This window comes from Streptomyces spororaveus, assembly GCF_016755875.1.
In the GTDB taxonomy this organism is placed as follows: domain Bacteria; phylum Actinomycetota; class Actinomycetes; order Streptomycetales; family Streptomycetaceae; genus Streptomyces; species Streptomyces spororaveus.
In genome coordinates this window covers 114096-227895 of sequence record NZ_BNED01000003.1, presented here as the reverse complement: position 1 = coordinate 227895, position 113800 = coordinate 114096, and the positions used below count along the sequence as shown (strand labels likewise).

At 72.8% G+C, this 113800-nt stretch carries 100 protein-coding genes, 1 tRNA gene and 2 pseudogenes (2 of these 103 only partly in view); 54 read left to right on the top strand and 49 right to left on the bottom strand.

The genetic code is table 11. The features are described 5' to 3' along the window. On the top strand, positions 1 to 90 hold the final stretch of the coding sequence (locus Sspor_RS02160) for a hypothetical protein (RefSeq protein ID WP_202197458.1). Its footprint begins 615 nt before the window's first position; the window shows 90 of its 705 coding nt (coding positions 616-705); its start codon lies off the left edge, out of view; its stop codon occupies positions 88 to 90. Positions 91 to 188: 98 nt separating this feature from the next. Here the strand turns inward: Sspor_RS02160 and fxsT are convergent, their stop codons facing one another. The 3 genes from fxsT to Sspor_RS02145 all read right to left on the bottom strand — a co-directional run bounded on the left by fxsT (position 189) and on the right by Sspor_RS02145 (position 7192). Beyond that, positions 189 to 2600 (bottom strand): FxSxx-COOH system tetratricopeptide repeat protein, encoded by a 2412-nt coding sequence (gene fxsT, locus Sspor_RS02155; RefSeq protein ID WP_202197457.1) that lies wholly within the window; start codon positions 2598 to 2600, stop codon positions 189 to 191. Between the two features lie 354 nt (positions 2601 to 2954). Then, the gene (locus tag Sspor_RS02150; protein WP_202197456.1) at positions 2955 to 4121 is read right to left on the bottom strand and encodes an FAD-dependent monooxygenase; all 1167 of its coding nucleotides are present in this window, start codon (positions 4119 to 4121) and stop codon (positions 2955 to 2957) included. Further along, positions 4118 to 7192 carry a LodA/GoxA family CTQ-dependent oxidase gene (locus Sspor_RS02145; protein WP_237403604.1) on the bottom strand — a complete coding sequence of 1025 codons (3075 nt, stop codon included), beginning with the start codon at positions 7190 to 7192 and terminating at the stop codon, positions 4118 to 4120. Before Sspor_RS02145 ends, Sspor_RS02150 begins: the two co-directional genes overlap by 4 nt. Before the next feature lie 204 nt (positions 7193 to 7396). On the opposite strand from Sspor_RS02145, the gene Sspor_RS02140 reads away from it, so the two are divergent. Beyond that, entirely contained in the window at positions 7397 to 7912 is a 516-nt protein-coding gene (locus Sspor_RS02140; RefSeq protein ID WP_202197455.1) for a flavodoxin family protein, read from the top strand. A 250-nt stretch (positions 7913 to 8162) separates the two neighbouring features. Further along, the gene (gene gdhA / locus Sspor_RS02135) at positions 8163 to 9518 is read left to right on the top strand and encodes an NADP-specific glutamate dehydrogenase (RefSeq protein WP_202197454.1); all 1356 of its coding nucleotides are present in this window, start codon (positions 8163 to 8165) and stop codon (positions 9516 to 9518) included. Positions 9519 to 9736: 218 nt separating this feature from the next. Here gdhA and Sspor_RS02130 read toward each other — a convergent pair whose 3' ends face one another. Both Sspor_RS02130 and Sspor_RS02125 read right to left on the bottom strand, forming a co-directional pair. Further along, positions 9737 to 9931 (bottom strand): hypothetical protein, encoded by a 195-nt coding sequence (locus Sspor_RS02130; protein WP_202197453.1) that lies wholly within the window; start codon positions 9929 to 9931, stop codon positions 9737 to 9739. An 89-nt stretch (positions 9932 to 10020) separates the two neighbouring features. After that, on the bottom strand, positions 10021 to 11658 hold the full coding sequence (locus Sspor_RS02125; protein WP_202197452.1) for a sigma-70 family RNA polymerase sigma factor: 1638 nt from the start codon (positions 11656 to 11658) through the stop codon (positions 10021 to 10023). Positions 11659 to 12038: 380 nt separating this feature from the next. Here Sspor_RS02125 and Sspor_RS02120 point away from each other — a divergent pair, with 380 nt between their 5' ends. Further along, positions 12039 to 12686: a GNAT family N-acetyltransferase gene (locus tag Sspor_RS02120; protein ID WP_202197451.1), complete on the top strand. Its 648-nt coding sequence runs from the start codon at positions 12039 to 12041 to the stop codon at positions 12684 to 12686. Between the two features lie 718 nt (positions 12687 to 13404). Next, a complete protein-coding gene (locus Sspor_RS02115) occupies positions 13405 to 13836 on the top strand; it encodes an SMI1/KNR4 family protein (RefSeq protein WP_202197450.1) in 432 nt (143 codons plus the stop codon). A gap of 88 nt (positions 13837 to 13924) precedes the next feature. Here the strand turns inward: Sspor_RS02115 and Sspor_RS02110 are convergent, their stop codons facing one another. From Sspor_RS02110 to Sspor_RS02100, 3 genes are all read right to left on the bottom strand, one after another. Beyond that, positions 13925 to 14926, bottom strand: a complete 1002-nt coding sequence (locus Sspor_RS02110) for a GNAT family N-acetyltransferase (RefSeq protein WP_237403622.1) — start codon at positions 14924 to 14926, stop codon at positions 13925 to 13927. 231 nt (positions 14927 to 15157) lie between these two features. Beyond that, positions 15158 to 15712 (bottom strand): hypothetical protein, encoded by a 555-nt coding sequence (locus Sspor_RS02105; protein ID WP_308445512.1) that lies wholly within the window; start codon positions 15710 to 15712, stop codon positions 15158 to 15160. 861 nt (positions 15713 to 16573) lie between these two features. Further along, a complete protein-coding gene (locus Sspor_RS02100; protein WP_202197449.1) occupies positions 16574 to 16906 on the bottom strand; it encodes a hypothetical protein in 333 nt (110 codons plus the stop codon). A 457-nt stretch (positions 16907 to 17363) separates the two neighbouring features. Between Sspor_RS02100 and Sspor_RS02095 the strand changes: the two genes are divergently transcribed. Then, positions 17364 to 17819, top strand: coding sequence for a glutaredoxin domain-containing protein (locus Sspor_RS02095; RefSeq protein ID WP_202197448.1), 456 nt, complete (start codon positions 17364 to 17366; stop codon positions 17817 to 17819). A 47-nt stretch (positions 17820 to 17866) separates the two neighbouring features. On the opposite strand, the gene Sspor_RS02090 is transcribed toward Sspor_RS02095, so the two are convergent. The 3 genes from Sspor_RS02090 to Sspor_RS02080 all read right to left on the bottom strand — a co-directional run bounded on the left by Sspor_RS02090 (position 17867) and on the right by Sspor_RS02080 (position 20251). Beyond that, positions 17867 to 18472, bottom strand: a complete 606-nt coding sequence (locus Sspor_RS02090) for a cadmium resistance transporter (RefSeq protein ID WP_202197447.1) — start codon at positions 18470 to 18472, stop codon at positions 17867 to 17869. Between the two features lie 91 nt (positions 18473 to 18563). Beyond that, positions 18564 to 19393, bottom strand: a protein-coding gene (locus Sspor_RS02085; protein WP_372499549.1) for an IS5 family transposase whose coding sequence is annotated in 2 segments (ribosomal slippage) — positions 18564 to 19052 and positions 19055 to 19393 — 828 coding nt in all. Because the reading frame shifts where the segments join, the coding sequence is not laid out codon by codon here. Between the two features lie 315 nt (positions 19394 to 19708). After that, the gene (locus Sspor_RS02080) at positions 19709 to 20251 is read right to left on the bottom strand and encodes a hypothetical protein (RefSeq protein ID WP_202197446.1); all 543 of its coding nucleotides are present in this window, start codon (positions 20249 to 20251) and stop codon (positions 19709 to 19711) included. Positions 20252 to 20304: 53 nt separating this feature from the next. Between Sspor_RS02080 and Sspor_RS41460 the strand changes: the two are divergent. The 3 genes and pseudogenes from Sspor_RS41460 to Sspor_RS41455 all read left to right on the top strand — a co-directional run. Next, a pseudogene (locus tag Sspor_RS41460) lies at positions 20305 to 20634 on the top strand (Mu transposase domain-containing protein); the annotation flags it as partial. A gap of 260 nt (positions 20635 to 20894) precedes the next feature. Further along, positions 20895 to 21638 carry a GNAT family N-acetyltransferase gene (locus Sspor_RS02075; RefSeq protein WP_202197445.1) on the top strand — a complete coding sequence of 248 codons (744 nt, stop codon included), beginning with the start codon at positions 20895 to 20897 and terminating at the stop codon, positions 21636 to 21638. Next, a complete protein-coding gene (locus Sspor_RS41455) occupies positions 21524 to 22402 on the top strand; it encodes a lytic polysaccharide monooxygenase (protein WP_202197444.1) in 879 nt (292 codons plus the stop codon). The genes Sspor_RS02075 and Sspor_RS41455 overlap by 115 nt, the downstream gene beginning before the upstream one ends. A gap of 633 nt (positions 22403 to 23035) precedes the next feature. On the opposite strand, the gene Sspor_RS02065 is transcribed toward Sspor_RS41455, so the two are convergent. After that, the gene (locus tag Sspor_RS02065) at positions 23036 to 24532 is read right to left on the bottom strand and encodes an MFS transporter (RefSeq protein ID WP_202197443.1); all 1497 of its coding nucleotides are present in this window, start codon (positions 24530 to 24532) and stop codon (positions 23036 to 23038) included. 400 nt (positions 24533 to 24932) lie between these two features. Between Sspor_RS02065 and Sspor_RS02060 the strand changes: the two genes are divergently transcribed. Continuing rightward, positions 24933 to 26156 (top strand): phospholipase D-like domain-containing protein, encoded by a 1224-nt coding sequence (locus Sspor_RS02060; protein WP_202197442.1) that lies wholly within the window; start codon positions 24933 to 24935, stop codon positions 26154 to 26156. A 39-nt stretch (positions 26157 to 26195) separates the two neighbouring features. Here Sspor_RS02060 and Sspor_RS02055 read toward each other — a convergent pair whose 3' ends face one another. Together Sspor_RS02055 and Sspor_RS02050 are read right to left on the bottom strand one after the other, a co-directional pair. Further along, complete coding sequence (locus Sspor_RS02055) at positions 26196 to 26735, bottom strand: DoxX family protein (RefSeq protein WP_202197441.1); 540 nt, start codon at positions 26733 to 26735, stop codon at positions 26196 to 26198. Positions 26736 to 26793: 58 nt separating this feature from the next. After that, positions 26794 to 27102, bottom strand: coding sequence for a hypothetical protein (locus Sspor_RS02050; RefSeq protein ID WP_202197440.1), 309 nt, complete (start codon positions 27100 to 27102; stop codon positions 26794 to 26796). Positions 27103 to 27386: 284 nt separating this feature from the next. Between Sspor_RS02050 and Sspor_RS02045 the strand changes: the two genes are divergently transcribed. After that, positions 27387 to 27641, top strand: a complete 255-nt coding sequence (locus tag Sspor_RS02045; RefSeq protein ID WP_202197439.1) for a WhiB family transcriptional regulator — start codon at positions 27387 to 27389, stop codon at positions 27639 to 27641. A gap of 43 nt (positions 27642 to 27684) precedes the next feature. Here the strand turns inward: Sspor_RS02045 and Sspor_RS02040 are convergent, their stop codons facing one another. Next, a complete protein-coding gene (locus Sspor_RS02040) occupies positions 27685 to 27867 on the bottom strand; it encodes a hypothetical protein (protein ID WP_202197438.1) in 183 nt (60 codons plus the stop codon). 206 nt (positions 27868 to 28073) lie between these two features. Between Sspor_RS02040 and Sspor_RS02035 the strand changes: the two genes are divergently transcribed. From Sspor_RS02035 to Sspor_RS02025, 3 genes are all read left to right on the top strand, one after another. Continuing rightward, the gene (locus Sspor_RS02035) at positions 28074 to 28649 is read left to right on the top strand and encodes a Dps family protein (RefSeq protein ID WP_202197437.1); all 576 of its coding nucleotides are present in this window, start codon (positions 28074 to 28076) and stop codon (positions 28647 to 28649) included. A gap of 339 nt (positions 28650 to 28988) precedes the next feature. After that, positions 28989 to 29846, top strand: coding sequence for a C40 family peptidase (locus Sspor_RS02030; RefSeq protein WP_202197436.1), 858 nt, complete (start codon positions 28989 to 28991; stop codon positions 29844 to 29846). Positions 29847 to 29925: 79 nt separating this feature from the next. After that, positions 29926 to 30309, top strand: a complete 384-nt coding sequence (locus tag Sspor_RS02025; RefSeq protein ID WP_202197435.1) for a hypothetical protein — start codon at positions 29926 to 29928, stop codon at positions 30307 to 30309. Positions 30310 to 30428: 119 nt separating this feature from the next. Here the strand turns inward: Sspor_RS02025 and Sspor_RS02020 are convergent, their stop codons facing one another. After that, complete coding sequence (locus tag Sspor_RS02020) at positions 30429 to 33170, bottom strand: M4 family metallopeptidase (protein WP_202197434.1); 2742 nt, start codon at positions 33168 to 33170, stop codon at positions 30429 to 30431. Between the two features lie 257 nt (positions 33171 to 33427). Here Sspor_RS02020 and Sspor_RS02015 point away from each other — a divergent pair, with 257 nt between their 5' ends. After that, on the top strand, positions 33428 to 34339 hold the full coding sequence (locus tag Sspor_RS02015) for a helix-turn-helix domain-containing protein (protein ID WP_202197433.1): 912 nt from the start codon (positions 33428 to 33430) through the stop codon (positions 34337 to 34339). A gap of 283 nt (positions 34340 to 34622) precedes the next feature. On the opposite strand, the gene Sspor_RS02010 is transcribed toward Sspor_RS02015, so the two are convergent. After that, positions 34623 to 35279: a hypothetical protein gene (locus tag Sspor_RS02010; protein ID WP_202197432.1), complete on the bottom strand. Its 657-nt coding sequence runs from the start codon at positions 35277 to 35279 to the stop codon at positions 34623 to 34625. Positions 35280 to 35497: 218 nt separating this feature from the next. Then, positions 35498 to 36628, bottom strand: coding sequence for an NADH:flavin oxidoreductase (locus tag Sspor_RS02005; protein WP_202197431.1), 1131 nt, complete (start codon positions 36626 to 36628; stop codon positions 35498 to 35500). Positions 36629 to 36855: 227 nt separating this feature from the next. Between Sspor_RS02005 and Sspor_RS02000 the strand changes: the two genes are divergently transcribed. Then, complete coding sequence (locus tag Sspor_RS02000; RefSeq protein ID WP_237403621.1) at positions 36856 to 37374, top strand: MarR family winged helix-turn-helix transcriptional regulator; 519 nt, start codon at positions 36856 to 36858, stop codon at positions 37372 to 37374. Between the two features lie 147 nt (positions 37375 to 37521). On the opposite strand, the gene Sspor_RS01995 is transcribed toward Sspor_RS02000, so the two are convergent. Further along, on the bottom strand, positions 37522 to 38382 hold the full coding sequence (locus Sspor_RS01995; protein ID WP_202197430.1) for an NmrA family NAD(P)-binding protein: 861 nt from the start codon (positions 38380 to 38382) through the stop codon (positions 37522 to 37524). A gap of 195 nt (positions 38383 to 38577) precedes the next feature. On the opposite strand from Sspor_RS01995, the gene Sspor_RS01990 reads away from it, so the two are divergent. The 4 genes from Sspor_RS01990 (at position 38578) to Sspor_RS01975 (ending at position 43461) form a co-directional block, all read left to right on the top strand. Beyond that, positions 38578 to 39510 (top strand): LysR family transcriptional regulator, encoded by a 933-nt coding sequence (locus Sspor_RS01990; protein WP_202197429.1) that lies wholly within the window; start codon positions 38578 to 38580, stop codon positions 39508 to 39510. Between the two features lie 111 nt (positions 39511 to 39621). Beyond that, on the top strand, positions 39622 to 40284 hold the full coding sequence (locus Sspor_RS01985) for a 2Fe-2S iron-sulfur cluster-binding protein (RefSeq protein WP_202197428.1): 663 nt from the start codon (positions 39622 to 39624) through the stop codon (positions 40282 to 40284). Positions 40285 to 40288: 4 nt separating this feature from the next. Beyond that, the gene (locus tag Sspor_RS01980; RefSeq protein WP_202197427.1) at positions 40289 to 41314 is read left to right on the top strand and encodes an FAD binding domain-containing protein; all 1026 of its coding nucleotides are present in this window, start codon (positions 40289 to 40291) and stop codon (positions 41312 to 41314) included. Positions 41315 to 41349: 35 nt separating this feature from the next. Beyond that, positions 41350 to 43461, top strand: a complete 2112-nt coding sequence (locus Sspor_RS01975; RefSeq protein ID WP_202197426.1) for a xanthine dehydrogenase family protein molybdopterin-binding subunit — start codon at positions 41350 to 41352, stop codon at positions 43459 to 43461. A gap of 911 nt (positions 43462 to 44372) precedes the next feature. On the opposite strand, the gene Sspor_RS01970 is transcribed toward Sspor_RS01975, so the two are convergent. Next, positions 44373 to 44972: a transposase family protein gene (locus tag Sspor_RS01970; RefSeq protein ID WP_202197425.1), complete on the bottom strand. Its 600-nt coding sequence runs from the start codon at positions 44970 to 44972 to the stop codon at positions 44373 to 44375. 188 nt (positions 44973 to 45160) lie between these two features. Between Sspor_RS01970 and Sspor_RS01965 the strand changes: the two genes are divergently transcribed. Beyond that, positions 45161 to 45679, top strand: a complete 519-nt coding sequence (locus Sspor_RS01965) for a pyridoxamine 5'-phosphate oxidase family protein (RefSeq protein WP_202197525.1) — start codon at positions 45161 to 45163, stop codon at positions 45677 to 45679. Between the two features lie 42 nt (positions 45680 to 45721). Here Sspor_RS01965 and Sspor_RS01960 read toward each other — a convergent pair. Further along, a pseudogene (locus Sspor_RS01960) lies at positions 45722 to 46037 on the bottom strand (ATP-binding protein); the annotation flags it as partial. 1401 nt (positions 46038 to 47438) lie between these two features. Between Sspor_RS01960 and Sspor_RS01955 the strand changes: the two are divergent. Both Sspor_RS01955 and Sspor_RS41450 read left to right on the top strand, forming a co-directional pair. After that, entirely contained in the window at positions 47439 to 47843 is a 405-nt protein-coding gene (locus Sspor_RS01955; RefSeq protein WP_202197424.1) for an aggregation-promoting factor C-terminal-like domain-containing protein, read from the top strand. A 903-nt stretch (positions 47844 to 48746) separates the two neighbouring features. Next, positions 48747 to 51575 (top strand): DUF6777 domain-containing protein, encoded by a 2829-nt coding sequence (locus Sspor_RS41450; protein WP_373318728.1) that lies wholly within the window; start codon positions 48747 to 48749, stop codon positions 51573 to 51575. Between the two features lie 796 nt (positions 51576 to 52371). Here Sspor_RS41450 and Sspor_RS01950 read toward each other — a convergent pair. Then, a complete protein-coding gene (locus tag Sspor_RS01950) occupies positions 52372 to 53118 on the bottom strand; it encodes a class I SAM-dependent methyltransferase (RefSeq protein ID WP_202197423.1) in 747 nt (248 codons plus the stop codon). A 1145-nt stretch (positions 53119 to 54263) separates the two neighbouring features. Here Sspor_RS01950 and Sspor_RS01945 point away from each other — a divergent pair. After that, positions 54264 to 54800 (top strand): nuclear transport factor 2 family protein, encoded by a 537-nt coding sequence (locus Sspor_RS01945; RefSeq protein WP_202197422.1) that lies wholly within the window; start codon positions 54264 to 54266, stop codon positions 54798 to 54800. Here Sspor_RS01945 and Sspor_RS01940 read toward each other — a convergent pair. From Sspor_RS01940 to Sspor_RS01930, 3 genes are all read right to left on the bottom strand, one after another. Then, entirely contained in the window at positions 54739 to 55476 is a 738-nt protein-coding gene (locus tag Sspor_RS01940; protein ID WP_202197421.1) for an HAD family hydrolase, read from the bottom strand. The two genes, Sspor_RS01945 and Sspor_RS01940, sit on opposite strands and share 62 nt — an antisense overlap. A 220-nt stretch (positions 55477 to 55696) precedes the next feature. Next, positions 55697 to 56101, bottom strand: coding sequence for a hypothetical protein (locus Sspor_RS01935; protein ID WP_237403603.1), 405 nt, complete (start codon positions 56099 to 56101; stop codon positions 55697 to 55699). 137 nt (positions 56102 to 56238) lie between these two features. After that, positions 56239 to 56313, bottom strand: a tRNA-Trp gene (locus tag Sspor_RS01930). A gap of 330 nt (positions 56314 to 56643) precedes the next feature. Here Sspor_RS01930 and Sspor_RS01925 point away from each other — a divergent pair. Beyond that, positions 56644 to 57765, top strand: coding sequence for a nucleotide disphospho-sugar-binding domain-containing protein (locus tag Sspor_RS01925; protein ID WP_202197420.1), 1122 nt, complete (start codon positions 56644 to 56646; stop codon positions 57763 to 57765). Between the two features lie 64 nt (positions 57766 to 57829). Here Sspor_RS01925 and Sspor_RS01920 read toward each other — a convergent pair whose 3' ends face one another. Then, on the bottom strand, positions 57830 to 58582 hold the full coding sequence (locus Sspor_RS01920; RefSeq protein WP_202197419.1) for a dienelactone hydrolase family protein: 753 nt from the start codon (positions 58580 to 58582) through the stop codon (positions 57830 to 57832). 854 nt (positions 58583 to 59436) lie between these two features. Here Sspor_RS01920 and Sspor_RS01915 point away from each other — a divergent pair. Both Sspor_RS01915 and Sspor_RS01910 read left to right on the top strand, forming a co-directional pair. After that, the gene (locus tag Sspor_RS01915) at positions 59437 to 61053 is read left to right on the top strand and encodes a phospholipase D-like domain-containing protein (protein WP_202197418.1); all 1617 of its coding nucleotides are present in this window, start codon (positions 59437 to 59439) and stop codon (positions 61051 to 61053) included. A 231-nt stretch (positions 61054 to 61284) separates the two neighbouring features. After that, the gene (locus Sspor_RS01910; protein WP_202197417.1) at positions 61285 to 62385 is read left to right on the top strand and encodes an LLM class flavin-dependent oxidoreductase; all 1101 of its coding nucleotides are present in this window, start codon (positions 61285 to 61287) and stop codon (positions 62383 to 62385) included. A gap of 137 nt (positions 62386 to 62522) precedes the next feature. On the opposite strand, the gene Sspor_RS01905 is transcribed toward Sspor_RS01910, so the two are convergent. Further along, positions 62523 to 65306: an AAA family ATPase gene (locus tag Sspor_RS01905; RefSeq protein WP_202197416.1), complete on the bottom strand. Its 2784-nt coding sequence runs from the start codon at positions 65304 to 65306 to the stop codon at positions 62523 to 62525. Positions 65307 to 65434: 128 nt separating this feature from the next. On the opposite strand from Sspor_RS01905, the gene Sspor_RS01900 reads away from it, so the two are divergent. The 6 genes from Sspor_RS01900 to Sspor_RS01875 all read left to right on the top strand — a co-directional run bounded on the left by Sspor_RS01900 (position 65435) and on the right by Sspor_RS01875 (position 70285). Next, positions 65435 to 66436, top strand: coding sequence for a GNAT family N-acetyltransferase (locus Sspor_RS01900; RefSeq protein WP_237403602.1), 1002 nt, complete (start codon positions 65435 to 65437; stop codon positions 66434 to 66436). 86 nt (positions 66437 to 66522) lie between these two features. Continuing rightward, positions 66523 to 66732, top strand: coding sequence for a hypothetical protein (locus tag Sspor_RS01895; protein ID WP_202197415.1), 210 nt, complete (start codon positions 66523 to 66525; stop codon positions 66730 to 66732). Between the two features lie 62 nt (positions 66733 to 66794). After that, positions 66795 to 68018 carry a glycosyltransferase gene (locus Sspor_RS01890; RefSeq protein ID WP_202197523.1) on the top strand — a complete coding sequence of 408 codons (1224 nt, stop codon included), beginning with the start codon at positions 66795 to 66797 and terminating at the stop codon, positions 68016 to 68018. Positions 68019 to 68474: 456 nt separating this feature from the next. Beyond that, positions 68475 to 68615 (top strand): hypothetical protein, encoded by a 141-nt coding sequence (locus Sspor_RS01885; RefSeq protein WP_202197414.1) that lies wholly within the window; start codon positions 68475 to 68477, stop codon positions 68613 to 68615. 370 nt (positions 68616 to 68985) lie between these two features. Beyond that, the gene (locus tag Sspor_RS01880) at positions 68986 to 69414 is read left to right on the top strand and encodes a hypothetical protein (protein WP_202197413.1); all 429 of its coding nucleotides are present in this window, start codon (positions 68986 to 68988) and stop codon (positions 69412 to 69414) included. A gap of 154 nt (positions 69415 to 69568) precedes the next feature. Continuing rightward, the gene (locus Sspor_RS01875; protein WP_202197412.1) at positions 69569 to 70285 is read left to right on the top strand and encodes a rhomboid-like protein; all 717 of its coding nucleotides are present in this window, start codon (positions 69569 to 69571) and stop codon (positions 70283 to 70285) included. Positions 70286 to 70327: 42 nt separating this feature from the next. Here the strand turns inward: Sspor_RS01875 and Sspor_RS01870 are convergent, their stop codons facing one another. The 5 genes from Sspor_RS01870 to Sspor_RS01850 form a co-directional block, all read right to left on the bottom strand. Continuing rightward, the gene (locus Sspor_RS01870) at positions 70328 to 70543 is read right to left on the bottom strand and encodes a hypothetical protein (RefSeq protein ID WP_202197411.1); all 216 of its coding nucleotides are present in this window, start codon (positions 70541 to 70543) and stop codon (positions 70328 to 70330) included. A gap of 118 nt (positions 70544 to 70661) precedes the next feature. Then, positions 70662 to 70868 (bottom strand): cold-shock protein, encoded by a 207-nt coding sequence (locus tag Sspor_RS01865; protein ID WP_081524690.1) that lies wholly within the window; start codon positions 70866 to 70868, stop codon positions 70662 to 70664. 202 nt (positions 70869 to 71070) lie between these two features. After that, the gene (locus Sspor_RS01860) at positions 71071 to 72711 is read right to left on the bottom strand and encodes an AMP-binding protein (RefSeq protein ID WP_202197410.1); all 1641 of its coding nucleotides are present in this window, start codon (positions 72709 to 72711) and stop codon (positions 71071 to 71073) included. Positions 72712 to 72833: 122 nt separating this feature from the next. Further along, the gene (locus Sspor_RS01855) at positions 72834 to 73826 is read right to left on the bottom strand and encodes a DUF4344 domain-containing metallopeptidase (protein ID WP_202197409.1); all 993 of its coding nucleotides are present in this window, start codon (positions 73824 to 73826) and stop codon (positions 72834 to 72836) included. Positions 73827 to 73975: 149 nt separating this feature from the next. Further along, on the bottom strand, positions 73976 to 74623 hold the full coding sequence (locus Sspor_RS01850) for an HIT family protein (protein ID WP_237403601.1): 648 nt from the start codon (positions 74621 to 74623) through the stop codon (positions 73976 to 73978). Between the two features lie 135 nt (positions 74624 to 74758). On the opposite strand from Sspor_RS01850, the gene Sspor_RS01845 reads away from it, so the two are divergent. After that, on the top strand, positions 74759 to 76186 hold the full coding sequence (locus Sspor_RS01845; protein WP_202197408.1) for a mycothione reductase: 1428 nt from the start codon (positions 74759 to 74761) through the stop codon (positions 76184 to 76186). Between the two features lie 39 nt (positions 76187 to 76225). Then, entirely contained in the window at positions 76226 to 78424 is a 2199-nt protein-coding gene (locus Sspor_RS01835) for a thiamine pyrophosphate-dependent enzyme (RefSeq protein WP_237403619.1), read from the top strand. A 35-nt stretch (positions 78425 to 78459) separates the two neighbouring features. Here Sspor_RS01835 and Sspor_RS01830 read toward each other — a convergent pair whose 3' ends face one another. Both Sspor_RS01830 and Sspor_RS01825 read right to left on the bottom strand, forming a co-directional pair. Then, positions 78460 to 78696, bottom strand: coding sequence for a hypothetical protein (locus Sspor_RS01830; RefSeq protein WP_202197406.1), 237 nt, complete (start codon positions 78694 to 78696; stop codon positions 78460 to 78462). Positions 78697 to 78843: 147 nt separating this feature from the next. Continuing rightward, positions 78844 to 79170, bottom strand: a complete 327-nt coding sequence (locus Sspor_RS01825; RefSeq protein WP_202197405.1) for a GYD domain-containing protein — start codon at positions 79168 to 79170, stop codon at positions 78844 to 78846. Positions 79171 to 79436: 266 nt separating this feature from the next. Here Sspor_RS01825 and Sspor_RS01820 point away from each other — a divergent pair, with 266 nt between their 5' ends. Then, a complete protein-coding gene (locus Sspor_RS01820) occupies positions 79437 to 79898 on the top strand; it encodes a hypothetical protein (protein ID WP_202197404.1) in 462 nt (153 codons plus the stop codon). 380 nt (positions 79899 to 80278) lie between these two features. Here the strand turns inward: Sspor_RS01820 and Sspor_RS01815 are convergent, their stop codons facing one another. Beyond that, a complete protein-coding gene (locus Sspor_RS01815; RefSeq protein ID WP_202197521.1) occupies positions 80279 to 81322 on the bottom strand; it encodes an aldo/keto reductase in 1044 nt (347 codons plus the stop codon). Between the two features lie 198 nt (positions 81323 to 81520). Between Sspor_RS01815 and Sspor_RS01810 the strand changes: the two genes are divergently transcribed. Continuing rightward, a protein-coding gene (locus Sspor_RS01810) for an IS5 family transposase (protein ID WP_373318732.1) occupies positions 81521 to 82350 on the top strand; the annotation gives its coding sequence in 2 pieces (ribosomal slippage) (positions 81521 to 81859 and positions 81862 to 82350; 828 coding nt in all). A 66-nt stretch (positions 82351 to 82416) separates the two neighbouring features. Here Sspor_RS01810 and Sspor_RS01805 read toward each other — a convergent pair. Next, a complete protein-coding gene (locus Sspor_RS01805) occupies positions 82417 to 83478 on the bottom strand; it encodes an outer membrane protein assembly factor BamB family protein (protein WP_202197403.1) in 1062 nt (353 codons plus the stop codon). Between the two features lie 202 nt (positions 83479 to 83680). Between Sspor_RS01805 and Sspor_RS01800 the strand changes: the two genes are divergently transcribed. After that, a complete protein-coding gene (locus tag Sspor_RS01800) occupies positions 83681 to 84070 on the top strand; it encodes a hypothetical protein (protein WP_202197402.1) in 390 nt (129 codons plus the stop codon). Between the two features lie 4 nt (positions 84071 to 84074). Here Sspor_RS01800 and Sspor_RS01795 read toward each other — a convergent pair whose 3' ends face one another. The 3 genes from Sspor_RS01795 to Sspor_RS01785 all read right to left on the bottom strand — a co-directional run bounded on the left by Sspor_RS01795 (position 84075) and on the right by Sspor_RS01785 (position 86270). Further along, complete coding sequence (locus Sspor_RS01795; protein ID WP_202197401.1) at positions 84075 to 85049, bottom strand: helix-turn-helix transcriptional regulator; 975 nt, start codon at positions 85047 to 85049, stop codon at positions 84075 to 84077. 171 nt (positions 85050 to 85220) lie between these two features. Beyond that, complete coding sequence (locus Sspor_RS01790) at positions 85221 to 85691, bottom strand: hypothetical protein (protein ID WP_202197400.1); 471 nt, start codon at positions 85689 to 85691, stop codon at positions 85221 to 85223. Positions 85692 to 85856: 165 nt separating this feature from the next. Further along, on the bottom strand, positions 85857 to 86270 hold the full coding sequence (locus Sspor_RS01785; protein ID WP_202197399.1) for a hypothetical protein: 414 nt from the start codon (positions 86268 to 86270) through the stop codon (positions 85857 to 85859). Between the two features lie 606 nt (positions 86271 to 86876). Between Sspor_RS01785 and Sspor_RS01780 the strand changes: the two genes are divergently transcribed. Together Sspor_RS01780 and Sspor_RS01775 are read left to right on the top strand one after the other, a co-directional pair. Further along, positions 86877 to 87497: an RICIN domain-containing protein gene (locus Sspor_RS01780; RefSeq protein WP_202197398.1), complete on the top strand. Its 621-nt coding sequence runs from the start codon at positions 86877 to 86879 to the stop codon at positions 87495 to 87497. Between the two features lie 77 nt (positions 87498 to 87574). Further along, positions 87575 to 88984: an MFS transporter gene (locus Sspor_RS01775; protein WP_202197397.1), complete on the top strand. Its 1410-nt coding sequence runs from the start codon at positions 87575 to 87577 to the stop codon at positions 88982 to 88984. 137 nt (positions 88985 to 89121) lie between these two features. Here Sspor_RS01775 and Sspor_RS01770 read toward each other — a convergent pair whose 3' ends face one another. Continuing rightward, a complete protein-coding gene (locus Sspor_RS01770) occupies positions 89122 to 89589 on the bottom strand; it encodes an RICIN domain-containing protein (RefSeq protein WP_202197396.1) in 468 nt (155 codons plus the stop codon). 149 nt (positions 89590 to 89738) lie between these two features. Between Sspor_RS01770 and Sspor_RS01765 the strand changes: the two genes are divergently transcribed. From Sspor_RS01765 to Sspor_RS01750, 4 genes are all read left to right on the top strand, one after another. Beyond that, positions 89739 to 93551 carry an nSTAND1 domain-containing NTPase gene (locus Sspor_RS01765; protein WP_202197395.1) on the top strand — a complete coding sequence of 1271 codons (3813 nt, stop codon included), beginning with the start codon at positions 89739 to 89741 and terminating at the stop codon, positions 93549 to 93551. A gap of 122 nt (positions 93552 to 93673) precedes the next feature. Continuing rightward, positions 93674 to 94639, top strand: coding sequence for a hypothetical protein (locus Sspor_RS01760; RefSeq protein ID WP_202197394.1), 966 nt, complete (start codon positions 93674 to 93676; stop codon positions 94637 to 94639). 243 nt (positions 94640 to 94882) lie between these two features. After that, the gene (locus Sspor_RS01755; protein WP_202197393.1) at positions 94883 to 96280 is read left to right on the top strand and encodes a tyrosinase family protein; all 1398 of its coding nucleotides are present in this window, start codon (positions 94883 to 94885) and stop codon (positions 96278 to 96280) included. Then, complete coding sequence (locus Sspor_RS01750) at positions 96280 to 97062, top strand: copper chaperone (protein ID WP_202197392.1); 783 nt, start codon at positions 96280 to 96282, stop codon at positions 97060 to 97062. The genes Sspor_RS01755 and Sspor_RS01750 overlap by 1 nt, the downstream gene beginning before the upstream one ends. Before the next feature lie 126 nt (positions 97063 to 97188). Here Sspor_RS01750 and Sspor_RS01745 read toward each other — a convergent pair whose 3' ends face one another. Further along, on the bottom strand, positions 97189 to 97428 hold the full coding sequence (locus tag Sspor_RS01745) for a chaplin (RefSeq protein WP_202197391.1): 240 nt from the start codon (positions 97426 to 97428) through the stop codon (positions 97189 to 97191). A gap of 386 nt (positions 97429 to 97814) precedes the next feature. Here Sspor_RS01745 and Sspor_RS01740 point away from each other — a divergent pair, with 386 nt between their 5' ends. After that, positions 97815 to 98366: a YceI family protein gene (locus tag Sspor_RS01740; RefSeq protein WP_202197390.1), complete on the top strand. Its 552-nt coding sequence runs from the start codon at positions 97815 to 97817 to the stop codon at positions 98364 to 98366. A 244-nt stretch (positions 98367 to 98610) separates the two neighbouring features. Next, a complete protein-coding gene (locus Sspor_RS01735) occupies positions 98611 to 99222 on the top strand; it encodes a CAP domain-containing protein (protein ID WP_202197389.1) in 612 nt (203 codons plus the stop codon). Positions 99223 to 99319: 97 nt separating this feature from the next. Here Sspor_RS01735 and Sspor_RS01730 read toward each other — a convergent pair whose 3' ends face one another. Further along, on the bottom strand, positions 99320 to 100402 hold the full coding sequence (locus Sspor_RS01730) for a serine hydrolase domain-containing protein (protein WP_202197388.1): 1083 nt from the start codon (positions 100400 to 100402) through the stop codon (positions 99320 to 99322). A 431-nt stretch (positions 100403 to 100833) separates the two neighbouring features. Further along, the gene (locus tag Sspor_RS01725) at positions 100834 to 101445 is read right to left on the bottom strand and encodes a hypothetical protein (protein ID WP_237403600.1); all 612 of its coding nucleotides are present in this window, start codon (positions 101443 to 101445) and stop codon (positions 100834 to 100836) included. Positions 101446 to 101883: 438 nt separating this feature from the next. Between Sspor_RS01725 and Sspor_RS01720 the strand changes: the two genes are divergently transcribed. From Sspor_RS01720 to Sspor_RS01710, 3 genes are all read left to right on the top strand, one after another. After that, positions 101884 to 102357, top strand: a complete 474-nt coding sequence (locus tag Sspor_RS01720; RefSeq protein WP_202197387.1) for a lamin tail domain-containing protein — start codon at positions 101884 to 101886, stop codon at positions 102355 to 102357. Positions 102358 to 102494: 137 nt separating this feature from the next. Then, positions 102495 to 102878, top strand: coding sequence for a hypothetical protein (locus Sspor_RS01715; RefSeq protein ID WP_202197386.1), 384 nt, complete (start codon positions 102495 to 102497; stop codon positions 102876 to 102878). Positions 102879 to 103145: 267 nt separating this feature from the next. Further along, a complete protein-coding gene (locus Sspor_RS01710; protein WP_202197385.1) occupies positions 103146 to 103877 on the top strand; it encodes a hypothetical protein in 732 nt (243 codons plus the stop codon). A 106-nt stretch (positions 103878 to 103983) separates the two neighbouring features. On the opposite strand, the gene Sspor_RS01705 is transcribed toward Sspor_RS01710, so the two are convergent. Both Sspor_RS01705 and Sspor_RS01700 read right to left on the bottom strand, forming a co-directional pair. Beyond that, the gene (locus tag Sspor_RS01705) at positions 103984 to 104883 is read right to left on the bottom strand and encodes a hypothetical protein (protein ID WP_202197384.1); all 900 of its coding nucleotides are present in this window, start codon (positions 104881 to 104883) and stop codon (positions 103984 to 103986) included. Next, positions 104880 to 105893, bottom strand: a complete 1014-nt coding sequence (locus tag Sspor_RS01700) for an SPFH domain-containing protein (protein ID WP_202197383.1) — start codon at positions 105891 to 105893, stop codon at positions 104880 to 104882. Before Sspor_RS01700 ends, Sspor_RS01705 begins: the two co-directional genes overlap by 4 nt. Positions 105894 to 106509: 616 nt before the next feature. Between Sspor_RS01700 and Sspor_RS01695 the strand changes: the two genes are divergently transcribed. The 3 genes from Sspor_RS01695 (at position 106510) to Sspor_RS01685 (ending at position 109706) form a co-directional block, all read left to right on the top strand. Further along, positions 106510 to 106785: a hypothetical protein gene (locus Sspor_RS01695; protein WP_202197382.1), complete on the top strand. Its 276-nt coding sequence runs from the start codon at positions 106510 to 106512 to the stop codon at positions 106783 to 106785. A gap of 2 nt (positions 106786 to 106787) precedes the next feature. Next, complete coding sequence (locus Sspor_RS01690) at positions 106788 to 108257, top strand: helix-turn-helix domain-containing protein (RefSeq protein WP_202197381.1); 1470 nt, start codon at positions 106788 to 106790, stop codon at positions 108255 to 108257. 1041 nt (positions 108258 to 109298) lie between these two features. Continuing rightward, the gene (locus Sspor_RS01685) at positions 109299 to 109706 is read left to right on the top strand and encodes a hypothetical protein (RefSeq protein ID WP_202197380.1); all 408 of its coding nucleotides are present in this window, start codon (positions 109299 to 109301) and stop codon (positions 109704 to 109706) included. Positions 109707 to 110222: 516 nt separating this feature from the next. Here the strand turns inward: Sspor_RS01685 and Sspor_RS01680 are convergent. Together Sspor_RS01680 and Sspor_RS01675 are read right to left on the bottom strand one after the other, a co-directional pair. Next, positions 110223 to 110663 (bottom strand): VOC family protein, encoded by a 441-nt coding sequence (locus Sspor_RS01680; protein ID WP_202197379.1) that lies wholly within the window; start codon positions 110661 to 110663, stop codon positions 110223 to 110225. Between the two features lie 302 nt (positions 110664 to 110965). After that, the gene (locus Sspor_RS01675; protein WP_237403599.1) at positions 110966 to 111745 is read right to left on the bottom strand and encodes a restriction endonuclease; all 780 of its coding nucleotides are present in this window, start codon (positions 111743 to 111745) and stop codon (positions 110966 to 110968) included. A gap of 643 nt (positions 111746 to 112388) precedes the next feature. Between Sspor_RS01675 and Sspor_RS01670 the strand changes: the two genes are divergently transcribed. Next, positions 112389 to 112622 carry a hypothetical protein gene (locus Sspor_RS01670; RefSeq protein WP_202197377.1) on the top strand — a complete coding sequence of 78 codons (234 nt, stop codon included), beginning with the start codon at positions 112389 to 112391 and terminating at the stop codon, positions 112620 to 112622. Positions 112623 to 112659: 37 nt separating this feature from the next. Here the strand turns inward: Sspor_RS01670 and Sspor_RS01665 are convergent, their stop codons facing one another. After that, positions 112660 to 113190 (bottom strand): 2'-5' RNA ligase family protein, encoded by a 531-nt coding sequence (locus Sspor_RS01665; protein ID WP_237403598.1) that lies wholly within the window; start codon positions 113188 to 113190, stop codon positions 112660 to 112662. A gap of 49 nt (positions 113191 to 113239) precedes the next feature. Next, the gene (locus Sspor_RS40175; protein WP_237403597.1) at positions 113240 to 113578 is read right to left on the bottom strand and encodes a hypothetical protein; all 339 of its coding nucleotides are present in this window, start codon (positions 113576 to 113578) and stop codon (positions 113240 to 113242) included. A gap of 15 nt (positions 113579 to 113593) precedes the next feature. On the opposite strand from Sspor_RS40175, the gene Sspor_RS01655 reads away from it, so the two are divergent. Beyond that, positions 113594 to 113800: the 5' end (the start) of a hypothetical protein gene (locus tag Sspor_RS01655; RefSeq protein WP_202197376.1), read on the top strand. It continues 687 nt past the right edge of the window; 207 of the gene's 894 nt are visible here — the first part of the coding sequence; it begins with the start codon at positions 113594 to 113596; its stop codon lies beyond the right edge, outside the window.

The window sequence follows — 113800 nt, the reverse complement described above, 5'->3', positions numbered from 1 at the left end:
TGGATGCAGGCGAATTCCGCAGGCGCCGAGAGCCGGCTCGCGCCCCGCCTCCAGGCGTACGCCGACCACTACGCGTCCGCCGCACCCTGAGCCGGTCGCGGCGGGCCTTCTGGCTGACCTTCTGGCCGCCCTTCCTGAAACTCACTTCCAAAGCCAGGCGTACTGCGGCCGTCTCCGGCTTGGGCTCGTCATCCGCGCCTACGACGCCGGAGACCACTCCAACGCCACCGGCCGGCAAGCCTGGATGGCGCCCGTGTTCCGAGCTGCGCGAGGTTGTTGCGGCTGACGAGGGTGTCGGGGTGGTCGGGGCCGAGGACGCGTTCGCGATCGGCGAGGGTCTGCCGGTGAAGCTCGGCAGCCTCCCGGCGACGGCCGAGGTCCAGCAGGGCGACGGCGAGGTTGTTGCGGCTTTCGAGAGTGTGGGGGTGGTCGGTGCCGAGAGCGCGTTCGCGGTGGGCGAGGTTGTGCCGGTGGAGGTCGGCGGCCTCCTGGTGCCGGTCGAGATCCTGCAGCGCGACGGCGAGGTTGTTGCGGCTTCCGAGGGTGTTGGGGTGGTCGTTGCCGAGGGTGCGCACGCGGTCGGTCAGGGTGTGCCGGTGGAGGTCGGCGGCCTCCTGGTGTCGGCCGAGACCCTGCAGGGTGTTGGCGAGGTTGTAGCGGCTTCCGAGTGTGAGGGGGTGGTCGGTGCCGAGCGCGCGTTCGAGGCGGGCGAGGTTGTGCTCGTGGAGGTCGGCCGCTTCCTGAGGCCGGCCGAGACCCCGCAGCGCGAGGGCGAGGTTGTTGCGGCTGGAGAAGGTGTCCGGGTGGTCGGTGCCGAGGGCGCGTTCTCGGTCGGTGAGGGTCTGCTGGTGGAGGTCGGCGGCTTCCTGGTGGCGGCCGAGGCCCTGCAGCGTGAGGGCGAGGTTGTTGCGGCAGGTGAGCGTGTGGGGGTGGCCGTTGCCGAGGCTGCGTTCGAGGTGGGCGAGGTTGTGCTGGTGGAGGTCGGCGGCCTCCTGGTGGCGGCCGAGACCCTCCAACGCGAGGGCGAGGTTGTTGCGGCTGCTCAGGACGGTGGTGTGATCGTTCCCCAGCCCCGGCTGGAGGCGGTTGAGGGCTTGTTCCGCAAGGACAGCTGCCTGTTCGGGATGCCCGGCTCGGCGAGTACTGTCCGAGAGCCTGCCGAGGGTGCGGCCGGCAGCCAGGGCGTCAGGGGTGAGCTCCGCGATGGTCAGCGCGTGGGGGGCGAGAAGTCTGCTGATGGTCCAGCCGGACAGGCTGGCGTCTGCGGCTTCGTCCACGACGGCTGCCATGCGTTCGGTCAGGGCCCGGTGCCAGCTGTCCAGGCCGGGGGTTTCGGCGCGGAGGGTGAGGGCGGTGATGTCGCGGACGAGCGGGTGGAGGATGACCTGTCCGATGGCCGGCGTGCCGTCAGGAAAGGTGAGGGTGTCCAGGAGACCGTAGGTGTGGAGTCCGTTCACCGCGGTCTCGATCGCTACCGCGGTAGCCGGTGTCCCGCAGGCGGCGGTGACCAGCTCCGGGCACAGGAAGGAGACTGGTACGGGCGCGGGCGCCAGCAGCGACAGGAGGCGCAGTACCGGCCGGGCGAGCGCGTTGCCGTTGGCGGCGAGTTGGTCGAGGGAGAGCTCCCAGGTGTAGCGGACCAGGCGGCGCGCGGCCTCGGGATCGGCCCCGCCCGGGATCTCTGCCCCGAGCAGGGTGGCCAGGTGGGTGCCGAGGGCGTCTTCGTAGGCGGTGAAGGTGCGGTAGCGGCTGCCCGGCGCGGCGAGGTACCGGCCGGCGGCGTGCAGGGCGAGGGGGAGCCCGCCGAGCCGGACGGAGAGGAGTTCGGCCTCCTGCGCGGTTCCGGCCGCAGGCGCGGCGTCGACGAGCACCTGCCCAGCCGCCGACGGGGTCAGCGGCGCGACGCGCAACAGCTCGGCCCGGCCTCCCCACACGGAAGCGTCACCGTCCCGACTGGTCACGACCAGCAGACCGCGGCTGCCGGGCCGCACCCATCCCCGGTAGCCCGCCACCGGCTCACCCTCGGGTCCCACCTCACCCGGTTCGTCGACGTTGTCCAGCACCACCAGCCACCTGCCCACCCGGTTCAGCTGCTCCCACACCACATCGGGCAGGGCCGCGCGCCCGGCCCGGGCTTCCTCCAACCGCTCCTCGGGAAGTCCGCACTCCAGGGCGATGCGGGTCATCTGCTCGGCCAGTTCGGCCTGACCACGCCAGCGCACCCAGAACACCCGTACGTTTTCGGCGCGGGCGATGTCGGCCAGGGCGGAGGCGATCGTCGTCTTGCCCACCCCGCCGACACCGCACAGCACCGCCAACCGCTCCTCGGGCCGCTTCAGCATCCTTCGCAGCGCGGCGAGCTCGTCCGTGCGCCCGCGGACCGGTCCCGCCCCGTGGGGGGCCGACAGGGATTCCATTCCGCCGGCCAGGACCCGCTCCAGCGGGACCAGCCGGACCGGCCCCGCCCCGCCCCCGCCGTCCAGGCGGCGGCCCAGCACGGCCAGCGTGGCCGCGACGATCACGGACACGATGAAGACCGGCCACACCACCCACGGGTCCTCGGCCCATCCCGGCAGCACATCCGTCACGTAGTTCGTCACCACGGCAGACGCCGCGGCGGCCACCGCCGCAGAGGCCGCAACCACCGAACCCGCCCACGCACCCCTTGCCCGCACACTGCCCCCAGCCTCGCCCCACCCGCCGGAGGACGAGCGTAGAAGAGGGGCTGTGGCCGCATCGGCCGAATCAGCGGACTACCGAGGAGTACCGGGCGGGTTTCGGACCGGATCGGCGGGCACGCGGGGGCTGTCGGTGTGTGGCGTGACGATGGGTGTCGTGGTTTGGCAGGAGACAGCGTGAAGGCCCCGAGGCTGCCTCGGGGCCTTCACACACTTCGCTGACCGCAGGACTCAACGAACGAGACGGGCGAGAGTCACGCCCCGCCCGTCACCGGTTCACCCCGCGCCGCCCTCCGGGTCGGTACGGCCCCCATTGCGGCGGCGCCAGAACGGGTGCTCAGGCCACCGCCGCTCCTGCGCGTAGGACCGGGCGTGATGGTGGTGGTACGCGTCGGCCACGCCGTCCAGGAACGAGGCATAGGACGCGAGCGCCTCCTTCTCGCCGGCCAGGCACCGGGCGACGGCCGCTCCGGCGCGGGCCCCGGTGTGCAGGGCCGTGAGGATGCCCTGGGAGGACAGGGGGTCGAAGGCGATCGCGGCGTCCCCGGCGGCGACCCAGCCCGGGCCGCCCGGCGGCGACAGCCGCAGTCCGTGGGCGGCCGTCCAGTACGGGACGGGGGAGCAGGCCGGGTCGTAGCCGCGCAGGCGGTCCCGTACGTGCCGGGTGCGCGCCACCGCGTACCGGAACCCTTCGGCGGTGCGCAGCCGGGCACCGGCGAGGTCGGCGTCGGTGAGATGGGCGACCACCCGCCCGGCCGGGACCCTGGCGGTGTACCACCAGCCCTCGGGCACGGCCTCGACGAGGGTACGCAGCTCCGGGTCCCCGGCGTGGCCGCCGCTCACCCGGCCGCCGAGCAGCGTGAACGCGGCCACGAGCCGGTCCTGTCGGCGCCGCAGGGCCAGACGGCGGCCGATGAGGGCGCGGCGGCCCGTCGCGTCCACGACCCAGCGGGAGCACAACTCCCGTACGGCGCCGCCCCGCTCCCGTACCAGCAGGCGCTGCTCGCCGCCCGCGCTGCGGTGGCCGATCACGACCGCCCGCCGGATCAGCGCGCCCGCGGCCACCGCGGCCTCGCGCAGGAAGGCGTCGAACCGGTCCCGGTCGAGGTGCCAGCCCTGCCCGTGCGGGTCGAACAGGTGGCTGTGGCCGAGCAGCCGGGCGGATCCCCAGGACGCGTCGGTGCCCGGGCAGCTCAGGTGTGCGTCGGCGGCGAAGGCGGTCCAGAGCCCCAGGTCGTGCAGCAGCGGCCGGGCCGCGGGCGGCAGGGTCTCCCCGATGGTGAAGGCACCGGAGCGAGCGCCCGGCGGGCCCCCGTCCACCAGCAGCACATGTCGGCCGGCGCGGGCCAGGACCAGAGCGGCGACGGCCCCGGCGGGGCCGCCCCCGGCCACGACGGCCTCGAGGCGCCCGGTGCGGGGACCGGCGCCGGTCCGGGCGGTCACGGTGTCTCCGGGAAGCGGGCGACCTTCTCGAAGTACCCCGCCAGCACCTCCTCGTCGGGCCGGTCGGCCGCGGCGATGGCGGCGGCCACCGCCTCCTCCCGCACGTCGGGATCGGCGGCCTCGGGCACGTGCAGGCACACGAGGTTCCGCAGCGGGGGCGGAGCCTCTTCGGGATGGAACCCCACCTCGGACTCCACCAGCATGCTCGCGGGGAGACTCACCACGTCACCGGAGCCGGTATCCGTGTCCCTATCGGTGTCCCTATCCGTATCCGTATCCGCGGTGGGGACTTCACGCCGTGCGATGATGCCGAGCTTGCCGAAGTCCTTGACCATGGCGTTCATCTGGGCGATGCGGTCGGAGGGCAGCCATCTGTCCCACACCGCCCTGTCCTCGAAGGCGGTGCGACGCTCCTCGGGGTCGGCGGCGGGATCGACGGCGGTCCGGTAGTTCTCCTCCGTCAGCACGTGGTTGGGCACCCGCGCAGGCCAGAAGGTGGGCAGGTACGGGTCGTACCGCGGCCCGAAGCCCAGGTAGTACCCGGAGCGGCAGCGGGCGGTGTCGGTCTGCCAGGGGACGGCCATCCAGCGGGTCAGACCGCCCGGCTCCTGGGCGTACAGCGGACCGTCGATCGCGAGCACCGCCTGCGGGGTGAGCGTGGAGCCGTAACCGGGTTCGGGCCGGGCGGGGTCGCGGTGGCGCACCCGGAAGGGCGCGGAGTACAAGGTGGCGTGACGCATCGGCCAGGAGAGCTCACAGCCGGGGTGGAAGGCGTCGGCCAGACAGTACGACAGGGCGGCCCGGTCCAGGGCCGCCGGGCGCTGAGCGAGCGGCAGGCCGTCCAGCGCGGTGGAACCCGGGGCCGCCGTGGGCGGCGTGGCCGCGGGATCATGGTCGGCGTCGAAGTCCCCGGCGGCCCAGCGCGCCAGCATGCCGTACTGCAACGGGGAGAGCGCCAGGTGCTGGCGCTCGGAGACCGGCCGCACGCTCATCGAGTCGCCGTAGATCGGCGGCCAGGGCACGGGGGAGAGCCCGTCGCGCTCGGGATCCCGCAGCATCGCCCAGATCTGCTGCCGCAGTTCGTCGCGCCGCGTACCGTGACCGGCCAGCTCCGCCAGTCGCCCGGGTGCCAGGAAGTGCTCGCGCCCACCGTGACCGAACAGGGCCGCGAAGCCGCGGTTGACCCACTGCAGATCGCACAGGCGGCGCAGCACCGGCAGCACGTCGTGGGTGAACGAGACCCGCTCCGGCGGCGCCAGCATGCCCGCGGCCACGAAGGTGTCGCACATCAGGTCGTACATCGTGCGCACCGACGTGAGCTCCGGTGCGAAATTCGGGGGAGCGACCACCACCCAGGCCGGATCGACCGGGACGCTCCTGCCGTCGATGCGGACCTGCGCGGTGACCGGCCCGTCGCAGGTGTCGTCGTGCCAGCCGTCGTTGTTGGCGAAGTGCGTCGCCTGGACCGGGGGGTACGAGGCGGACACCCCGCGCCCGCCGAGGAACAGCAGGCGGCCGGCTTCGTCGGTGCGCAGTTCGCCCAGGTAGACGGGATGCCCGAGGAACGTCCCCGTGTCGAACGCGTACTCGGGCTTCCCCGCGCGCTCGCGGCCCCGGATCGAGCGGGGCCCGGGCCGGATCGCCAGCCGGTCGCGCTCCCCGGCGGGCACCGTCGTGAGGTTGCGCAGCGTGGTGGCGGGCGCCTGCGCCGCCTCGGGGATGTCCAGGGCCAGCTGGAACTGGTACCAGGCCGCCTTCTTGTTGGCCACCTCCACGGTCCAGCGCAGGTCGGCGTTGTCCGCCGTCAGCTCGGCCACCGCCTCACCGGCGGCGTTGTAGCCGTACACCCGGAACCGGACCGCCTGTCGCTTCAGCGCGCCGCTCGCGTCCTTGTACGTACCGGTGGCCGGTGGGGGAGCCCCGTCGACCTCCGGGGCGAGGAAGAACTCCTCCGCGCTGTCGCCGACCCGCGCCACCCCGATCGCCGGGTGCACCGCGGCCCGTACGATCCGGGTGTCGCGTCCGTGCGGTTCGGCGGCCGACGGCCGCGCGGGACCGGGCTCCGCCGCCGGAATGCCGTTGGCGTCGCGCCGCCGGGCCGCCGACGCGCGGTAGACGACCTTGCGGGCCTCGGCCATGCTGCCGACGGGCTCGTGCTCGGACAGGCTGTGCCAGGGGTTGAAGGCGAGGTTGTCCCCGTACTCCTCCTGCCCCCGTGCCGCCGTGTCCTGCTGATGCAGAGTCAGCCGCGCCACTCTCACGGGCGCGCTCTCGCTCTCCTCCCAGCGCACGGTGGCCCGGTCCAGCGGCATACGGTCCGGATCCGTCCGGAACTGGAGCAGCAGGTCGAAGGCGGCCGGGCCGGCGGCCAGCCGGTGGCGCAGGTCCCCGCGCAGGAAGGAGGGGTCCTCGTCCGGCGGCACCGCCCGGGGGTCGCCGTCCGCGCAGCCGGCCGGGACGAGCTTGTACTTCACGTGCCGGTCCGGCCCGAAGGCGTACGGCAGCACGCCCCAGTACGTCGACGTGAGCGTGCTCTCGACGGGCTTGCGCATGTCCGCGAGGATCTGCCGGGTGAGGGGGTGCTGCTGCTGGTACGCCGCCTGGTCCAGCTGGAACTCGCACATGTCCCGGGCCGTGTCGACGAAGAAGACGTCGTGGTTCTGCAGGACGAGGTCCTGTGTGTCGGCCCGGGTGTCGTCCTGGAGCAGTTTCGGCCCCGGCACGCCGAACAGCTTGATGCCCCATCCGACGGTTCTGCGCAGGTCGGGCCGCTCGGGCTGGGTATCGCTGGAGACGCGCACCCAGGCGGTCAGGCCGCCTTGTTCGGCCGCGGCCCTGAGGAAACCGACGCAGAGCTCCGGGGGCAGGTCGGGGGCGACCGTCAGTACACCGCGGGCCGCGCCGTGGAACTTGACGAAGACCGGGCGCAGGAGGGGGTCCTGCCCCCGTGCGACGCGGTCCCCCATCCGCTCGCCCACGAACTCGGCCGTGATCCCGGCGATCGGCTCGTCGGCGCAGTCGCGCGGGGGCGGCTGCGCGGGGCTGTCGGACACCTCGGGGCTCTCCGCCATGGCTCTGCTCCTGCCTGTCGAGGACCGGCCGGGGCCGACCGTGTGCTGACGCTCCTGGCGGGAACCAGCCTGCCCCACAAAACACTCGATAAAGGGGCAACCCGCGCAGACGTCGGCCGCTACCCGGCCGCCACGCGGCGGCGTTGTCACATTCGGAGCGTCCCTCCGGTCTCCCGTGCGAAGCGACTGACGAAGGGAACGCCCATGAAGACCCTGCTCGTGTGCACGTCGGTATCCCACGGCAACACCCGTCGTGTGGCGCAGGCGATGGCCGAGGTGCTCGATGCCCGGGTGGTCGCACCGGACGAAGTGGAGGCGTCGGATCTGGCGGGCTACGACCTCGTGGGATTCGGCTCCGGCGTCTTCGCGCAGCGGATGCACCGCGACCTGCTCGGGTTCGTCCGGACCGTGCCGCGGTCGGGGCCGTCCCCGGCGTCGACCGCGGTCCGCGCTTTCGTGTTCGCCACGAGCGGCCTGCCGGAGCCGGCGTTCGCACCGTTCACCCGTCCGCTGGTACGCCTGCTCGAAGGAAGGGGCTTCGAGGTGGCGGGCACCTTCACCTGCCGCGCGCTCGACACGTGGCTGCCGTTCCGGCTGATCGGCGGCATCAACAGGCGGCGTCCCGACGCGGACGACTTGGGCGCCGCCCGGGCCTTCGCCCGACGGCTCACGAACGACCCCGCGGCCGCAGGGGACCGGTCCAGGGGAACGGATCGGTGATCGCATTGTCAAGGCCGACCGGGGAAGGAGCGGCGAGACCCGGCGTTTTTGTCCGAGGGGCAGAAGCCTTCCCCAGAGCAGTGCCGTGCGCGGTAGCCTCCGCAAGAGGGGTGCGCTTCGGAAAAACTTTTCCGAAAGTGAGTGTCCGGAGCGCGCCGCACCCGAAATCAACCGGTATTCGCGGACTCGCGGACACCATGGACCTGCCGTCGTCCGCGCACCGCACCGCGCACTCCCTGGAGGGACACACGTGAAGGACTCGAAGGACAGGCTGGAAGCACTGCGGGCCGAGATCGAGCGCCGCAATCCCGCACAGCCCGAGTTCCACCAGGCGGTACGGGAGGTCCTTGAGACCCTGGCTCCCGTCTTCACCGCCCGGCCCGAGTACGCCGACCCGGCCGTCGCCCTGGTGGAGCGCCTCACCGAGCCCGAACGGCAGATCACCTTCCGCGTCCCGTGGCAGGACGACCGGGGCCGTGTCCAGGTCAACCGCGGCTACCGCGTCGAGTTCAACAGCGCCCTCGGCCCGTACAAGGGCGGTCTGCGCTTCCACCCGTCGGTGGACATCGGCGTGGTGAAGTTCCTCGGCTTCGAGCAGATCTTCAAGAACGCCCTGACCGGCCTCGGGATCGGCGGCGGCAAGGGCGGCAGCGACTTCGACCCGCACGGCAGGTCGGACGCCGAGGTCATGCGCTTCTGCCAGTCCTTCATGACCGAGCTGCACCGCCACATCGGCGAGCACACCGACGTGCCCGCCGGCGACATCGGCGTCGGCGGCCGCGAGATCGGCTACCTCTTCGGCCAGTACCGGCGCATCACCAACCGCTGGGAGGCCGGCGTCCTGACCGGCAAGGGACAGGGCTGGGGCGGTTCCGCGATCCGGCCGCAGGCCACCGGCTACGGCAGCGTGCTCTTCGCCGCCGAGATGCTGCACGTCCGCGGCGAATCCCTCGACGGCCTGACCGCGGTCGTCTCCGGCTCCGGAAACGTCGCCCTCTACACCGTCGAGAAGCTTCAGCAGCTCGGCGCGAACCCGCTGACCTGCTCGGACTCCCACGGCTACGTCGTCGACGACAAGGGCATCGACCTCGCACTGCTCAAGCAGATCAAGGAGGTCGAGCGCGGGCGCGTCAGCGAGTACGCGGCGCGCCGCGGATCCTCGGCGCGGTTCGTCCCGGGTGGGCGGGTCTGGGAGGTCCCCGCGGACGTGGCCTTCCCCTCCGCGACGCAGAACGAACTCGACGCGCAGGACGCCCGCACGCTCATCGGAAACGGCGTCAAGGCGGTCTCCGAAGGCGCCAACATGCCGACCACTCCGGAGGCCGTACGGATCCTGCAGGAGGCCGGGGTCGCGTTCGGGCCCGGCAAGGCCGCCAACGCGGGCGGGGTGGCGGTCAGCGCCCTGGAGATGAGCCAGAACGCCGGCCGGGTGGCCTGGAGCGCGCAGCGGGTGGAGGACGAGCTCGCCGCCATCATGCGCTCGATCCACGCGGTCGCGCACGAGACCGCGGAACGGTACGGCGCCCCGGGCGACTACGTCACCGGCGCGAACATCGCCGGCTTCGAACGGGTCGCGGACGCGATGCTGGCGCAGGGCGTCATCTGATCCCACGGTCACACCACGCTCGGCCGAGCCGGGCGGTCCCCGCTGCGCTCGTGGAAGGCGCCCCGCCGGAACCGGCGGGGCACCCGCGGGCGGCGGGTGAGGCCGATGGGCAGCCGGCACCGCGGACAGGGCGCCGTCCGGCGTGCCGGCGCCCCTGCCGCGCCGGCACGCCGGTGCAGTGCCTCGGCGTGGGGTTCGCGCGGTGTGGCGTTCGCGCTTCACGGGAGCAGGGGGCGTCCCTCCTGCGCAGCCTTGATGTGCTCGGGCCGGAGCGCCCCTTCCCCGTGCTCGGCGACGAACGCGCGCACGCGCCCGAGGGGTGAGTCGTGCGGGGGTGCCTCCTCGCTCACCGTACCGCCGAGGATCACCGCTCCGAAGGCCGCGCCTACGTCCTGCCGATCGTTCAGGTTCATGTACGGACGGTACGTCAAGGGTCTGACAGTGGACGGACCGGAGTCAGCCCACTGCGACGACCGTCACACGGCACCGCCCGCGCGGGCGGTCACCTCAGGGCGAAGAGCATGTTGGCCGAGTTGTAGTAATTGGGCAGGTGGACCAGGTCCGATCCCGGACGCGGCGGGTCGGCCTTCGGCCAGTTCCGCGGGCCCAGCAGATGGTTGGCGTAGTCGCTGTGCCAGACCTTCGGCACGAACCAGACGCGGTACCCGCCCGTTCGTGCCTCCGGCTCGAACCGCCAGAGTTGCGTCATGCGGTCCGCGCCGGTCCGGCAGGCGCGCAGGGTCACCTGTACGACATTCCCGCCGCCGGTGGTTCCGTCCAGGCAGGTGCCGGTGTCCGCGTTGCGGAGTTGGTAGGTGTTCTGAAGGGCAGGGATCCGCTGCCATCCCTGTCGGGACTTTCCGGTGCACTTCTCCAGCTGCAACGGGCCGTCGGAACCGGCGCCGCCGAGACCCACGCACAGTCCCGAGGCCAGGTTGACCAGGGCGGAGCCGGTGCCTTCCGTCGAGGGCGACACGGAGGGCGACACGGAGGGCGGCACGGCGGAGGCCGAGACGGACGTGGAGGCGGAAGGCAGTGATGTGGCCGGGGCCGTGGCGAAGGCCGCCGGGCCGATGGCGACGATCGGTGCGGTCTCCGGAAGTGGGCCCTCCGGGGCCGCGGAGGTACTGGCGGGAGCCGCCACCTGGCCGGACCTGCTGCTCTCGGAGTCGGCCGGCAGCAGGACGACCACGGTGGCCGCCGTTCCGACCACGGCTGCCGTAGCGGCCCATTTCACGGCGCCGACCTTCGATCCGACGAGCTGCGTCCCGTTCAGCGTGCCGGCGGCGAGCTGGATGCCGCCCCCGCCCAGGGCCTCCAGGAAGGAGGCAGGGTTCCACAGCAGGATGCCACCCAGCAGCAGCACGCCCAGACGGCCGTTGACATCGCGCAGGTCGCGCTCGGCCCGCGCACAGTCGTCGCACCCCTGGAGGTGGCGGTTCAGGTCCCGGGTGAGGCGCGTGCGCGGTCGGCGCAGCCGTGCGGCGATCTGCCCTCCGTAGTACTTGCACTCGTCGCTCGCGGTCTGGTCCAGGTGCGCGCGCAGGTACGCCTCCCGCAAGCCTTCCCGCGCACGCGAGACCAGTGATCCGACGCCACCCGCCGATATCCCCAGGCGTGCCGCCGTCTCGGCCGCCGGTTCGTGTTCGACGACGGAGTGCCACAGCACGGCCTGCCAGCGTTCCGGCAGGGACCGGTAGGCGCGCAGGACCAGCGACCCCTCCTCCGCGGAGAAGACGGCGTCCTCGGTGTCCTGGCCGTCCGAGAGTTGGGCGGCCCATTCCTCGAAGTCGTCGGACAGCCGTGTACGGGAGGCTTCCCGCGCCCATGTGGCCGCCAGGCGGCGCACGCAGGTCAGCAGGTACGGCCGCCAGGCGTACTCGGGCCCGGCCCCCCAGGCAATGGCACGGTAGGTACGGGCGAAGGCCTCGGCGGCGAGATCCTGGGCGGTGGACAGGTCCCGGCAGCAGGTGCGCGCGTAGGCGAGCACCGAGGGATGGTGACGGGCGAACACCTCGTCCATCACGACGCTGGCCGCCGCGTCGGACTCCGAGGTGTGCCCGCGCAGCAGGGCACACAGTTCCCCGTCGCTGAGGTCTCGGAGATGCTGCTGACGGGCACTACCCGGTGTACTCAACACGTGCTCCAGTGTGGCTTGCTGATGACCCGGGTGTTGGTTCCGGGTACATCCGTCATGAGGGTGCGACGCTGCGCCCGGCCGGAATTCGCGCAAGTGTGCACGCTTGCGGGGCCGCAAGCAAACCCGGCACCCCCGCCCAGCTGCGACTCACCGCCGGACTCTGCCCGGCCGGCACCGACGGCAGTGGCCGAATAGCATCCCGGGGACGGAAGTGCCGGCACAGTCCGCCGGGCCGAGGCCGCGACATCCGCCAAGGTCGTGCCCGCCGGCGCCCCGTGCCCGCACAGGTCCACCGGGTCGGGGTGCAGGGATCCGGATCCGCCACGCGCCCTCGGAAATCCAGTGGTCGCGATGGCTTGAGGTGAGAAGAATCCCTGGTCATGACCCTGCTGACCCACTGGCCGCTTGCGGGCCTGCGATTGACCACGCCGCGTCTGGAGCTGCGGTTGCCGAACCTGGACGATCTCGCCGCGCTGGCTTCGCTGGCCGCCGAGGGTGTACACGACCCCGCGGTGCAGCCCTTCACCGCGGCATGGACCGACGTCGAGCCCGAACAGCGTGCTCGGAGTGTCCTGCAGTACCACTGGAGCCGCTGGGGCGAGTGGCGGCCGGAGAAGTGGGAGCTGAACCTGGTGGCCGTACGCGACGGGACCGTCGTGGGTACCCAGGGCATCGGTGCCAGGGACTTCTCGGTCCGCCGTGAAGTCGGCACGGGCTCCTGGCTGGGCAGGGCCTACCAACGGCAGCGCCTGGGGACCGAGATGCGCGCGGCTGTCCTCCACCTGGCCTTCGCCGGACTCGGCGCACAGCATGCTGTCTCTGGTGCGTATGCGGACAATGCTGCCTCGCTGGCGGTTTCGCGCAAGCTCGGCTATCGCGAGGACGGCATCGAGCGTCATGTCGTACGCTCCGAGCCCGCCGTCCTGCACAGGCTCCGCCTCACGGCTGAACGGTGGCAACGACACCAACTGGTGCCCGTGAAAGTGGAAGGGCTGACGCAGTGCCTGCCATGCTTCGGCCTGGCGTGAGCGAGCAGCAGCATGGAGTCGTGAGCCAGATGGCGGGGGTTGGCGTTGTGCCGGCGCAGGCAGGCGTGCAAGGCCCGCGTCCGGCGGTGCGGTTGCGGTGGTCGGAGTGGGCGACGGCGAACAGTCCGCGCACGCGAACAGGCTCAGCCGCCACCCCCCCCAGCGGCCGCAACGTCGTGTGCGGACATCCGCCCCACGGAACGTGGTCGCCCAACGCCACGATGCCTGCGACGGGCCTGGCGCGGGGCGAGTGGGTGAGGGCGGTGTCAGGCGCCCACAGACTGCGCCGGGCTCGTGCATCGTGCACGCCGAACTCGCCTGAACGGGCGGGCCGCCACCCTTGCCCGCCGACGAGGCGGCCGGAACATGCGGCTCCGTCCTGGGCACTGTCCCGCTCGGCCGGATCCCCGCCGCCGCGGCTGGCTTTGCACGACGGATCGGGTTCCGGCACAACTCCTGTGGGCCGGCACGTGGATGGTGCGGCTCCAGGGAGCCCGGCCCCCGGAACCGGGCCGCAGCGCGGTCGGGTCTTCCTCCTCCCTGCGTGACCTGATATGAGTTGATCATGAATGCGGAAGCTCTTGACCCGATGGAACGCCGACGACCGCGGCCGGCCGTGATCCTCGGATGATCAGCCCGAGCACCCGGCGTGTGGCGCCGGTGTCGGGGTGATCGGGGCCGAGAACCCTGGTGTGAACGATGCATCCGTGGAGGACACATGTGGCGTGAAATCGTGGAGCAGTACGACGGCGTAGATGGAGCGGACCCTGCGTCCGAGCAGGACTTGCTCGACGCAGAACGCTTGCTGGGAGCAGCGTTGCCAGCCGACCTGCGAACACTGCTTCGTGAATCCAACGGTGTGATGGACGCAGACGGCACGGATATCGTCTGGAGCGCAGAGCAAATCGCCCGGACCAACCAGGAGTTCCGAACGAGGGAGGACGTGAAGCACCTGTACATGCCGTTCGATGCTCTCCTCTTCGTCGGGGACAACGGCGGTGGAGACCAATTCGCCCTTCCGATTCTGCCGGTGCGCCCCGATGTCTTCGTCTGGGACCACGAGAACGACAGCCGGACCTGGGTGGCGTCGAGTCTGGCGGAGTACCTTCGAAAGGCGCTGGCGCAACCGGGTGAGGACTGGTACCGCTGACCGACCGGTCCTCGATCCAGCAATGACAGCCAGCCTCGATGTCCGGGAAGCCGCACCGCCAAGGCGCTACGCATGCGCCTCTGTCGGATCAGGCGGCGATTGGTTTGCGGTAGCGGACGTACTCGTTCTGGCGCCGGAACCCTACGCTCTCGTAGAGGTCGTAGGACCGGTGCGGATTCGCGGTCCCGGTGTACAAACGAGCGGTCTCTGCTCCGTGTTCGCGAAGACATCGCAACCCGTCCAGCAGCAGGGCCCGCCCAAGACCCAGACGCCTCGACTCTGCCCGGACGCTCAATTCTTCTACTTCGCCCACAGTGGGGTCCTGCCGACGGATGGAGCACAGGGCGACCCCGGCCATGTCTTCCCCGTCCCAACCAGCCCGCCAGCAGGTCGGGTCGGCAGTGGCGAGGAAGCTCTCGAACGTCCACCTCTCGGTGAAGGCGGCATGCGCATACGAATCGACGACCGTCTTCCAGGCCGCGCGGTAGCTGCTCGGACCGACCGCACCGACTCGGATGCCGGCCGGCAACGCCTCTCCGTCGGGGTCGGGGAGTCGTCGGAGAGCGGCCAACTCCAGCTCTATCAGGCTGAAGACACGCCGGTATCCCGATTCGAGCAGCAGCGCCGTTGCGTCCTGTTCAGAGGCCATGGCGTTCGCGCCGAACACAGCCGTCCGTGTGGTTCCATGCTGCTGCACGAGCCGGCGGATACGGCTTTCCGCCCAGTTGAGCATGGCTGAGCCGATGCCCTGGCCGCGGTACTCGGGCAGCAGGTAGCCGCGGTGCAGGTACAACCACGTTCCGTCTCGCTCCTGCCACCACCTGATCGTCGAGTAGCCGACGACGCCACCGTCGTGCTCCACCAAGACCTGGTTCCGGGATGGGGCATCGAGGTTGGCGGAGGCTTCGGCGATCTCGGCTGCCGTCGGGATTCCTTCCACAACCGAGCGGGCGTCGATCCGGTCCCGCTGCGCGCAGCCGAGCCGCACAGCGGCCATCGCGTCATGGTCGTCGTGGCCGCGGTACGGCCGGAAGACGTAGCCAGGCAACCGTTCCCACGATGCGAGGCCGCTGCCGCTGTTCACCTCCACATCAAGACCCCCGTTACGTTGGATCACGGAAGCGTAGGCGGTGCCGATCACACGGCAGTACCCGTTTTTCGCAGCATGTCCGCCGTCCGTACGTGTCATGTCCCAGCTGGACATCGCGCGCGGGGTGGGACGCCCTGGCCGGGGCGGTGATCAGCCCGGCTGTTCGACCCGGCTCCGGCGCTGGCGGCGCTGCTGGGGCTCGGGTGGTGGGGTTGGACCGGGAAGGCTGAGTCAGGCGTAGCGGTGGCGCGGTGCGTGCGGGTCGTCCCAGCGGTCGGCGTGGGCGAGACCGAGCAGGCGTACGGCGTGCCGGAGTTCGGCGGGTGCGCCGGTGGCGCGGAGACGGGCGGGGGCCTCGCACACGAGCCAGGCGGTCAGTTGAGTCCGGACGTCTTCCACTTCCTCTTGCGACCAGACGAACCACGACCGCCACGGGAGTGCGTCCTCCAGGAGGTCCCACTCCCACCGGTCGACCGTGTCGGTGAGGTGCCGGTCGGCGACCGGGTGGCGCAGGTTCCCCCAGACCGCCAGCCAGGGGCCGATGTCGGCGGAGGCCTCGGCGCACAGCGGGAGGAGTTCGTGCACGGGGACGGCGGGGTCCGGGGAGAGGAGGGCGTGGGCCCATGAGGCGTGCAGGAACTCGCGTACGGCCGCGCTCTGCGGCGCTGGCCACTGCTGCCATGCCGCGCGGTGGAACGAGATGCCGACGTTGTCGATGTCGTACGCGTGGGCGCCGAGGCCCCCGGTCAGTTCGCGGGCGAACTGCGGCAGGACGCGGCGCAGCACGGCGCCGTGGTCGGCCCAGTCGGGTGCGCTCCAGGTGCGGTGCAGGGGAGCTTCAGCAGAGCAAGCTCCTCCGGGCTGCCCCAGTGGCACTCGCACTGGACCTCGTCGGCCCGCGCGGTCATCCCGCGGAAGGTAACGGCCAGCCGTTCCACTGCCCGGTCGAGCCGTACGCGGTCGGCCGGGGCGGGTCCATGGCCGGGGTCGGGTGTGGGTTCGCGTTCAGTCATGGTCGCTGGTGCCTCACGGGGACTCCGGGCGGCCGCTCGCGCTCGAAGAGCGCGACTCTACCCGTACGCGGATCAGGCCGTGACGCGGGGGACCGTACGTCCGTCGCTGCTCCGCGTGCGATCCATGACCAGGACCCGGCGGCATGGATGCCGGCTCCGGCGGTGCACTGCCGGTACGTCGGTGGGAGGAGGGCGACCAAGCACCGGTGGGGTGGGGTCTGGCGGTGGACCAATCCGAACAGCCGCAGTCGGTCCGGCCCCCAGGCCTTCTACCGGCGGCTCGGAGAGGAGACCAACGGCACCTTCCGGGCCCGCCTGGAGAGGGTTCTGGTCGACCGCCGGGGCCACGCGATGGCTTTCCACGCCGCCCAGGCGACTGCGGCATCGAGATCCACGAGAGCCTCTTCTCCACCATCGTCGGCGGCAAGATCACAGACATCGACCAGTGCACCCAGGACATCGACGAGAGCGACGTCTTCTGGAGCTGAGCACCGGACGCGCGGGGCCCGGGGCGGCACGTCGCCCCGGGCCCCACGCACGTATCATCGGCCCCTCCATCCGCGCCTGGAAGTTCTCCTCCAAACGCCACCGCGTGTACACGAGGTACTGCGAGAAGCCTCCTGCATCCGTCGGTTCAGCCGGTGATCCGGACCGACTGAGGGCCGCCGATATGGGCCCGTCCCTCGCCGGGGCCGATCGTGGTGACGCGGGTCGCGCAGGCCGTGCCGAGGTAGATGGTCATCCGCCTGTCCGTCTCGTTGACGATCAGATCTGCCCGGACCTGGAGGGCGAGACAGACGTTGTCCGGTGGGTTGACGATCCGGAACTCGGCTTGGTTGACGTCGAAGTACCGGATCGATCCTGTGGCGGCCTGCGCGTTCGTGGCCACACCTGTGGCGAGCACGGCCGCTGCGCCGACGGTGAGGCCGATCCTGACGAAGCGTGAGAGCGCGTGGCGGATATGCATAGAGGCATCCGTTCCTCATGGGTGATGTTCGGGCGATTCCACGTTCACACGTCAGTTCTCATCTCGACACCCCATTCACTCGGACGCGGCAAGGGAAAACGTTCAGGCATTCGCCCATTGGGGCGGGGAGTATCAATCCCGGTCCGAGAGATGCCCTTCATTCCTCGAAATCCCTGCCGTTCTTCGTCACGCAGAGAGAAACGCCTACGGGCATGCGGACCCGGCGGGCAGGTAGCCATGGCCGCGGCGGCCGGTGACTCCCCGAACTCCTCGATATCGATCATGAGGCGGGCTGCTGCCGTCGGGTTCCGTTCCCCGGCGGCGGCGGTCTCAGCGCCGGCGCCGGGGGTTTTGCCGGACAGCCCGGGGTATCCGGCTGGGGAGGGGCCGGGGCGACGGGTGTCCGGGTGAGCGGCTCGGATCGAGGAGAATTTCGACGCATCGATAGCCTGCATCCATGATGCGCGCTTGGATCCTGCCGATGCTGCTTGTGCTCAGCGGCTCAGCCGTCGCGACTGGGCAGATCTTCAAGGGGAGCCCCGGCACGGCAGCGGCACTCCTGCCGGCGTTCCTGGCGCTCGCCGCTGTGAACTCACCCCTGATCTTCCCGAGGTCGGTTGGTGCGCAGGAGGCACAACGCCGCAGCACGGTCGACGGCCGACCGGTCGTCTTCTGGCGGCCGGGCTGCAAGTACTGCATACGACTGCGCATCCGGCTGGGTCGCAGCGCCAGCCAATTGCATTGGGTCGACATCTGGCGCGACCCGGCAGGAGCCGCAGCGGTGAGAGCGGCCAACGACGGCAACGAGACCGTGCCGACCGTCGTCGTGGCGGGCCGGCCACACATCAACCCCGATCCCGCATGGGTGCGCGAACAGCTCTCCCCCTCCACGCGGTCAGGAACCGCGCCTTGAGGAGAGGCACCCGCAGCAATACGTACTGAGTCGATTGCCGCCCGATGTCACAGGCCGAAGGCGCCGCCCTCGATGAGGATGAGCAGGCCGATGGCGATCAGGACCACCGGGAGCAGGATGTGGCCCCAGCGGGCGAGGGCCTTGGCGATGACGGGTCGGGTGGCGAAGAACTTGCCCGCGAAGCACCACACGGCCACCAGCACGAGGAACACCGCGGCGTACACGCTCATCCCGCCGGCTCCGGCGGTGGCGAAGACGGGCACGTAGACGCCGATGTTGTCGCCGCCGTTGGCGAAGGTGACCGCGGCGACCTCCAGCGGGCTCGGCCCGCCCTCCTTCGCCTGTTCCTCCGCCTCGCCCCCGGCCCCGTCGCGGCGGTCCTTCCACGCCTGCCAGGCCGCCTTGAGGCCTAGGGCGAGCGGCAGCAGACCGAGATAGGGGATGCCGGACTCGGGCAGGAAGGTGGCGCCGAACGCCGCGGCCACCGCCACGGCGAGGATCGCGGCGAAGCCCAGGTACTGGCCCAGCACGATCCGGCGGGTGGACCCGGGGTGGCCGGCGCCCTGGGCGAAGAACAGCGCCAGGATCAGGATGTCGTCGATGTTCGTGACGGCGAACAGCCCAGCTGCCTGCCCGATGATGCCCAGATCCACGAGTAGCTGCTCTCCTACGAAGCGAGTATCCCGGTGACGCTACCGGGAGCCCGTACCGGTGGGATCGCGGGCCTAGGTTCTGTCTCTTTGGTCAGCGTCGGGTCCAGATGAGGATGCCGGCGAGGTGGAGTGCGGCCTGGTAGGCGATGGCGAGCTTGTCGGTTCGTGTGGCCAGGCCGCGCCACTGCTTGAGCCGGTTGATGCAGCGTTCGACCGTGTTCCGCTGCTTGTAGACCTCTCGGTCAAAGCCAGGCGGGCGGCCGCCTCGGTGGCCTCGCCGCAGGCGGTGGCCGATCTGGTCGGACGGCTGCGGGATGACCGCGCGGATGCCCCGGCGTCGCAGGTGGCTGCGGATGGCTCGGGAGGAGTAGGCCCGGTCGGCCAGAACGACGAAGGGGCGGGTCCGCGGCCTGCCCGTGCCTGTGCGGGGCACCCGGATGCGGGCCGTCACCGTCTCGAAGGCGGGTGCGTCACCGGCCTGGCCTGCGGTGACGGTGAATGCCAGCGGCCGTGCCCCACCGTCCGCGGCCAGGTGAACCTTGGTGCTCAGCCCGCCGCGTGAGCGTCCGAGCGCGTGATCGGAGGGCTCGCCGGAGCGGGCCGCCCCCTTTTGCGTGCGCCGGCCGCGTGCTGGTGGGCCCGGACGACCGTGGAGTCCACTGACACGGTCCAGTCGATGTCGTCGTCGGCGTCCGCCGCTGCCAGGACGGAGGCGAGGATTTTCTCCCAGGTGCCGTCGACGGCCCATCTGAGCAGTCGTTTGTGAGCGGTCTGGAACGACCCGAGCTCGTCGGGCAGGTCCCGCCAGGGCGAGCTCGTGCGGTACTTCCAAGCGATGGCCTCAAGGGTGCGGCGGTGGTCGGCCCACCGCCGGCCGCGGACCGGATCGGCCGGCATCAGCGGCTCGATCCGGCCCCACATCGCATCAGTGATCACTAATCGGACAGACACATCCGATCAACTGACCAACCCATCAAAGAGACACGCTCTAGGGCCCGCTGCCGTCCCCTCTCGTGAACATCGAACACGGGCAGACTGCAGCGCAGCCCTGCCAGATGGGGCTTTCCACCGCCGCGAAGGCCGTCGTCGGGCGCGCAAGCACGCTGCTTGGACACCGTCCCCCTACCCGTCGACGTCCTGGCACCGCTGGTCGCCGAATCGGGGTTGGTCACCAACAGCCGCCGGGAGCCACGGGCCCACGCCCGCGACCCCCGGCCGCGTGTTGCGCGACCGGAACTACTTCTTGTTCGTCGTCTTGTCCGCCAGGTCCTCCTGGAAGGGCTTTTCGCACGCGGGCCCGGTGTCGACGAAGACAAAGCTGTCCTCATCAGTCCCATCCGCCCAGCCCTCGGGGCGGTGGCTCGCGATGAGACGCCAGCCGCTCTTGTCCAGCACCTTGACGACCGACTGCCGCTCCTCGTTGCTCCCGCCCTCCTTCCAGCCCCCGTTGCCCAGCGCGGCGAGCGTGGCGTCGTAGGACTTCCTCGAGTCGGCGGCTTTCGCACCGTCCGACTGCCACCTGACCGTGCAGGACTTGAGGACCGGCGGGACATCGTCCCGGGGCTTCTCGGTGAACCCGGCCGCCGTGGCGGCGGCCACTATCTCCTTCTTCACCACCGCGATGTCCAGGCTGCCTCCGGATCCCGCCTTCGCCGAGGCCGAGCCTCCGGTTGACGGTGCGTCACCGCTGTGCCCCTGAGCCGAATCTCCTTCACTGCTGCACCCCGCGATCAACAGCACCGCACCGGCGGCCGCGGCCGCCCACCTGATGTTGCGCACGACGATGCCCCCCTTCACGTCCGCGGACCAGTGCCCGCGATCAAGGCAGCAGTCTGCCACCGCCGCACGCCGACACGAACTGCTTCCGCCTACCGCCGGGATGGCAGCGCGGCGAGGCCCGTCAGGGCTGGGGGTGGAGGCTCCTGTGTGGCTGGGGGCTCGGCCAGGGCCACGCGGTCCTCGGCCTTGAGACGTACCCCTGGGCTGCCACACAGTCCCGGCCCAGGGGCGATCCCTCGGACTCGCAATCCCGGAATTCCCAGCGCCCCTACTCGGTGTCGGCCCGCTTTATAGGCCAGCAGGCGAGGGTGCTGCTGCGAGGAAACGAGCTTCTGGTCTTCGAACGGCGCAAGATCGTCGCCCGTCACCCGCGGCTGACCAGAGCGAAGACGACCGCAACGATCTCGATCACTACCTGGAGAGCATGCCGGTCGAGTCCGGGGCCCTGGCCGGATCGACCGCACTGGCCGCCGCTCGCACGGAAGGCACCCACCCCCCGTCCACGAGACGGTCTGCGCGGCAGCCCGCGCCGCCCGCGACCTGGCCGCGGTAAGGGTAGGACGAGACTCGGCGGTTACTGGAGGACCTTTCCCTCCGGAGGAATCCGGTCGCGCTCTGGCTGCGGAGGCGACAGGATGCGGCCATGGCTGACGATCTCTTGCTCGTTCGCGCCCGGGAGCTGTGGGTGGAGTTGGCGGACACGCCAGTCGAGTTCTGTCCCTCAGGAGGGGCGATGGTCGTGGTCGCGCCCAGGTCGCGGTTGTCTCCGCCGTCGTGGACGGGGATCGTACGGATCGGTGACGCGGCCATCGTCACTGCGCCGAGCGGGTGGTCTGCCGGGATGGTGGTCGACGCCGCACGGAAGTTGACCCACGAAGAGCTCGTTGACATCGCTCGTCTGCGTGCGGTGCTGCCTGTTCTCGATGCGCTTGGGCCGGCTTCGCTCTTCTATCTCGGCCGGGACGGCTTTCTTCCTGCGCATGAAGGCACCGGCGTAGAGGAGTTGCCGATCGGCGATGGCGGCGTGGCCGCGCTACTGGCCCTGGCTGGGGAGGAGGAGGTCGGCGAGAGCGGCCTGGAGGACATCTCCTCTCCCGCGTTCTGTCTTCGGCGGGGCGACGAGGTGGTAGCCGCGGCTGGGTACCGGTCCTGGCCGCGGTCGGTAGCCCACCTGAGCGTGTTGGTTGCCCCGCACTGTCGGGGCCGACGTCTGGCCCGGGCCGTGGCGTCCGCAGCAGTGGCCCATGCCCTCGATGCCAGGTTGCTGCCGCAGTGGAGAGCACGGCTCCATCCCTCACGGCGTGTGGCTGTAGCTCTGGGGTTCCGGGAACTGGGTGCGCAGCTCAGCATTCGGCTTGGGGGCGTTCCCGTCGACCAGGGCCGGTAAAGCCAGAGCCTCTTCGAAAGTCGTGTCGTTTGGCAGGTCAGCATCTTCCGCGGTCTGGATCTGGTACGGGACGGCACGCGCGCGGGGACTGGCCCCTGAGGGAGCTGGACACGTCGGCCCCCACCCAGACCTTCAGCTGTGACTACACGGCGCATCACTGGGGCGAGAGCTGGTCCCGTCGGTGGTTCATCACCCGTGCCGACTGGAATCCTTCCGACGGCTTGAGTCGGCCGGATCTGGAGCCGAATCCGTTCCTGGTCGAGGTGCACGGTTCGCCCCAGGAACAGGGATCCATACGAGCCGGCCGTCGACCGACCGGGGCAGCCAGCGACCTCACCGCCTTCGTGCTGAATGTGTGTGTTCCTGGGGCGGAGCACCTGTTCAGGCGAAGGCCGTTTCCCCGTACGGCGATACCGAACCGTGCGATCAAGTGCGACGCAGCGTTCGAGGAACGGTTTCTACCGGCGGCGCAGAGATCCGGGCCCGCAACGAGTGGACCAGTCACCGGCCGGCGACAGACGCACTCCACTGGCCTGCACGACGACGAAGCCGCCGTCTTCGAAAGCGACTCGATCACCGGCGGCCAGGAAGAGCGGGCTCGCCAACTCGAAGGCGTACCCGTCGTCAGTCTCAAGGTCCTGCACCAGCACCAACCGCGAGGTCGGCGTGGCTCCGTCAGCTACCAGGCGCATCCCCAGAGGATCCCACGCAGCCTGAGATCACCTCGACCTCATTCAGTGGCTGACCCACGGCCCAGACGTTGAGGACCAAGCCAAGGGGTGGCCCGTGGCTGCGGGAGCGTGAGGACCCGCCTCGGATCAGCGGACATCAGAGGAAGAGAAGTTCGACGTCCGTCGTGACACACAGCCGCAGAACGACCGTCAGCTGTTCGGCAGCATCGATGTGTGTCCGAGAGACGCCGACCTCATTCCGCCACTGGCCGGCGATCACCCCGAGCCGGGGGAGGAGCGCAGCGCATTCGGTGGGCGAGAGCTCGCCTCCACCGTCATCGGGGCGATCGAGGAGTGGTTCGTGGGAGGTGGAGACATCTCTGACGGTCGTCCTCGCCTCAGGGATCGCCGGAAGCGCGCCCGCCACCCGATCGCGGGCGCAGGCCCGTTGGTGGTGAGGGGTGAGGATCGCAGCGGTCGAGGAGGCGTCCGTAGTCGGTCCGGCCGCGCGGCGGGCCCTGCCGTGACGCCGGAGAAGCCACCGCAACTCGTCTCAGCCCCGGAAGTGTTACGGCGTTCGGCGCGGCACGAACGAACGACTCCGGCGACGTTCTGGTCCGGGCTGTGCGCCCCGACTCCAGTCCCCGGAGAGGTGGCGAGCGCCCACTCCACCGCCGCCTAGGCACGGTCTGCGCCGACCTTCACCGGCAGGCCGCGGGGTGCCGGTCAGTCGGAGCCCGAGGTCGCGGCAGGCTTCGCCACCGACAGCGGCTCGGCGATGTCCTCCAGCGAACGCCGCTCCGCCTTGACCGCCAGGAACGCCGCCACCAGACCCGCGGCGCACATCAGCGCCGCGCCGATCCGGAAAGCCAGCGCAGTGTCGCCCACCACGCCCGACTCGGTCAGCTCGGCGAAGATCAGCGGGCCGCTGATACCGCCCGCCGCGGTGCCCAGGGCGTAGAAGAACGCGATAGCCATCGCCCGGGTCTCCATGGGGAACACCTCCGAGACGGTCAGGTACGCGCTGGAGGCACCCGCCGACGCGAAGAACAGCACCACGCACCAGCAGACGGTCATCGTCGTGGCCGTCAGCGAGCCCCGGTCGAACAGCCACGCCGTCACGAACAGGAGCGCACCCGAGAGCAGATACGTCGAGGAGATCATGATCCGGCGTCCGACCGTGTCGAACAGCTTCCCGAGCAGCAGGGGGCCGAGGAAGTTGCCCGCGGCGATGACCGCGAAGTAGTAACCCGTGTGGCCCGTCGGCACGTCGAAGAACGTCGTGAGGATCGTGCCGAACCCGAAGGTGATGGCGTTGTACAGGAACGCCTGCCCGATGAACAGCGACAGCCCGAGGAACGCACGGCGCGGGTAGCGGCCGAAGACCGTCCTGGCGATCAGGCCGAAGCCGATGCTCTTGCGCTGCTGGATGGTGATCTCGCCGGCCGGCGGCGGCAGCCGCTCGCCCTTCTCCTCCTCGATCCGCCGCTCCACGGACGACACCAGCTCCTCGGCGTCCTGCTCCTGGCCGTGGATGAACTGCCAGCGTGGACTCTCCGGAACGTGCCGGCGCACGAGCAGGATGACCAGCCCGAGGACGACCCCCAGGGCGAAGCTCAGCCGCCAGCCGAGGTTCTGCGGAAAGATGGCGGTGTCCAGCATCACCACGGACAGCAGGGCGCCGCCGATCGCGCCGAGCCAGTAGCTGCCGTTGATGATGAGGTCGACCCGCCCCCGGTAGAGGGAGGGGATCAGCTCGTCGATCGCCGAGTTGATGGCGGCGTACTCGCCGCCGATACCGAAGCCGGTGAGGAACCGGAAGAGGAAGAACCACCAGGACTCGAACGACAGCGCGGTCATGGCGGTCGCGCCCAGATAGACGACGAGCGTCACCATGAACAGCTTCTTACGGCCGTAGCGGTCGGTCAGCCAGCCGAAGAACAGTGCCCCCGAGCAGGCTCCCGCCACGTAGAGGGCGGCGGCGATCCCGGTGACCTGGGCGGCGGTGATGTCGAGGCCACTGCCCTCCTCGGCGAGACGTCCGGCGACGTTGCCGACGATGGTGACTTCGAGCCCGTCGAGGATCCAGACGGTGCCGAGGCCGATCACGATCATCCAGTGCCACCGGGACCACGGCAGACGGTCGAGACGGGCCGGTACGGATGTGGTGACCGTGCGCATGGTGGCCGGCGCGGAGCCCTCCGGCGGCGAGGCGGATGCCATGGTTCACTGTTCCCTCCTACTCGATTCCCCCGCACAGCCGGGTTCCCGGGAACGGTCCGGACATGCTTGCGGCCTCGCGGCCCGGCGTCGGACGGCCCCAGCTTGCGCGCAGCCCCCGTACCCACCGGCCGCGACACACGGAAACGGCAGGTCGGCCGGTGCTCGCGGAGTGGTCGGAGGCCTGCCCGGCTGTTTGAACGGCACAAACCGCTGATCGCCCGGCGTGACGGACCCAACAGCCCCTGTGGAAAGGCGCGGATCCGGAGCCCGTAGGCGAGGCCCGAACCGCACCGTGGCCGATCGGACGCCCGCCGTGCCGGGTGGGTGCGTTCAGACGGCCGTCGGCTGGGCACACGGTGTCTGCACGACCTACGCCACCCCGTTCGGTTCAGGAGACGCCATGACCCTCACGCAAGAGCCCGCCGAGTCGAGCGTGCAGCCCCCTCGGACGCTGCCCGCGCCGACCGCCGAGGCCCGGGTGGCCCGGCTCCGGCGGCGCCTGGAGCGCCTGATCGGGATCGCGGCGACCGAGGGCAACGCCCTCACCCCCTTGCGCAACGGGGACGAGATATTCGCCGCGATGCTCGCCGGCATCCGCAGAGCCCGGCACACCGTGGACATGATGACGTTCGTGTACTGGAAGGGCGACATCGCCCGTGACTTCGCGCGGGCCCTCGCCGAGCGGGCCCGCGCCGGAGTACGGGTCCGGCTGCTGCTCGACGGCTTCGGCAGCCGCCTGATCGAGCGGGAACTGCTGGATGCCATGGAGGAGGCCGACGTGGAGGTGGCCTGGTTCCGCAAGCCCCTCTACCTCTCCCCGCTCAAGCAGAACCACCGCTGCCACCGCAAGGTGCTCGTCGTCGACGAGGAGATCGCGTTCACCGGCGGTGTCGGCATCGCCGAGGAGTGGTGCGGCAACGCACGCAACGCACACGAATGGCGCGACACCCACGTCGAGGTCCGGGGGCCCGCCGTCGACGGGATCGCCGCCGCGTTCGCGCAGAACTGGGCCGAGTGCCACGACAAACTGTTCGACGAGCGCGATCGGTTCGTCGACCACCGCCCGCAGGGCGACGCGATCGTGCAGGTGGTACGCGGTTCGGCCAGCTTCGGCTGGCAGGACATGCAGACGCTGGTACGGGTCATGCTGGAGTCCGCCGAGGAGCGCTTCCGCCTGGCGACCGCCTACTTCTCGCCGGACGAGTACTTCGTCGAGCTGCTGTGCGAGACGGCCCGGCGCGGGGTCGAGGTGGAGATCCTGCTCCCGGGCCCCCACACCGACAAGCGGGTCTGCCGGCTCGCCGGTCAGCACCACTACGAGGCCCTCGTCGCCTGCGGGGTGAAGATCTACCAGTACCAGCCGACGATGATGCACGCCAAGGTCATCACCGTCGACCGTGTCGCCGCCCTGGTCGGATCGACCAACTTCAACCGCCGCTCCCTCGACCACGACGAAGAGGTGATGCTCGCCGTTCTCGACGAGGGGTTCACCGGTGTCCTCGACGGACACTTCGACGAGGACATCGCGGCGAGCGAACTGATCCAGGAGGGTCGCTGGCGCAGGCGCCCCGCCCTCCAGCGGGCCCGGGAGCTGGCGGTGCAGCCGATACGCCGCTTCCTGTGACGGTCCCGCACCGGCCGCGGCCGCCGTCAGCGGCCGCCCTCAGCGGGAGCCGGGCAGGGCGGAGGCGACGGCCCTGGCGCGATCGGCTGTACGCGCCAAGGCCGCCTTCACGGGGCGGCGTACGGCATGCACCGGGTGCCGCTGGTCCAGTGCGTGCCGTACGCGGTGGGCGAGGGAGGGCTTGCCGTGGGTGTCCGCGGCTGCGATGAGGAGCCCTCCCACAGCGGACAGGTCGGCCAGGAACCGGGCGCGCTGCCGCGCACGTTCCTCCGGGTCCTCCACCGTCCAGAAGGCGTGCGCGGCGAGGGACGTCGGCACCAGCGTGGCAGCCAGTGTGAGCGCGGCCACGCGCGGCACCCGCCCCGTCGCGAGCAGCAGCGCCGCCGCGGCCTGGACGGCGCCGGTGATGCGTACCACGTGGAGCGGATCCCCGGCGAGGGACGGGACGCGCTCCCCGACGGCCCGGACCAGGGGCTGGGCGGCCTCCGCGACGGCCTCGGGGCGGCGCAGGGTCTGGAGCCCGCCGGAGACGAACGGGGCGGCGAGCAGGGGACGGGCGAGCTTTCGCAGGGCAGCCATGTCCCGCTGTTGCCCCGCGGCGGCCCGTCCATCCGTCCAGCCGTCCCTCCGGCCTTCGTCAGGACTCGCCGTCGACCCCTGTGACCGCCGGAGCTCCGAGAGGCGCGTCCTTCTCCGGCAGCCCCAGCTCCGCGAGCGTGCCGGCCAGCAGGCGCACGGCGTCCTCCTCGGCCGTGGCCCGGTCCGGGGCCTCGACCTCCAGACGGACGGAGAAGGTGCCGCCCTCGTAGACGGTGAGCAGTTCCACGTCCTCGGTCTCGCTCAGTGCGGTGTGGTGCGAGGCCAGCCTCCTGGCGAGCTCGGAGCGTGCCGCATCGTCGACGTCCCTCAGGAACGTACCGGGCACGGTGATGACGTAGGTGGTCACTTGCTGCCTCCTGTCGGCTGGCAATCGCTGAGTTGTGTGCATGCCCCGGCGTCGTGTTGCAAACCCCCACAAGCCCGGCAGAACAGGCTATCGGAGGCGGGTCGTGGCGATCCGGCGGCCGAGCATGCGACTCGCCTACCCCCGCCTACGGGTGTTGAACAGCGGACCGGATCCGGCCCGAGTGAGGAACATCCGGCGAACGATGGCCCCCGTCACTGCATAGAGCCACCGGTACCGGCCAGGAGCGTGGGTGAGCACAAGGACGAATGGATGGAGGAACGACGATGAACTGGCGCCACGAGGCCGCCTGCAGGTGGGAAGACCCCGATCTCTTCTTCCCGGTGGGCACCGGCGGCCCGGCCCTCCTCCAGATCGAGGAAGCCAAAGCGGTGTGCCACCGGTGCCCGGTGAGGGAGAACTGCCTGCAGTGGGCCCTCGATGGAGGTCAGGATCTCGGTGTGTGCGGCGGTATGAGCGAGGACGAACGCCGGACCGTCAAGCGGCGGGCGGCCCGGGCCCGCGCCCGGTCGGCGGACTGATCCGCGCCCGGAAGGTAACGGAACGGCGTGGGCCCTGCGGCCGTCAGCGTCTGCGGCCCCACCCGCGGGCCGGGCGCGTGCCGCCTATGCCCGCAACGTGCAGCGCGAGCGCGGCGAGACCGATCAGCATGAGGTTGGTCGAGCTCAGGACGTCGTTGGTGGCGATGTCGGCGGCGTCGATGAGGAACGCGATGAAGAACAGGACTGCGGCGGCGATGGCCAGCATGGCCGGGCTCCTTTCGGTCGGTGCCGTCCGTGTACCCCCTCCGGGCCCGGCCATGAGCGCGGGGAGCACCGCCACCCGGCGGATCCGTCCCGTGAGCCCCTCCCGGCACCACCGGCCCGCAAGCCCTGCCGGCCCGCACGTGTGACGGCGGGCCGACGGGGAAGGCGAGGGGCGTACCAAGATCCACCGTGACGAGGAGACCGACCATGAACGGACAGCAGCAGGCGGCCCCGCACACCGTCCCCGGTGTGGACCGCCAGGACGCACGACAGGTCACGGAGATCCTGCAGGCGCGACTGCACGCGCTGAACGATCTGGCCCTGACCCTCAAGCACGTGCACTGGAACGTCGTCGGCCCGCACTTCATCGCCGTCCACGAGATGCTCGATCCGCAGGTGGAGGCGGTCCGCGAGATGACGGACACCACCGCCGAACGCATCGCGACGCTCGGCGGCGTGCCGGTCGGCACACCGGCCGCCATCGTCGCCGCCCGGACCTGGGACGACTACGACGTGGGCCGCGCGGACGCCGTCGCCCACCTGGGCGCCCTGGACCTGGTCTACAGCGGCGTGATCGAGGACCACCGGCGAGCGATGAAGGCGACCGGCGAACTCGACCCGGTCACCCAGGACATGCTCATCGGCCAGCTGGCCGGGCTGGAACAGTTCCAGTGGTTCCTGCGCGCACACCTGGAATCCGGCGGAGGCCGCCTGAGCACGGCGGGCGCCCACACCCTTCAGGAGGCGGCCGACCGGGCGTCGCGAGGAACCGGCCCCGCCTGAACCACGCACAGCCCGACACGTCGACGGCCGGTCACCTCCCGCAGGTGACCGGCCGCTTCCGTGCCCCGGACCCCGGGGCACCCACCACAGGGACGACGGCTCCCCGTCTGACGGTCACGCAAAACACCAGGCGGGAGCGGGTTTCCCGAGCGTTTCCCGTTTCCCGTCGCGATGGGCGACCCGTGCCTCCTCGACACACCGCGGTGGCACGGGACAGGCTCGGAGTGCCCGGCGGAACGGCCGGTCCGTGCCCCGTACGACGGGCACACCGCGCGAACGACACGACGAGTACGACGACCCGCGGGCGACCGCGACGGGGACGGGGGAACGGACATGGGGATGCGGAGAACAGCGATGGCGGCGGTCGCGGTGCTGAGCCTCCTGGCCACATGGGAAGGCACCGGCGGCGCCACCGCCACCGCCGCCCCTGCGGCCACGGCATCGCAGGCGGCAGGAGCGTGCGGCGTCCAGGCCCCCGGAGCCTCCGCCGCGGCCGAAGCCGCCGTACGGGCCGCGTGCGAACAGATCGGCGTCTGGTACACCTGGGGCGGCGGCCACGGGCCGCAGCCGGGGCCGACGTACGGGCAGGTCGACCCGAGCGACCCGGACAGCGCCCACGACCCGGAACGGCTGGGCTTCGACTGCTCCGGACTGGTCCGGTACGCCTACGCCCGCGCGCTCGGCGGCGACCCTCTGCCCGGCAACGCCCACCACCAGTTCCATTCCCCGCACACGAACGAGCGCTTCACGGCGGCCCAGGGGACCGGTCCACTGCTCCCCGGGGACCTGCTGGCGTGGGGATCGGCGGGCTCCGTCCACCACATCGCGATCTACCTCGGCGCGGGCAAGATGGTCGAGGCCCGGGAGTCGGGCACCCGGATCACCGTCAGCGACGTACGGCTGGGCGGGGACTACGCGGGAGCCGCCCGCATCGCGCCGGCGACGACGCCCGGCACGTTCAGCACCTGGGGCGCCGACGTGTGGACCCACGAAGAACCGTCCACCGGCAGCCCGCGGGTACACCGCTTCCCCGGCCCGACCAGCGTGCGCGTCGAATGCCAGAAGCACGCCGAGACGGTGACGGCGGACGGCTACACCAACGACGCCTGGTCCTACCTGCCCGAGTACGGATCGTGGATCACCAACATCTACATCAAGGGCGCCGCCTGGCTGGACGGCGTACCCACCTGCCCCTGAGCACCGTCCGCACCACCGATCACGCACACCCCGCACATCCACCACACGGCTCCTGAGGGAGCCCTTCCGAGGAGGAATCATGTACGCAGGCAGGAAGATCGCCCTGGGGATCGCCACCGTCGCACTGGCGGCCGGCGCGGCCACCGTGACCGGGCCCGCCCAGGCCACGCCGGCCACCGGGAAGAGCGCGGCCGCCGAGTGCGGCGTGCGCGCCGACGGCAAGCTGTGGTGCGGCAACCGGGTCGGTGCCAAGGGCTATGAGCACCGCCGCTACAACTCCGCGGTGCGCGGCCCGCTGAACACGAGCCCCAGCTGGTTCCAGTGCTGGGGCCGCGGCGACCAGCACGCCGGCGGCAACAACGTCTGGTACTGGACCCAGCTGGACAACGGCCAGTGGGGCAACGTCGCGGCCGTGGACGTCCACACCTCCGTCGACCCCGCGCCGGGCCTGCGCGAGTGCTGACACCCTGATGTCCGGAGCCCCTGGGACCGTTCGGTACGGCACCGCAAACGCGGGCGGGGGTACGGCACGCGGAAGGGGCCGACGGCTGCAGCCGTCGGCCCCTCGTTCACCGGCAGGGATCAGCAGGTCCCGGCGGGCCGTTCCCGGACCACCAGGTCGGTGGAGCCGGTGGTCGCGTCCAGCCAGGTGACCTGACGGCCCGCCCCGGCCGCCGGGTAGCTCTGCTCACCCCGGTTGCAGGAGACCCGCTCGCGGCGGGAGCCGTCGGTGGTCAGCTGCCACAGCTTGGGCAGCGACTCGTTGCGGTAGCGCGTGTCGGGCGTCTGCGCGACCAGGGTCAGCGCGTCCTGCGAGACCGTCAGGTCGGAGGCGATGAAGGCACCCGGCTTGTGCTCGCTGCTGACGATGAAGGTGCCGCGGCCGTCCAGGCCGGAGCTGATGACCGACATCAGACCGCCGTCGCTCTCGTCGGTGTCCGCCAGCCAGAACACGTTCTTGCCGTTGATCCCGGTCTGGCCCAGGCCCGTCGGCTCGTCGAGCTGCTCGGTCATGACCGCCTTGCCGGTGGAGAGGTCGACGACCTCCACGCCCAGCCGGTAGGTACCGTTCTGCGGGTACAGCTTCGCGTAGGCGATCCTGCCCTCACTGATGGACGGCAGGGCGGTCAGGGTGTTCCACTTCCGCCCGTCGGTGAAGACCGGGGCCTTGTCGGTCGGCCGCATGTAACCGACGTGCCGGCCGCCGAGGATGTCGTACTCCTCGAACACGACCGTGTTCTTCTCCACCCGCAGACCCGCGACGCCCGTCATCGAGCTGTACAGGGTCTTGATCGGACCGCCCGCCACGGGACGGGAGAGGACGTCGACCGAGGTCGGGCCGTACGCCGTCCACACCACGGTCTTGCCGTCGGTCGCCGGGGCGGTGTGGTAGCGGCCGTCGTTGGGGCTGACCACCTTCGGGGCGCCCTTGCCGTCCAGCCGGCCCGCGTACACCGAGTAGGGCTCGGAGCCGTCGTCGTTCGACTTCGACGCCGTCCACCAGCCGCCGCCCGCACCCACGCCGGAATCGGTGGTGTTCAGCTTGCCGAACAGGGTGTCGGTGTCGATGCCGAGGGCCTGCTCCCAGTCCGGGACGATGCCGTGGGCGTTGAACGACCGCTTGACCGTGTTCTGCTGGGCGGAGGTCGCGCCCAGCGCCTTGGCCGCCGCGAGCACCGCGCCCCGGGCCTCGGTGAACCCGTCGAGCGGCGTCATGTACTCACTGACGGCCTTGTACACGATCTTGTCGGCCAGGGCACCGCCCAGGTCCTCGCGCATGTCCCACAGCGCGCCGGAGAAGATCGTCGAGTTCAGGTGCACGCCGCCGTTGTCGGTGGCGAACGACACGCCCAGGAAGCTCTTCGAGGTGGTGGCCCCGTCGTTGAGGTCGCGCAGGGCACAGTCGGCGGCGGCCTTCGTGCGGCACAGGTTCTCACCGATGAGGCCCGCGGCCGGATCGCTCATCGGCGTCCCGCTCGCGGTGACGTCGATGGCGTTGCCGAAGTAGTCCGCCAGCGCTTCGTTCAGGGCCCCGGACTGGCCCGCGTAGACCAGGTTCGCCGTGTGCTCGATGACCCCGTGGGTCATCTCGTGGCCGACGACGTCGGTGTCGGCCGACATCGGCTTGTACTCGTCGTCACCGATGCCGTAGACCATCTTGGTGCCGTCCCAGAACGCGTTGGCGTAGGGCAGGCCGTAGTACGTCACACCGACCAGGGAGTTGACGGCCCCGCCGTTCCCGTCGAGGCTCTCGCGTCCGAGGTTCTTCTTGTAGAAGTCGTAGACCTGGCCCGCGTTCCAGTGGGCGTCCACGGCCCCCGAATCCGTCGCCGCGGCGCCGAAAGAGGTGTTCGGGGAGGAGAACATGCTGATGCCGGCGGGCCACGTGCCCGAGGTCTCCGACACCGACTTGCCCCGGGCGTCCCACGTGGCCAGCAGACTCTTGCTGGTGGCGCGCATCCGGCCCGCGTCGGCGAGGAGGTACTGGCCGGCCGCCGGGTCGTAGGCGATGTCCAGCGAGGCCGCGGCGCCGCTCAGCCGGGCGCCGGACCCCGTCTCGGGGACCAGGTTCGCGGGAACGGCGGGCGGGCCGGCCGCGCCCGGACCCTCACCGGCCTCACCGGCCGTCCGGGCGGCCGCGGGAGCCGCCATCGTCTTCAACGCGCTGTACTGGAGCGCCGGATAGCCCGAGCGGGCGTCCACGTACACCTCGTCCACGACCGGCGCCCCGGTGCCCGGCGCGGTGCCCCGTACGGTCACCCGGTAGGCGAGGACACCGCCGCCCTTGGGCAGGACCACGAGCCCCTTGGCGTCACCGGTCATGCCGGTGGCCGCCGGATCACCGGACTCCGAGCGCGGCGCCTGGCTCTTGTTCAGGGCCGCTCCCAGCCGGCGGGCCGTGGCGGCCACCGCACGCCGGACTGCGACCTCCTCGCTGACCTGGGGGGTGACATCGGTGCTCAGGGCGGTGAAGTAGTGCCCCGAGGTACCGGTGACCACGCGCTTGCCGTCCTGCTTCTGCATCCGCACGACGTACTGGCCGCCCAGGACGTCGACTCCGCGGTGCTTCTGCTGCAGCCGGACCGTCTCGTCCTTGGCCCCGGTGGCCGTCGCCGCCAGGGGAACGAGGTCGCTGCCCGCCCGGGGGATCTTGTAGCGGCTCTTGTTCGCGGCGAGGTGCTGGCGCGCCGCGTCGGCCGGGGCGGCCTTGGCGTCCACGGGCTCCCGGATGCCCTCGACGAGCACCGGGGTCGCTGTGTCCTGGCCGGGAACGGCGTTCGAGGGGCCGCCCGCGGCCCACGCCGGCGACGCCTGCAAGGTCATTGCGGCGGCCAGCAGAACCGCTAATACTCCGGCGGAGCGGATCTCTTTCCGCCATATCCGTCGTGCGGCGGGAGTGGACGCCGACGAACCTGCGCTGAACTTGGGCAAGGGGTCTCCTCAACCATGAGTGCCTGATGTGTTGCTGCGAGTTGCCGCCATGCAAGCGTCGCGAGCGGCTCCCGACCAGAGCCGAGGCCCCCTCAGAAGTGGCCATGCACACTTGTGGGGGCTCTGTGAAGGCGGTCAAAATCCCCCGCATGATCGAAACCGACCCGCACGACCGGACTCCGGCCCGCACGCAGGACGACCGCAGGGCGGTGATCCAGACGGCCGCCGACCCGGCCTCCGTACTGCACGTACTCATCCAGCGCCGCCAGGCCCTCCTGCACCAGGAGTCGGCCGACCTGAACTCTCTGCGCTCCTACGCCGACCGGCTGGCCCACCGGCTTCCCCCGGAGCCCGCGAGATCCCCCGGCCCCCCGGCCGGAATCGAGGTTCTCACCGGCACCGATGCGGTCGGCACCCGCCTGCGCGGCATGCTCGCCGCAGCCGAGACGGAGGTGCTGATCCTCGACCGCGCGACGCGGACGCCCGGAGCGCCCGACGGGGACCTCGTCCGCGATCTGCTGGCGCGCGGCGTTGCCGTACGGACCGTCACCGACCGGCGCGGTACCGACTTCCCCGACCGCGCGCACGAGCTGATCGCCCTCACCGGACTCGGCCTCCAGGCCCGGATCGGACAGAGCCTGCCCACCGCCCTCGTCCTCGTCGACCGGCGCACCTGCCTGCTGCCCCCGCCGCCCGGCAACGACGAAGGGGACGACGAAGCGGCCCTGGTGCTCGGCGACTGCCTGCTGCACCGGGCCGCGCTGCCGCTTTTCGAATCCCTCTGGGCGCGCGCCACCCCCCTCGGCAGCCCGGACGGCCCCCTCACCGCCGACCAACGGGAACTGCTCGGGCTGCTCGCCTCCGGCCTGAAGGACGAAACCATCGCCCGCCGGCTCGGCGTACACGTGCACACCGCCCGCCGGCGGATCACCCGCATGCTGGAGGAACTCGACGCGGACACGCGCTTCCAGGCGGGCGTCCAGGCCGCCATCCGCGGCTGGCTCCCCCCGCACCCCGAGACGCCCGGCGGCCCCGGGCCGACGGCGATGGCGAATGGCTGAGCCGCACGGGGGACGGGGGAGAACCCTCGGCTTCGGGCAGGCGCAGTACGTCCTGATGCCTCTGCGCCGGGTGTCGGCTCGGGCCGCCTTCCGCCGGGCGGCGGCCGTACCGGCCGGGCGCCGCGACGGCTCCGGCCGGGCGGGTGCCAGAGCCCTCGGAAGGAGCCCGGCCCGGCGTCACGCCGCCCGCGAGGCCGGCACCGGACCCGGGGTCCGGCGGGAGGGAGAGCGGGGGCGGCGCCGGCCGGGCGTCAGAGCGCAGTGGGCGCCCGCCTCTCGCGGCTCACTGCCCGTGCAGACCCCACTCGTCGAGCCCCGAGTACACGAGTGCGACGCGGGGCACTCCGCGGGAGAAGCACTCCGCCTCGCCGTTGTGCAGGGCGACCAGGGAGTCCGGGCCCCGCCACCACGTGTCGACCATGCCCTGTACTTCCTCCACCGGCTCGAAACCGTCCAAAGGGAAGGACTTGGCCTCGTCACCGTGCAGCCGTGTGACCTGCTCGGCCCAGTAGGAAGCGTGGTGGGTGAGCGCCAGGGACTCCACCCAGCCCTCGATGGACGCGTGCAGCGGAGCCCACCTGTCGCCCCAGAGACCGAACTCGCCGTTCGGGCCGATCATGAAGGAGAAGGCGACCGAGGCGCGTTGGTCGCCGGCCGGGAACCACCACCCGCCCTCGTCGGAAGGCTCGGGCATGTCCGCGCACAGGTAGCGGGGACCGCTCTCGTACACCGGCGCCGGAGGGAGCACCATGCCGCCCCAGCGGTCCTGGTAGACCACGGCCCGGCTGATCACATCCCCGGGCACACCCTGTGCGAGCCACTGCTCCCGATAGGGCTCCAGGGACGCGACATCAGCCCTGACCCCGTGGTGCGCGATGAAGGAACGGGCGCGCCGGGAGAGCCCGTCGGGAATCGCGGTGCCGTGCAGGTTCAGGTTCATGAACATGACGCTATCGCCGCCGGGCCGCGTCACGGCGCCGGGGGTCCTGCGGCGCCGTCGTCCGTTCATGTACGGGCGACGCCGGCCATCCAGGGGATCCACTGCCCAGCGCTCATGGCCCCGTGGCGTACGGGCGCCCTGACCAAGGCTCCCGTACGCCACTCGGCCCGCGGACCGGGGTCGACCGGCCGCGATGGCCGCCGGTTACCGGCTACCGGTTACCGGCTGAGCGATGTGAGCGCCGCGGCGTCGTACGGCTTCAGCTCGTCGAAACGGTTGCCGAGGACCTTCGCCGCCCACTGGGGGTCCTGGAGCAGGGCCCGGCCGACGGCGACCATGTCGAACTCGTCACGTTCCATGCGGTCCAGGAGGTTGTCGATGTCACCGAGCGCCGAACCCTCGCCGATGAAGGCGCCGATGAAGTCGCCGTCGAGGCCGACGGAGCCGACGGTGATGGCGGGCCGGCCGGTGAGCTTCTTGGTCCAGCCCGCCAGGTTCAGGTCCGAGCCCTCGAACTCCGGGAGCCAGTAGCGCCGGGTGGAGGCGTGGAACGCGTCGACGCCCGCGGCCGCCAGCGGGGCCAGGATCGCCTCCAGCTCCTCGGGGGTCTGCGCGAGCCGGGCGTCGTAGGCCTCCTGCTTCCACTGCGAGTAGCGGAAGATCACCGGGAACTCGGCCGAGACGCGTTCGCGGACCGCCGCCACGATCTCCGCGGCGAACTTCGTCCGGGCCACCGCGTCGCCGCCGTACGCGTCGGTACGGCGGTTGGTCCGCTCCCACAGGAACTGGTCGAGGAGGTAGCCGTGGGCACCGTGCAGTTCGATCCCGTCGAAGCCGATCCGCTCGGCGTCCGCGGCGGCGTCGGCGAACGCGCCGATGACGTCGTCGAGGTCGGCGCGGGTCATCGCCTTGCCGGTCCCCTCGGTGCCGTCGACGCGGATGCCGGAGGGGCCGACGGCGGGCGCGTCGGCGTACGGGGCCTGGCCCTGCTTGCGCACCATGCCTATGTGCCACAGCTGGGGCACGATGGTGCCGCCCGCCTCGTGGACGGCTGCGGCGACCTTCGCCCACCCGGCCAGCTGGTCCTCGCCGTGGAACCGCGGTACGCGGTCGCTCTGCCCGGCGGAGTCGTGACCCACGTAGGTGCCCTCGGTGACGATCAGGCCCACACCGGCGGCGGCCCGGCTGGCGTAATACGCCTGCACGTCCTCGCCGGGCACGCCGCCGGGGGAGAACATCCGCGTCATCGGAGCCATCGCGATGCGGTTGGGGACGGTCAGGCCGTTCAGCGTGACGGGCCGGGACAGGATCTCGGCCGCGCGGGAGGCGGTGGACGTGGTGGCGCTCATGCGAGTCCTCCGGGTTGAGGCTGTGGCTCGTCTGGGTGACAACGAGAAGTGCATAGTACACACGCTATGTATCATGCATATTGCCGCCGGATCCCGCGCCGACCTCCTGCGGAGGCCCTGCCAGGCCCTGCTGAGCCTCGTCAGGGTCTGTCGGCCCACGAGTCCGCGATAATGGGGCGTCGAAAAGGTGAGGAGGGGCAGTGCTGGAGAATGTGGAGCGGGAACTGATGCTGCTCTCGCGGCACCAGGTGCTGGCCCGGCGCGAGCGCGATCCCGAGCGCCTGGAGCGGTCGGCGTACCTGCTGCTCAGCCGGATCGACACCCAAGGCCCCATGTCCATCGGACAGCTGGCGGAGGCCTTCGGCCTGGACACGTCGACCGTGAACCGCCAGACGGCCGCGCTGCTGCGCTGCGGACTGGCCGAGCGCGTCGCGGACCCGGACGGCGGCATGGCCCGCAAGCTGCGCATCACCGCCGAAGGCGCGCGCCGGCTCGCCGGAGACCGCGAGGTCAACCAGTCGTGCCTGGCGCGGGTGGTTGCCGACTGGTCCCCCGAGGAGGTACGGGAGCTGGAGGACGTCCTGGTCCGGCTCAACCGCAGTGCCGAGGCACTCGAAGGACGGCACTGGCCGCGCACGGAGGACGACGCCGCCCGCGCCGCATGTCACCCGCAGGCCGCGCAGGAATCCGCGGCGCCCGCGTCGCCGGACTCCACGAACCCTGCCCCGCGGGCACCCGCCCTGTAATTCCGGAAACGCGCGGCCTCGGCCCGAAGGGGCGCCCGCTGCCCCCGGTGACGCCGGGGGCCGGTGTACGGGCCGCCGCTCGGCCTGGCGCTACCGGTGCCGGCGCCGGTGGCTGTGGCTGTCGCGGTCCGGGCCGTGGACGTGTGGTCACCCGCCGGACTCCGCGGTGCCCGCGACGGCCGCCGCGGCGAAGGCGGCGGCGCTGGTCGCACCGCGCTCCGGGGTGCCCTCGAAGCGGATGCGGCCGCTGTTGAAGGCGTCCCACATCTCCACCCAGTTGTCGATGGCGGCATCGGGCAGCCCCATCCCGGCGAGGACGGCCCGCCACTGCTCGCGAGGGACGGTCTGAGCGATGACGTCCCGGCCCAGGGCCTGAGCGAAGGCGGCGGCGATGTCGTCCGGCGCGTAGTCGGCCGCGGCGGCCAGCTCGACGGTGCGGCTGTCGTCGCGGAGCAGCTCACGTACGACGGTCACCGCGATGTCCGCCACGGCCGAGTGCGGGACGGGGTGGTCGAGCGGGGTGAAGAAGCTGGGCAGCACCCCCTCGCGCATGGCCGGCAGGCTGGGCAGCCAGTTGGTCAGGAAGTTGCCGGCCCGGACGAAGCTCGCGCCGAGCGGGCGCAACGCCTGTTCGAGGAGGTGGGTGGTGGCGATGTTGCCGGTGCCGTCGGCGTGCTGCGCGCCGATCGAGGACAGGGCCACGAGTCGGGTGCCGGCGGCCTTGGCGGCTTGCGCGTAGTTGGCGGCGACGTCGCGGGCGGAAGCGTGCATGTCCCCGCTGGCGTAGTCCGGCGGGTTGAGCACGTAGGCGGCCCGGGCGCCGGTGAAGGCGGTGGTGAGAGCGGCCGCGTCGTGCACGTCGGCGTGGGCGACCTCGGCGCCGCGCTCCTTCCAGTCCCGGCCCTCGCGACCCGGCCTCAGCACCACCCGGACGGGCCGGTCCTGGTCGAGCAGGCCGAGGGCGACGGCCCGGCCGGTCTTTCCGCCTGCTCCCATGACGACGTACATGGTGCATCTCCTCCGGTGAGTGGGGGTGGCCCGGTGGTGCTCCGGACGGAGCGGGGCTGCGATTCCACCGTGCGACGGCGGCAGGCCCGCTGTCCAAGACCTGTTGTGCACTGCGCGATACCGAATGGACATCACCGCAGGTCGGCGGCCTTTCATGAGAGATGTGCCGGACCGCGGGCGGGCTACCGTGGAGGCATGCCCGACACTCCCACCGCCTCCGACGGCGCTGCCGATCTGGACCTGCGGCTGGTGCGCTACTTCACGGTGGTGGCCGAGCTGCGCCACTTCGGGCGCGCCGCCGCGGCCCTGCACCTCGCGCAGCCGTCCCTCAGCCGGCAGATCCGCCGCCTGGAGGACCGGCTCGGCGCCCGGCTGCTGGACCGTACGCCGCACGGCACCGAGCTGACCGACGCCGGCCGCGCGCTGCTGCCGCGCGCCAGGGCCCTCCTGCGCGCCGCCGGGCAGGCGGTCGCCGAGACCCGGGCCGCCGCAGAGCCCACCCGGCTCACCGTCGGCTACACCACCGGCCTGATCATCACCCCGGCGGTGCGCGAGCTGCGCCGCCGCCACCCCGACGCCGACGTGCACACCCTGCACCTGGCCTGGGACCGGCCGCGGGCCGCCCTGCTGGACCACCGCGTCGACGCGGTGGTCGCCCGGCTGCCGTTCCCCACCGACCGGCTGGAAGTGTCGGTCCTGTACGACGAGCCGCGCGTGCTGCTCGTGCCCGCCGGCCACCGTCTGGCGGGCAGGGAGCGCGTCACCCTGGAGGACATCGGGGACGAGCCGCAGCCCCGGCTGCCCGACCCGGCGTGGAACGCGTTCTGGCGCGTGGACCCCCGGCCCGACGGCAGCCGGGCCCCCGTGGGGCCGCTCGTGGACACCGTCGAGGACAAGCTCGAACTGATCGCGGCCGGGGACGCGGTGTCCATCGCGCCCGCCGGCTCGGTGGCCGTGCACCTGCGCTCCGACCTGGCCGCCGTGCCCCTGGAGGGCGTCGAGCCCGGACACGTCGTCCTCGCCACCCGCGCGGGCGACCGCGGCCGCCTCGTCACCGCCTTCCGCCAGGCCGCCCGGAGCCGCCTCACCGGGCCCCCGCACCCGGGCGGCCCCGCTGTCGACCTCTGACGGGGGCCGCGAGTCCGGGGGCAGGGGTGCCGGCGCCGGATGAGGGGGTGTGGGACGGGCGGGGCCGGGGAAGGCGATAGACCATACCTCCCGTAATCAGACATTGGGGGCATGGCTGTGGCCGCACGTGAACGCAATCCCCGGCGACAGGCCGACCCGGCTCCGACCACCGCCGCACTCCACCGCTCCCGCGTCGCGCTCCGGGTCAACGGCCGGACCCACGTCCTCGACCTGGACAACCGCGTCACTCTCCTCGACGCCCTGCGGGAGCGGCTGGACCTGACCGGTTCGAAGAAGGGCTGCGACCACGGGCAGTGCGGAGCCTGCACCGTCCTCGTCGACGGGCGGCGCGCCAACAGCTGCCTGCTGCTGGCCGTGACCCAGGACGGATCCGAGATCACCACCGTCGAGGGGCTGGGCGCCGCCGACGGCTCCTTGTCCCCCCTCCAGCAGGCCTTCCTCGACCACGACGCCCTCCAGTGCGGCTACTGCACGCCCGGCCAGCTCTGCTCCGCCGTCGGGGTCCTGCGGGAGGCCGCCGCCGGACACCCCTCGCACGTGACCGACGCGGCGACCGCGGCCGACAGCACCCGCCCGGTCGTCCTGACCGCCGAGGAAATCAGGGAACGGCTCAGCGGCAACCTCTGCCGCTGCGGCGCCTACAACGGGATCGCCGACGCCGTGGCGGCCTGCAGCGCCGCCGAGGACCCCCGCCCGGCCGCCCGGCCGCCCGCCCCAGCCCTCCGGCCCGACCCGACCCGACCCCGGACGTGACCGCGTGAAGCCCTTCGCCTACGTACGCGCCACCAGCCTCCAGGAAGCGGCGGCCGCCTACGCGAGCCACCCCGGATCCCGCTACCTCGGCGGCGGAACCAATCTGGTCGACCTCATGAAGCACGGGGTGGAAACCCCGGGCACCCTCATCGACCTCACGCGGGTGCCGCTCGACGACATCCAGGAGCTGCCCACCGGAGCTCTCAGGATCGGAGCCGGCGTACGCAACACCGATCTGGCCGCGCACCCCCTGGTACGCACCCGCTACCCCGTCCTGTCACAGGCCCTCCTCGCCGGGGCGTCCGGACAGCTCCGCAACGTCGCCACCACCGGCGGAAACCTGCTCCAGCGCACCCGCTGCCCGTACTTCCAGGACGTGTCGAAGCCCTGCAACAAGCGGGAACCCGGCACTGGCTGCGCGGCCCGCGACGCGGTCCACCGTGACCATGCCGTCCTCGGCCACTCCGCACACTGCATCGCCACCCACCCCTCGGACATGGCCGTGGCCCTCTCCGCCCTGGACGCCCGCATCGAGCTCTACGGCGGCGAGCACGGCACCACCCGCGAGGTGGCGGCGGCCGACTTCCACCGGCTTCCGGGCGAGCACCCCGAACGGGACACCGTCATCCGCCCGGGCGAGATCGTCACCTCCGTGGTCCTGCCCCCGGCCGTGCCCGGATCCCGCTCCCTCTACCGCAAGGTCCGCGACCGGGCCTCGTACGCCTTCGCCCTCGCCTCGGTGGCCGCCGTACTCGAACTCGGCGACGGCCGCGTACGCCACGTCGCCCTCGTCTTCGGCGGCCTCGCCCACCGCCCCTGGCGCGCCGCCGCCGCCGAGGAACGGCTCACCGGCGCCGTACCCGCCGACGAGGCCGTGCGGGAGGCCGTCGACGCCGAACTGGCAGCCGCCCGGCCCCTGCGCGACAACGCCTTCAAGGTCGACCTCGCCCGCAACCTCGCCCGCGACGTCCTCACCACGCTGATCCGCTCCGCCTCCGACGACGGCCCTCCCGCCCGCCCCCGGCCGTGACCGCCCCCGGCCCCGAACCGACAAGGGGACCCGCGATGCCCACCCTTCCCGACAGCCCGTCCGCCCTCGGCAGCCCCGCCCGTCGCCGTGAGGGACGCGAGAAGGTCACCGGAGCCGCCCGCTACGCCGCCGAGCACACGCCCCCCGACTGCGCCTACGCCTGGCCCGTACCCGCCACGATCGCCCGCGGCCGCGTCATCTCCGTCGACACCGCGCCCGCCACGGCCGTGCCCGGTGTGATCGGCGTGCTGACCCCGTACGACGCGCCCCGCCTCGGCGCGACGGACGACCCCACCCTGCACCTCCTCCAGGACCCGCGCGTGCCCCACCGCGGCTGGTACGTGGCCCTGGCCGTCGCCGACACCCTGGAAGGCGCACGGGACGCCGCCTCCGCGGTGCGCGTCGGCTACGAGAGCGACCCCCACGACGTCACCCTCAGCGCCGACCACCAGCGCGTCTACACCCCCGAGGAGGCCAACGGGGGCCACCCCGCACACCGCGAGCAGGGAGACGCGGACGCGGAGCTCGCCGCCGCTCCGGTTCGGGTCGACTGCGTCTACGCGGTGGGGCCCCTGCACAACCACCCCATGGAACCGCACGCTGCCGTCGCCGACTGGGACGGGGGACGCCGCCACCTGACGGTGCATGACTCCAGCCAGGGTTCGGGCCTCGTGCGCAGCGTGCTGGCCGCACTGTTCAAGCTGACCGAGGACCAGGTCACCGTCGTATCCGAGCATGTCGGCGGCGGGTTCGGCTCGAAGGGCACCCCGCGTCCCCATGTGGTCCTGGCGGCGATGGCGTCACGGCACTACGGCAGACCCGTCAAACTCGCCCTCCCCCGTGCCCACCTGCCCGCGACCGTCGGCCACCGTGCGCCCACCCTCCACCACATCCGGCTCGGTGCTCGAACCGACGGCACCCTGACTGCTTTGACGCACGAGATCACGACCCACACCTCGCGCATCCGGGAGTTCGTGGAACAGGCGGCGGTGCCCGCCCGCGTCATGTACGCCGTGCCCGCGCTCCGCACCACCCACCGGGTCGTCGCCCTCGACGTACCCACCCCGTCGTGGATGCGTGCTCCCGGCGAGGCGCCGGGCATGTACGCCCTGGAATCGGCGATGGACGAACTCGCCGGCATCCTCGGCATCGACCCGATCGAGCTGCGCGTGCGCAACGAACCCCGCACCGAGCCCGACAGCGGCCTCCCCTTCAGCAGCCGTCACCTGGTCGAGTGCCTGCGTGAGGGCGCCGAGCGGTTCGGCTGGGCGCGCTGCCGCGAGCCGCGCCGAGAGGGCCCGTACCTCATCGGCAGCGGAGTGGCCGCCGCCACCTATCCCGTGCTCGTCGCGCCTTCCACGGCCCGGGCGCACGCCCGCCCCGACGGCGGCTACCTCGTCGAGATCAACGCCACCGACATCGGAACGGGCGCCCGTACCGTCCTGGCCCAGGTGGCGGCGGATGCCCTGCGGGTTCCGCTCGACTCGGTGTCCGTCGCCATCGGACACACCGGCCTGCCCGCGGCCTCGCTCGCCGGGGGCTCCTGCGGGACCGCCTCCTGGGGGTGGGCCGTCCACGACGCCTGCACTGCCCTGACCGCGCGCCTGGAGCGCCACCACGAGCCGCTTCCGGCCCGGGGGCTGTCCGCGTCCGCCGACACCACGCAGTCCGCCAAGCAGAAGCCCCCTTACTCCCGGCACGCCTTCGGCGCGCACTTCGCCGAGGTACGGGTCGACACGGTCACCGGGGAGGTCCGCGTACGGCGCATGCTGGGCGTCTTCGCCGCCGGCCGCATCCTGAACGCGCTCACCGCGCGGTCGCAGTTCAAGGGCGCCATGGTGATGGGGCTCGGCATGGCGCTGACCGAACACAGCACGATGGACGCGGTGTTCGGCGATTTCACCGAGAGCGACCTCGCCGCCTACCACGTCCCGGCGCACGCCGATGTCCCCGCCATCGAGGCCCACTGGATCGATGAACACGACAAGCACCTCAACCCCATGGGCAGCAAGGGGATCGGCGAGATCGGCATCGTCGGAACGGCGGCCGCGATCGGAAACGCGTTCAGCCACGCGACAGGCCACCGCCTGCGCGAACTCCCCCTGACGCCGGACCGCGTACTGTCCGCACTGGGCCGCGCGCACTGACGCGAACGCCGGAGGCGGGAGCACCGCTGGGCGGTCAGGGTAGCCCGTGTGATCCCGCTGCGTGGCCTGTGCTGGGTACCGGGCTGGCTGCACGGTAGGCGGACGCCGGGGCAGCGCTGATCATGACGTTCTGCGCTTCGGTTCGTGGAGCCGCTCTCACCGTCGCGTACTCACGACGCCGCCGAACGAACGACGTGCGGGCGCTGCGGCTCGGCCCGAAGCCGGACGGTCGTTGCGATCGGAGAACGGCATTCGGACCTGGCTCGTTGGATGGGTGTGGGGCTGGTGGTGCGGGTGTGGTGTCGGGGGGCCGGTTCCGGGTGGTCACTCCGGATGATTGTGGGGTCGGGCTCTGCTCGTGGTTGCCGGTCGGGGCCGCTGGCGAAGGGACAGTTCGAGGAGGTCCTCGCTGGGGCGGGTCTGGGGGTCGGGAAGTGCCTGACGGAGGACGGGGCTTGGGTGCGTGGCTTTGTGGTGTGTTGAGGCCCGGGCTCAGGTGCCGGGCGATCGCTCGGCGTGAGTGTCCTTGGTCATGGAGCTCGTGGAGCGGGGTGTGTGCGGCCTGCTTGTGCTCGGCCCGCCGGCCGGCGGGTGCTTGGTCGTGCTGCGGCCGCCCGGAAGCCAGTCGGGTGGCCTCTGGCAGCATGCCGCTGGGCGAGGGATTGCACAGGCACTAACTCGCGGTGGGCGACAACGCAGGTCTCCGCGGCGCGGCCGAGGCCCTGCCGCAGATGGGACCGGTCGGCGATCTGCAGAGCGTCGGGGGCGCCACGGCGTGTGCCCTCGGTGTAGGCGCCGGCCCGGTCCCGGGAGATGATGTCCAGGCCGGGGTGGAGGATCAGCCAGGCGGCCAGCGGCCCGGTTTCACGCGTCGGGAGCATGTCGACGACGCGATGGGCTTCGGCGCTGGTCTAGACGGTGGAGTAGGTCTGGCCGCGACGGATCGCGAAGTCGTCCACGCCCGGCACCCGCGGCGTGCTGAACCGCGGATCGGGCAGCTCCATGACCCTGCGTAAGAAGGTCATCCGTCCCGGGCTGAAGCCCAGTTGGGCTGCCAGCCGAGCGCCGGCCCACCCGGCCAGTGCGAGCCCTACTCGCTCCAGGGTGTGGTTGAGCCGAGTGGTGAACCGTGCGTGCGGGGCGGCCAGCCGGGAGGACGGCTCGGCGAACGTCCGGCGAGGGCAGTCCGCCGCTCCACAGGTGAAGCGCCGGACCGTCAGCCGGATCACGAAGCCCTGTTCAGTGAGCGGCAGGTCCTTCAGCCTGCGCTGCAATCGATCGTGGACTCGGTCCGAGAAGCGGCCGCAGCCCGGACGTGCATCCCCGGCCGCGCGGCCTCTCGCCACCACCTCGACCGTGCCGAACGCGGCCATCACAGCCTCGACATCCACTTGGCCGATCCTTTTGAATACCAGCGAGCCCCAGAATGGTGCATGGGTCAGCATGACCAGCACCATCACCGTCCACAACTGACCGCAGCAGCGGCAGGCAGACATCTGATGGATCATCATCTCTCATCGTCGGAGGATAGGGCGTACGCCGTCGCACGCGAACCCGTCTCCTCGCAATCGAACAACGGGGTAGCACTCCGCGACGACTCCCCAAGATCTATGCCAGAACCGTGTTTTGGCGGTACTGCTGACGGCTGAGTCTGCTGCCGGACCCCGGAGAGTGAGGGGGAGGCATGAGATACTTGATCATGCCTGTGACTAATCCGTGGCTTGCTGGCCCGTCACCGAAGAAGCGCCTCGGTCGAGATCGTTTGGAAGAGCGGATACTCAATCTGCTGTCGTCGCAGAACATGTGCGTGCTCGCGACGGCAGGGCCGGAAGGGCCTCTGGCCACGCCGGTGCGGTACTTCCACCTCGACTTCGCGGTGGTGTTCTCCACGGCTCCGGGTTCGCCGAAGATGAGGAACCTCGCGGCTGACCCCAGGGTGTCGGTGGGGATCTTTGCACCGTTGGTCGGACAGGCCAGCAGCCGAGGTGCTCAGCTCTTCGGGCGGGCTCGCGTGCTGTCCGGGGACGACCCCGATTTCGGGCACTACTGGCCGGCGTTCCGCTGGCAGTCCGACCATGTCGAACGGTCGCGTTCTCTCGATGAACCAGCATCGGGACCTCTCGTGGTGATCGAGGCCGAGCGGATCGTCTATACCGAGCACTGGCTGCGGCGCGAGGGTTTCGCGCCGCGTCAGTTCTGGACCAGGCCGGGCCGGTAGTCCGGCATCCCTGGTCAGCTGTCTGGGCGGTCGGCCCGCCTTGGCCGGTTCCTCGGCGCGGGCTCGGGTGGTGGCGAGGCGGTATGAGTCGGTGCCGGCCTCGATGATGGTGCCGTTGAAGGTGAGGCGGTCGACGATCGCCGAGCAGGGGCGGGGGTCGGTGAAGGTCTTGGTCCAGCCGGAGAAGGACTCGTTGGAGGCGATGGCGACGCTGTTCCTCTCCTCGCGTCCGGTCAGGACCTGGAAGAGGAGTTCGGCGCCGCGGTGGTCGAGTTCCGTGCAGCCCAGCTCATCAGTGCACAAAAGATCAACACGCCCGTAGCGGGCGATCGACTTGGAGCTGCTTCTCGTCTGCGGCTCTTGAGTAGTTGCGCCCGCTCCCGCGTGATCAGGGTGCTCGGGTCGGCGAGCTGGACGAGGGATGGGGACCACCGGTGCGGCCGGCATCAGGTCGGCGCCGGCCAGCGGCGCGAGGCTCAGCGCGGTCCGCTCGTCCCACACCGCGAGGGTCTCCAGCTCGATGTCCACGTCCACCTCGTCCCACCGCGGACTCATCGCCCGCCTCGGCGAGCTCGTTGACCAGATTCGTCGCATTTGGTCATGTGTTGATTGAACAGGTCTGGGGCTTGTTGTGGTTGGGGGACACACCGTGTGGTGGGGGGTGCCGTCCCTGATGGGCTGGGTGTGTGCTGAGGTTCTGGTGCGGGCAGTCGCGCGTGGTCCGGTGCGGGTGTGCAGCCGAAGGGTTCCGCGCGCACATCCGTATCGCCCGGCACGAGGCTGCCGGCCGGCGCCGGGGTCTTGCAGCGTGTTTGTCGTGGGCCGCCGGGTTCGGCCGGTGTGTTGCTGTGAAGCAGTCCTGGATGCGTGTGCCGCTGTGTGTGTTCGTCTGTCCCGGTGTTGTGGTTTGGGTGGGGGTTGTGGTGTCCGGGGCCGGGTGCGTGCTGTTGTGCTGGTGTGGGCGTTGGTGGCTGCCGGGCCGGTTGATGTGTTTGCGTGGCGGGTGGTGGTTGTGGTGTGAGCGGTGGCGGGGCTGGTCGGCGCGGTCGGCGCGGTTGTGCCCAGGGTGGTTGGTGTGGTTCGGCTGTGTGGTCTGTGCTGGATGCCGGGCTGGCTGCGCGGTGGGTGGGCGCCGGGGGTGATGCCGCCCGGCGCTGGGTTGGTTGCGCGGTGGGCGGGTGCCGGGGGTGGTGCCGCCCGGCGCTGGGCTGGTTGCAGGGTGGGTGTTGGGGGTGGTGCCGTTGGGCGGGTGGGGTGGCGGAGGCTTGGCTGCCGGGCCGTGTTGGGTCACTGGTGGTGATGGCGGCGATGTTCTTTCCGGCCGTGTCGGGTGTCGGTCTGGGGTGTTTTCCGGAGGGTGGCCGCCTGCTGGGATGGGTGATGTCGCCGGTCGCTGGCGTTTTGTTGTGTTTGGGTGGTGACGGTGGGTGTGTTGTGGGGGGTTGGGGGGTGAGGTGTTGCATAGGGCGTGGGTCACATACGAGGGGGGTTAGTGGTGTGTGGGGGGTGGTGTGGTGGGTGTGGTGACGTGGGTGGTTGTGGTGGGTGTGGGGTGGGGTGGGGGTGGGTGTTTGTGGGGGGTGGTTAGTAGGTGGGGTCGTTGCCGGGATGGTGGGGCGTCTGTAGAACTGGACGGGTCGCCAGGTGGCACGGGTGTTCCGCCCCGCCGCCGACGAACCCCTCTCCACCGTGTGAGTGGCTTCACGCATGTCTTCGACGTGTCTGCGACCGCCCTTGTTCCCTGTGGAAGGTTTCCTCCGTGTCCAACGCTGTCATCCGCCGTATCGCTTCTTCCCGGAAGGCTCTTGCGGGCGCTGTTGTCGCTGTGGGTGTTGCCGGTTCCATGCTGGCCACGGTTCCTGCTCAGGCGGCTCCGGTGAGCGCGAAGGCGATCGCGCAGCGGATGATCAAGGACCCGGCGCAGTTCGCTGCTTTCGACAAGATCATTTCGCATGAGAGTGGCTGGGATTACACCGCGACGAACGCTTCTTCCGGTGCGTATGGTCTGGCCCAGGCGCTGCCGGCGTCGAAGATGGCGTCCGCGGGTGCGGACTGGAAGACGAACCCGGCGACCCAGATCAAGTGGGGTCTGGACTATATGAACGACCGCTACGGCAGCCCGGTCGGTGCGTGGAACTTCTGGTCCGCGAACCACTGGTACTGATCCGTTCCGTCCGCGGACGGCACGTGATACGCGAGAACGCCCGGCCGGGGTCTTCCGGCCGGGCGTTCTCGCGTGTTCTGCCCGGCGTTTGCGGGCCGTGGGTATGCCGGGATGCCCGGCCGGGGTTTTCCGGCCGGGCATTTTCGTGTGTTCTTCCGGGCGTTTGCGGGCCGTGTGTGCGTGCGGGGGTGTGCGGCTGGGGGTTTTCGGGCGGGGTGTTCTCGGGCTGCGGGCCGTGTGTGTGCCGGGGTGTCCGGCGGGGGTTTTCCGGCCGGGTGTTTTCGTGTGTTCTCGCGTTTGTGGGCTGTGTGGGCCGGGGTGTGCGGCTGGGGTTTTCCGGTGGGGTGTTCTTGCGTGTTCTGCCGGGTGTCGGCGGGTGGGGTGTTGGCGGGTGGGCGGGCTGGTGTGGCGGGGTGGGTGGGGTTGTCGGGGCGGGGTGTTTGTGTGTGGGGGCCTGTCACCCGGGGTGTTGTGCCTGTTGTGCCTGTGGTTCGTGTTGTGGCGGGGTGGGTGGGGTTGTGGGGGTGGGCTGGTGTTTTTGTCCGGCCGGGTTGAGGGGGGTGGTGTGGGGTTTTGGTGGTGTGGGTGGGGTGTGGGGGTTTGTCAAGTCCCGAATGGTCGCGGCGTGACGGGGTGTGGGGTTGGGGGGCTTACTCGGGGCAGGGACGCACGTGTGGTGTGTGGTTGCGGCGGGTGTGTGGACGGGTCCGCAGTTCCTGGTCGGGCCTCCGGGTTGTGGAGGTGTGCAGGGTTTGGAAGGAGTGGGCGCATGCGAGTGACTGTGGTTGACGCGTTGTGTTGTGGTGGGGGGCGGGTGTCGTGAGTTCTCTGCCCCCTCCCCCTCCCCCTCCTCCTTCTTCTTCTGGTTCTTCTGGTTCTTCTTCTGGTTCTTTGGGGCGTCCTATGGGGCCGCCGCATGGTCCGTTGTCGGGTCGGGGTGTTCGTGTGGAGCCGCCGCCTGCGTCGGGTGGTGTGTCTGGTTCGGGGTCTGGTTCGGGTCCTGTGTCGGGTCCTGGTTCGGGTTCTGTGTTGGGGCCGCCGGCGGGGCCTGTGCCGGTGTCTTCCGGTGGGGGTGCGGTGTTGCCGGGTGGTGGGGGCGGGCGTGTGCGTGGGTGGCGTTCGCGGCGGGCGGTGCTGGGTGTGGGTACGGCGGTGGCTGTGGTGTCGGCGGTGGTTTTGGGGTTTACGGTGCTGGCGGGGAACACGTCGGCGGGTGGTGAGGTGTTTCTCCAGGCGGCGGCGGAGGCCGGGCCCGATCCGTTCACCGCGTCGACGGCCGCGGAGCACGGGAACACGGACCGTGTGACGCCCGTGGCGGGGGGTGGGAGCGCGGTGGATGGCGGGGACTCGGCGGGTGGTGCGCGGACGCTTGAGGTCGATGGCGGGTATCCGGGCCTGTATGGCGGGACGCGGGACCTTGCGAGTTGTGACGTGGAGAAGCAGGTCCGCTATCTCGCGCAGAACCCGGATAAGGGTGGTGCGTTCGCCGGTGCGCTGGGTATCGGGCAGTCGCAGGTCGCCTCGTACCTGCGGTCGCTGACGCCGGTGCGGCTGGGGTGGGACACCAGGGTCACCAATCACGGGTACCGCAATGGCGGGCCCACCAGCTATCAGGCGGTCCTGCAGGCCGGTACGTCCGTGCTGGTCGACGGCCGGGGTGTGCCCCGGGTCCGCTGTGCCTGCGGGAACCCGCTGGATCCGCCTGTCGCGGTCAGGGGCGGGCAGGGGTACAGCGGCGCGAGGTGGCCGGCGTTCCGGTCCTCCGGTCTCGTTGCGGTCAGGCCCGCGGTGGAGCCGGTGGAGAGTGTCACGGTCTTCGACCAGGACCGCGGGGGATGGTACGAGCGTCCGGGCGGGGCGGCGCGGGGCAGGCATGACCGTGAGGTCCCGCCTCCGAAGGGCCGGGCCTCCGGTTCTGCCTACCCGGTCCTGCCGGCGGTCCACCCGGCGCCGGTCCCGCCGCCCTCGGGCACGTCCGGGAACCGGCCCCCGGGGTCTGTTCCGGGCCAGGTGCCGGACCGGCCGCCGGGGGAGACCCCCGCCCAGAACCCGGGTGGCGCGCCGGTCGGCGAGTCGGGTGACATCCCGGGCAGCGACCCGGGCCGGATCCAGGGCGATGGTCCGGGCCAGGCTCCCGGAAAGGCGCCGGCTCTGCCCCCGGGCCAGGAGCCGGGCGGGGGCCCGGGGAAGACAGCCGGCCGGGAGTCCGGCGAGGCACCCGGCCGGGAGTCCGGCACGGGCCCGGCCCAGGATCCCGGTCAGGGGTCCGGTAAGGACCCGGGGAAGACGCCGGGGAAGAAGCCGGGTGAGGGCTCGGGCAGGCCGCCGGGCCAGGAGTCCGGCACGGGCACGGGCCCGGCCCAGGATCCCGAGCAGGGGTCCGGCAAGGACCCTGGGAAGAAGCCAGGTGAGGGCTCGGGCAAGCCGCCGGGTCAGGAGTCCGGTGAGGCACCCGGGCAGGTTCCGGGCAAGGACCCCTATCAGGGCTCCGGGGAGGACCCGGAGAAGAAGCCGGGCGAGGGCTCGGTGAAGGACCCCGGTCAGGGCTCCGGGGAGGATCCGGGGAAGACGTCGGGCCGGAAGCCGGGTGAGGGCTCGGAGGAGGTGCCGGGCAAGGAAACGGGCCCCGAACCAGGCAAGGCGCCCGGTCAGGACCCGGCGAAGGAGGCGGGTCAGAAGCCGGGCCGGAAGCCTGGCAAGGAGTCGGGCGAGGACTCGGGGACGAAGCCGGGCGAGGGCTCGGTGAAGGATCCTGGTCAGGGCTCCGGCGAGGGCGCGGGGAAGAAGCCTGGTGAGGGTTCGGGCAAGCCGCCGGGCCAGGAGTCCGGTGAGACACCCGGGCAGGTTCCGGGCAAGGACCCCGGCAAGGACCCCGGTCAGGGGTCCGGCGAGGACCCGGGGAAGAAGCCGGGCGAGGGCTCGGTGAAGGACCCCGGTCAGGGGCCCGGGGAGGACCCGGGGAAGACGTCGGGCCGGAAGCCGGGTGAGGGCTCGGAGAAGGTGCCGGGCAAGGCGCCCGGTCAGGAGGCGGGTCAGGAGCCGGGCCGGAAGCCTGGCAAGGAGTCGGGCGAGGACTCGGGGAAGACGTCGGGCCGGAAGCCGGGTGAGGGCTCGGAGAAGGTGCCGGGCAAGGGCCAGGAACCAGGCAAGGCGCCCGGTCAGGACGGGGCGAAGGAGGCGGGCCAGGAGCCGGGCCGGAAGTCTGGCGAGGGGTCGGGTGAGCAACCGGGCAGGGAGTCCGGCCGGGACCGGGACAGGGACCGGACGGGGAATGGCTCGGGGGATGTTCCGGGGCAGGGCTCAGCCCAGGATCCGGCCAGGGAACCTGGTCGGGAGTCGGATCAGGGGTCGGGGAAGGCGCCCGGTCGGGATCAGGGGCCGGCCGGCGATCCGGCGGGGGGTGCGGGTCAGGGGTCGGGCGGGGGCCAGGGGAAGGTGTCGGGCAAGGGTTCCGGCTCGGGGGCGGGCCAGGCCCCCGGCACGGGTTCCGGGCAGGCGCCGGAGTCCGGCCGCGGGTCCGGGAAGGCCTCTGGTCACGGCAGCGGCAGGGACTCGGGTCCGGACTCGGGGAGCTCGCCGGGCCGTGTGCCGGGCGGCGTCTCCGGGGCTTCGGGGACCGGCCGGGAGACGGGCGGGGGAGCAGGCAGTGTTCCCGGAACAGCGCCGGGGGACGGGGCGGGCGGGGATCGCGGAACGGCGCCCGGGGACGGGTCGGGCGGGAGTTCCGGGTAGGTACCGGGCCGGGATCCGTGTGTTCGCTCCGGTGACGGCGGTCTGGGGAGGGCGCCGGGCCTGGCGGGGCGGGGGAGGAGCAGGGCGGGGGTGCGGGCTCGCATGCTGGTACCGCGCTGCTGACGGCACCGTGGCTGTGGGCCGGGTAAGCCGTGCTTCCCGGCCGGGCTGGCCCGGTTCTGTGCCGCCTGGCAGGGCAACCGGCCTCCGTGGTGTCCTGCCCGTAGCCCGTAGCCCGTAGCCCGTAGCCCGTAGCCCGTAGCCCGTAGCCCGTAGCCCGTAGCCCGTAGCCCGTAGCCCGTAGCCCGTAGCCCGTAGCCCGTAGCCCGTAGCCCGTAGCCCGTAGCCCGTAGCCCGTAGGTCGTAGGTCGGGCGGGTGGCAGGAGGGTGGCCGGGTCTGGCCGGTATTTCTGCAGTTTCCGTGCGCCGGGCTCTGGCTGGGTGGGGTGTCGGCGCGTTGTACCGGGCCACGGGGCCGGTGTGCAGGGGGGTGGGGACGCGGTTCGGGCTGAGCCTGCCCCGCGGTGTGCCGGTCCGGGGGCGTGTGCCGGTTTTCGTTGTTGCTGGAAGGGCAGGCCCGGCGGCCGTGGAACGGCTGCGGACCCCGGCGGCACCCGCTGCCCGGACCGCACCCCTGGCAGCCGCCCCGTGGTGGTGGGGCACCCGGCCTCTGGGGGCGAGGAGAAGGGAGCGGCCGTGTCCGGGGCTGTGGGGGTGCGGCCGGGTGCGGACCGTACGCTCCTGCGGCCGGCAGATGGTCCGGTGCGCGGGGGAGCGGGGGTGTATGGGTGTGGTGTCAGCAGTGGGCGACGGCCAGGCTGACGGTGTACCGCTCCTCGATCGTTTGGTCGGGGAAGATTTCGGTGAGCAGGTCTTGTTCCGTGGCCAGGAACGCCTGGGTGGCTTTCTGTCCGAGGACCAGGAAGTCGGAGTAGGTGGCGAGGTTCGCGAGATGTGTGCCGAGGGGGACGCTGCGGGTCCATGACATCTGCCGGGTGGTGAAGGTGAGTTCGGGTGGCAGGTCGCGGAACCGGGCTGTCGGATCGGGTTGGCTGTCGGCGGCTCCGAAGAGGCGGCGTAGGCGGGTGTCCTGGTCGGCGATCCAGGGGAGCGTGCTGTCGGAGTCGTTCCACCACAGGGCGAGCGCGCCGCCGCGGCGCAGCACCCGCTGGGCTTGCGGGGCGGATCGGCGCGGGTCGGTCCAGTGCCAGGACTGGGCGTAGGTGAGGATGTCGATGCAGTCGCGGGCGAGGGGCAGGCTGTTGCCGTCGCCGAGTACGAGAGGGATGTGGGGCAGCCTGCGGCGGAACTGGGCGGCCATGGCGGGGCCGGGTTCCACCGCGACGACGTGTGCACCGCGGGCATGGAGGAGGGCGGTGGCCAGTCCCGTGCCGGCGCCGATGTCCGCGACGCGGGCGCCCGTTAAGGGCCGGCCGGCGAGTTCCTCGACGGCGTCGAGGAGGGCCGGGGGATAGGACGGGCGGTTTTCGGCGTAGCCGGCGGCCGCTTTGTCGAAGGACCTGGCCTGAGGGGTGAGCGTCATACGGCCATCCTCACCGGCCGAGGCGTCCGGCGCACTGCCCCGCCCCGGTTCCCCCCCCCCGCCCCGGTGGGTTCTCCCTGCCCCGGTTTTCCCGCCCAGGTTCCTTGCCCCCGGTTCGTCCTGCTGTGGGCGGCGCCGGCCGTGGGACGGCAGGCCACGTCGGCTCGTTGAGCCGGAGCTGCCGGCCCCGGCGGTCCCGTCGGAGACGGTGGCGCGGGCCCGGCGTGCAGTCCTTCCCGGCGGGCGGCGATCCAGCCGTGGCCTTCGCCCTGGCCCCCCGCCGCCGCCGGGCATCCGGCGCTGGGGAGGTGGACACACCCCCGGCACCGGCCCGGCGTCCCCGGCACGCAGTCCGCTCCGGCGCACCACGCACGGTGTGGCGGCTGCTCCGGTGTGTACGGTCCTTGTCCTGCGGCGGGGGCTGCCGGTGTCCGTTCGGTGCCGGGCGGTCGGGGAATAGTGTCAGCCGGGTGGCACGAACCAGGACCAGGGCCAGGGCCAGGGCCAGGGCCAGGGCCGGGGCCGGGGCCGGGGCCGGGGAGCGGGGAGCGGGCGTGTTCCGGGTCGCGGGACGGCTCCGTGGTCCTGGCGGCCGGTGTCCGGGCGGGGTGTGGCGGCAGGAGCGGAGCCGTCCGGGCCGCCTGTCGGTCTCGGTGCGGGCCCTGTGGGCGGGGGTTGTTCCAGGGGCGCCGCTGGTTGTGTTCGGGGGTACCCGTCGTTTCGGTGCGTGTCCCGGCGGCAGGGTTGTTCAGGGCCGTGGTTCGTTCCCGTTCTGGGTGGTGGAGTTGAGTGCAGGGCCGTCTGTATGCCGGGTGGCCGTCCGTCGGGTAGCTGTCCGGCCGTACCCGTACCCGGGGCTTTGTGCCGGCCGGGGCCGGGTGGACGGTGGTGGGCAGTGGTGGACAGTCACCGGGCCTGCGGGGGCTGGAGAGTGGACGCCGTTCGGCGGGAGTGTGTGTCCCGTGAAGGCCGCCCGTACCGCATGGACGGGGCTGCGGGCCGGTGTCCGCGGCCGGGACCGGTTCTGCCGCCGGCCCGGCGGCCGGAGTCCCGTACCTGCCTGGCGCTGTCGCGGGCAGGGCCCACCCCCACCCGTACCCGTTCCCGGGCTTGTGCCCGGGTCTTTGCTGTCAGGAGTTTCCGTCATGACGTCCCGCACGCTGCGTACTCTCACCGTGGTGACCGCTGCCGCTTTCCTGTGCGCCACCGCCACCGCCACCGCCACCGCCGCCGCTTATGCCGTGCAGGGCACCGGCCGGCCGGTTCCCGGGGTCGTTGCCGCCTGGGCCCGTGCCTGGAACGGCAGTGATCCCCGGGCCCTGGGCGCGGTGTTCACCGCCGACGGCGTCTACACCGACGAGGCCGTCGGTGTCACCTTCCGCGGCCGTAAGGAGATCGCGGGGTGGAAGGCCCGCGCCGACACCCTCATCGACAACGTCCGTGTCAGCGTCCGTGACACCCGCCTCGAGGGTGACCGCGTCACCGTACGGGCGGTCTACTCCGGCCATCTCAAGGGCGCGCCCAAGCCGTTCGCCGTGCCGATGACGACCCTGCTCGGCCTCGACAGGGGGCACTGCCGGATCGCCTTTGACCAGGACCACTACAGTCTGGCCGAGGTCCTTATCCAGTCCGGCCTGCCTGCGGACTGGACCCCGCCCGCTCCTGGCGCGGCCGCCCGCTGACCGGTTGGCCGGTGACCGGCCGGTCCGGTGATCCGGTGATGAGGCCGGGGAGTTCGCGCATGTCGGTGAAGACGACGGTGGCGGGGCCCGTGAGCCGGTGCGGCGGGGTGAGTCCGCCCGCGTAGGCCAGGGCGCGCATCCCGGCGGCGCGGGCCGCCAGGACACCGGGGAGGCTGTCCTCCACGACCACGCACGCGGCGGGGTCGGCGCCCATCTGCCGTGCCGCGTGCAGGAAGAGGTCGGGGGCGGGCTTGCCGCGGGCGACCTCGGCGGCGCTGAAGATGCGGCCCGCGAAGCGTTCGTAGAGCCCTGTGACACCGAGGGTGTGGCGCATCTTGTCGTGCGAGCCGCTGGAGGCGACGCAGACCGGCAGGGTGATCTCCTCCAGTGCCCCGGGCAGCCCGTCGACCGCTTCCAGCCCGGTGTCCACCGCCTCCCGGTGGCGCCGCAGGAGCTCCTGCCACCAGAGGGCGGCCGTCTGCGGGCCCAGCCGCTGCGCGATCTGTTCGCAGATCGACTCCTTGGAGCGTCCGATGAACCGGTCGACGGCGTCCTCGGGGGTCAGCGGCCAGCCGAGTTCCGCTCCCAGGGCGAGCTGGATGCGCAGGGCGATGCGTTCGGTGTCGACGAGTACCCCGTCGCAGTCGAATATCACGAGTTCGGCCGGCTTGATCATCCCGGCAGGATAAGGCCCCCGCCTCATCCTCCCGGGGCCCGTATCCCTCCCGGGGCCCGCCGTATCCCTTCCGGGGCTGCCGTGTCCTCGCGGGTGCCGCCGTATCCCTTCCGGGGCTGCCGGGTGCGGACAGCCCGCCGTACGCGCCGTACGCGCCTACGTGCCGTCGCGCGCGGTGCGGACCGGACCGGACCGGGCCCGGCGGGCGGGCGGGGGGGCTTCAGTGGGCGGGGTGCCTTCGGGGCCGTGGGGCCGGGGGAGTGCCCGGCCCCAAGCGCCCGGAGTGCAGTGCGAGCCCGGCGGCGACGGCGGCCGCCGCGACAGCCGCCGCCGCGACGGCGGCGGTGGTGGGGCCGGCTGTCAGGAAGCCGTTGCGTGAGTGCCAGGACAGCACCGACCAGCGGGACCGCGCGGACAGCAGCGAGCCCGTGCTGAGCCAGGAGGCGGCGCAGAGCACGGACAGCGACGATCCGACGGAGGCGATCGACAGGACCGAGCCCACCGAGCCGATCGACAGGACTGAGCCTACGGAGCCGATCGACAGGACCGAGTCCTTCGACCAGAGGGAGAGGAAGGAGCCCTCACCGCGGCATCCGGGGTCCGTCCGTGCATGAGATCCGGTCACGGGGTCATCCTGACAGGCGGGAACCCTCAAGGGGGCCGGTACCCGCCGGGCGGCGGCCGCGCGCCGCGCCGTGCGCCGCGCCGCACTGGTCCGGGGAGTTGCGGGGGTTTGCGGGGTGTGCCGCGGGGGTGGGCGGGCGGAGCCGACCGGAATCGAACCGGTGTCCTCGCGATTTTGGAGACCGCGCGCGTCGACCTCTGCGCTACGGCCCCGCCCGTCCCGGGATCCTACCGGTGCCGCTCCCGGCCGCCGCGGCGGCCGGAACAGGCCACCGCCGCCCCGCCCCCGCCCCGCCCCGCAGGCAGCCTCCCCGGTCCGCCCCCGCGCGCCGGGCCCGGCGGTAACCCCTGCCGGTACCGGAGGGGCCGGGGCCGGGCCCGGCGCGCGGGGGCACGCGCCGGCCGGGCGTGGGGTGCTGCGAGAACGGCCGGTTATCGCTCCTGCGCCGGGAACGCGGGGCGTGTTCCCGGCGGTTCACCGGAGGGAACCGGGGCCGGGCCCGCACGACCCGCCCCGACCGGCACCGATGGCAAGGAGAAACCGTGCGCATACTCTTCACCGGACCGGCCGCGGCCGGCCACCTCTTCCCGATGGTCCCGACCGCGCAGGCGTTACGCGCGGCCGGCCACGAGGTGCTGTTCGCGGGCTCGCAGCCCCTCGAACAGCTCCGCGGGGCCGGTTTCCCGATCGTCGAGATCGGTGACGGCCGCAGCATCCGGGATGTCTTCGAGGGGGCCACGGAGCAGGAAGTGCGGTACGTGACCCCGGACATGAGCACGGACCAGATCCTGGACCGGGCGGCCCGCGGTTTCGCGGTGGTCTCCCGTTCGACCGTGGAGGGTCTGCTGGAGGCCGCCGACAGCTGGCGTCCCGACCTGCTGGTCTACGACTCCTTCCAGGCCTCGGCCCCGCTGGTCGCGGCCAAACTCAAGATCCCGTCGGTGGTCCACAACTTCGGTGTCACCTCCGGCCTGGACATGGTCGCCCGGCTCGCCGCCAACTTCACCGAGGCGTACGCGGCGTACGGGGTGGACGGCCCGGCCGTGCCGACCGCGCTGAACGTCGTCCCGGCCTCGCTCGGCGGCGACGCGCAGGGCCTGCGCATGCGCTACGTCCCCTACAACGGCGGCGGCGCCGTCCCCGCCGGCCTGCTCCGGCGCGGCAGCCGCCCGCGGATCGCCGTCACCCTGGGCACCGTCCTCACCGAGCTGGACGGCGTCCGCGCCATCACCGCCCTGACCGGGGCGGCCGCGTCGGTGGACGCCGAGTTCCTGCTCGCCGTCGGCGACGCCGACCTCACCCCGCTCGGCACGCTCCCGGACAACGTCCGCCCGCTGCCCTGGGTCCCGCTCGCCGAGCTGCTGACCACCTGCGACGCGCTGGTCCACCACGGCGGCTCCGGAACCCTCCTCACCGCCCTGCAGGCCGGCCTGCCCCAGCTCCTGCTTCCCCAGGGCGCCGACCACTTCGCCAACGCCGACGCCCTCACCGCCACCGGGGCCGGGCTGCGTTCGGCGTCCCAGGACGTCGACGCCCCGCTCCTGGCCCGTCTGGCCGCCGACCCGGCGCTGCGCGAGGCGGCCGCCCGGCTGCGCGGGCAGAACGCGGCCCTGCCGGCCCCGGCCGCGACGGTCCCCGCCCTGGAGGCCCTGGCCGCCGCCTGAGAACCGCCCGCCCCCGCACCCGGCCGGCGGGCCCGGACGGGCCGCCGGCCGGGTGCGGGGCGGCTCAGCCGCCGGCCAGGGTGCCGGCGAGGAGGGGCAGCAGCCGGTCCCAGTGGCGCTGCAGCCCGGCGGGATCGAAGGCGTCGGTGTCGGACATGGTGAAGCCGTGGACGGTGCCGGGGTAGATCTCCGAGGTGTGGGCGAGCCCCGCGGCGTCCAGGGCCCGGCCGAGTTCACCGAGGGCCTCGGGCGTGATGTCGCTCTCGGCGTGGCCGAGATGGACCCGGGCGGTCAGTCCCGCCAGGAGACGGCGCAGGTCCCCGGGCCCGCCGGCGCCCACGGGGCTGTGGAATCCGGCGACGGCGGCCACCCGGCCGGGGTGCGCCGCTGCGGTCTGCACCGCCAGGAGGCCGCCGATGCAGTACCCGGTCACCGCGACCGGGCCGGGGCCGGCCTCGGGCCGGGCGGTGAGGAACGTGAGGTAGGCGTCGGCGTCACGCAGGACCCGTTCGGTGGTGTGCGCCTCGATCAGGGGCATCAGCTGGGCGAGGAGCGCGGGCCGGTCCTTGTCGGTGATGTGCCCGGGAAGGCCGATCACCGGTGCCGGGCCGTGCCGGTAGAAGAGGTTGGGGACGAGTACGTAGTAGCCGTGCCCGGCCAGTTCGCGGGCCATCTCCCGCACCACGGGCCGGATACCGAAGCCGTCCGGGTACATCAGCACCCCCGGGTGGCGTTGCCGGCCGGCATCGTCGGGGAAGGCGGCGAAGGCGTCGGCCGGGCCGTCCGGCGTGGGAATCGACAGGTTCTGTACGGGCATGAATCCTCCGGTTGCGGTCGTCGTGTGCAGCCTGTGGTCGACACGACGCAGGCGGGGCCCGCGCGGCCGTGGCGGCGCGGCCCCCTCGCCCGTACAGAGGGCGGGACAGAGGGCGGGACAGGGGGCGGACACGGGCACCGGCCCGTCCGGCGCTCAGCGGAGCACCGGGTCACCGATCCGTGTGTGGCGCAATGCCGTCCCGGGAGTCATCTCGCCCACCCTAGCCGCCGGTTGCAGCCGCCCGCGAGAACAATTCCACCCCGGCCCCGCCCTTCGGGCCCGCCCTTCGGGCCCGGCCCCGGCCTCCGCCCCCGGCCGCCCTCCGGGGCCCGGCCTCCCGGCCCGGCCCCGGACACGCCCGCCTCTTACCGGACCCCGCCCCCGCCTCCGGCCGGCGTTCCCGGCCTCGCGGCAGCCGCCCCGCGCCGCGGCCCCGCCCGCCCGCGTCCCGTCCGCACCCTGCCCGCACCCCGCGCACCCCGCCCGCGCGTCCGCATCCCGCACCCCGTCCGGCCGCGCACCCCGCCCGCGCGTTCCGCACCCTGCCCGCCCGCGTCCCGCCCGCACCCTGCCCGCCCGCCCGCACCCTGCCCGCCCACCCGCACCCCGTCCGGCCGCGCACCCTGCCCGCCCGCGTCCCGTCCGCGAGGCCCGCACCCCGCGCACCCCGCCCGCACCCCGCCCGCGTCCCGCCCGCCCGCGTCCCGCCGTGCGTGGCCGTGCGTGGCCGGAACTCGCCCGGGGCGGGTGAACACAGGCCTACGTACTGGTAACTTACGCGAGTTGATCAAGGTCGGGGTGTGGCCGGCCACGCTCCCGGCCGGAGCCACCCCCACCCCATTCAAGGACCCACATTGGCACGCACCGTCCGTACGGCGGCCCCGGCGGCCCTCGTCCCCGCCACGGCCCTCGCCCTCGGCCTCTCCCTCCTCGGCGCCGCCGCCCCGGCGTCCGCCGCGCAAGCCCCCACCCCGCACCTGGACTCGGTCGAGCAGACCCTGCGCCAGGTCTCACCGGGCCTGGAGGGCTCGGTGTGGGAGCGCACCGCAGGCAACCGGCTCGGCTCCTCCGTTCCCGGGGGCGCCGACTGGCTGCTGCAGACCCCCGGCTGCTGGGGCGACGCCGCCTGCACCGACCGGCCCGGCTCGCGCCGCCTCCTGGACAAGACGCGCCAGGACATCGCCGCCGCCCGCGAGACGGTGGACATATCGACGCTGGCGCCCTTCCCCAACGGCGGCTACCAGGACGCGATCGTCGCGGGCCTGAAGGAGGCCGTCGGCCGGGGCGGCCGGCTCAAGGTCCGCATCATGGTGGGCGCCGCGCCCGTCTACCACTCCACGGTGATCCCCTCCTCCTACCGCGACGAACTGCTCGCCAGGCTCGGCCCGGAGGCCGCGGCCGGCATCACCTTGAACGTGGCCTCGATGACCACCTCGAAGACCGCGTTCTCCTGGAACCACTCCAAGCTGGTCGTCGTCGACGGCACCTCGGTGATCACCGGCGGCATCAACAGCTGGAAGGACGACTACCTGGAGACCGCCCACCCCGTCAGCGACGTCGACCTCGCGCTGACCGGGCCCGCCGCCGGCTCCGCGGGCCGCTACCTGGACTCCCTGTGGGACTGGACCTGCCGCAACAAGAGCAGCTGGGCCTCGGTCTGGTTCGCCGCCTCGCCCGGCGCGGACTGCATGCCCTCCCTGCCCCGCCCGGCCGCCCCGGCGGGCGGCGGTGACGTGCCCGCCCTCGCCGTCGGCGGCCTCGGCGTCGGCATCCGCCGCAGCGACCCCGCCTCCGCCTTCAACCCGGTCCTGCCCACCGCCGGCGACACCCGGTGCGGCATCGGCGTGCACGACAACACCAACGCCGACCGCGACTACGACACCGTCAACCCCGAGGAGAGCGCCCTGCGCGCCCTGGTCTCCAGCGCGACCTCCCACATCGAGATCTCCCAGCAGGACGTGCACGCCACCTGCCCGCCGCTGCCCCGCTACGACGTGCGCCTCTACGACGCCCTCGCCGCCAAGCTCGTCTCCGGCGTCAAGGTCCGCATCGTGGTGAGCGACCCGGCCAACCGCGGCACGATCGGCAGCGGCGGCTACTCGCAGATCAAGTCGCTCTCCGAGGTGAGCGACGCGCTGCGCGGCCGCCTGACGGCCCTGACCGGCGACGGCACCCGGGCCCGCACCGCGATGTGCGAGAACCTCCAGCTGGCCACCTTCCGCGCCTCCGACCGGCCCACCTGGGCGGACGGCAAGCCCTACGCCCAGCACCACAAGCTGGTCTCGGTCGACGGATCGGCCTTCTACATCGGCTCCAAGAACCTGTACCCGTCCTGGCTCCAGGACTTCGGGTACGTCGTCGAGAGCCCGGCCGCGGCCCGGCAGCTCACCAGCGACCTGCTGGACCCGCAGTGGCGCTACTCCCAGGCCACCGCGACCCACGACTACACCCGCGGCCTCTGCCAGGGCTGACACCCCCGGCCCCGGCGTTCCGCCGCCCCCGCGGCACCCGCCGCCCCCGCGGCACCCGCCGCCCCCGCGGCACCCGCCGCCCCCGCGGCACCCGCCGCCCCCGCGGCACCCGGCCCCCGCGGCCGGGTGCCGCGGGGGCGGCCCCGTGCCCGCCGCCGGGAATACCGCGGGCGCGCCCCCCGTTCCGGGTATGGTTGAACAGTCAACAATCTTGGAAGGGGATGGGGACTCATGCAGTTCGGGATCTTCACCGTCGGCGACGTCACCGCCGACCCGACGACCGGACGCGTGCCCGGCGAGAACGAACGCATCAAGGCGATGCTCGCCATCGCGCAGAAGGCCGAGGAAGTCGGCCTCGACGTCTTCGCCACCGGCGAGCACCACAACCCGCCCTTCGTCCCCTCCTCACCGACGACGATGCTCGGCTACATCGCCGCCCGCACCGAGCACCTGATCCTGTCCACCTCGACGACGCTGATCACCACCAACGACCCGGTGAAGATCGCCGAGGACTTCGCGATGCTCCAGCACCTCGCGGACGGCCGCGTCGACCTCATGACGGGCCGCGGCAACACCGGACCCGTCTACCCCTGGTTCGGCAAGGACATCCGCGACGGCACCGACCTCGCCGCCGAGAACTACGCCCTGCTGCGCCGCCTGTGGGACGAGGACACCGTCACCTGGCACGGCAGGTTCCGCACCCCGCTGCAGTCCTTCACCTCCACCCCCCGCCCCCTGGACGGCGTCGCGCCCTTCGTCTGGCACGGCTCCATCCGCTCCCCGGAGACCGCCGAACTGGCCGCCTACTACGGCGACGGCTTCTTCCACAACAACATCTTCTGGCCCCCCTCCCACACCGCACAGATGATCAGCCTCTACCGCGAGCGCTACGCCCACCACGGCCACGGCACCCCCGAACAGGCCGTCGTCGGCCTCGGCGGCCAGGTCTTCATGCGCAAGAACTCCCAGGACGCGGTACGCGAGTTCCGCCCCTACTTCGACAACGCGCCCGTCTACGGCCACGGCCCGTCCCTGGAGGAGTTCACCTCACAGACCCCGCTGACCGTCGGCTCGCCGCAGCAGGTCATCGAACGCACCCTGTCCTTCCGCGACTACGCCGGCGACTACCAGCGCCAGCTGTTCCTCATGGACCACGCCGGCCTGCCCCTGAAGACCGTCCTGGAACAGCTCGACCTGCTCGGCGAGGAGGTCGTACCAATCCTGCGCAAGGAGTTCGCGAACCTGCGCCCCGCCGGCGTACCGGACGCGCCCACCCACCCGGCCCGCGTCGCAGCCGCCCGGCAGACCCCGGCGGGGGACAGGCGGGCCTGAGCCCCGCCGGGGCCTGCCGGCGGAAAGGCACGGGCCCCCGGGGCGCGGCGGCTGACGCCCCGCCCGCCCCTCACACCCCCGCCACGGCACCCCGGGGCGGGACGGCGCACGCCGGGGCGGCGCCGGGGCGGGCCGGGTCAGCGGTCCCGGTCCAGGAGCAGCGGCAGGTCGTTGCGGGTGGTGACGCCGAGCTTGGGGAAGGCCCGGTAGAGGTGGTGGCCGACCGTGCGGGGGCTCAGGAAGAGCCGGGCGGCGATCTGACGGTTGGTGGCACCCGTGGCGGCGAGCCGCACGACTTCCCGTTCCTGCGGGCTGAGCCGGTCCAGCAGCTCGTCCCGGCGCCCCGCGGGATCCAGCGTCTCACCGCAGGCCTGGAGTTCGGTGCGGGCCCGTGACGCCCAGGCCCGGGCACCGAGCCCCTCGAACGTCTCCAGGGCACTGCGAAGACGGCCGCGGGCATCGCTGCGGCGCCGTTCACGGCGCAGCCACTCCCCGTACAGCAGCTCGGTACGGGCCCGCTCGAACGGCTGGGCCGTGCCCTCCTCGTGCAGCCGCAGCGCGGCCGTGAAGTGCTCCCCGGCCCCGGCGCCCGAAGAGGTCAGCGCCTGGCAGCGGCGGGCCAGGGCCCAGGCCGCCGGCTGCTGCGCGGCCCCGGCCCACCGCGTCATGACCGCGACCGCGTGCGCCGCGCGCTCCACCTGCCCGGCCCGGACCGCCGCCTCGACCAGATCGGGAAGGAGGAAGGCGGTCAGGACCGGATGCCCCGCCCGGTCCCTGGCCGCCTCCAGGCGGGCGAGCGCGCTCCCGGCGTCCCCGGCGCCGAGGTCGAGCAGGCCCAGGGCCCGCAGTGCGTGGGCGGCGGCCAGTCCGATGCCGTGGGCGTCGGCGTGCTCCAGAGCCGCCTCGCCCAGGCCGGTGCACCGCTCGTGATCGCCTTGCAGCGCGGCCAGCGTCGCCAGGGTCGCCCGCAGGTACGTCTCCCGGTGCCGGCGGCCGAACTGCCCGGCGACGGCCAGCCCTTCCTCGGCGGCGGCCCGGGCCTCCTCGTGGAGCCCCAGCGACAGCCGGGCCTCGGCGAGCAGGTGCAGCGAGGTGTGGAGCCAGCCGACCACGTCCTGGGTCCGGCAGTCGCGCACACAGGTGGCGGCGGTGTCGAGCGCGGCGCGGTGATCGGCGAAGAGCAGGCCGTGCACCCCGGCCAGGATCCGCTCGGCGAACCCGTCCTCCCCCTCCCCGTCCCCGTGTCCCGCGTGCGGCAGCTCCGCTGCCCCCGTCCCCGGCCCCGGCCCCGTCCCCGGCCCCGGCGCCGGCTCCCGGACCGCGTCGAGGGGGCCGGTCATCGCCCGGGCCATCGCGTACTGCGGGGAGTCGGGGAGGCGGGCGGCGACATCGGCCAGCAGCCGGCGGTCTCCCGAGGACTGCGCGCTCTGGACCGCCTCGGTCAGCACCGGGGCCAGGTCGGCGCACTGCCCGATCCGGTCCGCGCACTCCAGCAGGATGCGGGCGGCCCGGCCCGGTGACCCGCGGTCGAGCTCGACGATGGCCCGGACCCGGGCGAGGTCGGCGAGCATCCGCGGGTCCAGGGCGAGCGCGTTGATGTGGTCGGTGAGGGCCGCGGTGCGGTGGAACTGCCCGGCCTCGGCCGAGGTGATGGCCGCGGCGGCCAGCAGCTGGGCACGGGCGGCGGGGTCCGCGGTCAGCTGCGCCGCCCGTTCGTACGCCGCCGAGGCCGAGGCCGTCCCCTGCCGGCCGCCCGCCCGCTCGGCGACACCGACCATCTCGGCGGCGACGGCCTCGTCGGCGCCGGTCGTGGCGGCCGCCAGGTGCCAGGCCCTGCGGTCGGCGTGCTGGCCGGCGCCCCGGTCCCCGGTGAGCGCGTCGGCCAGCGCCCGGTGGGCCGCCAGACGCCGCGCCAGGGCCGCGTCCTGATAGGTCGCCGACCGGATGAGGGGGTGGCGGAAGGCCAGGGTGTGCTCGCTCAGCAGGACCAGCGTGGCGTCCTCGGCCGGCTCCAGGTCCTCCAGCGCGGCACCGAAACGGGCCGACGCCCGCAGCACCAGATCGAGGTCGCCGGAGTCGTCGGCCGCGGCCACCAGCAGCATCGCCCGGGTCGCGTCGGGCAGCCGGCGGATCTGGGCCTGGAAAGCCTCCTGGATCCGGCTGGAGGGCGAGGACAGCCCGGCCGGAAGAGCGACGGGGTTCAGCTGCCCGCCGCGCTGCTCGGCCGTGAGCGACGCCGGCAGCTCCAGCAGGGCCAGCGGGTTGCCCTGCGCCTGCTCGACGATCTGCTCCCGCGCATACGGCGACAGGGCGACCACCCGGTCGGTGAGAAGGGCGTCGACGGCCGCGGAATCGAGCCCCCGCAGCAGAAGCTGCGGCAAGCCGCCGATATGCCCCCCGGGCACACCGTCACGGACCGCGAACAGCATCACCACACCCTCACGGTGCAGCCGCCGGGCCGCGAACACCAGAGCGTCCAGCGACGCCCGGTCCAGCCACTGGGAGTCGTCCACCACACACAGCAGAGGACCGCCGCCCGCGGCCTGCGACAGGATCGCCAGCACCGCCGTCCCCAGGGCGAACCGGTCCCGCACCGCCTCACCCGACACCCCGAACGCCGCGCTCAGCGCCGCGGCCTGCGGCCGCGGCAGCCGCTCCAGCAGCGAGGCGACGGGCCACAGCAACTGGTGCAGGCCACCGAAGGCCAGCTCCATCTCCGACTCGATCCCCACGGTCCGCAGCACCCGCCCCGGACCCGCCAACCCCCTCGCGTACTCCAGCAGCGCCGTCTTGCCCATCCCGGCCTCACCATGGATCACCAGCGCACCGCTCGCCCCGCCCGCACCGTCGCCGTCGCCGGCTCCGGCACGCACAAGCATCCGCCGTATCCGGTCCTGCTCGGTCCCCCGCCCGTAAAGCATGGGGCCAACCTACCTAACGCCCCCGCGTTCGTGATCAATGCGTTAAGTCACGCCTACCGATGTGCCGGCCCGTCAGACCCCCGTAACTTTCCGGGAGTCAGCCCCCGCCGATCACCGGAGCCGCCGCCTTGTCCGAGCACATCCACCTCGTCCCCCTCCACCACGTGTCGGTCACCGACGCCGCCGCCTGGCACCGGGTCGTCGCCGCCTCCGCGGCCCACGACACACCGGGAACGCCCCCTCCGGAACCCGCCAGCATCCACGCCCGGCTCACCACGCCCGCCCTGGACAGCCACCGGCTGACCTGGCTGGCCACCGGAGCCGACGGCGCCGCGGTCGCGGTCGCGGCCCTGCGGCTGTTCACCTCCCCGGGCCGGGACCACCTGGCCGAACTGGAACTCCACGTCGACCCCGCGCACCGGCGCCGGGGAACCGGCTCCCGCCTGCTGTCCGCCGCCGTGGCGGCATGCCGCACCGAGAGCCGGCGCAGCCTGGTCGCCGCAGCGGCGGCCGACGGCCCCGGCGAGGCCTTCTGCCGGCGCTGGGGATTCCGCCCGGCGATGACCCTGGACCACCTCCTGCTGCGCCTCGGGGACACCGACGGGCCCGCCCACCGCCCGCCGGCCGACGGCGGACCCCCCGGCTACCGGCTGACCGGCTGGACCGGCACCGTCCCCGACGGCCTCGCCGACGCCTTCGCCCTGGCCAAGAACGCGATGAACGACATGCCCCTGGGCGACCTGGACTACGGCCACGAGGCCTGGGACGCCGCCCGCGTCCGCGCCATGGCCGAGGCGGTCGCCGGCCGCGGCGACACCCTGCTGACCGTCGCCGCCCTCCACGACGACGGCACCATGGCCGGCTACACCGAGATCGTGCTCCCCCCGGGAACACCGGCCCGCGCCCAGCAGTACGACACGGCCGTCGTCCCCGCCCACCGCGGCCACGGACTGGGCCTGTGGGTCAAGGCCGCCATGGTGCGCAGGCTGCGCGCCGAGCACCCCGGCGTCACCGAGATCGAGACCGACAACGCCGAGGACAACCTCCACATGCTCGCCGTCAACCACCGGCTCGGGTACCGCACCCACCGGCGCACCCGCGAGTTCCAGCTCGGCCTGCCCGCGACCTGACCCCGCACCCGTACCCGCCGCAGCACCCGTACCCGCATGAACCCCCTTACCGGCACCCGCATCCGCACAGAAGAAGCGAGAACCGCTTGCGCAAGCTGACCTGCTACATCTCCGCCACCCTCGACCGGGCCGCCCAGCGGTTCGACACCCCCGCCGCCAACCGCCGCCCCGCCGTCCTCGGCTACGGCATCCCCCTCCTCGACCGCCCCGGCACCCCCGCGAACCCCGCCCGCACCCCCGCCCCGGCCTTCGACTGCGGCCTCACCGTCAACCACTTCTCCAGGGGGCTGTCGTGAACGCCACCGCCTCCACCCCCGCCCCGGCCGAGACGGCGACCCACAGGAAGAAGAGCGACCGCATGCGTGTGCTGCTGGTGGCGTACGGCTCGCGCGGGGACATCGAGCCGATGCTCGCACTCGCCGCGCGGCTGCAGGAGTCGGGCGCCGAAGTACGGATGTGCGCGCCGCCGGACTTCGCCGGGCCGGCCGAGGACGCCGGTGTCCCGCTGACACCCATCGGCCGGCCGGTGCGCGAGATGGTCAGGGGAGCGGTGACCGGGACGGCGCCGATGCCGGCGCAGGGGCTGCCCGAGCGGGCGGCCCGGCTGGTCGCCACGACGTACGAGGCGGTCGCCACGGCGGCCCGGGGGTGCGACGTGATGGTGGCGACCGGCCTGTTCCCGGCCGCGGCCGGCGCGCGGTCGGTGGCCGAGGAACTGGGCATCCCCTACGTGTTCGTGGCCTGCTTCCCGACCTACCTGCCCTCCCCGCACCACGCTCCGCTGGCGCGGCCGGGCCACCCCCTCCCGCCGCAGGCGAGCGACAACCGGGCGCTGTGGGACCTGGACGCCGAGAACCTGAACGCGCTGTTCGGCACCGGGCTCAACGCCCACCGGGCCACGGTCGGCCTGCCGCCCGTGGACGACTTCCGCGACTACGTCCTCACCAGCCGGCCGTGGCTGGCGGCGGACCCGGCCCTGGGCCCGTGGAAGGAGCCGGCCGACCTCGACGTCGTGCAGACCGGAGCGTGGCTCAGGCCGGGCGGACGCCCGCTCCCGGCCGGCCTCCAGGCGTTCCTCGACGCCGGCACACCGCCGGTGTACGTGGGCTTCGGCAGCATCCCCGTCCGCGACGCGCAGGGCGTCGCCCGGGCGGCCGTCGAGGCCGTCCGCGCACAGGGCCACCGCGTGCTCCTGTCCGGCGGCTGGGCCGAACTGGCCCCGGTCGACGACCAGGACGACTGCTTCCGTGTCGGGGAGGCCGACCACCACACCCTCTTCCCCCGGGTGGCGGCCGTCGTCCACCACGGAGGCGCGGGCACCACGACCACGGCCGCCCTGGCCGGCACCCCGCAGGTGGTGGTACCGCAGATGGCCGACCAGCCGTACTGGGCCGCCCGCGTCGCCGAGCTGGGCATCGGCGCGGCGCACGACGGAGCGGACCCGACCCGCGAGACCCTGTCGGCCGCACTCGCAACGGCCCTGGACCCCAGGACCCGGGCACGCGCGAAGGCCGTGGCCGGCCTCGTCCGCACGGACGGGGCGACGGCCGCCGCGCAACTGCTGCTCGGCACCGCCGGCTGACAGACCCCGCCCGCACGCCGCACGGACGCGGCAGGCACGGAAGCGGAAGCGCCCCGGTACGGAGCGCGGCCGCGTCCGGCCTGGGGGGTGTCCTGCCGGTCAGGGCGGATCAGGGAGCGGCGCCCGGCACCGCGCCCCGCCGCGCTGCCCCCGGTCGGCGACGCTCCGCGTCGCCTCCCTCGCCCTGCGATGCTTCCCTCGGCCCTGGCGGGCCTGGGGAGACCCCACGGCACCGGCCACCGCTCCCTGATCCGCCCTGACCGGCAGGACACCCCCTGGGGCATTCCCGGATCCCCGGCACCCTCCCGCGCCGCCCGGGCCCGCCGCCCGCCCCTTTCCCCGCCGCCGCTACCCTGCGCAGGCGGCGCGGGAGCCGCGGGAGGCCCGCGCGGTGCGGGCACCCGGACACCGAAGCGGAATCCGACCCGGGGCACGCGCACCACCAAGGACACCCCCATGACGTGGCAGTGGACCGGCCTGGCCGTCTTCTCCCTCACCCTGCTGCCCGCGGCGGCGGCGACGATCGCCGACCGGGTGCCGCGCCGCCTGCGCAGGAGGCCGGCGCCCGTGCGCCCGCGCGGCTGGGCCTCCTGCTGATCTGCGCCACCGCCCCCGTCAACGCCCTGCCCCGCCTCGCCGGGGCCTCGCCCGGCCTCACCCTGGCCTGTACCGCCGCGGGCGGCGGCCTCGCGGTGGCCGGGTGCCTGGTGCTGGGTGCCGCCGTCCTCTGGCGCCCGCGCCGCGCCCCGGCCGCGCCCCCGGAAGGGGCCTGGCGCCCGGCCCCGCCCGCGGCCGCCGGGCTGGCCGGAGCCGCGGGCCGTACGCGACGTGCCCCGTCACAGGCCTGTGACAGTCGGCGGACCGCCCCGTGAAGTCCCGCGGCCAGGCTCTTAACAAGAGGGCAAAGCGGACATTCCGTCTTTGTTCTCGGGAACCCCCCACCGCCTCCCGCTCTGGAGAACTCCTCATGGCCCGCACTTCCCGGAAGCAGCGTTTCGCGATGTTCACCGTTTCGGCCGCGCTCGTCACAGGAGGCGCACTGGTCCCCACCAGCGCATTCGCCGCCCAGACCACGCCGCACACCGAGGCGGCCGCGTTCGCGTCCGGTCACGGCGACCACACGAAGAGCGACCACCGAAACACGGCCGACCACCACGAGCACGGCGGCAAGGACAGGTCGAAGGGCAGGAAGAACAAGAAGCCCCGGGACGTGGAGAACATGCCGGGCTGCAAGTTCTACCAGGGCAAGGTCTACTGCGAGCACAAGCCCGACACCCCCAAGCCCGCCCCGGCCGGCCCGAAGCCCGCCCCGGCCCCGGACGCCGCCGACCGGGAGAACCCGGACCGGGTCCCGGCTCCCGGCGCGGACGGGTTCGGCATCGAACTGGGACTCTGACCCGCGGTCCGCCCGCCGCGGCCCTCCACCCCGGCGGGGTACGGCGCCGCGCACCAGCACCCTGCGCCGCCTCCGGCCCCCTCCGGCCGCACCCGGCCGGCCGGCCCGGGCCCGGCGCTCTCCGCCCGCGGCCCGGCCCGGAGAATGCCGCGGTATGAACTCCCAGTCACCGCCGGGCCCTTCACGCCGGGCGCTCCGCGTCCTGCGGCGCTACCCGCGCCGGGCGCCGCTGACCCTCGCCTACCTCTGCCTGCTCCTGGCCGGCCACGCCTGGACCGGCCACGTGCTGTCCGCCGACCGGGCGGCCGCCGTGCTGGGACACCTCAGCACCAACCTGGACAACCTGCGGGATCATCCGCTGTCCGCGCTCCTCGGCAGCGCGCTGTTCTTCGACGGCACCCTCACCGACGTCACCTCGACCGGCTTCGCGGGCACCCTGATCACCCTGGGCCTGGGAGTCTGCTGCTTCCTGGCCTGGACCGAGCACCGCTGGGGAAAGACGCGCGCCGTGGCCGTGTTTCTCGGCGGGCATGTCGCGGCCACCCTGCTCACCGCCGCCGTCATCACCGTCGCCCTGCGCCACGGCCGCTACCCCGAGGACGTGCGGCACGCCCTGGACTACGGGGTCAGTTACGGCGCCCAGACCGTGCTGGCGCTCGGCACGCTCGCCCTGCCCCGCCGGGGCCGCCTGCCCTGGGCCGTCTTCGTCCTCGCCTGGCCGCTCGGCGGCGCCGAGTGGAGCGGGCCGCTGCCGGACTTCACCACGATCGGCCACCTCACGGCGGCGGCCCTCGGCTTCGCCCTGCTGGCCGTCCCGGCCTTCAGACGGCGGCCGGTCCGCGCCACCCGGCTCTCCTCCACCGCGAGCTGAGCCCGGGTCACCCGGGCGGCGGCCCGCACCCCGGGGGAAGCGTCACCGTCCCGGGCCGGTGCCCGAAGGTGTCCACGACCAGCCACTCGACTCGTCCGGCTCGGGGTCGCAGAGGTTCCGGACACCGAACCGCAGCACCTGCCAGAAGGTGCCCCGGTCGCCCTCGTCGACGCAGATGTCGCCCAGCGCGAGCGGCAGCCGCGGGTGATTCCCCGGAGGCAGCCGCGGGAAGACCACACCCACCCGCCGGTGGTTCACCTGCCGCGGTCCGAAACCGGCGGCCACCGGCCCCGCCACCAGGGCCCGCCACCCACGGGAGCCCCCGCCGGAGAGGTCCGGCGGGGGCTCCCGTCACGGGGCGGGACACGCCGCTCTGTCAGCCGATCGGCACCACTTGCTCGGCCTGCGGTCCCTTGGGGCCCTGGGTGACGTCGTACTCGACCTTCGCACCCTCGGCGAGCTCCTTGAAGCCGGTCGTCTGGATGGCGGAGAAGTGCACGAACACATCCGGGCCGCCGTCGTCCTGCTGGATGAACCCGAACCCCTTCTCCGAGTTGAACCACTTCACAATGCCTGTAGCCATCGGCGTCCTTCTCGATCGGTCATACGGGCCGCAGGTGCGCAGCCGTCCCGATCGTTCCCACCCGCCCCCCACCCCACACCCCCGATGCAGCCATCCGGCCGTCACACCCCCAACCGTCCACCCCGGCCGTCACACCTCCGGCGGTCACACCCCCGGCGGTACGCCCCGCCGCCACCCGCGGGCCCGGACCGCAGGCGGGCTCCTACGACAGGGCCGCCGCCCCCTCCTCCAGCAGGCGGGCCGCCATCGCCCGCATCTCGACCTTGCGGATCTTCCCGGTGACCGTCATCGGGAACTCCTCCACGACATGGACGTAGCGGGGGATCTTGAAGTGGGCCAGGCGCCCCGCGCAGTACGCGCGGACCGCCTGCGCGGTCAGCGGCTCGGCCCCCTCGCGCATCCGCACCCACGCCATCAGCTCCTCCCCGTACTTCGGATCCGGCACCCCGATGACCTGCACGTCCAGCACGTCGGGGTGGGCATGGAGGAACTCCTCGATCTCGCGCGGGTACAGGTTCTCGCCTCCCCGGATCACCATGTCCTTGATCCGGCCGGTGATGCTCAGGTATCCCTCACCGTCCATGACGGCCAGGTCACCGGTGTGCATCCAGCCCTCCGCGTCGACGGCCTCCGCCGTCCTGGCGGGCTCGCCCCAGTAACCGAGCATCACCGAATAACCCCGCGTGCACAGTTCCCCCGCGGTGCCGCGCGCGACGGTCCGGCCCGACCGCGGATCGACCACCTTGACCTCCAGGTGCGGGCCGACCCGGCCCACCGTGGAGACCCGCCGCTCCACCGGGTCGTCCGCCCGGGTCTGCGTGGACACCGGCGAGGTCTCCGTCATGCCGTAACAGATGCACACCCCGGCCATCCCCATCCGCTCGATGACCTCGGTCATGACCTCCACCGGGCACGGCGAGCCCGCCATGATCCCGGTGCGCAGACTCGACAGGTCGTACCCGTCGAACCCGGAGTCGGCCAGCTCGGCGATGAACATGGTGGGGACCCCGTACAGGGAGGTGCACGCCTCCGCCTCCACCGCCGCCAGCGTCGCCGACGCGTCGAAGGCGGGCGCGGGGATCACCATCGCCGCACCGTGGCTGGTACAGGCGAGGTTGCCCATCACCATCCCGAAGCAGTGGTAGAACGGCACCGGGATGCACACCCGGTCACGCTCGTCGTATCCGCACAGCTCACCCACGAAGAAGCCGTTGTTGAGGATGTTGTGGTGCGAGAGGGTGGCCCCCTTGGGGAAGCCCGTGGTGCCCGAGGTGTACTGGATGTTGATCGGGTCGTCCGCGTCCAGCGCGGCCTGCGCCCGCGCCAGTACGGCCGGATCGGCCCCGCGCCCGCGTTCCAGCAGCGCGTCCCAGCGCGGCCCGTCGAACAGCACGGTGAACTCCAGCCCCGGACACCGCGGCCGGACCTCCTCGATCATCGCCGCGTAGTCGGAGGTCTTGAAACGCTCCGCCGCGACCAGCAGCCGGATCCCGGACTGCCCCAGCACGTACTCCAGCTCGTGCGAGCGGTACGCCGGGTTCACGGTGACCAGGATCGCCCCGATCTTCGCGGTGGCGTACTGCACCAGCGTCCACTCGCCGCGGTTGGGCGCCCACACACCGACCCGGTCGCCCCGGACGATCCCGAGGTCCAGCAGCCCCAGGGCGAGCGCGTCCACGTCGGCGGCCAGCTCCGCGTACGTCCACCGGCGGCCGGCGGCCACGTCCACCAGGGCGTCCCGCCCGGGAAAACGCCGCACGGTCCGGTCGAGGTTGTCCCCGATCGTCTCGCGGAGCAGCGGAACCTCACAACTCCCCGACGCATGACTCGACGCTGTGGACACACGTACCTCCTGCACTCGCTGCGGCGATGACGGCCAACGCGCGCCGCCATGATCCCTCCCGGAGGACCGCGGCACCAGACGCGCGGCCCGCCGCAGCACCCCACCGCACACCGGCGGCGGGCTCAGCCGCCGGTGCGGAGCTCGTCGATCCGCTCCGCCAGAGCCTGCGTCTCCGCGATCAGCCGCGCGTGCGCCTTCTTCTGCTCCCCGTCGCCCCGGGCCCTGAACGCCCCGCTGAAGTGCGGCTGGAGCTGGGTCCACCAGCCGTAGTCCAGCATCGCCCACGCCTGCGGGCACAAGGGGGCGCGGCTCTTGGGGAGGTAGCCGCCGTCGACCAGCGGCTTCCGGTAGGTGCCCGGGTCGCTGCCTTCCAGATAGCACAGGAAGGTGAAGACCCGCTGCTGGGTGACGGGATGGTCGCTCGCCAGGTTCTCCAGGGTCAGCCGGCCCTCCTTGCGGGCGATCTCGTCGAAGAGCATCGCGGCGGCCAGCGACGGGCCCGGCCCGACCTCGTTGACGGTGTAGAAGGACGCGAAGCCGTCGGCCGCGTCCTCTTCGAGACCGAGGTTGGCCAGCAGGAGCTGGCGCTGCAGGGCATGGCCCAGCTCATGGCCGAAGATGAACTCGGTCGACAGCACGGTCAGATCGCCGGTGTTGTACTGGGACGCGGGGAACGGGGCCGGCCGGTCGACGCCCTTCACGACGTCGGCGAGGGCGTCCTCGACCTCGACCAGGAACGCCGGCGGGATGAAGATCGTCCTGCCGTCGGGCTGGGTGACGGCGTCGGTGACACCCGGCGGCACCGCGGCGGTCACCTTCACGACCAGGTCGTGCGGCAGGACGAGCGCCCCGCCGACCCAGCCGGCCGCCCGCTCCAGCACACCGGAGTTCCGGATCAGCGCCACGACCTGCCGCTCCTTGGGCCGGAGCGCCTTGTCCTCGTAGACGACGCTGACCCTGCCGGAACGCGCCGCCCGGGCACGGACCGCGGCCCCCGGCCCCTGCCCCGCGTCGCCGGCCCCCGCGCCGCACCCGCTCACGGCGACGGCGGCCAGGACCAGCACGCCTGCCAGGACGCCGCGCGCCCTGCTCGAACAACCGGCGGAGTTCGCCATCCTGGTCGGCTCCCGTCACCCGTTCCCGCGCCCATCCTCCGGCCGGCCGCAGGCCGGGGCCCGCCGGACCGTCCGTCCGGGGGACCCCCGGCCCCCGACCGCGCTCACCCCCGGCGCCGCCGGGCAGGCGGCGCCGGGGGTGAGCCCGTTCAGGAGACGGCCGCGCCGGGCCGGTCGTGCGGCGCCCCGCCGCCGGGCGTGCGGCGGCCCCCGGCGGAGGAGACGAGGGCGTCCGCCACGACCGCCGCCTCCGCGTCCGCGACATCCGCCGGGTACTCGGGCAGCAGATCGTCCCAGACGGGCATCCACGACCCGTACAGCTGGGTCTGGCCCTCGGGCCGGGCGAAGAACCAGATGTGCAGGTGCGCGCCCCCGTCCCCGATGCGGTACACGTGGGCCCGCGCAATGTGCGGCAGGGCCTGCACGTGGCGGACGACGTGCGCGGACAGCACCCCCAGCTCGGCCGCCAGCCCATCGGGCAGGTCGGCCATGTCGTAGTGCTCACGCGGATGCAGCATCAGCACCAGCGGCACCCCGACCCCCGTGACACGGGTGAGCCGCCAGCGGTCGTTGAACCAGATCCCGGCGTCCCGCTCACGGCACGCACGGCACTGCGCGGGATCCTCGCCGTGCCGCGGGGGCTCGGGCACGACCGGGGGGCGCAGCGGCGCGACGCGCAGCCCCTCCGGTTCGAACGGGCTGATGTCCCACCCCGTCATGCGTGCGAGCGGCAGCCGCCGCTCGTCATCCGCGGCGGCGAGCGCGTGGTCGTAGAACTCATCAGGTCGTAAAGCCATGCCCCGCAGGCTAGTCCGGGGCCCGCGCCCGCCCGCGGGCCGGGGCCGTCCCCGGCACCGGACGGCGGACCGGCACGCCGCCCGGGGGCGCGCCGGTCGCGGGCGCCGGCCCCGGGCGGGGGTACGTTCCGCCGCATGCGATCTCATGACCTCGTGATCGTCGGGGCGGGCTCCGGCAACGCCGTCGTCGACGAACGGTTCGCCCACCTGGACGTGGCCGTCATCGACGAAGGCCCCTTCGGCGGCACCTGCCTGAACCGCGGATGCATCCCCAGCAAGATGCTCGTACACGTCGCCGACCTCGCCGACGGGATCCGCGACGCCGGCCGGTTCGGCGTGCGGGCACGGCTGGACGGCGTCGACTGGCCCGCCGTACGCGAACGCGTCTTCGGCCGCCTGGACCGCGAGGCCGCCGAGGGCGAACAGGGCCGGCGCGACGACCCGAACATCCACGTGCTCAAGGGACACGCCCGCTTCACCGGCGAGCGCACCCTGCTCGTCACCACCGGCGCCGGCACCGGCGCCGGCGCCGGCACCGTCACCCTCCGCGGCGAGCAGGTCGTCCTCGCCACCGGCAGCCGCCCGGCCGTACCGCCACCGGTACAGGAAAGCGGCCTGCCGTACGAGACCTCCGACACCGTGATGCGCCTGGAGAGGCCGCCCCACCACCTGGCGGTACTGGGCGGCGGCTACATCGCGGCCGAACTCGCGCACGTCTTCCACGCCGCCGGCAGCCGCATCACACTCATCGAGCAGGAGGACACCCTGCTCTCCGCCCAGGACGAGAGCATCGCCACCGCCTACACGACGATCGCCGCCGACCGCTACGACGTACGCACCGGCACGGCCCTGACCCGCGTCGAGGGGGAGCCCGGACGGCTGCGCCTGGTCCTGGACGACGGCACGACGGTCGAGGCGGACACCCTGCTCGTCGCGGTGGGCCGCACCCCCAACAGCGACCGGATCGACGCCGCCCGGGCCGGGATCGACCTCCACGACGACGGCCGCGTCGTCGTGGACGCCTTCCAGCGCACCACCGCCCCCGGGGTGTTCGCCCTGGGCGACGTGTGCACACCGTTCCCGCTCAAGCACGTCGCGAACCGGGAGGCACGGGTGGTGGCGCACAACCTGCTGCACCCCGGCGACCCGGTCCGCACCTCCCACGAGGCCGTCCCCGCAGGGGTGTTCACCCGCCCCCAGATCGCACAGGCCGGACGGACCGAGCAGCAGTGCCGGCAGGAAGGACTCGACTACGCCGTCTCCGTACGCCGCTTCCGCGACACCGCCTACGGCTGGGCCCTGGAGGACGGCACCGGCTTCTGCAAGGTGCTCGCAGACCGCCGCACCGGACTGCTGCTGGGCGCCCACCTCATGGGCCCGCAGGCCGCGACCCTGATCCAGCCGCTGGTGGTCGCCATGAGCTGCGGCATCACGGCCGGCGACCTCGCGCGGACCCCGCTGTGGATCCACCCCGCGCCCACCGAGGCCCTCTCCACCGCACTCCTCGACCTCGACCTCGACCCCGGCGCCGACCCCGGCGGACGCCCGGAGCGGCCCTCGTAAAGCACCGCGGCCCGCCCGGCCCGCCCCGCGGGAGACACGCTGCGCGAACGCGTCAGGACCGGCGCCCCCGGCAAGGTCGCCACCGGCGCAGACCTCGTACGACGCCTCGTCCAGGGCGCCGACTTCACCCACTCGGCCCGCGCGATGATGTTCGCCCTCGGCCGCCTCCGGGCCCAGCGCTGCCACACCAGCACCCGCCCCGTCGGCGTCGCCACCCAGGACGCGCGCCGCGCCCGCGCCCTCGACGCCGGCGACAAGTCCCGGCGCGCGCACCGCTGCCAGCAGGCGACCGTCGACAGCGCCCGGCAGATCACGGCGGCCACGGGCGTCAGCCACCCGGACCAGCTGCACCCCACACGCTCCTCCACCGGGTGGACCCGCACACCGCCCGCTGCTGCGCGCAACCGCGCACCTGGCTCGCTCCCGGAGAACTCCTCGCATCACCCCCCGAAGGCTGGGCAGGCGCCTGGCAGGCGGCCGGTCCCGGCCGCTTCACCCGCTGAGACCGGACCGAGGTGTACTCCCGTGGCACGCACCGTCGCCCATGTGATCGTCAACGCACTCGAGGAGCTGGGAGTCCAGCACGTCTTCGGTGTCGTCGGCGACGCCCTGAACCCGCTGACCGAGGCCATCCGCACCTCGGCCACCCTGAGCTGGGTGGGCTGCCGCCACGAGGAGGCCGCCGCCTTCGCCGCCGGCGCCCAGGCACAGCTGTCCGGCACGCTGGGCGTGTGCATGGGCACCGTGGGCCCCGGCTCCGTACACCTCCTCAACGGCCTCTACGACGCCGCCAAGACCCGCGCACCCGTCCTGGCCATCTGCGGCCAGGTCCCGCTCGCCGAGATCGGCAGCGACTACTTCCAGGAGGTCGACAACGACCTCCTCTTCCGTGACGTCGCCGTCCACCGGGCCACCGTCACCTCCCCCGACCAGATGCCGCGCATGCTGGAGAGCACCGTACGCGCCGCCGTCACCCAGGGCGGGGTCGCCGTCCTGACCGTCCCCGGCGACCTCGGCGACCGGGAACTGAGCGAGGACCGGCCCGTGCGCTTCGCACTGGACCGCGCCGTCACCCGCCCCGACGACCCCGCCCTCACCCGGGCCGCCGCCCTGCTGAACGCCGCCTCCCGGGTGACCCTGCTGGTCGGCGCCGGCGCCCGCGACGCCCGCACCGAGGTCATGCGGACCGCCGAACAGCTCGCCGCGCCCATGGTCCTCACCCTGAAGGCCAAGGAGGGCTTCGAGGACCACAACCCCTTCCAGGTCGGCCAGACCGGCCTGATCGGCAACCCCGCCGCCGCCCACGCACTGGACAGCGGGGACACCCTCCTCATGCTCGGAACGGACTTCCCCTACCGGGAGTGGTACCCGCAGGACACCCGGACCGTCCAGATCGACAGCCGCGAGGACCACCTGGGCCGCCGCACCCCCGTGGACATCGGCCTCGCCGGCGACGTCGGCGCCACCCTGCGCGCCCTGCTGCCCCTCCTGGACCAGGCCCCCGACCGCACCCACCTGGACGACGCCCGGGAGAAGTTCGTCCGCTGGCAGGAAGGCCAGCAGCACCTGGCCGACCCCGCCCACGAACAGCACCCGGGCGGCCGGGCCCGCGCCGCCCTGGACAACCCCCACCACATGATCCGGCCCGAGGCGCTCGCCGCCGCCGTGGACACCCACGCCGCCGACGACGCCGTCTTCACCTCCGACACCGGCATGGCCACCGTCTGGCTCTCCCGCCTCGTCACCATGCGCGGCACCCGCCGCCTGATCGGCTCCTACAACCTCGGATCGATGGCCAACGCCATGCCCCAGGCCATCGGCGCCCAGCTGTGGTCACCCGACCGCCAGACCGTCGCCTTCTGCGGCGACGGCGGACTGAGCATGCTCCTCGGCGACCTGATGACGATCAAGACATACGGCCTGCCCGTCAAACTCGTCGTCTTCGACAACCACCGCCTGGGCATGGTCAAACTGGAACAGGAACAGGCGGGCCTGCCCGAGTTCGGGACCGAACTCGACAACCCGGACTTCGCCGCCGTCGCCCGGGCCCTGGGCATCGACGGCATCCGCGTCAGCGACCCGGCCGACCTGGACGACGCCGTCCGCCGCGCCTTCGCGACACCCGGACCCGTCCTCCTCGACGTCCTGACGAACCCCGGGGAAGTGGCCGTACCCGGCAGGCCCACCCTCGCACAGGGCTGGGGCTTCGCCGTCGCCAAGATCAAGGAAATGCTCTGAGACCCCGGCGGCCGGCCCCGGCCCGGCCGCCCCCCTCAGGCCAACTCGTCACGGATCGCGTTGCGGTGCTCCTCGTACACCAGCCGCGCGTCGTCGTTCGCCAGCGCCGGGGTCGTCAGGCCGCAGGCACACGTCACCACCGTGAGGCCGTCCTGCAGCGCCTGCCCCTCGGGACTCCGGTACCGCAGGTGGTGCGCGTGGCGGGGTGGGCCGACAGCGTCCGGGTCGAGGCCGGCGCTGGTGTCGTCCGAGGTGAAGAGGTGCTCACTCATGGACCCAGTGTCGTCTGCCGGACCCGGCCGACCGGCGCCCGCGCCGCGCAACGCGGGCGCAGAGTCACCGGGCCGGCCGCAGGTCCGAGCCCCGCAGGACGGGGCCTGCCGCCTGCCACGAGCTGTAAGGGCCGGGCCCGGCACGGGCTACGCGCCGGGAGGCCGGTAGCGGACGTCCGCGGCCCCGCGCAGGGCATCGAGCGTCTCGTCGACGCTCAGGAGAACGGTCGTCTCGAACGAGCCGAGCGCGCCACCGCCGCTGATCGCCAGCGCGACCGAGGCCATGGACACGTTGTCCGGAGCCTCCCAGAGGTTGTAGCCGTCGTGGGTGCCGAAGGCGTACCAGAAGCCGTGGAGCTTCCCGCCGACGGACTCGATGTACGCCCGGGCGGCCTGCGCACGGTCCTCGGGCCGGCTGATCAGCCTCGCCCACGTCTGCGGCGTGTAGCTGAACCTCGACAGATAGAGCGGCATCGCGTCCCTCTCTCGTTTCGTCCATGGATGCCCCCACCGGGCGCCGGAAGGACCGGCCGGCCCGCGGTTCCCCCGAACAGCCGCGGGCGCACGGCCCCGGTACCGCACGTGAAGAGCGGCTCCGCGCGTCGGCGGCACGAGGCGCCCGCCCGCAGCAGCCGGGCAGAGCCGCCGCGCCTGCCCCCGGCGGCGCGGCCGTCGCCCGGCCCTGTAGCGTGCAAGTGTCACCAGGTCAGAGCAGGTCAGAGCAGGTCAGGGCGGGGCTCATGGGAAAGCGCAAGATCCAGGACGAGTCGGAGGTGATCCGGTGGTTCGAGGAGGGGCGCACGTACCAGTGGATGATCGAGGAGTACCGGCGCAAGTACGGCATCGAGACCGTCGCCTCGATGTGGGGCAACTTCCGGCGCCGCCGGGGCCTTGAGCGGCGCATCGTACGCGACGACGACCTCATCCCCTGGTTCGTGAAGCAGGAGCACCGCTGGGCCTACCCGCTGGCGATGCTCCGGGCCGAAGGCCGCAGCCGCGCCGGCAAGGAGCCGACCGGCTCGGACCGGTCCCGGCTGGCCTCCTGGCGCCAGACCCTGGAGGAGAACGGCACGGTCGTCCACTACGACCCGGACACCGAGGAAGGCTTCTCCTACATCCCCCGCCAGGCGGGCGACGACGACATCATCCGCCGGCCGGGGAGGAAGACCACGCAGCGCCCCAACGCCGACAAGGCCCCGTGAGCGTCCCGACGACGAGGGCGCCGGCCGGGCTGCCGTCGCATCCGTGGCCCGGGGGCGGCGGTACGAGCGCCGGCGCCGGGGGTTGGCCGGGCGGCCCCCGGTACCGGCCGGGGAGGGGGCCGGCACCGGGCGTGCCCAGGTGCCGTACGGATCCGGGCGGCAGCCCGTCGTGCCGGCGGGCCTGCCGCAGGACGCCGGGGGGAAGGGCGGCCGCGGCGGGGCCCGCTCCGGGAGCACCCCGCCCGAGGCGGCGGCTTCCGGTATCACGCGTCTGACCCGCTCTCCCGCCCCCAAACCCCCTTTCCTGCGGCTCTTTTGAGGACGCGCCAAAAAACCGGCCGCCCCCCGAGGGGCGGGGGCGGGAACGGAACGGCCCCGGCTCAGCGGTCCCCGGCAGGCCGGCGGCGCAGGGCGGGATCGGTCAGGGCGGCCGGCCGCCACACGCCGTCCGGCTGGTACAGGTTGGTGCCCGGCGGCACGATCTCGTCGATCCGGTCCAGAACCGCGTCGTCCGGCACCACCGAAACCCCCTTCAGCAGCGACTCCAGCTGCTCCATCGTCCGCGGCCCCACGATCACCGAGGTGACCGCCGGGTGCACCAGCGGGAAAGCCACCGCCAGCTCCGGCAGCGTGCAGCCGAACTCCGCCGCCACATCCATCAGTTCACCGGCCGCCTCAAGCTTCGCCGCGTTCCCCGGCACCGCCGGATCGAACCGCGCCGGCGTCAGCGCCGCCCGCCCGCGGCTCAGATCGACCTCCCGCCCGGCCCGGTACCGCCCGCTGAGGAACCCCGAGGCCAGCGGACTCCACGTCAGCACCCCCATCCCGTACCGCCCGGCGACCGGCAGCACGTCCCTCTCCACCCCGCGCGCCAGGATCGAGTACGGCGGCTGCTCGGTCCGGAACCGGGCCAGCCCGCGCCGCTCGGACACGTGGTGCGCCTCGGCGATCTCCTCCGCCGGGAAGGTGGAACAGCCGAACGCCCGGATCTTGCCCGCCCGCACCAGGTCACCCAGCACCCCGAGGGTCTCCTCGATGTCCGTGCGCGGGTCCGGGCGGTGCACCTGGTAGAGGTCGATCACATCGGTGCCCAGCCGCGTCAGGCTGTCCTCCACCGCCCGGGTCAGCCAGCGCCGGGAGTTGCCGCCGCGGTTGCGCCCCTCGCCCATCGGGAAGTGCCCCTTGGTCGCGAGCACCACGCCCTCACGCCGCCTGCCGCGCAGCGCCTTCCCGACGATGGTCTCGGACTCGCCGGCCGAGTACATGTCCGCGGTGTCCACGAAGTTGATGCCGGCGTCCAGGGCCGCGTGGACGATCCGTACGCAGTCCTCGTGGTCGGGGTTCCCCACCGCCCCGAACATCATCGTGCCCAGGCACTGCACACTCACTTCGAGTCCGGTTCCGCCCAGGAACCTGTATCGCATCGTCATACCGGCGGACCCTACGAGTTGGAGCGCACTCCAGCGCAACCCCCGGCGCCCTTACCGCAACCCGCCCGCCGTCTTCTGCACGGTCCGGCTCTCCTGGGCGTACGGTCGCGGACACCGGCGCCTAGAGCGTGTCTCTTTGATGGGTTGGTCAGTTGATCGGATGTGTCTGTCCGATTAGTGATCACTGATGCGATGTGGGGCCGGATCGAGCCGCTGATGCCGGCCGATCCGGTCCGCGGCCGGCGGTGGGCCGACCACCGCCGCACCCTTGAGGCCATCGCTTGGAAGTACCGCACGAGCTCGCCCTGGCGGGACCTGCCCGACGAGCTCGGGTCGTTCCAGACCGCTCACAAACGACTGCTCAGATGGGCCGTCGACGGCACCTGGGAGAAAATCCTCGCCTCCGTCCTGGCAGCGGCGGACGCCGACGACGACATCGACTGGACCGTGTCAGTGGACTCCACGGTCGTCCGGGCCCACCAGCACGCGGCCGGCGCACGCAAAAGGGGGCGGCCCGCTCCGGCGAGCCCTCCGATCACGCGCTCGGACGCTCACGCGGCGGGCTGAGCACCAAGGTTCACCTGGCCGCGGACGGTGGGGCACGGCCGCTGGCATTCACCGTCACCGCAGGCCAGGCCGGTGACGCACCCGCCTTCGAGACGGTGATGGCCCGCATCCGGGTGCCCCGCAGAGGCACGGGCAGGCCGCGGACCCGCCCCTTCGTCGTTCTGGCCGACCGGGCCTACTCCTCCCGAGCCATCCGCAGCCACCTGCGACGCCGGGGCATCCGCGCGGTCGTCCCGCAGCCGTCCGACCAGATCGGCCACCGCCTGCGGCGAGGCCACCGAGGCGGCCGCCCGCCTGGCTTTGACCGAGAGGTCTACAAGCAGCGGAACACGGTCGAACGCTGCATCAACCGGCTCAAGCAGTGGCGCGGCCTGGCCACACGAACCGACAAGCTCGCCATCGCCTACCAGGCCGCACTCCACCTCGCCGGCATCCTCATCTGGACCCGACGCTGACCAAAGAGACAGAACCTAGGCCGTGCCCGCAAAGTCCCGCCTGCCCCGCGGCGTCTGGCACCGCACCTAGGGCCTCTCCTTCGGATCCTGCCGGGTGGGTTCGCGGACGGAGGGGGTCCCCGCGCCGGCTGCGGATGTGATCGGCCGCCGGGCTTTCGGGGTGAAGGCGAAGGAGCCGAAGGTTCCCTTCGCCGCGAAGAACAGCCCGCCGTCATCTGCGGCGGCCAGCGCGTCCAGGCGCCGACCCGGCAGGGAACACCCCTCCACGGTCCGGCCGTCGGGCCCCAACCGCCGGATGCCGCCGTTTGCGTCCCCCACCAGGAGGCCGTCGGCGTACGGCAGCGGGTCGACCACCATCCGCCGATCCGCCTCGACCGACCACGGCGACGTCCCGTCGGCGGGATCCACCGCGAGGAACCCTCTGCCTGACCGCAGCATCCAGACCGACCCGTGGACGTATCCGACCGCCCCGAACGGATCGTAGGATCCGAGCCGGGCGGGCTTGTCCGCGCCGGCCCCGAAGCTCACCAGGGACGAGGCCTCGCAGACCGCCACCACCCGCTCCGCATCCACGGGGACGAAGACCTTCGCGTCGGGTCCCGCGAGCGGGTCCGGCAGCCGCCACCGCGCCAGGTCGCTCCCGTCGGCCGGATCGAGAAGAACCGCCTCGTACCCGCTGCCGGTCAGCACCCCGCCGGCCCACGCAAGGGTCCGTACGGACGCCACCGGCGACGGTGTCGTCCACCGGACGCTCCCGTCGGCGAGGTCCAGGCCACTCATCGGGGTGTAGCCGCGCCAGCCGCCCGTCACCACGGTGTCCGAGTGGACCGCGAGGTTTCCCGTCCACCTCGGTGTCGGGACGCTCCACATCGACGCACCCGTCCGCAGATCGATGCAGGACAGCAGGTTCGGTGCTTGCGGCAGCACCAGCACCCGGTCTCCGGCGAGAACGATCCCGCGGGGCCAGGTACCGAGCGGGACGTCCCAGCGCACCGCGCCGTCCGCGCGCTCCAGGCAGACGAGCCGGGTGTGCCGCTCGTGCAGGACGACACAGTCAGGCCCCACGACGAAAACGGAAGCGCCGCCCCGCTGGTGCAGTTCGCGCTCCCAGAGCACTGTGGCGGTCATCGGGCCATCCCACCACAGGCGCCACGCCCCGACGAAGGTGCCCCTGGGCGGGACGGCCGCCTGGGCGGTCCACGTGCGCCGGCTCGCGCGGACGGCCCCGTACGGACGGCACAGGACGGCCGTATCGTTTTCCGGCTCTGGCGGCGGGGATCTCTTCGCGCAGTGGCTTTCACCGTCGGCGCCTCCCCGCTGAACTGGGCACATGCATCCCACACAGGCCACGACGGACGCCGGACCCCGCGACGAGGAGGGAAGCGGCGAGTGCGAGCGGGTCCGGCAGGTCCTGCGCCGCGCCGGGTTCGACACCTCGACGCCCGCGCAGGACGGCCTGCGGGTGTGGGCGGACGCCGAGGGGGTCATGGTGGGGTGGGCCGCCCGTGAGGTGCTGCGGCCGACCGTCCAGGTCCACGGCCACGAGGAGGACCTCGGCCGGCTCACCTCCCTGGCGGGGCTGCACCAGGCGCTCCGCACGGCCCTCGCCGTGATCCTGGTCGAGGCGGGCCTGGACGCCGCGCCGCACGGGGAGCACCTCGTCGTGGTCCGCCCGCCGGGGCGCGCGCGGGCCGGCGGAGCCGCGGGGGCGCCGGGCTGATCCGTCAGGGGCCGGTGAGCGTGTGCCGGGGCAGGACCCCGTACGCCTGCCGGTAGGCGGCGGCGAAACGCCCCTGGTGGTGGAAGCCCCACCGGTGGGCGACAGCCGTGACCGTGTCCCGCGCGGGATCCGCCGCGACCAGGTCGTCGTGCGCCTGTGCCAGGCGGACGCGGCGCAGGTACCCCATGGGGGTCGTGCCGAGGTGGCGCCGGAAGGCGTACTGGAGGGCCCGCGGGGTGACGCCGGCGGCGGCGGCCGTGTCGGCCAGGCCGATCTCGGCCGCGGGGTGCGACTCGATGAACGCGATGGCGCGGCGGACGGTCTCCGACGTCGCGTCGCGGGTGTCCGCGAGGACGGGCTCGGGGCGGGCATCGGTGGGGAAGGCCGCCAGGACGGTCGCGGCGAGCAGCCTGGCGGCGGCGTCGACCACCAGCGGCGCACCGTCCGCGGGCAGGGCCAGGAGGCTCTCCCCGACGTAGTCGGCGGTCCGCTTCCACTGGTCGGCCATGGCAGGGGAGACGGGGGTGAAGCGGGTGAAGCGCAGCGGGCGGCCCTGCCCGGCCGGGCGGCCCGCGGCTTCCTGCACCAGCGTGAGCGGCACCGTCACGGCCCGCAGCTCGGCGGCGTACACCCGGCCCGCGTAGGGGAGATGGGGCTGCGAGATCGCCAGGACGTCACCGGGCGCGGCCCGGGTGATGTCGTCCTTGCACTCCCGGACCATGCGGCCGCCGACGACGTGCGTGACGGCCACGGCGCCCAGCGGGCCGGTGGCGTAGGAGTACTCCGTCGGCAGCGCCAGCGTGCTGAGCGCCAGCGGGCCGGCGCTGATACGGGAGTACTGGAACGCACTGCCGGGCGCGGGCGCGGCCATGCGCAGGCTCGTCCCGTACGACGTCTTCAACCAGTCCCGGGCGACGTCGACTTCGGTGGTCCGGAAGCTCTGCCCGCCCGGCGGTACCGCCTGCGGCTGCTGTGGCATGGCAGCGGACGTCCTCTCGCGCGGCGGGCGCGGCACGGAGGAGCAGCGCGGCCCCAGAGTACGTCGGCGGACGAACACGGGGCGCGCCTTCGCGTCATGAGGGACGCGGCACGTGACCCGGGACGCGGGGCCCGCGTCCCGGGTGGCACGAGAAGCCCGGCGACGGGCAGGTCACCCCCCGGGAGCCGGAGCCGGAGCCGGAGCCGGAGCCGGAGCCGGAGCCGGGGCAGGCGCGGGCGCGGGCGCCGGTGCCGGAGCGGGCGCCGGGGCAGGTGCAGGTGCCGGGGCGGGCGCAGGTGCCGGGTTGGGCTTGGCCGGCTCGGGCTTGTGCTCGCAGTAGACCTTGCCCTTGTAGAACTTGCAGCCCGGCATGTTCTTCACGTCCTTGGGCCGGTTGTTCTTCTTGCCCTGGTGGTTTTTCCTCTTGTGCTTGTTGTGCCAGTCACCCCTGTGATGGTCACCGTGACCACCGCGGTCACCCTTGGCGAGATCGGTATGACTCACGGTCATCGAGGCGGCCTCGCTGACCGACGAGGGCGCCGTCGCCGCGAAGGCACTGCCGGGCACCAGCACACCGGCACCGACGAACGCGGCCGACACCGCGACCATGGCGAAACGCTGCTTACGAGTCGAACGGGACATGAGAAGTCCTCCTCCGGAGGGAATCGGTGAAGCGGAACCCCTCCAGTAGGCCCTCCCCGCCACCGGCGCCACACGTCCCCATATCCCGTGACTTGACAGACCGCACGCGGCGGCGCCCCGCCCCGGGACCCCCGGGGGCGGGGCGCCGCCCCGTGCGCAGGCGTTCTACAGCAGGGCGACCGAACTCGCCCGGTCGTTCATCGCGTCCCCGACGTAGGAGGTCGACTGCTGGTACTCCTGGTGGATACCGGAGGTGTCAGGGGCGTCCCACAGCTCCAGCCAGCAGGACAGGGTGGTCAGCGAGCTGACGGAGTTGTTCCAGATGCCGTCGAGGTTGAGCTGGGCGTCGCGGCCGTTGCCGCTCTGGCAGCCGCTGCCGCCGGTTAAGACCAGGGCCGAGCCGCCGTAGTTGGAGTCCGCGTAGATGACGCCGAGCTGCACGGCCTGCGCCCCCGCGGGGCCCGGAGAGGCCTTGAGACGCTCGGCCAGCTTCCGGTCGATGTGCTTCGCCGACAGCGGCGCGTCCGCGATACGCCCCTGGGTGGAGGCGGCGAGGCCTCCCGGAAGGTGCCGTAGCACTGCTTGCTGCCTGAATCGACGTCGACCACACAGTTCGCCGCCGCAGGCGCGGGCGCGGGCGCGGCGTTCGCGGTGGTGGCGGCGGTAGCCAGGGCGAGGGCGGTGGTGGCTGCGGCGATGGCGATACGTGACGTACGAGTAGACACGGGTCGCTCCTGTCCGGTGGTTGTCATGCCGACACGGTGGATGCTCGCGTCCCCGTCCGGCATGGACCAGGGGCACATTCGGCCAGAGTCGTTGTATGCGGCACGTGTTGTTGCGGGTCCTGCGGCGACGCGCCGTGCCGTGCGCGGTTCTTGACCTGCCCCGTGACACGCCGGGCAGGCCACCGGCGCCCCTCGGGAGGACACCGGGAAATGCGGCACGAACTGTTCGCGGGCCGCCGCGCACGGGCCGCCGCGCACGGCTGTCCCCGGGAGCGCCGTACCGGCCGGCCCGCCACCGGGCGGTCCAAGCCCCCGTGGCCGGATCGGCGTTCTGCCGGGGAGGGTCCGGGCTGTGTTCAGCTACGTGCCGGCACCTGCCGGGCCCCGCCGCCGCCCTTCGGCGCCGCCGCCCGTACGCACCCGTACGTACCGGACGCACCCGAGGAACCAGGAGAGAGCCATGCCTCGCATCACCCGGTCGGCGGCGGTCACCGCCGCCGCCGTCGCCTTCGCCGCCGCTCTGACCGGAACCGCCGATGCCGCCGGTGCCACCGGTGCGGTCGCGGACGCGGTCCGGACCGCCCCCCGGCCCGTGTACTGGGACGCACCGGCACAGGGCGTGACGGCCGCCGCGCCGCAGCGATTGATGAACCAGCCCGTGCGGATCACCAACGACTTCGCCAAACGCCCGACCACCCAGTGTCTGGACGTGGACGCGAACGGCGGCGGCAACGGCACGGTCGTCCAGGTCTGGCAGTGCAACGGCACCACCCAGCAGCGCTGGTACCTCTGGAACAACGGCGCGCTGGAGAGCTACCGCTTCCCCGGCAAGTGCCTGGACGCCGACCTCAACGGCGGCGGCCGCAACGGCACCAAGGTGCAGATCTGGGACTGCAACAACACCGCGCAGCAGAGCTGGTCCCACCCGTCGGGCGACCGCGCGATCTACAACGCCCGCTTCTACTCCGGCGGGAACACCGTCATGGACCGCGACGCGAACATCCCGGGCAACGGAGCCCGCGTCCAGCTGTGGCAGAAGAACTTCCAGTCGCAGCAGTGGTGGGACGTCTGGACCGACTGACCCCCGTGCCCGGAGGATGCCCGCCGCAAGATCCGGGTGCACCCTGAGGGAGCAGGGCTACGGAGTGGGGCAGCACCATGACAGGGGTATCGACCGGGCCGGCGACCGGCCCGCTGTTCTCCCACCGCGACCGGGCGGTCATCGCGGCGGCGTCGCTCTCGATGCTGCTGGTGCAGATGGACTGGTTCGCCCTGAACCTGATGCTGCCCGTGATCGCGAAGGAGTTCCGTACCCCGACGACCGATCTGCAGTGGCTCGTCAGCGGCTACATGCTGTCGCTGGGAGCCCTCATGATCGTCGGCGGCAGGCTCGCCGACGTCCGCGGCCGCCGGACCGTCATCGTCTGGGGCCTGACCGGGTTCGCACTGCTCTCGGTGGTCTGCGCCGCCGCGCGGAACGTGCCCTGGCTCGTGGCCGGCCGGGTCGTCCAGGGCGCCACGGCCGCCCTGGTCTTCCCGGTGGCCGTGGCCGTCGTGACCGCGTACTTCCAGGACCGGCGGCAGGCGAGAGCTGTGGGCACCGTCCTCGCCTTCAGCGCCGTCGGCACGGCACTCGGCCCGTTCGTGGGCGGCGCCTTCGCCGAGCACGTGAGCTGGCGCGCGGTGTTCCTGCTGAACGTGCCGGTCTGCGCGACCGCCGTCCTCCTCATCCTCAGATTCGTGACCGACACCCGCGACGAACACGCCTCGCACCGGATGGACCTGCCCGGAGCCGTCACCCTGGCGGGCGGCCTGACCGCGGTGATGCTCGCCGTGGACCAGGGCAGCCGGTGGGGATGGGCCTCGCCCGCCACCCTGCTCGTCCTCATCGGGGCGGTCCTGCTGCTCGTCGCCTTCGTACTGATCGAGTCCAGGACCGCCGAACCGCTCCTGGACCTGTCGCTGCTGCACAACAGGCCCTTCGTGACGATCACGCTCGCCGGGTCGGTGTCCAACATCGTCTACTGCCTGGTGGCCGTGCTGTGCGCGCTGTACCTGCAGCAGGCCAGGGGACTGTCCCCGCTGGACGCGGGACTGGTCTTCCTCGCCCTCTCCGTGGGCGCCGGCTCGGCCAGCTACTTCTCCGGGCACCTCGCGCAGCGGTGGCGGCCGGCGGCGCTGATGGCGGCGGGCCTGCTGCTCAGCGGCGCCGCCCTGCTGGTCCTCACCTGGAGCGGGCCCCTCGCCCTCTACACCGCCGTGTTCGCCGTGGTCGGGGTCGGGCTGGGCCTCGGCTGGGCCCTGACCAACGCCGCCACCCAGTCCTACGTGGCCCCGGGCCGCCTCGCCGCCGCGTCCGGGCTGGTCCTCACCTCCCTGGTGCTCCTGGGCGCGGTCGCCGTCAGCGTGGCCGCGACGGTCCTGGAGGCCCTGAGCGGGTCCGCGCAGGCGGCGGCCTCGGACGCGGACGCCATCGCATGGGTGCTGCGCGCGGCAGCGGTACTCGCCGTGGCCGGGGCGGCGCTCCTCGTTCCGCTCCTGCGCGCCGGCGGCGGGCACGACACCTGAGGCGCACCGCCCGCCGCCCCCGCACGAACGGGCGGCAGCGCCACCATCCAGCCGCAGCCGCCGCATTCGGCCCGGCCCGGACCGGCCCGCCCGGACCGGCACCGGCTGCGCTACGCCGGCCCGGCCCGGGCAGGTGCTCAGAAGTCCCAGCTCTGGCTCCGCGCCCCGTTGCAGCTCCAACTCACCAGGAGCTGGCCGTTCTCGGGCCGCCCGGCCAGGATGTCGAGACACTTCCCGTTCACCCGGTTACGGATCTCGCTGCCGATGCGGTACCACTTCTGGTGGAGAGCGCCGTTGCAGTCCCACAGGGACACCGAGCCCTGTTCACCCAGATGCGGACCGTAGATCTCCAGGCACTTCCCGTTCATGCTGGACCGGATCTGCTCGCCGTCCCAGTACCACTGCTGGTTGGTACCGCCGTGGCAGTCCCACGTCACGGTGGAGGCACCGTTCTCCTGGTGGAACATGAAGACGTCGGCGCACCTCCCGTTCAGGTTGGACTTGAGCAGCGGCGCCGCGGCATACGCCGGCGAGCCCGTGAACGCAGCGCCGGCCAGCAGCCCCGTGACCGCCCCCAGCAGCATCAGTCGTCGCACAGCCCTCATGATTTCCCCTTCCCATCGCCGTTGCGCGGTTGCGCTGGCCCCTTGTCTAGCCCCCGGCCGATGTCCGGCGCCGGAACAGGGATTCCGGACATCAAAAGCTGGACAAACACCACCCATCACGGCCGCGGAAAGCCGCAGGAAGGAAGGCAATGCCACGCCCCGAACGCCCGCTCGACCCGGACTCCGGTCCGCTCACACGGTTCGCGGCCGACCTCCGCCGACTGCGCGAGGCAGCCGGCCGGCCGCCCTACCGGGCACTGGCGAAAAGGGCGCACTACTCGTCCACCACCCTCTCGGACGCCGCCGGCGGACACACGTTCCCGAGCCTCGCCGTCACACTCGCGTACGTCGAGGCATGCCAGGGCGACCGCCGCACCTGGGAAACCCGATGGCACACGGCCGCCGCCGAGATCGCCGCCACCACGGCCCCACAGGCCGGCGAGCCCGGCCCCTCCGGCCGGCGGACCGCCCCCTACGCCGGACTGGCCGCATTCCAACCGGAAGACACCGACCGCTTCTTCGGGCGCGAGCAGCTGACCGGCGAGCTGCTCGCCAAGGTCCGCGACCACCGCTTCCTGACCGTCTTCGGCCCGTCCGGATCGGGAAAGTCCTCGCTGCTACGGGCCGGACTCGTCGCCCGCACCCGCACAGCGGGCCGGCCCGTGCTCCTGTTCACCCCGGGCCCCCACCCCGTACAGGAACACGCGATCCACCTCGCCGCGGCGACGGGAGAAGCCCCCGGCCCGCTGCTGGGCGAACTGCGCGACGACCCCATGGCACTGCACCTGCGGATCCGGAAAGCGATGATCGGCCACCCACCGGACGCCGACACGCTGATCGTGGTCGACCAGTTCGAGGAGACCTTCACCCTCTGCGGCGACCAGGACGAACGCGACGCCTTCATCACCATGCTGATCACCGCCGCCACGGCGCCGCCCAGCCGCACCCGCGTAGTACTCGGCGTACGCGCCGACTTCTACGGCCACTGCCTCCAACACCCCCGCCTCCTCGAAGCGATGCGCGACGCACAGCTCGCGGTCGGACCGATGAGCAGCCAGGAACTGCGCGAGGCCGTCGTCCGGCCGGCCCTGCTCGCCGACTGCACCGTGGCCGGCCCGCTGCTCGCAGCCGTGGTCGCGGACGCCACCGGCCAGCCCGGCGCGCTGCCCCTGATCTCCCACGCCATGGTCGAAACCTGGCACCGGCGCAGCGGCAGCCGCCTCACCCTGGAGGGATACCTGGCCGCGGGCGGAATCCGGCACGCGCTCGCCCACACCGCGGAGGCGGCCTACGGGGCCCTGTCACCGGCACAGCAGGACCTCGCCAAGTCCCTGTTCCTGCGGCTCACCGCACTCGGCGACGGCACCGAGGACACCCGGCGCCGCATCACCGCGAACGAACTCGACCCGCACCCCGACACCGCCCACGTACTCGAATCCCTCGCCCGCCAACGGCTCGTGACCCTCTCCGACGGATGCGTCGAGATCACCCACGAAGCGATCATCCGCTGCTGGCCCCGACTGCGCGGCTGGCTCACCGAAGACCGCGACCGGCTCCTCCTGCACCGCCGGCTCACCGACGCGAGCGCCGACTGGGAAGCACAGGACCACGACCCGCACGCCCTGTACCGGGGCGCCCGCCTGGCCGCGGCACTGGACCTGGCCGCCGCCGGCGACAGCCGCCTCACCGCCCTCGAACGCCGCTTCCTCGACGCCGGCCGCGAAGCCCAGGCCGGCGAGACCGCGGCCGTCCGACGGCGCACCGTCCGCCTGCGCCAGCTGGTCACCCTGCTCACCGTGCTGGTGGCCGTCGCGGCGACCGCAGGCGCACTGGCCGTCGGCTCACGCGACTCGGCCATCCGCCAGCGCAACGTCGCCGTCGCGCGCAAGGCCGCCGCGGACGCGGCCGAGATGCGCCCGCACGACCCCTCGCTCGCCGCGCAGCTGAACCTGGCCGCCTACCGGCTGGCAGGCACCCGTGACGTCCGCGACCAGCTCCTGAGCACCTTCGCGACCCCGTACACCGGCCGGCTCACCGGCCACACCTCCGACGTGGTATCGCTCTCCACCGCCCCGGACAGCACCCTCCTGGCCACCGCGAGCTGGGACGGCACGGCCCGGCTGTGGGACATCGAGAACGCCCGCCGCCCGCTCCAGCTGGCCGTCGTGAACCAGCACGACCGCCTGCTGTCGGTCGCCTTCGGCGAGGACGGCCGCATCCTGGCCACAGCCGGCGAACACGCCGTGCGGCTGTGGGACGTGACCGACCGGCGCGCGCCCGCCGAACTGGGCACCCTGCCCGACCAGCACGCCGCCCCGACCTGGGTGGCGTACCGGCCCGCCGGCGGTGTCCTGGCCACCGGCCACACCGACGGCACGGCGCGCCTGTGGAACGTGGACGACCCCCGCCGCCCGCGGCTGCTGGCCACCCTGCCCGGTCACACCGCCGCGGTCACCTCGGTGACGTTCAGCCCCGACAGCCGCACGCTGGCGACCACCGGCGACACCACCACCCGGCTGTGGAACGCCGGCGACCCCGCGCACCCCCTCCTCCTCGACACCCTGCGCGGCCACACCGACACCGTGACCTCGGCCGCGTTCAGCCCCGACGGCAGGACCCTGGCGACCGGCAGCTGGGACCGCACCGCACGCCTGTGGCCCATCGCCGGCGGCGAACGGACGCGACCCGCCGCCGTCCTGTCCGGCCATCCCGCGATCGTCTGGTCGGTCGCCTTCAGCCCGGACGGCACCACCCTGGTCACCATCGGCGGATCCACCCACTTCTGGGACGTCACCACCCCGGCCGGCCCGCGCCGCACCAGCACCCTCCAGGGCGGCTTCTACCAGGCCGCGTTCACCCCGGACGGCCGCGTACTCGCCAACTCCGACCGGCTCCTGGACCTGCGGGACCTCTCCCTCGCCACCCACGACGACGTCGTCACCTCCCTCGCGTTCGCCCCCGGCGGCCGCCTCCTGGCCAGCGCCAGCTGGGACGGCACCGCACGCCTGTGGCAGGTCACCGGCGGCCGCGCCCTGTGGCCGCTGTCGGCGCTGCACGGACACACCCGGTTCGTCCGCTGCGTGACGTTCAGCCCGGACGGCCGCGTCCTGGTCACCGCGAGCGAGGACGGCACCGCCCGCGTCTGGAACGTCACCGACCCCCGAAAGCCCCGCCTGACATCGGTCATCACCCCCGACGGCGGCGAGGTCGCCGGCACCGCCTTCGCCCCGGACGGCCACCTCCTGGCCGTCTGGGACCAGCAGACGGCCGGCCTGTGGGACCTCACCGATCCCGCCGCCCCCCGGCCACTGAGCCGGATCACCGACAGCGGACCCCACGTCACCACGGCCTCCTTCCGGCCCGACGGCCGCACGCTGGTCACGAGCACCGGCGAGTCCGGCTCCCTGAGGTTCTGGGACATCACCCGACCGCGCACCCCCCGCGAACTCCCGTCCCCGTTCCGGGCCGACCCCCTCACCGGCGGCGTGTTCAGCCCCGACAACCGGCAACTGGCCGCCTTCCACCGCACCGACAAAACCGTCTGGCTGATCGACGTCCACGACATCCACCACCCGGCGAAGACCGCACAACTGACCGTGCCCGGCTCCTGGCTCTACACCCTGGCCTTCGCCGCGGACGGCCGCCGGCTGGCGGCCGGCGCCGCGGACAGCAAAGCCCTCCTGTGGGACCTGAACGGCCCGCCCGCCCCCGCGGTCCTCACCGGCCACACCAACCCCGTACCGGCCGTGGCGTTCACGCCCGACGGCAACACCCTGGCCACCGGCGGCAACGACTTCACCATCCGGCTGCGGGACACCGCCCTGGACCAGGTCACCGCCCGCATCTGCGACAGCGTCCACCCCCCGATCACCCCGGCCCAGTGGGCCCAGTACTTCCCGGCACTCGACTTCGCCCCGCCCTGCCCCGCCCCGGCCGCCCGCACACGCCCCGCACCGAGATGAGACCGCGGCACCCGGACCGCGGCCGTCCGCCCCCGCCTCACCCACGGCGGCCCCACAGGGCTGCCGTGGGTGCGAACCGGGCATGCCTTCTGCCGGAGCCGCGACGCACGAGGGGGCAGCTGATGACGGACGACAGCGAACGCGGGCACGGACGGACGGGGAAGGGCGCCGCCGCCGTGCTGCGAACGGCCTCGGTGGCTGCCGGCGTGGCGGCGGCCGCGCTCCTGGTCGTCGACTTCCGGCTGACCGGTCCGGCCGGCCGGCAGGTCCTCGCGGTGGCCCTGACGGCCGCCTTCGTGAGCACATGCGCCGGCGCGGCCTCGGGCCTGACGGACCGTCTGATGCGGCCGGCCGTGCGCCGGGCCCGAAGGCTCCTCGCGCAGGAGCCCGACCCCTGGGGACCGGACCGGGAGTTCTTCGCCCCGGTGCGGCGCCTGATGCTCCTCGGGGCGCTGCAGACCCTGGCCGGCGTGCTGGTCCTGCTCACCGTGTATCCGCTCGCCCTCTGGGCGGGCGTACGGATCTGCGGCGCCGCGGGCCTGCCGGCGCGCCTGACCGGAACGTGGCCGGTCTTCGTCTCAGGGCTGCTGGTGGCGGCCGTCGCCACCACGGCCTCGACCTTCCTCGCCCTGTTCCGCCGCCGCACCGGCCGCGCGGCCGCACGCTCCCTGGCCGCCGTCCTGCTCAACGCCGCCGCACTCGCGCTCGCCTCGCTCGTGCTGGACGGCATCCGCCTCGACCCCGCGCCGGGGTGGCGCCAGGCACTGGCCCTGTGCGCCGCGGCAGCCCTGTTCATGCTGCCGCGCATCACCCTGTCCCTGCCCGTACCGGGAATCGCCTCGATCGTCCTCGTCGCCTACCACTGCCTGCTGCTGTGGCTGATCTGCGCGGCCTTCGCCTGCGCGGACCCCCGGCTTCACGCCGACGGCTTCTGGCCGCTGGCGGGGGCCGCCGCCCTCATGTGGGCGGCCGAGTGGCCCGCGCGCCTGGCCGCCGGGCGCGCGCGGGGAGCCGCCGCCCGGCCGGCTCCCGCCCTGCCCGATCCGTTCCCGCCGGATCACGGGTTCCCCTCCGGCCCGCTGTACTGAGACCGCACCGGGGGCCCGGCGGGCCCGGCGGGTGCGGCGGGTGCGGCGGGACAACGGTGCGGGGGAGAGGGGGGAACAGACGCCTCCCTCTGGCCCTGCCGCCCGCGCGCCGTATCCGTCCAGGCATGCCGTTTCGGTAGCTTTCTCCCGGTTCCGGCCCGCGATCCCGCCCGCAGGACGACAGGCGGCGGCAGGACGACGCGGGCGGGACGACCATCACCGGGGCGACAGAAGGCGGACGCGATGACGGTGCACGTGCGCAGGAACGTGTGGACACTTCCGGACGGCGACCTGACGCTCGCACACTATGCCGCGGCCGTCGCCGAGATGAAGAGCCGCGACCCGCAGGACCCCACGAGCTGGTTCTACCAGGCAGCCATGCACAAGACGACGGTGACACCGCCGAAGCCGCTGTGGAACGGCTGCCAGCACGGGTCCTGGTTCTTCCTCCCGTGGCACCGCATGTACCTCTACTTCTTCGAGCGGATCGTGCGCGCGACCGTCGTGGACCTGGGCGGCCCGGACGACTGGGCCCTGCCCTTCTGGTCCTACGACACCGGCGGCACACAAGCCCGGATCCCCGCCGCCTTCCGAGACCCGCAAGGCGGCACCAACCCCCTCTTCGCCCAGCGGGGCAACAACGTCAACCTGGGCCAGGCCCTGCCCTTCCAGATCACCTCCCCGGCATCGGCGCTGGCACGCCCCAAGTTCGTCGGAGAGGCGGAATTCGGCGGCGGCATCACCCCGGACGGTGACGCCATCTGGAACAGACACGGACAGATCGAACTCACCCCGCACGGCGCCGTGCACAACCACCTCGGCGGCCTGATGAAGAATCCCCGCACCGCCGCACAGGACCCCGTCTTCTGGCTTCACCACGCCAACATCGACCGCCTCTGGTCCGTATGGGCGAGCCGCCCCGGGCACAGCGACCCGACCGCCGACCCGCGCTGGACGGACCAGGAATACCGGTTCTTCGACGCCGACGGGACCGAGCGGACCCTGACCCCGGCCGGCGTCGAGGACATCGAGAACCAGCTCGGGTACACCTACGAACCGCACCCGGCGATCACCACCCCGACCCCGGCCCCGCCCCCGGTGCCCGAGATGGCGGCGGGCAATCCCGGCGCCTCCGGGCCGGCCCGGCCCGAGCGGAGGGAACTGATCGGCGCGTCCCGGCATCCCGTACGCCTCGTCGGCCGCGCCGCGAGTGTCGCCGTACCCATCGACGAACGCACGGTGCGTTCGCTCGGCACGGGCCTCGGCGCCATGGCCGCCGAAGCCCGGGGACGGGTCTATCTCAGCGTCGAGGACATCGAGGGCGACGAGAGCCCCGACACCGTCTACGGCATCTACGTCAACCTGCCCGACGGAGCCCCGGACGAACTGGCGGAGAGCCACCGGGTCGGCAACCTGCCGTTCTTCGGCATCGAGCTGGCACAGGATCCACGAGGCGACGAACACCCGCACGGCCTGCGGGTGACCGTGGAGATCACCCCGCTGGTGCGCAGACTCGAAGCGGAGAACGCCTGGGACGACCGCGAGGTGCGCGTGACCTTCCTTCCGCTCGGCTTCACGGAGCCGGTCGACCAGGACGACCCCCCGGTCCAGATCGGACGCGTCAGCCTCGGCTACACCTGATGACACAGGTGAACGCCCGGCGGGTGCGCTCCTTGCGGACGATGCGCGTGCGCCGGCTGCTGCGGCCGCGGGTCTGCCTCGGCTTCGAGCTGGCGGCCCTCGCCGCCTGGATCACCCTGGCCGTGCTGACCGCGGCCGCCGGGACCCACGGCGCGCACGGGGCTCCCCACACCCACGCAGCGGCCGGCCCGAAGGCGGCCGCCCCCATGGACCTGGCGATGTGGACGCTGATGAGCGTCGCGATGATGCTGCCCTCGGCGGTCCCCGAACTCGACCACGTGGGCACCAACAGCCTGCGCCGCCGACGGCAGCGCGCGATGGCGACGTTCGCCGCCGCCTACCTGGCCGTCTGGATCGGATACGGCGCCCTGCTGCTGCACCTGGCACCGCTGTGGTCGCCGCTGCCCGGGAAGGCCGTACTCGCCTCGGCGCTGGCGCTGGCGGCCGTATGGCAGCTGACCGTCCACAAACGCCGTGCCCTGCGGGACTGCCACCGCTCCTCCCCACTGCCCCTGAGCGGCTGGCCCGCGGTGGCCGGAGCCACCCGCTACGGACTGCGCCACGGCGGAGCCTGCTTGCGTTCGTGCTGGGCGCTGATGCTCGTGATGGCCGTGGCGGGAGGGGCCGCCGGGGGGATCGGGATGCTCGGCTGGACCGTGCTGCTCACCGGGATCGTCACGACCGAGAAACTCGCCCGCAGACCGCGCCGCCCCACGCACGTCGCGGCCGCGGTCCTGGCCGCCGCCGCGGTGACGGCCGCCCTCACCGCCGGGCTCGCCTGAACGCCGCCCGCCATGGCGCGAGCGGCGGGAGTGGGGGAGTGGGGCGGTCGGGGCGGAGTCCGGCCGCCGCGCTCACGGGTACCGCGGGCCGGGCCCCTTGTACGGGGCCGGCCGGTGTGCGGTGCGTCAGGCGTTGACGCAGGTGTTGCCGAAGGCCGGGTTGAGCAGGCCGATGACGTTGACGCTGTTCCCGCACACGTTGACCGGGATGTGGACGGGGACCTGGGCCAGGTTGCCGGACAGGACGCCGGGGGAACCCACAGCGGCACCGTGGGCGCCGGCGTCGGCGGAGGCCAGGCCCGCGGCGCCCATGACGACGGTGGCCGCGGTGGCGGCGATGGCGAAGCTCTTCTGCACTGCGGACATGATGCGCTCCTCGAAACATGCGATGGGGGTGGGGTTCCGCGGGGGCGGAACACGGGCACCGTCCCCGGGCCCAGGTGCACGCTTCGACCCGGGGACCATGCCGACTCCCGTGCAACGCACGCCCCCGGCCCCAGGACACGACTCTTCGCCCGGTCGGGTGCATCGCACGCACACCGGCAGGCACGCAACGGCGGGAGCCGACCCGATGCGGGGACACCGGTCGGCGCCCGAAGCCTTCGCCGCCGCCCGCGATCGCCGTCAGGGTGCACTTTGCCGCCGCCCGTGCGTCCCGCCGGGACGGGAGCCGGTCGCCCCCTAGCGTGGGTCCGCAACGATCCGGGCGTACCGCCGCCGGGATCCCGGCCGTTCGGAGGCGCTACCCCACCATGACCGTCGAAATCTCCGACCTCACCGGGGACTACGTCCTCGACCCCGCCCATACCCGGATCGGGTTCGTCGCCCGCCACGCCATGGTGACCAAGGTCCGCGGCGCGTTCCACCAGTTCGAAGGCACCGCCCACCTCGACGGCGCCGACCCGGCCCGGTCCACCGCCCAGGTGGTGATCAAGGCCGAGAGCATCGACACCGGCGTCGAACAGCGCGACCAGCACCTGCGCACCAACGACTTCCTCGACGCCCCCAACTTCCCCGACCTCACCTTCCGCAGCACCTCGGTCGAACCCCGCTCCGACACCGAGTACCGCGTCACCGGCGACCTGACCATCAAGGACACCACCCGCCCGGTCACCGTCGACCTCGAGTACACCGGCAACGCCGTCGACCCGTTCGGCAACCTGCGGGTCGGCCTGGAAGGCGCGGTGACCATCTCCCGCAAAGACTTCGGCGTGACCTGGAACGCGGCCCTGGAAGGCGGCGGCGTGCTGGTCGGCGACAAGGTCGTCCTGGAGTTCGACATCTCCGCGATCAAGCAGGGCTGACCGCGCCGTCCGGGCCGCCCCCCTCTCCCCGCACCCCCTCCCCACACCCCCTCCCCGCGCCCCGTACGCCAGACGCCGCGCGGGTGCGGGGTGCGGGCCGGGGCCTGGATGGCGGGCCGGCGCGAGGGCTGGCAGCCTGAGAGGAGAAGCCGTAGCGGCGGGCCGTGCCACGTGCCGCCACGTACGCGACGTGGCACCTTCACCGCCGGCAACCCCTGTTCGTGTTCGCGGGAGGTGGACCTCCTTGAGCAGACACGCCTCGTTCCTCACCACCGCACGGAGCCTGGCTGCGGCCGGAGTCCTGTCGGCCGCACTGATACCGGTGTCGGCCCTGCCGGCGGCAGCCGCCACGTGCGACGCCGCGGCCGCTGCCCGGGCCCCGGTCAGCAGCAACGACAGCGCCGCACGGAACGCACTGATATGCCTCATCAACAACCAGCGCACGCAGAGAGGGCTGCCCGCCCTCACCACGAACCAGGCACTGACCACCGCGGCGCAGCAGCACTCCGCCGCCGCCGTGCAGCAGAAGTGGTGGGGACCGGGCAGGGATTCGCACCGCAACCCGCAGACCGGTTCGACACCGCAGACCCGGATCAAAGCCGCGGGCTACTGCCCCAACCCCAGGTCATGGGCCGTCGCCGAGATCACCTACACCGGCTGGGGCGGCTCCGGGACCCCGAACGCCGCGGTCAACTGGTGGATGAACGTCAGCACATGGGGCCACCGCCAGATCATCCTCGACCCGTCGATGCGAGAGATCGGCGCCTGGGCCCAGCCGGGTTCGGCCGACCCGGCCGGAGCCGGCGCGAGCCAGGCCGGAACCTACGTCGTGACCTTCGGCCGCTGCCAGCAGTGAGCCGGCAGCAGTGAACCGGCAGCAGTGAACCGGTGCGCTCCGCAACCCCGTTCGCACGGCAGCCGCGGCCGCCGCCCACCCGTCCCGGCCTGCCGTGCTACGCCCGCTTCGCGGCGCACAGGGCCGTGTCCACCGCGCTCTCCACGCGCCTCGTGGCCGCCACGTCGGCGGGGACGGCGGTCACCGTGACGCTCGCCGCCGCGCGGCCGTCGTCGGTGACCCCGCCGCGGGTCTCGTACCCCGGGATGTCGCCGCCGTGGCCCCAGTAGAGGCCGCCGCACGACAGAGGCCTGCTCATGATCCCCAGTCCGTATCCGGCGCCGGTGTCCCCGAGGGGGACGGTGGCGCGCATCTCCGCGAGCTGCGCGTCCTCCAGCAGGTCACCGGCCAGGAGCGCGGTGAAGAACCGGTTGAGGTCGGAGCCGGTGGAGATCATCTGCCCCGCCGCCCAGCTCGCGGACGGGTCGATGCCCGTGACGTCGTGCCACGGCGCACCGGCCGATTCCCTGTGGTAGCCCCGGGGATGGCGTTCCCGGAGCGTCGTGTCACCGGCGGCCGGGAAGTAGGTGTGGCGCAGTCCGGCGGCCCGGACCACACGCCTGTCGATCTCCTCGGCGAGCGGCCGGCCGGTGACCTTCTGGACGATCAGGCCGGCCAGTACGTAGTTCGTGTTGCTGTAGGCCCAGCCCTTCCCGGGGGCGAAGCCGGCCTTCTTGCGCAGGGCGATGTCCAGGAGGTCGCGGGGTTCCAGGTACCGGCGTTCCAGGAGGGCGTCGCCGACCTCCTCCTCGTAGTCGGGAATCCCGCTGGTGTGCTGGAGCAGCTCACGGACGGTGATGCCGCGCCCGTCGATCCCCTCCCCGCGGACGAGACCCGGCAGATAGGTGTCGACATCGGTGTCGAGGCCGACCTTCCCCTCGGCCACCAGCTGCAGGACGACCACCGCGGTGAAGGTCTTGGTGGTGCTGCCCACCCGCACCTGCCCGTCCTGCGGCACCTTCGCCCCCGTGGCCAGGTCGCCCACCCCCGCGGTGTAGGTACGGGTGCGGCCCTTGCCGTCCCGGACGCTCGCCAGCGCGGCGGGCAGGCCGTCGGAACGCACCAGCGCGTCGAGGTGCCGCTGGACCGCGTCCGGCCGGGCGGAGGATGCCGCGGGCGGTGCCAGGGCACCCAGCGTCATCGCGCAGACGGCCACCGCCGTCGCCGCGGCCGTGGCGGTTCTGCGCCGGCCGCCCGGCCGCCGACAGGAAGAACGAAGCGTGTGCCATGTCCGGGTGTGCACGGGCCAACTCCTGTGAAGCATCGGGATTCCAGCGGTTTCCGCTCCCAGCCTCTCCGGGGGTGCCCGTCCCCGGCGATCATGCCACCCGGTCCGTCCCGGGTGGGGACACCCCCCGGGACCGGGGGACCAGGGGAGCCGTGCCGGGGCCGGGGCCGGCGGATGCGGCCCGGCGCCAGGCGTGCGGGAGCGGTACGGGTGACGGGGACGCCCGGCCGGGGATCCGCGACACGACCCCGGGGGCGCGGACCTCCGGACCCCCGGCCCTTCCCCGCCGAACCTGGCACGTCCGCGCGGGGTGCGGGCGCGAGCGGCCGGCGTGCGCCGCGGGCTCAGGCGACGACGCGTTCGACGGTGGAGAGCACCCGCACCAGCGCCGGTGACGCGGGGGCCGACGCGAAACCGAAGCGCACGGGCGGGACGACCGGAGCCAGCGCGCCGAGACCGGTCCCGCCGAAGGAGGCCCGGGCGGCCACGATCGGCCACAGGCCGCCCGCCGCGTACCACTGGCGGCAGCCGGGCCGCGAGCTGCCCCGGGTCCGCACACCGGCCATCAGGCGTGCGGGAACGTCCGTCACGGCCGCCCACAGCGGCCGTCGGGCGAGCGACCGGGGGACGGCCCGCAGCGCCAGGCCGAGAGGTCCCTGACGCCCGACCCGGAAGCACAGCTCCAGGGGTCCCGCCGCGACCTCCCACGCGCTGCCGCGGATCCGCACGCCCACCGGGCCCGTCCGGACCTCGTCGAAGTGGTAGACACCGGCGATGTACTCCGCCGTCCGGGGGGTGGGCGCGAGCAGCGTGCGCCACCCGTCGGCACGCTCCAGCATCACGTCACTGAACGGCCCGAAGGGCGACCGCGGCCAGTGGCCCACGACCACGCGCGTGCCGGATCCCGTGCCGACGGCGGCGATCCAGCCGTCGAACACCAGCCGTTCGCATCCCACGCCCCACCCGTACCCCGCCACAGGCTGCGCATACCCCGGACCGGGCGGCGGCCGTCACCGCCCGCACGTCCGAGCGGTGGTGCACAGGGGGTTCGAGGAAACGGCGCGAGCGCCTGTTACAGAGCTCTGAACCCATTCGGCGCCGGCCTGGGGCATGGCGTGAATGAACTTCTTATCTGGCCGAAATCCCCTTGTTCCGGCGCTGACGGGGCCGTCCCCGCCTCCCGCGCCCTCCGCGTCAACAGAGCCTTGACGCTTGCCTCTTACAAGGGAGAGTTACGGACATGTCCGCATTGCGCAACGCGCGTCGTGAGTTGTGGCGGTTGATGGCGGCCGCGGGCCAGAGTGTCGCTCCCCGGCAGGACGCCGGGAAACGTACGGGGCCCGCCCGGATCGCGAACGCGGCCGGACCGGCCGACTGCTGAAGGAGCCATCCGCATGTCCGCTTCCCTCGCCACCCGCCGCGCCGTCACCACGGTCCTGGCCGCCGGCGCGCTGATCGGGGCGGCCGCCCTGCCGGCCGCCGCCCACGACGACGACCGGCACGGCCACCGGGGTTCGCACTCCTCGGTCGTCATCAGCGACGTCCAGTACGGCACCGGCGGCCGGGACCGCTCCGACCGTGCGCTGAACCGTGAATGGGTCGAGGTGGAGAACACCGGCCGCCACGCCGTCAACCTGCGCGGCTTCACCCTCACCGACCGGCAGGGCAACCGCTACCGCTTCTCCGACTTCCGCCTGGACGGCCGCTCCAGCGTGAGGGTCCACACCGGCCAGGGCCGCGACACCCGCCACGACGTGTACCAGGACCGCCGCCACCAGATCTGGGACGAGCGCGACACCGCCACCCTCCGCGACAACCGCGGCAACGTCGTCGACACCGAGACCTGGGGCCGCCGCGGCTCCCGCTGACCCGGCCCGGCAGCCACACCATCGGGGACCGTGAACTGCCGGCCACCAGCAGCAACCGCGTGCCGCGGCCGACCGCCGCGGCACGCGACACCCCCGCCGTGGAAGCAGCGGCCCATCCGACGCAGGCAGGTCCTTTCGTGGAGTTCTGGCAGTACGACCCGTCCGAGGTCACGGTCCCTCAGCTGGACCTCGACCCCTACCGCTTCCCCGGCGCCGACACCGCACCGCCCGTCTCCCGCGGCGCCCTGCCGCACCACCGCCCGGGCGACACGGACCGGTACCCGCACCACCTCGGCGAAGAGCGTCCGACGGCACACGCACCCGCGCCCGCGCCCGCGTCCGACCCGCGCCTCGCCCGGTCCCTGACCCCCGTGGACCGGCGCAGGCTGGACCTGCAAGCGGCGCTGACCACCATCGGCGTTCCCCCACGGCCCGGCGATCTGGAATCCATCAACATCCTCGCGTCACTCGACGACACGACCCACGCCACCCTCGTACGGTGGATCACCACCAGCCGCTGAGCCCGCCCCCCGCCCCCACCGCACACCCCCACCGCACCCCCCCGAGACCCTGTGGAGATCACGGACCCGGGCGGACCGTTAGGGTCTGCCGGTATGACCGCCGTCCGTTCCGCGCGTTCCGCCCGCCGCGCGCGTTGCGCTGAACGGATGCAGTCGCCGAGCAGCAGAGCATCCGTAGGGATCACAGCGGACCCCTCCCGCGTTGAACCGTCGAACGGTGCGCTCCGCACAGGCACACCGCGCCGCCCACGGGACGAGGAGGATCCGATGCACGCCGCCGAGGAGAACCGGCAGGAGCTGGACCCGGCCAGCGTCCTGAACGCGAAGAGGACGCTGCTCCAGCTGCTCGGCCGGGCGGGGTTCTCCGCCGACGACGCGCAGGGCCTGATCGCCCTGGTCGAGGCGGGCGCCCTGGCCGGCGCCTGCCAGGAGGCCGGCGCGCTCGGGGCTTCCGTACCGGGGGACAAGGGCGAGCCGTACGAGTCGGGCTGGCTGGACGGTGCCCGTGCCGTCACCGACGCGCTCGCAGGGATCGCCGAACGGGCCCTGCGCCAGAGCGTCGACCCCGACGGACCGGCCGCCGGCCCGGACGTCCGGCCGCCGGTCGGGCGGATGGAGGTGGAGCGGGCGAAGGTGGCCGTCACCCCCCTCTACCTCGCCTTCACCGCGGCCTCCGACCTCGACCCCGAGGTCACCGAGGAGGTACTCGCCGCCGTCCTCGCCACGATGACCCCCTGGCAGCGGGCCGGGTACGCCGGCCGGCTGGCGGCCTTCGCCGCGGCGAACCGGGCCCGTCTGGAGCGGCTGTACGTCGCGTACGGGCCCGGCAGCGCCACCGCCATCCACAGCCGCTACTCCCTCCTGCACTCCGCCACCAGCATCGCCGTGCTGGAACGGCTCGCCACGGCGGCGACCGCGCTGCAGGAGGAGTGGGACGCCGCCGAACTGCCACCGGCCTGGCTGGACGGCCCGATGACGGCCTGGGACGCGGCGGCCTGACCCCGCAGCACCGGCCCGGCAGGGCGGCGTCACCGGAAGCCCCCGCCTCCGGTGCCTCGCCCTGTCCCCGGCCCGGTCCCGCCCCTGGCGCACCCCTGCCCGGCGCTCACGTCACCAGGCGCAGCGAGGTTCCCGCGATACCCAGCCGTACGCTCTGGCCCCAGGTCAGCTCCAGGGCGTCGGCCTCCATCCCGTCACCGAAGACCACGATCCGGTCCGACTCCACGGTCAGCCGCAGCCCCTGTCCGCGCCCCAGCTCACCGGTGACCCTCGACGTGCCGGTCGCGGGCGAGGGCCAGGCCTCGCGCACGAACCACAGGAGCCGCTCCTCGCACGGTGCGGGCAGCCCCGTGGCGCTGCCGCGCTCCAGCCACAGGGAGCGCAGCCAGCCGGTGGCGCCCGTGCCGGTGCCCACCAGCACCCCGGAGGACGCCTGGGCCTCGCCCGGGCCCTCCTCGCCGTCGGGGCCCAGGCGGTAGCGGGCCGTCTGGTGGCCGGGCGGGCCCAGGTAGATCTCGTTCAGCGCGAGCAGGCGCTGGGCGTCGTCGGCGACGGCCTCGACCATGGTCAGCTCCTCCGCCCGCCCCCCGGCGGCGGCCGCGGCACGCAGCAGGGCGGCCGTGTCGGCGCAGCGGTGACGGACCAGGACCCCGGGGTTGCGCCCCGGGTCGGTGTCGATGCCCACCACCGGCTGCCCGGCGAGGTACTTCGCGGTGTTGGCGACCAGGCCGTCCTGGCCGACCACGACCACCACGTCCTCCGGGGCGAACAGGAAGCGGTCCAGGTCCGCCCGCTCCACCCGACAGCTGCGCCAGGTCAGCGGCACCGCCGCCGCCACCTCCCGCAGCGCCTGCCGCGTGCGGTCGTGGCGGCGGACCACCTCGTCGATGGAGCGGCCCCGGCTGGAGAGGAAGAACGCCGCCTGCCCGTGCGTCCCGTGCCGGGCGAGCAGTTCCTCGTACTCGGTCCTGCGGTGCACCAGGACCGCCCGCGGGGCCAGGCTCACGCGCCCGCCCCGCCGTCCGGACGCCCGAGCCGGGTGAGGAGCCCGGTCAGGACATCGGGGGAGAGCGTGATGCTCTCGATCCGCGGCAGGTTCTCCGCCAGCCGGGTCGCCGCCAGGGCGTGCAGCGTGCCCGGGCCGGCTTCGCCGTGCACCCGCAGCCAGGCGGCCTGGGCCTCGGCGCGCGCCGCGCCCGTCTCGCGCGCCGCCTCGGCGTCCGCGCGGGCCAGGGTGACCTTGCGGGCCGCCTCGGCCTCGCTCCGCACGCCGTCCGCCGCGGCCTGCTCCTCGGCCTCACGGCGGGTGTTGATGCCGCGCTGCTCGACCAGCTGCTCCTCGCGCCGGGCCAGTTCGATCTGGCTGGCCAGCTCGTTCTCGGCGATGGCGCGCTCGCGCTCGACGGCGACGGCCCGGCGTTCGTAGGTGGCCCGGTCCGCCTCCTGCTGGATCTGCTCGCGGGCCGGGGTGCGCAGGGCGCGCTCCACCTCGGCCTCGGGGCGGATCGCGACGACCCGTACGGCCACCACGTCGATGCCGGTGTCCGGGAGCCTGGGCTCGGCGGCGAGACCGTCGGCGACCCGCTGCCGTACGGAGGCGACGCCGTCCACCAGGGCGGCGGCCAGCGGGGTGCGGGCCAGTACGTCCAGCGTGTGCTGCTGCGCGGTCTCGGTGAGGAGGGTGGCGATCTGCTCCAGGGGCGCTCCGCGCCAGCTCCCGGTGTCCGGGTCGACGGAGAAGTCGAGCCGGTCGGCCGCCCGGGCCGGGTCGCTGATCCGGTAGGTGACCGTGGCCTGCACGGTGACGTCCTGGAAGTCGGCGGTACGGGCGTGGAACGCCATGGCCAGCTCCCGGTCGTCGACCGGTACTTCGGACAGCGCCGCCGACAGCGACCGGTACCAGAAACTGAGCCCCCGGCCGTCGTGGACGAGCCGGCCGCGCCGGTGGTGGCGGATGTGTGCGGTGGGCGCGGAGCGCAGATGGCGCCAGCCGAGGCGCCGGGTGATGTCGGCCATGGCGAACCCCCTTCATTTCGTCAAACCGACGATAACGAGGAACCCTCTTACCGTCAAGGTGACGAAAATGGGGGGCGGGCGCGATCCGCGGAGCACCGGGAAAAGAGAAAGGCACCCACCGCGTCGCGGAGGTGCCTGTCCCTGCGCACTGCAGGCCACGCGCCAACATGAGCCTGCGTCTGTCCCTGTTCGCCGGGGTCGGAGCCAGTAGCACTCAGGGATGACGGGCGGGGCGCCGTGCCAGGCGCCCGCCACGCCAGAGACCGTCTCATCAGACCCGGGCGCGGGCAAGTGCAACTGGGACGCACCCGAGCCAACGAACGGGCCCGAACCGTCGCACCGCAACGGCACCCAGCACGTCCTCCCTGGTCGCGGCGGGCGGTGTACCAGAACGCGACAGCCGGGGAAGAACTGCGGGCCGGGACGCCCGCGAGCCAACCACCCGGGCCCCCTTCCCGGGCTGTCCACGAACGGCCCGGCAGCTGGGATGCTCGGTTCCAGGCATCACACCCGGCGGCGCCAACCGCCCTGTGAGACAACGCCTTTGGAGCCAGTAGCCCGCGTCCTGCCGGCCTGCGACCCATGCCGGCAGGGCGCACGATCAGGAGATCGCGCCATGCCCCGTCCCCACTCGTCCGCCCCGGCGAGCCCCTCCCTGCCCCCGCCCCCGCCGCAGGCCGCCACCGGATTCGGTCCCGCTCACGCAGCCGTCATCATCGCCTTCCTTCTCACCGCCGCACTGCTGGCCGTTCTCCACATGCCCGTCGCCGACGTGCTGTGGCTGATCGGCGGAGCCGGAGCCATCGGATCGAGCGTCGTCCTCCTCACCGTCACGGGAGGAGCCGGACGGTTCGGCGCCGCACTGCGCGCCCTGCTGGGACCGGAGAAGTAGCAGTGGCGCGCCCCGAGAAGCCCGTGGACCGCAGCGTCCCCGAACACGCCGCCCTGGCCGACTTCCTGCGCGCCCTCAGGGCCGCCTCACAGGTGACCTACGGCCGGCTCGCATCCGCGGCTCAGCTGTCACCGGCCACCCTCAAACGGGCCGCCTCGGGAGCCGGTGTGCCCAAACTCCCCACCGTCCTCGCCTACGTCACGGCCTGCACACCGCCCGGAACGGCCGGCGCCGCGGACGCGGCGGCCCATGCACGGCTTCTGTGGCGGAAGGCGCGCTACGCCTCGGTCCTGCCCCGCTACAGCTACCACGCACCCGATCCGAAACTCTGCGCCACGGCGGACGATCTGCGCAGCAGCCTGCGCGACCTCCACCTGTGGGCGGGCCGCCCGACCACGCGCTCCATGGAAGGAGAGGCCGGAGGCCTCGGCATCCTCCCGCGGTCGACCGCGCATCGCATCAGCCTGGGCAGGACACTGCCGATCTCCGAGCGCCAGATGCGCAGCTACCTGACCGCATGCGAGGTACCCACCCACCGCCACGAGGACTGGACGCAAGCCCTCCGGCGCATACGCCCGGTCGCCGAGCGGCCCGGCGCACACAGAACCCCACCCGACCGCAACCACACGGGCCACCGGGGCCGACCCCGCGGCCCCATCCGTGCGGCCACCGGGGAGGCGCACGATCTCGCGGCCTTTCTGCGCCACCTGGTGGACGAGGCCGGCATCAGAACCCCCGAGCTGAGCCGGAAGCTGCGCATGCCCGTGTCCCGGGTCTCCGTCCACCTGTCCGGCCGCGTCCCTCCCCGCGTATTCGTCGTGGACCTGGTGAGGGCGGTCACCCCGCCCGCAGTCGCGGAACGCCGGCTCACCCAGGCCATGTCCCTGTGGGACCGAGCCGTGAAGCCGGGCGCGAGGGAGCCTGCGGTCTCGTCCGGCGCAGTCGTCCGAACCGGCTCACGCGAGATCGCGGTGTACGAGCGGCTCTCGGCGTCACTGGAACAGCAGCAGGCGCTGCGGCAGTCGATGGAGAACGCGCAGAGGCTGACCATCATCCTCATGGCCATGATCGGCAAGCTCCAGGCGGACATCGCCACCCTCGAAGAGAGGCGATTCCGCCTGAGCGACACCTCGCCCTCCTACGCCGACCTCGCGGAGCGCCTGCAACGGGCCCGGGAGCAGGCCGAGCGCGCACAGCAGGCCAGGATCAGGGCGGAAGAACTGGCGTTGCGACTCCTGGAGCGGCTCGCGGGTCCCCGCTCCGGGCTCCAGCTCGAACGGGCCGACCGGCCGCAGGAGTGCCTCGGGCCCGTCGAACCGCTGACGGGGACCGGCCGGGATGCCGCCGCGCCCGGCCACGACGACATCGACATCGCACTGTTCAGGGCCCGGCAGATCCTCGACCAGAGCGAAGCGGGGCTCGAACACTTCGCTGACGATCTGGGGCCGCACCGCCCGGGAAAGGCTGCCTAGTACCCCTGTGGAGGCCGTGAGCGGGCGTCGGCGCCCGCTCTCCTTGCTTCAGAACCGGCCGGCGGACCCGGCTGGGTCCGCCGGCCGGTCCTCGTCACAGTCGTAGCCGCACTGGAAACCGCCCTGTGCCGGGCCGGAAAGCGGGCATGCGTACGCAGAAGGGCCTGCCAAAGCGTTGGGACACCCATGGGCAGAAGAACCGTCGCGCAGGAAGCCGCCATCGGGCCGGACCTGAACGGCCGGCAGTGAACAGCCAGAGCTGTTGTCAGAAAATGACCAGCTTCTGCTGCGGGCCGTCCTGCGTCTCTTGGACGAAGACGGAACCGCCGTCGCTCAGCACCTGTTCGATGTAGGCGTAGAGAGACAGAGCTCGGTTGATGCTGTCCGTCTTGCTGTCGCCTGTTAGTTCGACTGCCCGATCGAGCGACCTGGATGCCCGTGCGGTCAGATTGACGGTGACCCTGTCCAGTGGACTGGTCCCTCGCCCAGAAGCGGCTGGGCGACCTCCGTCGACAGTGGTGCCAGCACTCCTTGGCATGACAGCTTCCTTCCCTCTCCGACTTCGACCTCCGCGTTGCCTCTCAAGCGGGCCGGAGGTCCTGCATGCTGCCGCCTCAAACGCCAATTTGATGCGGCTGGTCTGCACAGCATGCGCTTCCTGTCATCACAAGTCAAGCGATTGAGGCTGCTTGGGGACGTCACGTTCGATGTGCAGCCCAAGGCCTCTTCGGGCGCCGGCGGCGCCCGTCGGCGCACCCGGCAACCGCGCCGTCCCGGTTGGTCCAGAAGCTCGATCGGTGCTGTCCGGCAGCCCTTGAGGGTGCCTTGAGCGGCGGCCGCCGACGCCCGCCGCCAGTCCTGGACCGACCCCTCGGATTCGATTGCACTCGCATATCAAGCACATTTTATGCACGGTACAGCTGGTTTTCGTCTGGTCTTTATACAGACATCGTGCGCATCGCTGGTACGCTCTAAGCGGGACACCCGTCGCCACCGGCGACAGGCAGAAAGAACCGTTGAAAACTAAACAGAAGGGCTGAAATGGCCACGCGTAAGTACACGGACACCGACCTCTCGCACGAGGAGCCGACGCACCGGGCGGACCTGGGGATGGAGCGCGTCGACCTCGAGGTGGGTACCGGCGGGGTGCGTCTCAGGAGCACCCTGCGCAGTAACTCCCCGATCGCGCGCGCCGTGCAGTGTCTGCTGCTGGCGATCGTGATCCTCGGACTCCCCGCCGGGGCCGGGGCGGTGGCGATGTGGCTGGGCCTCGGACCCGTCGTCATCGGCATCTTCTCCGGTACCGGCCTCGTTGCGGCCGTCGGGATCGTTGCCTTCGTCTACAAGAAGCCCGGTGCCGACGCCGACAGGCAGGAGCCGGCGAGCCGGCCTCCCGCCCAGCGGCGCAACCGGAAGACCAGGCGAGGAAAGAACAACTCGCGCCGCTAACCGATTTCTTTCTCCTCCACCAGCCGGTGGGCGGAGCAGCAGTCGCTGCTCCGCCCACCGGCCTTTCCGCGTTCCCCGATCGCTCGGCACGGGGCGAGACCGGCCCGCTTCCGGCTCCCCGGTCATGGGGACGCAGATGTTCCGGACACGGACACGGGCGGAAGCCGCGACCGAGAAGCACCGGGCCGGCGGTGGCGCCTGTGATCCGTCCGGCCCCGGTGCTGCGGCGCCGACGACCACGGCTTGACGATGCCGAGGCGAGCGGCGCCGTACGCGGCAGAGCCGATGCCATTCCCGTGAACTCCCGCATCCCACCCGCGTCTTCCCGCGGCCGGAAGCACATCGCGACGATCGACGGGCACCACCGATCAGCGCCTCGGGCACCTCCCCGCGGTACGCCCCGTTGCCACCCGCCGTCGTGTGCATCCGTAAAGCCGGAAGGCCTCGGGACGCCCCGGACCGCAGGCGGCCCGGCGGGCCGGTACTCCGCTCGGGTCGGTCCCTCCCTCTCCGGCGTCAGCCCAGTTGCTCGGCCAGTCCGACGATGATGCCCTCGGGGCCGCGGACGTAGCAGAGCAGATAGCTGTCCTCGAACCGGGCCATCTCGCCGACGAGTTCGGCGCCGTGAGGGCGCAGGCGGGCAACGGTGTCCTCGATGTCGTCGACGGCGAACATGACGCGGTGCGTGCCCAGAATGTTGTGCGGCCGGTTGCGCGGCCCGGCGCTGACCGCCGCGGGGCTGCGGTACTTCGCGAGCTCGATCCGGCTGAGACCGTCCGGGGTCCGGACCATCGCGATGTCACAGCGGACGCCGTCGAGCCCGGTGCACCGGTCGGCGACGGGGCCCTCGACCTGCGCCCTGCCCTCCAGCTCCATGCCGAGTTCCACGAAGAACGCGACGGCGGCGTCCAAGTCCCCGACGACGATGCCGACGTTGTCCATCCGCTGAATCGCCATGCTGCTTCCTCCTTCTTCCTCGTGCAGCCGGTGGTGGTGGCCGCTGATGCCCCGGGGACGGAGCCGGTGACGCGTTCTCGACATCCGCAGCCGCAGCGCACCGACCCCGCTTCTCCATGCAACCCCGGCGATCGGCAGCGTGCGCGCTCCGGCGTCGCGCCGCCCCGCCGGTTCACCGTGCCGGGTCATCCCGGGCGGGCGGGGTTCCCCGGTGAACGGGAACACGCTCCGGTACGTTCCCTGTCCGGCCGAAGCCCGCCGGTACCGCCGCCCGGTGCGCTACCCGCGTCCGCGGGAGGACCTCACCCGTCCGAAGGGGGGTGCGGCTGAGCCGGTTCGGGGGCGGCGGTCTCCCAGGGAGGAGGCATGCGCGACTCCGTCCACGCGGCCAGGTCGTCGGCGTCGACGCAGACGATGCCGCACGTGGCGGCGTACTCCTGGGCCGGAGCGGTGAAGGAGCTGGTGGTCACCACCACGGCCACATCGGCCTCGTGGACGGCGAAACAGGTACCGCCGAAGCGCTGCAGGTCCTGCGAGCCGACCCGGTTGCCCTCGCCGTAGTGCTTGCACTGGACGACGACGCGCAGGCCGTCCGCCGTCGTGGCGATCACGTCGGCGCCCAAGTCGCCCGCCCCGCCCACGACTTCCACCTGGAGGCAGCCGTCCCGGGCGCACAGCGCGGCGATCGTGTGCTCGAAGCCGTCGGCGTCCACCGCCGCGTGATCCAGCGCGCCGGGCCCCACCTCGGGCACATCGGCCGCAACCGCCGCAGGCCCGGCAGCGGCAGGCGCAACGAGGAGCGACGTCACGGCCGGCGGATCTGCGGACGGCGGGTACGCGGGGCCCTGCGGATACGCGGTCGCCGGGTAAGCCGTCCCCGGACACGCGGGGGCACGGCGCCGGACGGGGGCCAGGCCCCACCGGGCCAGCGCCACCCCGGCCACCAGGACGATCACCGTGACGATCGGCGTCACAGGTATGCCGCCACCCGCCCCCGCCCCCGCCGCCGTCCGTACGAACACGGCCAGTCCGCCCAGGCAGATACCCACGAGCCCGACCGCCAGCACGACGTCCCGCCCCACGGACGCGTCACCCTCACCCGCACCCGGACCACCCCGACGGCCTCCCGATCTCGCCATCCAGGCCCCCTCCCTCACTCGTTCCCGCGGCTGGACCCCGTACGTTCCCTCGTCTGATCACTCATCCCGGATCCAAACGGTCCCGCCGGCGCGGGGTGCGGGAGCTCACCCCCGCTGCCATGAGCTGCAGCCGTGCAGGTTCCCTCGCGTTGCCGAGCCGGTACTCGGGCAAGGGGTCGGGTCCCGCGGGGGTTCGGAGGAGCGCTCCCAGCGGTACGGTCCGGCCGGATCGGCCGCCGGTTCCTCCAGGTACAAGGTGGTCGCGCCACCGACCAGGACCAGTGCCGCCCAACTGCCCCATAACCACCGTCGTATCGGCGTTGACACGTTCATCTCCCTGTTGCGCAGCTGTCCTTCGGACTCCGGGTGCCCATGGTCGAGGCAGCGGTGGACCGCTGTCAGACCGGCGGCGTTGCCGCAGAGCACCGGAGCCCGTCACCCGGTGCGGGCCCCGCGAGCGGCGCGGCGCGGCCGTTCCGCAGCGGGCCCGGGCCCATCGCAGTGTAAAAAATGGTGCACATCTGCACGCCTTTGATGCAACCCTGGTGCGCATCGTGGCCCCCAGTGCTCCAAGGAAGGCATCACCATGGATCAGCAGCAGCTTCCCGCGCACCCCGACAGCGAGCGGTACTCGGTGACCCTGTGCCCCCCGGCGGTCACCGTCGTCTCCGAGCTGACCGCCGCGAGCGGCGTCAGCAAGTCCGACGTGATCAACCGGGCGGTGCTCCTGCTCGGGTTCATCGAGAACGAGCGGGCCAAGGGCAACGACCTGATGATCCGCGACACCGGCGGCGCCCTGGAGCGCATCCACATCATCTGAAGCACGACCCGCAGGCCGCCCTGCCGCGGGCTCGTGATCAGGAACGCGGCGATACCGGGCCGCCGAGCGGCGCGGTCAACCGCGACCGCCAGCCTTCCTCCGTCAGCGCCACCAACTGGAGCGCGGCCGCACGGGTGCGCAGAGGCAGCAGGCGGCCGGCCGCCGCGCGGACACGGGCGGCGGTCGGGTCGTCCGCGCCCATGGCGACCGTGACATGCGCGGCGGGCCGCTCCCCGAAGCGGCCCCCGTACGGGCGCAACCCGGGCCACCGGGCGCGGAACGCATCGACGACCGGCTGGAGTTGCGGAACGGTGACGCCGACGAAGCCGGACGCCGTCACGACTTCCTCCATCAGCAGATCAGCGGCCGGAAAACTCGCCGCCAGGGAACGCACGCCCCTCTCGTCCTGACCCGTCAGCGCCGATTCCGGTACGAAGGGGTAGAGCAGTGAGACGTGCGCCGGCATCCCCCGACGCACCAGAGCCGGGTCGATGCGCCGCGCCGCGTCGAGGAGCGGCGCGGCATCGGGCAGAACAATGACGACGGCGGTGGTTCCTGGCTCTGGCACCCCGTCATCATCGCAGGCCAGGTACGGGATTGGCCCTGACCGACCGGGGTCAGCGGAATGAGCCGATGGTCTCGCTCACCCAGATGTCACGGCCGAGGGCCGCGGCGGCCAGCACCCGCACGGGCCGGCCCATGGCGAGCAACTGCCGTGCCAGGCAACGCCCGACGATCCCCGTCGGGCTGTTGCCCTCGTCCTTGCGCGGGCCGACGACGGTCAGCAGAAAACGGCGTTCACCGGCCGGCGGGACCGGTTCCGCGTGATCATCGGCCGGAACTCCGGCGGCGATGCCGTCACGCTGGCCGAAATGCGCGCAGCGCCGCAGGGGAACGGGCGCAGGCTCTCCCCAACCCGCACTGTCCATGGTCCACTTGAGGGTCGGCCGTGCCACGAGGGGGAGCAGCACATGTCGGAAGTCCTGGTGACCACAGCCGTTCCCGGTGAGGGCAGGGGGCGTCGGCGACGCCGTTGGCCCGTAGGGGCGGTTCCCGTACTCGCCGTGCTCCTCGCGGGTACGGTCGCGTGCGGCGGGGACGGTGGGGGCGGGCAGCCGCCGGCCGACAAGGCAGTACCGACGGCGGCCGGCCAGAGCGCCTCGGCGAAGACGGAGCAC

Excerpts from the sequence above, each read along its gene's own strand:
- Sspor_RS01760 (WP_202197394.1), top strand. The coding sequence starts at position 93,674 with ATGACGGACGACAGCGAACGCGGGCACGGACGGACGGGGAAGGGCGCC.
- Sspor_RS01990 (WP_202197429.1), top strand. The coding sequence starts at position 38,578 with ATGCCCGACACTCCCACCGCCTCCGACGGCGCTGCCGATCTGGACCTG.
- Sspor_RS02100 (WP_202197449.1), bottom strand. The coding sequence starts at position 16,906 with ATGCATATCCGCCACGCGCTCTCACGCTTCGTCAGGATCGGCCTCACC.
- Sspor_RS02005 (WP_202197431.1), bottom strand. The coding sequence starts at position 36,628 with ATGAGCGCCACCACGTCCACCGCCTCCCGCGCGGCCGAGATCCTGTCC.
- Sspor_RS01795 (WP_202197401.1), bottom strand. The coding sequence starts at position 85,049 with ATGCCACAGCAGCCGCAGGCGGTACCGCCGGGCGGGCAGAGCTTCCGG.
- Sspor_RS01770 (WP_202197396.1), bottom strand. The coding sequence starts at position 89,589 with ATGAGGGCTGTGCGACGACTGATGCTGCTGGGGGCGGTCACGGGGCTG.
- Sspor_RS01920 (WP_202197419.1), bottom strand. The coding sequence starts at position 58,582 with ATGCCCGTACAGAACCTGTCGATTCCCACGCCGGACGGCCCGGCCGAC.
- Sspor_RS01780 (WP_202197398.1), top strand. The coding sequence starts at position 86,877 with ATGCCTCGCATCACCCGGTCGGCGGCGGTCACCGCCGCCGCCGTCGCC.
- Sspor_RS01945 (WP_202197422.1), top strand. The coding sequence starts at position 54,264 with ATGACGTCCCGCACGCTGCGTACTCTCACCGTGGTGACCGCTGCCGCT.
- Sspor_RS01740 (WP_202197390.1), top strand. The coding sequence starts at position 97,815 with ATGACCGTCGAAATCTCCGACCTCACCGGGGACTACGTCCTCGACCCC.
- Sspor_RS01985 (WP_202197428.1), top strand. The coding sequence starts at position 39,622 with ATGGCTGTGGCCGCACGTGAACGCAATCCCCGGCGACAGGCCGACCCG.
- Sspor_RS41450 (WP_373318728.1), top strand. The coding sequence starts at position 48,747 with ATGGGGCCGCCGCATGGTCCGTTGTCGGGTCGGGGTGTTCGTGTGGAG.
- Sspor_RS01730 (WP_202197388.1), bottom strand. The coding sequence starts at position 100,402 with ATGACGCTGGGTGCCCTGGCACCGCCCGCGGCATCCTCCGCCCGGCCG.
- Sspor_RS02145 (WP_237403604.1), bottom strand. The coding sequence starts at position 7,192 with ATGGCGGAGAGCCCCGAGGTGTCCGACAGCCCCGCGCAGCCGCCCCCG.
- Sspor_RS01875 (WP_202197412.1), top strand. The coding sequence starts at position 69,569 with ATGAACTCCCAGTCACCGCCGGGCCCTTCACGCCGGGCGCTCCGCGTC.
- Sspor_RS01825 (WP_202197405.1), bottom strand. The coding sequence starts at position 79,170 with ATGCCGCTCTATCTGTCGAGGTTCAGCTACACGCCGCAGACGTGGGCG.
- Sspor_RS01670 (WP_202197377.1), top strand. The coding sequence starts at position 112,389 with ATGGATCAGCAGCAGCTTCCCGCGCACCCCGACAGCGAGCGGTACTCG.
- Sspor_RS01855 (WP_202197409.1), bottom strand. The coding sequence starts at position 73,826 with ATGGCGAACTCCGCCGGTTGTTCGAGCAGGGCGCGCGGCGTCCTGGCA.
- Sspor_RS01765 (WP_202197395.1), top strand. The coding sequence starts at position 89,739 with ATGCCACGCCCCGAACGCCCGCTCGACCCGGACTCCGGTCCGCTCACA.
- Sspor_RS02045 (WP_202197439.1), top strand. The coding sequence starts at position 27,387 with ATGAACTGGCGCCACGAGGCCGCCTGCAGGTGGGAAGACCCCGATCTC.
- Sspor_RS01890 (WP_202197523.1), top strand. The coding sequence starts at position 66,795 with ATGCGTGTGCTGCTGGTGGCGTACGGCTCGCGCGGGGACATCGAGCCG.
- Sspor_RS02015 (WP_202197433.1), top strand. The coding sequence starts at position 33,428 with ATGATCGAAACCGACCCGCACGACCGGACTCCGGCCCGCACGCAGGAC.
- Sspor_RS02055 (WP_202197441.1), bottom strand. The coding sequence starts at position 26,735 with ATGGCTGCCCTGCGAAAGCTCGCCCGTCCCCTGCTCGCCGCCCCGTTC.
- Sspor_RS01775 (WP_202197397.1), top strand. The coding sequence starts at position 87,575 with ATGACAGGGGTATCGACCGGGCCGGCGACCGGCCCGCTGTTCTCCCAC.
- Sspor_RS02020 (WP_202197434.1), bottom strand. The coding sequence starts at position 33,170 with ATGACCTTGCAGGCGTCGCCGGCGTGGGCCGCGGGCGGCCCCTCGAAC.
- Sspor_RS02000 (WP_237403621.1), top strand. The coding sequence starts at position 36,856 with ATGCTGCTCTCGCGGCACCAGGTGCTGGCCCGGCGCGAGCGCGATCCC.
- Sspor_RS02140 (WP_202197455.1), top strand. The coding sequence starts at position 7,397 with ATGAAGACCCTGCTCGTGTGCACGTCGGTATCCCACGGCAACACCCGT.
- Sspor_RS01885 (WP_202197414.1), top strand. The coding sequence starts at position 68,475 with ATGACGTGGCAGTGGACCGGCCTGGCCGTCTTCTCCCTCACCCTGCTG.
- Sspor_RS01880 (WP_202197413.1), top strand. The coding sequence starts at position 68,986 with ATGGCCCGCACTTCCCGGAAGCAGCGTTTCGCGATGTTCACCGTTTCG.
- Sspor_RS01970 (WP_202197425.1), bottom strand. The coding sequence starts at position 44,972 with ATGATGATCCATCAGATGTCTGCCTGCCGCTGCTGCGGTCAGTTGTGG.
- Sspor_RS01800 (WP_202197402.1), top strand. The coding sequence starts at position 83,681 with ATGCATCCCACACAGGCCACGACGGACGCCGGACCCCGCGACGAGGAG.
- Sspor_RS02060 (WP_202197442.1), top strand. The coding sequence starts at position 24,933 with ATGACCCTCACGCAAGAGCCCGCCGAGTCGAGCGTGCAGCCCCCTCGG.
- Sspor_RS02075 (WP_202197445.1), top strand. The coding sequence starts at position 20,895 with ATGGCTGACGATCTCTTGCTCGTTCGCGCCCGGGAGCTGTGGGTGGAG.
- Sspor_RS02030 (WP_202197436.1), top strand. The coding sequence starts at position 28,989 with ATGCGGAGAACAGCGATGGCGGCGGTCGCGGTGCTGAGCCTCCTGGCC.
- Sspor_RS01995 (WP_202197430.1), bottom strand. The coding sequence starts at position 38,382 with ATGTACGTCGTCATGGGAGCAGGCGGAAAGACCGGCCGGGCCGTCGCC.
- Sspor_RS01950 (WP_202197423.1), bottom strand. The coding sequence starts at position 53,118 with ATGACGCTCACCCCTCAGGCCAGGTCCTTCGACAAAGCGGCCGCCGGC.
- Sspor_RS01830 (WP_202197406.1), bottom strand. The coding sequence starts at position 78,696 with ATGAGTGAGCACCTCTTCACCTCGGACGACACCAGCGCCGGCCTCGAC.
- Sspor_RS01685 (WP_202197380.1), top strand. The coding sequence starts at position 109,299 with ATGGCCACGCGTAAGTACACGGACACCGACCTCTCGCACGAGGAGCCG.
- Sspor_RS01910 (WP_202197417.1), top strand. The coding sequence starts at position 61,285 with ATGCAGTTCGGGATCTTCACCGTCGGCGACGTCACCGCCGACCCGACG.
- Sspor_RS01820 (WP_202197404.1), top strand. The coding sequence starts at position 79,437 with ATGGGAAAGCGCAAGATCCAGGACGAGTCGGAGGTGATCCGGTGGTTC.
- Sspor_RS01700 (WP_202197383.1), bottom strand. The coding sequence starts at position 105,893 with ATGGCCGACATCACCCGGCGCCTCGGCTGGCGCCATCTGCGCTCCGCG.
- Sspor_RS02065 (WP_202197443.1), bottom strand. The coding sequence starts at position 24,532 with ATGGCATCCGCCTCGCCGCCGGAGGGCTCCGCGCCGGCCACCATGCGC.
- Sspor_RS02035 (WP_202197437.1), top strand. The coding sequence starts at position 28,074 with ATGAACGGACAGCAGCAGGCGGCCCCGCACACCGTCCCCGGTGTGGAC.
- Sspor_RS01965 (WP_202197525.1), top strand. The coding sequence starts at position 45,161 with ATGCCTGTGACTAATCCGTGGCTTGCTGGCCCGTCACCGAAGAAGCGC.
- Sspor_RS01975 (WP_202197426.1), top strand. The coding sequence starts at position 41,350 with ATGCCCACCCTTCCCGACAGCCCGTCCGCCCTCGGCAGCCCCGCCCGT.
- Sspor_RS01940 (WP_202197421.1), bottom strand. The coding sequence starts at position 55,476 with ATGATCAAGCCGGCCGAACTCGTGATATTCGACTGCGACGGGGTACTC.
- Sspor_RS02095 (WP_202197448.1), top strand. The coding sequence starts at position 17,364 with ATGATGCGCGCTTGGATCCTGCCGATGCTGCTTGTGCTCAGCGGCTCA.
- Sspor_RS01695 (WP_202197382.1), top strand. The coding sequence starts at position 106,510 with ATGCCCCGTCCCCACTCGTCCGCCCCGGCGAGCCCCTCCCTGCCCCCG.
- Sspor_RS01815 (WP_202197521.1), bottom strand. The coding sequence starts at position 81,322 with ATGCGATACAGGTTCCTGGGCGGAACCGGACTCGAAGTGAGTGTGCAG.
- Sspor_RS01790 (WP_202197400.1), bottom strand. The coding sequence starts at position 85,691 with ATGTCCCGTTCGACTCGTAAGCAGCGTTTCGCCATGGTCGCGGTGTCG.
- Sspor_RS01850 (WP_237403601.1), bottom strand. The coding sequence starts at position 74,623 with ATGGCTTTACGACCTGATGAGTTCTACGACCACGCGCTCGCCGCCGCG.
- Sspor_RS02025 (WP_202197435.1), top strand. The coding sequence starts at position 29,926 with ATGTACGCAGGCAGGAAGATCGCCCTGGGGATCGCCACCGTCGCACTG.
- Sspor_RS01905 (WP_202197416.1), bottom strand. The coding sequence starts at position 65,306 with ATGCTTTACGGGCGGGGGACCGAGCAGGACCGGATACGGCGGATGCTT.
- Sspor_RS01720 (WP_202197387.1), top strand. The coding sequence starts at position 101,884 with ATGTCCGCTTCCCTCGCCACCCGCCGCGCCGTCACCACGGTCCTGGCC.
- Sspor_RS01865 (WP_081524690.1), bottom strand. The coding sequence starts at position 70,868 with ATGGCTACAGGCATTGTGAAGTGGTTCAACTCGGAGAAGGGGTTCGGG.
- Sspor_RS01755 (WP_202197393.1), top strand. The coding sequence starts at position 94,883 with ATGACGGTGCACGTGCGCAGGAACGTGTGGACACTTCCGGACGGCGAC.
- Sspor_RS01680 (WP_202197379.1), bottom strand. The coding sequence starts at position 110,663 with ATGGCGATTCAGCGGATGGACAACGTCGGCATCGTCGTCGGGGACTTG.
- Sspor_RS01745 (WP_202197391.1), bottom strand. The coding sequence starts at position 97,428 with ATGTCCGCAGTGCAGAAGAGCTTCGCCATCGCCGCCACCGCGGCCACC.
- Sspor_RS02040 (WP_202197438.1), bottom strand. The coding sequence starts at position 27,867 with ATGCTGGCCATCGCCGCCGCAGTCCTGTTCTTCATCGCGTTCCTCATC.
- Sspor_RS02115 (WP_202197450.1), top strand. The coding sequence starts at position 13,405 with ATGTGGCGTGAAATCGTGGAGCAGTACGACGGCGTAGATGGAGCGGAC.
- Sspor_RS02130 (WP_202197453.1), bottom strand. The coding sequence starts at position 9,931 with ATGAACCTGAACGATCGGCAGGACGTAGGCGCGGCCTTCGGAGCGGTG.
- Sspor_RS01805 (WP_202197403.1), bottom strand. The coding sequence starts at position 83,478 with ATGACCGCCACAGTGCTCTGGGAGCGCGAACTGCACCAGCGGGGCGGC.
- Sspor_RS02010 (WP_202197432.1), bottom strand. The coding sequence starts at position 35,279 with ATGAACCTGAACCTGCACGGCACCGCGATTCCCGACGGGCTCTCCCGG.
- Sspor_RS01710 (WP_202197385.1), top strand. The coding sequence starts at position 103,146 with ATGCACGCCGCCGAGGAGAACCGGCAGGAGCTGGACCCGGCCAGCGTC.
- Sspor_RS01845 (WP_202197408.1), top strand. The coding sequence starts at position 74,759 with ATGCGATCTCATGACCTCGTGATCGTCGGGGCGGGCTCCGGCAACGCC.
- Sspor_RS01750 (WP_202197392.1), top strand. The coding sequence starts at position 96,280 with ATGACACAGGTGAACGCCCGGCGGGTGCGCTCCTTGCGGACGATGCGC.
- Sspor_RS02120 (WP_202197451.1), top strand. The coding sequence starts at position 12,039 with ATGACCCTGCTGACCCACTGGCCGCTTGCGGGCCTGCGATTGACCACG.